Here is a 112,031-nt window from a genome sequence, read left to right on the forward strand (position 1 = left end):
ATACGTGCCCCCTGTAGGAGCCGGCTTGCCGGCGAAAACCGTCGGGACAACGCGTTCATTCAGACGGCCCGCGTTATCGTTGACGTCCATCGCCAGCAAGCCGGCTCCTACAGGGGAGCGGTGTACATGTCCGGAAAGAGTGAATACAGCAAAGAAGGAGAACGCGGACAGCTGAGAGCCAGGTCGGCTTTCAGGCCGCCTCGGCGGCTGTGGCGGTAGTCGCCCCCTCGAGAGGCCGAGTGGAGGTTCTGCGCAGTGGGCACCGCGGCAGGGATGCTGCGGTAGCCGCCCCCGGCCATGGATGGCCGATGGCGGCGGGCCCACGGAGCAGGACCGGAGCGAGGGCATGCCGAGCATTAGCGAGCCACCGAACGAAAGGGGCAAGAGCCCTTTGGTTACTTTGGGGCTTTTCCAAAGTGACTCGCCGTAAGGGCGAAACCAATAGCCGCCATCACCGAAGAAACGGATATACACACCAACAAACCCACCCCACCATTTCCCATCAGACTCAAGGCGCCAAACGGCTCCGTTTCCAGACACCCTCATGCAAGCGATAGTCAATACGGTCATGCAACCGGTCCGCACGCCCCTGCCAAAACTCCAGGCGCTCAGGATGCAGACAATAGCCGCCCCATTGCTCAGGTCGCGACACAGTCTGCCCGACGAAGCGTTTGATCGTGTCAGCCAACAGCAATTCAAGCGCTGCCCTACTCGCCAGCGGACGGCTTTGCGGCGAAGCCCAGGCACCGAGACGACTGGCCATGGACCGGGAATCAAAGTACTCATCCGACAGCGCCGGATCCAGCCTCGAGACGCGACCTTCGATACGCACCTGCCGCTCCAGCCCCGGCCAGAAAAACGTCATGGCGGCATAAGGATTGGCGGCCAGTTGCTGACCCTTGTCACTCTGGTAATGACCGAAGAACGTAAACCCTTCCTCGCTCAAACCCTTGAGCAACAGGACACGACAGTGCGGCCGCCCATCGCTGTCGACCGTCGCCAGCATCATGCTATTGGCTTCGACAGGCGCGCTCTCGGTGTCGCGGGCCAGTTGCAGCCATTGGCGAAACATCACCAAAGGGTCATCCAGCGCATGCTCGTCCTGCAAACCATACAGGGTGTAGTTGCGGCGCATTTGGGCCAGGGAAAGCGGCATGACAGTGATCTCCGGAAGGTTTTGCTCAGTGTGCGAGGCACTGCACCAACCGACCTTGACCGCCATCAACAGTGTCGATTACTTGAGCCGCAGACGCCGCGCCAGTTTGTGCAAATTGCTCGGATCGACTTCCAGAATCCGCGCCGCGCTGGCCCAGTTTTCCCCGGACAGGCTCAGGGCCTGGAGAATTTTCTTGCGTTGATAATCGTCGACGGCTTCACCCAGCGGCTGGAATGGCAGATCAGCCGGAGCGGCGTCGGACGGCTCAGAAACAACCTGCGGTGCGTTCGGAGCACTGTCGAGATCAAGAATCTCGGGCTCCAGCGTCATGATCAACGCACGACTGCTGCCGCGACTGAGCTGCTTCAAGGCGGCACGACTGATCACATGCTCCAGCTCGCGCACGTTGCCCGGCCAGGTATACGCCAGCAACGCGCGTTCCGCCGCCGGAGACAGACGCAAGCCACGCAGGCCGAGCCGCGCCCGATTGAGTTCAAGGAAATGCCCGGCCAGCATCAACACGTCATTGCCGCGTTCGCGCAACGACGGGATCGGCACCGGGTACACCGAGAGCCGGTGATACAGATCAGCCCGAAACAGGCCATCGCGAATGCTGTCCGGCAAGTGCCGATTGGTGGCGGCGATGATGCGCACATCGACATGCAGCGGCTTGTCCGCGCCCAGGCGCTGGATCTCGCCGTTCTGCAAGGTGCGCAGCAATTTCGCCTGCACACTCAATGGCAACTCACCGACTTCATCGAGGAACAGCGTGCCACCGTTGGCCGCATCGAAGCGCCCGGCACGGTCACCCGTGGCACCGGAGAAGGCGCCTTTGACGTGTCCGAACAATTCACTTTCCGCCAACGACTCGGGCAAGGCCGCGCAGTTGACCTGAATCAGCGGCTTGTGGCTACGCCGCGACAGACGATGCAAGCGCCGGGCGAACAGTTCTTTGCCAACGCCGGTTTCGCCCAGCAGCAACACCGGCAGATCGGAATCGGCCAACACGTCCAGCTCATTGAGTAGCTGATGCAACACCTCACTCTGCCCGAGGATCTCGCCCTCCTCGACCGGCATTCGCAAATCCTGAGGATCGCTGCGAGACAGGCGCAAGCTGCGGTTTTCCTGTTCCAGGCGAGTGACCCGCACGGCTGCTTCGATCTGCAAGGTGCAGCGCTTGAGCTCCTCCCGTGCGCGGCTGTCGAAGGTTCCAGCGTGCAACGCATCAAGGGTGATCGCGCCCCAGATCCGACCCTCGACATACAGGCTCACGCCCATGCAGTCATGCACCGGCAGCGGTTCGCCGATGTGGTTGTCGAGCAATCCGTCGTAAGGATCCGGCAGGCGACTGTCGGGCTCGAACCAGACGGGTTCGCGCGAGGCCATGATCGCCGCCAGCCGGGGATGCTGGGCAATGACGAACCGGCGCCCCAACGCTTCATGCACCAGCCCCACCGTCGCCACGGGCCTGAGGCTGTCGTCATCCAGACGCAATAAACCCACCGCGCCACTGTTGAAGTATTGGCGCAGGGTCTGGACCAGTCGTTGCAACCGTACGGCATTGGGCAACTCGACAATCAGGTCGGCCGCCAGGCTTTCACGCAGCATGGTTTTAATTACCCTCTATGGTGGGATTCACCCTAATGCGTCAGGGTGCGCATCACCACAACTAAAAATAAATTCATATTTATCAATCAGTTAAATATGGCACGCCGGATGCAACAAGCCAGGGGAACCGTTGAAACCCAAGCAAGGAACCCCTGATGAGCCAGACCCTACTGGAACAAAGCCTCGGCCAACTGGCCTGCGACATTCCCGGCGCCACCCGAATCTTTCACAACTTCAAACTGGACTTCTGTTGCGGCGGGCATAAAAGCCTGCGGGAAGCGGCCCTTGGCAAAGACCTCGATCCGCTGCTGATTGCCGATGCCCTGGAAACCCTGCAAGACACCGGCGAAACCCAGCACGACTGGCGCACCGAAACGTCCGAGGTGTTGATTGCCCACCTCCTGACGCGCTACCACGCCCGCCACCGCGAGCAACTGCCGGAACTGATCCGCCTGGCCCGACGCGTCGAGCAAGTGCACGGGGCGCGCAGCACCTGCCCCAACGGCCTGGCCGATCTGCTGAGCGACATGCAGCAAGAACTCGAAGGCCACATGCTCAAGGAAGAACAAGTGCTCTTCCCGATGCTGCAACAGGGCATCGGCCCGCAGGCCGCACCGCCGATCCAGGTGTTGCGTTTCGAACATGATCAACATGGCGAAGCGCTGGAACAGATGCTCGCCCTGACCCACCACATCACCCCGCCGGCGGATGCCTGCAACACCTGGCGCGCACTCTATCGCGGGTTGCTGGAATTCAAGGACGACCTGATGCAACACATTCACCTGGAAAACAACGTGCTGTTCATCAACGCCCTGAACCCACACCACTGATCACACTTTTCGCGAGCAGGCTCGCTCCCACAGGGATCAACATTCCCCTGTGGGAGCGGGCTTGCTCGCGAATGGCGCCACCTCAGAACTACCGGTTTTACAGCGCCATCAGCCGTGCCAATAGAACATTGCCTTGGCCAGGATCACGATCAACACCATGTGCCCGAGGATGCTACGGCGAATCCAGGTCGCGCGGGTCGTGGACAGCCGCGCGCTTTTCAACCAATACGCCAGCAGCAGGTAATGGCCGATGATGCTCAGGGCCAGGATGATTTTCAGGCTCAGCAAGGTGCCAAAACTGCTGGCCAGCGGCTGGCTCAAAACACCGCGGTGTTGCCAGGCGAGCGCGATGCCGGCGCCATACAACAGCAACACCACACCGTGCAGCACCTTGCGCGAGCGCACGGCAATCGCCTGATCCGCCGTTGCTCGCGCCGCTTCTGCCAGCGGCTGGCGGGCGCGGTGCCAGATCACCACTTCGAAAAACAGCGTGCCGATGAAGGCGATGGCTGCCAGCAAATGCGTAATCAACAAAAAGGGATACATCATCGCCCGCCTCCATTCTTTGGCCTGCTCATCCCGGATGACCGTCGACCCGGGCCCGCAGCAGCATCGGCCCATAACGCCAGGCGTACAGCGCAAACGCCAGCGTCCAGCACAGACCGGCCAGCCACAACGCCGGCAAAGGGAAAAACACAATCAACACGACCCGACTCAGACACGCCAGGTTGAGCAAAATGAACGCCAAGGTCATGCCCGACGGTGGCTCCAGCGCACGGCCGGTATGCCCGAGCGTTACCCGCGCGATCATCGCCAGCACCAGACCGCCCATGGCGCCGATTGTCAGGCAATGCACTGCCAGGCTCGGGTTCAGCGGTACGCCGAAATGCCACAGCGCCATGCCGAGACAAGCCACCGCCAGCCAGCCGTAAGCCAGGTGCAGCGACCACAACAACGGCACGCGCCACAGGCCGCGATCTTGCCAGCGCACCAGGCGCACCAGATGCCCAGCCCCCAGCACCGCGAACAACAAACCCACCCAGACATTGGCGTTGAGCGCAGGGCCGACGGCATACAGCAACGCCACCAGTGGCGAGCCAATCAGCAGCAGCCAATCCAGCCATGGCCAAGGGGCGACAGCGTCAACTCGGCCGAGGCCGCGCTGGGTGAAGAACGGAATCACGCGCCCGCCGATCAACCCCATCATGGCCGCCACCAGCCAGATGCCGGTCAGCACGCCCTGACGCTGCCAGCCTTCATGACCTGCGACCAGCCCCGACACGGACAACCCGTCGGCACCGGCCAGCAACAGCAGGACCACCACAATCGGGTAGTTACGCTTTTGCCGCACCTTCCACAACGTGAAGCCCATCAACGCCGCCACAGCAAGCGGGAACGCCATTTCCAGCACCACCAGCAGCGACCACGGCGCATTGACCAGCCACGCCACGCGCGCCGCCAACCACAGCAGCGCCAGCGCGGCCAACGGTTTGCCGCTGAGGCCGGGGCGACCGGTCCAGGTCTGTACGGCCGTCAGCAGGAAGCCCGCAATAATCGTCAGCCCGAACCCGAACAGCAATTCATGCCGATGCCAGCCCAGCCAACCACCGGCCGGCTGCCATGCGGACAACGAACCGCTGAAGGCCGCCAGCCAAAGCGGGATGACCAGCACGGCCAACAGCCCACCCGCGAGGAAGAACGGCCGAAAGGCCAGACGTAACAGCGGCGCGATGGCCATCGCTTTACGGCGGTCAAGCACTTGCATAAAGCCACTCCTCTACCTTGTTGCTGACCTGGCGCCAACCAGCGCGCGAGGTAATTCCGGGTGCAATCATCGGGTATTGCCGAGCAATTGCCTTTGTCGCAGATCAAGTGTGCAAGGGCCGTGCCCCCGCTCCAGATCAACGGCTGGCGGCACTTCCTAGCTGTAACGGTAGCTGACGCAGGGTAAAAATGACCATTTGAAGGTTTTTTTTACCCTGAATGCATGGGTCTTTTTTACCCTGTCCGTCTACAACCCCAATAAACAAAGGCCTTCAGGCATGGCCCGCGTCTTGCTCAAGCCTCGGGAACTCAAAGCAAACTCGATCCCGGGAGTCCTCATGAAAAAAGTCGTCCAGCCACTGGCCTGGTTTGTGGTGTTGACCTCTGTCCTGGCGGTGGCCAGCGGCATCTCCCTGGGCCTTGTCTGATTCTTGATCGCAAGCCACCTCCTCAACCTTCAGGATGAATTCCCATGGTGCTTCATCGCGTCCATCACCAGATTCTGCGCAGTCATCACTTGTTCGAGCCGTTGAATGAAGAACAGCTGGATGAATTGATGAGTACCAGCCAACTGCTGAGCATCGACAAAGGCGAGCCGTTGTTCCGTCAGGGCGAGCCGGCCGATTCGTTCTATTTCGTGATTGCCGGGGCGGTGAAGATCTACCGCCTGACACCCGACGGGCAGGAGAAAGTATTCGAGGTGCTCAGCGATCGGCAAACCTTCGCCGAAGCGATGATGCTGATGGACACCCCCAACTATGTGGCCTCGGCCGAAGCGGTCTGCCCTACCCAGCTCTACCGGTTATCCAACAGCACCTACATGCGCTTGCTGCAGAACAACAGCCGGCTGACTTTCGCGCTGCTGGGCAAGCTCTGCGTTCGCCTGCACCAGCGGGTCAACGAAATCGAAACCCTGTCACTGAAAAACGCTACCCACCGGGTCGTGCGCTATCTGCTGACACAACTGGTGCGCCAGCAAACCATCGACAGTCAATTCGAACTGCCGATGGCCAAGCAACTGATTGCCGGGCACCTGTCGATCCAGCCGGAGACGTTCTCGCGCATCATCCGCCGCCTGATCGATGAAAAAATCATTACCCAGGACGGCCGCCAGATCGCCATTCTTGATCGTCCACGCCTGGAACAGTTCGAGTGAGCGCCATGCCCGTCTGCCTGTATTGCCAACACGTCAACCCATCAAAAGAAACCGAATGCCGCCACTGCGGCATGCCCCTGCCGGCGTTGGCCGAACGCTCTGGAGAGCGTCGGCAGCATCGGTTCATGTGGTTCTGCATCGGCCTGACGATCTTTTGCGTGGCGATGTTTTTCTGGCTGCCGCGCTGAAGCCAGGGTCAAGGCTGGGTCAACTGGCGATACAACTGCGGTAAGCGCAAAGGCAGTTGTTCGGGCTGGCGGATCAAGGTGTAGCCATTGGCGCCGAACATGTACGGCAAGTAATCCCCGGCCTCGCGATCAATCGTGATGCAGAACGGCGTCAACCCCTGGCGCCGCGCCTCCCGCACCGCCTCGCGGGTGTCTTCGACACCGTAGCGGCCCTCATACAAATCCAGATCATTCGGTTTGCCGTCGGTCAGCAGCAGCAACAATTTGCTGCGGCGTTTGCTGGTGCCCAGCAGTTTGGTGGCCTGGCGAATGGCGGCGCCCATGCGTGTGTAATAACCCGGCTTGAGCCCCTGGATGCGACCTCGGGTGTTGTCGTCATAACGCTGGGTGAACGACTTGAGTTCCTGCATGCGCACTTGCTGGCGACGCAATGAGGAAAACCCGTACAGGGCAAAATCATCACCCAGCACCGACAGGGTTTCGCCGAACAGCAGCAGGCTGTCGCGAATAACATCGATGACACGATGTTCATCGTTGAGATGGGCGTCGGTGGACATCGACACATCGGCCAGCAACAGGCACGCGAGGTCGCGGCGGGTCTGGCGTTGTTCCATGAACAAACCCCGCTCGGCGCACTCGCCATGCTCGCGTTCAACGTGAAAATCCAGCCAGGCCTGCATGTCCAGTTCAGAACCCTGGGGTTGCTGACGTAACCACTGGCGGTCGTTGCGCAGGTGTTCGAACTGGCGGCGCAAACGTCGCGCCGAAGCCTTGAGTCGTGGCGGCAACGGCTGCGCTTCACAGTCGCGCGGCACCATCATTTGCAGATTGACGAAGCTGTCCTGCATCCGCTGCTTGCGATAGTCCCACTCCGGCAACTTGATGCCCTCGCCCAAGGGAATATCGTCGACATCGGCCGGCGGCAGGTCCAGGTGCAGCTTGAGGCCACCGCCCTTGCGCAGACGGGTGCGTGACAGCGTCAGTTCGTCCAGGTCATCGGCGACCCGGGCGGCGTCCGGGTCTTCGCTGTCGTCTGACCAGCGATCCAGATCCACGTGTTCGGTCCAACTGAACAGGTTCTCCAGGCGCACCACCAACAGCCCGCCATCACGGGTGCTTTCATCGATCCGCGTGGCGCGTTTGCGTCCGCTTTTCTGTTCACCGGGTGGCGTGGTCAACGATTCTTCGGATTCATCGCCCAGATCGGCTGCCTGCGCACTGCCGAAATTTTGCGGCGGGTACAACCACAATGGCAGCGGCCAGGCTGCACGTTCGCTACGAGGAAAATGCTCGACACTGCCCGGCTCACGCAACGCCTGGCATAACGCCCGCTCCAGCGCCGCTTCGCTGCGGTTCAACGAGGCCGGATCCGGGCGCAATTGCAGATGAGCATCGACCAGGCGTTGATAGCGGACGCGCAACGCGGGGAAGCGCTGCAACAGCTGTTGCGTCCAGCGCTGATTGTCCCGCCCCCAGTGACGCATCGGCCCGGCCTGCGCCGCCAGCAGCGCGAGCCAACGATAGAGTTCTTCGTTCAGAGCGACGTCAGGAAACACCGCCAGGCTCGACGGCAGCCGTAGATTTGCGTCGTCGCACCACGCCAACGGCACTTGTTTGCAGGTGCCGGCGATCTGCTGCAACACGTTGCGCCGCAGCAGCAGATCGCGGTCGCTGGCGGCTTCGACGCCGACACCGTTGGCACCGCCCATGGCGCGAAACAACAGCGCCAGCGGGCGTTGCTGGCTGATCAGCTCAACGCGTGCCTCAGGGAAATCCGCACTGGCGCGTCGGGTGATGAAACGGTGCCAGACACTGCCGACCCACTCTTCCAGTTCAACGGTAAAGGCCATGGTAGTTGCCCTTTTTTCAAAGCAAAAAAACGGCCCGCTGTCTCAGCCGGGCCGACCTTTTCTAGCCGTTATGCAGGCTCATGACGGAACCACGGCAGCCGGGGCGCGCAAAGCGGCGCGGCCACGTTGCTTGAAGCTGAACAAGTAGCAGAGCAACCCGGCGAAGAACCCCACACCGGAACCCAGGCGGGCCCAGAACAGCACTTGCAAATGTTCGACCGTGGACATGAAGGGCAACGCGATTCCGTCGGCCTGCCAGCGTTGCAGGTAGACCTGCACGACACCGGCAGCGGTGAGGAACAACGTGATCATCACCATCGACAGGGTCATCAACCAGAAGCCCCAGATCTCCAGCGTCTGCGAACGCTCGTCGCCGGCTTCACCCAAGCCGCGCAAGCGTGGCATGGCGTAGCTGATCAAGGTCATCACGATCATCGCGTAAGCGCCGTAGAAGGCCAGGTGACCGTGAGCCGCCGTCAGTTGCGAACCGTGGGTGTAGAAGTTGACCGGGGCCAACGTGTGCAGAAAACCCCAGACGCCCGCACCGAAGAACGCCGTGACCGTGGTGCCCTTGGCCCACAGCGTGGCCGCACGATTCGGGTGTTGCCGACGACGGTTTTTCACCATGCTGAACGCGAAGATCACCATGGCCAGGAACGGCAGCGGTTCCATGGCGGAAAAGATCGAGCCGACCCACAACCAGACCTCGGGCGCACCGATCCAGAAGAAGTGGTGACCGGTGCCGATGATCCCGGTAATCAGCGCCATGGCGATGATCACGTACAGCCATTTTTCCACGACTTCCCGGTCTACCCCGGTGATCTTGATCAGCACGAAGGCGAGCATCGAACCCATTATCAATTCCCACACGCCTTCCACCCAAAGATGCACCACCCACCACCAGTAAAACTTGTCACGGGCGAGGTTGCCGGGGTTGTAGAAGGAGAACAGGAAGAACACTGCGAGCCCGATCAACCCGGTCATCATCACCATGCTGACGGTGGTCTTGCGACCTTTGAGCAGGGTCATGCCGATGTTGTAGAGGAAGCCCAGGCACACCACCACGATGCCCATCTTGGTGATGGTCGGCTGCTCGAGGAACTCCCGGCCCATGGTCGGCAGCAACTCGTTGTGGGTCAGCCTGGCCAAGCCCGCATAAGGCACCAGCAGGTAGCCCAGGATTGTCAGCACACCGGCGGCGGCGAACACCCAGAACAGGAGGATCGCCAGTTTCGGGCTGTGCAGCTCTCGGTCGGCTTCTTCCGGGATCAGGTAGTAGGCCGCGCCCATGAAGCCGAACAGCAGCCAGACAATCAGCAGGTTGGTGTGCACCATCCGCGCCACGTTGAACGGAATGATCGGGAACAGAAAGTCTCCGATCACGTATTGCAGGCCCATGATCAAACCGAACAGCACCTGACCGAGGAACAGGATCAGGGCAAACACGAAGTACGGTTTGGCCACGGCTTGCGAGGCGAATTTCAGATGTGGATTGGCAATGCTCATTGCTCAGCCCTCCTTGTTTGGCGGCCAGCCATTGGTGTTGATGTTCGAGCTCCATTTGAGGAACTCGGCGATGTCATCCACCTCCTGGTCACTCAATTTGAACTGAGGCATCGCGCGCCGGCCCGGTACGCCCAGCGGCTGCATTTTCATCCAGGCATGCAGGAAAGGTTTGAAGCCCTGCTCCCCGCCGCGCCGCTGAAAGACGTTGCCCAGCTCAGGCGCAAAGTAGGCGCCCTCGCCCAGCAGCGTGTGGCAGCCGATGCAGTTGTTTTGCTCCCAGACTGTCTTGCCGCGAATCACTGATTCGGTTAATTGCGCTTCGTTACTGCGCACCGGGAAGGTCTGTTCCGTGTGGTAGGTCAAGGCCAGGAATACCAGGAAGAAGAAGATGCTTCCCCCGAAGTAGATGTTCCTGGCCATGCCTTTGGTGAAGGTCTCTGACATGGTCGCTTCCTCTTTGCTTGGCCCGTCCATGATAGGAAGCGAAGGGTTGAAACCTGCTTGATGGCGATCAAGAAACTCCGATGGTTTTGCTCGGGTATTGCCGACACCGCAGATCGAATGTCGGAGCGTTTTTGTGTCAGGCCGTTTGTTTTTTTTGAGGGGGGGTACATATCCGTTTTTGTGGTGTTGGCTGCTATGGGTTTCGCCCTTACGGCGAGTCACTTTGGAAAAGCCCCAAAGTAACCAAAGGGCTCTTGCCCCTTTCGTTCGGTGCCTCGCTAAGGCTCGGCATACCCTCGCTCCGGTCCTGCTCCGTGGGCCCGCCGCCATCGGCCATCCATGGCCGGGGGCGGCTAACCCGGCATCCATGCCGGGTTGCCCACTGCGCAGAACCTCCACTCGGCCTCTCGAGGGGGCGACCACCGCCACAGCCGCCGAGGCGGCCTGAAAGCCGACCTGGCTCTCAGTCGTGCGCGCTCTCCTTCTCTGCTGCGCTCACTCGTTCCGGACTTGAACACCGACCCCCTGTAGGAGCCGGCTTGCTGGCGATGGCGTCCTTTCAGGCGATACATGTATCGCCGACCCACCGCTATCGTCGGAACGCCGCCCGCAGCAAGCCGGCTCCTACAATGGATTGGGTTCACACGATTCAAAACTGTAGGAGCTGGCTTGCCAGCGATGGAGGTCAACGATAACGCGGGCTATCTGAATGAACGCGTTGCCCCGACGATTGTCGCCGGCAAGCCGGCTCCTACAGGGGATTGGGTTCACACGATTCAAAACTGTAGGAGCTGGCTTGCCAGCGATGGAGGTCAACGATAACGCGGGCTGTCTGAATGAACGCGGTGTCTAGACGACTTTCGCCGGCAAGCCGGCTCCTACAGGGAACCCCATACGCTTTTGATTTCCACCACTCATCAGGCCGAGCGTTAGCTCGCCTTCAGCTTTTGATCTGAGCGCCCCCTCGAGAGGCCGAGTGGAGGTTCTGCGTAGTGGGCAACCCGGCATGGATGCCGGGTTAGCCGCCCCCGGCCATGGATGGCCGATGGCGGCGGGCCCACGGAGCAGGACCGGAGCGAGGGCATGGCGAGCATTAGCGAGCCACCGAACGAAAGGGGCAAGAGCCCTTGGTTACTTGGGGCTTTTCCAAGTGACTCGCCGTAAGGGCGAAACCGCCAGCCGCCATAACCCCAGAAACGGATATACACACCAACACAGCAGACAAAAAAAACGGGAGCCCCCAAGGACTCCCGTCGTTCAAGCCACCGCCAACCCATCACTTAGCCTGGTAAATGATCCCCGGGCTGCACTGAACCATCTGGTAATGATCCGGCAACCCGTTCAGCGCTTCAGACGCGCCAAGGAACAGATAACCGCCAGGCTTCAACGTGCTGTGGATGCGCAACAGGATGTCTTTCTTCACCTCGGCGGAGAAATAGATCAGCACATTGCGGCAGAACACGATGTCGAACTTGCCGAGGCTCGCGTAGCTGTCCAGCAGGTTGAACGAGCGAAACTCCACCCGACTCTTGATCGGCGCCTTGATGGCCCAGCGCCCCGGCCCTTTCGGGTCGAAATAACGTTGAAGACGCTCGGGCGACAACCCGCGGCCGATGGCCAGGCTGTCGTACTCGCCAGTCTTGCAGTTGGTCAGCATGGTGCCGGACAGGTCAGTGGCAACGATCTGCACACCCATCTTCAACTGGCCCATATTGACCCGCTCGAACTCGTCGATGGACATCGACAGCGAATACGGTTCCTGACCCGACGAGCAGGCCGCCGACCAGATTCGCAATCGTTGCCCCGGAGCCGCCTTGATCGCTTCGGGCAGTACCTTGTTCTTCAAGACTTCAAACGGATAGGTGTCACGAAACCACAGGGTTTCGTTGGTCGTCATGGCATCGACCACCAACTCACGCAAACCGCTGCGCGGCTGGGTCTGGATGCGCTGAACCAGCTCACCCAGGGACTTGATGCCTTGCTGTTCCATCAGTTTGTTGAGACGGCTCGAGACCAGGTACTGCTTGTTTTCACCGAGCAAAATGCCACAGGCTTTTTCCAGGAAGACCCGGAACTGTTCGAAATCCAAATTACCCGTAGACAAAGATGCCGCCTCTTAAATCGTGTTAATCACCAGGGGCAAAAGGCCCCTAGCTGATGTCTGCTGCTTTGATCCGGTCAACTACCCGGGATGCCAGGTCATCAGGACGGAATTTGGCCAGGAAGTCATCGGCACCGACTTTCTTGACCATCGCCTGATTGAACACACCCGACAACGAAGTATGCAGGATGATATGAAGCTTTTGCATGCGAGGGTCGTTGCGGATCTCGGCCGTCAGGGTGTACCCGTCCATCTCCGGCATCTCGATGTCGGAGATCATCATCAGGAACTCTTCTTCCGGCTTCTTACCCTCGTCGGCCAGTTTGCGCAGGTATTCCAGCGCTTGCCGTCCGTCGTTCAACGCCACCACTTCGACACCGACCGATTGCAGGCAGCGCGTGACCTGCTTGCGCGCCACCGACGAGTCATCGACCGTCAGCACCCGCAGCGACAGCGCCTTGTGCTGGGTCTCGACATCGACCACGCCGACGGAAATCGCTTCCGGTGTCGGCGCCACTTCCGCCAGGATCTTCTCGACGTCGATGATTTCGACTAACTGATTGTCGACCCGAGTCACAGCCGTCAGGTAATGATCGCGTCCGGTGCCCTTGGGAGGCGGATGAATCTCCTCCCAGTTCATGTTGACGATGCGTTCCACCGAGCGCACCAGGAAACCCTGGGTCTTGGTGTTGTACTCCGTGATGATTACGAACGGATTGCTTTGATCTTTTAGCGCCCCGGAACCGGTCGCCATTGCCAGATCAAGGATCGGAATGGTCGCCCCCCGGATATTTGCCACACCGCACACGACAGGACTGGACTTGGGCATCAGGGTCAGCTTGGGGCATTGCAGCACCTCGCGAACCTTGAACACGTTGATCCCGTACAGCTGCTGGCCGTCGAGACGGAACAACAACAGCTCCAGGCGATTCTGCCCTACCAGTTGCGTGCGCTGGTTTACCGAATCCATTACACCAGCCATGCCCAGACTCCTACACCAACGCTAAGTGTGTTGCGACGCACATTCATCACTAAACGGCACGGCGCTTGCTTTTTAACTTTTATGAACACAGAACCGACATTTTTCCGACGCCTGACATCACCTATCCGCAGATTGCTCTGTGCAGTGTCGGCCGTTTGCCTGTTCAACGCTGGCAGCCCTGCCTTTGCTGACGCAGTTACCTTGCCTGACATGCTTATCGGCGTCACCCAGGGCTTTCTTGAATTCACCGTAGAAGACTATCTGGCTACCAGTCAAACGGAAGGTCGCTACGAAATCCAGGTCAACCAGCTCGACCAGCGACTGCGCATGCCCATGTGCGACAAGGAATTGACAGCCAGCCTCGAGAGTCCGGCCAAGCCGCTGGGCCGGGTCACGGTCAAGGTTCGCTGCGAGGGGGCATCACCCTGGACAGTCTTCGTACCCGCTCAAGTCCGCCTGTTTCGCGACGTTGTGACCGTCACCCGACCCCTGCGTCGCGCAGGGATTGTCGAGCCCGATGACGTGACGCTGCGCGAGCGTGACATCAGCCTGATCGGCCAGGGCTACTTCACATCCGTAGACCAGGCGATCGGCCAGCGACTTACCCGACCAATGGTCACCGACCAGGTGATTACCCTGGTTCATCTCGAACAGGCGGAAGTCATTAGCAAAGGCGATCAGGTGGTGATTACCGCCCGCAGTGGTACGCTCAGCGTGCGAATGCCCGGCGAGGCCCTGTCCAACGGCGGCATGGCCGAGCAGATACGGGTGAAAAACCTCAATTCCAAACGGGTCATCAAGGCGCAGGTTACCGCGCCAGGTCAGGTGGAAGTGTCCATGTAGGATTCTCTGTTCGTGAAGATGTGGCGTTGCCCGAGGCTGTTCCCTAAACTGTGCCGCATGCAGGAGAAGTGCTGGCGCATGCGGGCCCATTTGATAAATGGGTCTAAAGTTTTCACAGGGAGAGCCGAAAACATGGCAAGCGTCCAAATACTCAGAGGTTTTTTACCATGGTCATCGATTTCAGCCGTTTGAACAGCTCCTCGCCACTTACGGGCAGTACACGTACCAGCGTTGCCAAGGAAACTGCCGATGCCGGCAAATCCGCGCCGCTGAATACCCCGGCCGAACAGGCCACTGCCATCAAAAGCGGGGAATCGGTACACCTCAGCAATGAGGCTCAACAGTTGCAACAGGTCACTGACAAGCTGCGCGATCAGCCTGCCGTCGACAACGCCCGTGTGGCCGAGTTGAAAGCAGCGATTGCCGATGGCAGCTATAAAGTCGACAGCAGCCGTGTAGCCAGCAAACTGCTCAACTTCGAAGCCCAGCGCTAGGCTACGGCCCGCGCCAGGCTTTTGGACGCTTAAAACCCAAGGCCAGCCATGCAAGACACTAATTTACTGCAACTGATCACCGACGACTTTGCTCCAGCGCAACACTTGCTTGAGTTACTGCAAACCGAGTCCCTCGCCTTGCACGGTCGGGACATGCCACTGCTCGAAGAGATTCTGGCGCAGAAACAGGCATTGATCATTCTGCTTGAACAGCATGGCCGCAAGCGCAGCGAAATCCTCGCCAGCCTCAACCTGCCGACCAATCGCAACGGCCTGGAGCAACTCGCCAGCCATTCGAGCATTGGCGAGCAGTTGCTGGCCCAGAGCGATGTGCTGACCGATCTACTGGCTCAATGCCAGGCGGCGAACGCCAATAATGGCCAGTCCATCCTGGTCCAGCAGGCCGCCACGGCCAATCAGCTGAAAATCCTGACCGGCGGTGAACCGCCAGCGCTTTATGACGCCCGCGGATCAACCGCCAAGCTTGCGAAGCCGCGCCCGCTCAGTCAGGCTTGAGCCCGCAAATGACCGCGCCCTATCAAGACTCGCAACATGCTGGCAATATACTGGCCAGCCGTAGTCATATTTTGTCTGGAGATTGATGAACCGTGTCCAATGCCTTAACCGCGGAAGATGCCCCGCAGCCACCCAAGGTGCTTACCACACCGTTGGAAATCTCCGGCAACCTGCGCCAACTGCAAGAAAGCCATGACCCGCTGATCATCACGTTCCATGAGCGCACCCAGCGCTTCCAGAGCTATCTGGTGGACGTGGACCGCGAGCGCGGGACCATCGCGCTCGACGAAATGATCCCGCGTGACGGCGAGCGCTTCATGCTGGCCGGCGAACCGTTCAAGGTCGAAGGCTTTCACGAAGGCGTGCGCATTGCCTGGGAAAGCAACGGTCAACTGACCATCGACGAGTCCGGTGACAGCCGCTGCTATCGTGGCCCGCTGCCGAATGAAGTGGTTTATCACCAGCGCCGCAATGCCTTCCGCGCAGCCTTGAAGCTGGCCCAACTGGTCAACGTCGATCTGGACGGTGAAAAGCTCAAGGCGCCGATCAGCGGCAAGCTGTTGGACATCTCCGCCACCGGCTGCAAGCTGCGCTTTGAAGGCGACATCACCGGCAGCCTGCAATTGGGTCAGGTCTATGACCGCTTCGCCGCCGCCCTGCCCTTTGGCAAAATGACGGCACCGGTCGAACTGCGTTACCTGCATTTCGAAGAAAGAATCTCCACCACCTTCGCCGGCATCCGCTTTCACAACATGAGCGGCCTGGTGCAGCGTCAGGTCGAGCGCTTCGTCTATCAGCTTCAGCGCGAAGCACGACGTTTCGACAAAGACGACCTGTAATTCAAGCACCCATAAAAAACGGGCAGTCCCTTGCGGTGACTGCCCGTTTTTTTATGCCCAGGTTTAAGGCCTGGCCTCGGTGAAGCTTTGCTCGCGGCCCGTGTCAGGGTCCTCCGGAGGTGGAGTGGTGGGTGTCTCGGCCTCCGACTCAGGAGCCGGATCAGGATTGGCCGGGCCCTGCATCTGGTCCTGCACCACTTGCTCATCGACACGCGGATCAAGGCAAGCCACCAGCGGCGAACTCGACATGCTGTCCGGCATGGCGACGTGATGCAGCGGCGCGTCGTCCACCTGATGCAGGTTGGTCACCGCTTTCGGGCGGATCCGCCACACCAGCACCAACGCAAAGAAACTGAAGAAGGCGTAGAGCATCTGACTGCCGAACATCTTCATCAGTACCCCGGCGACCAACGGCCCGATACTCGCGCCGACACCGTAGGTCACCAGCAACATCGCCGTCAGTGATACCCGCCGATCAGCCTCGACGTGGTCATTGGAAAACGCGACCGCCAGCGGGTACAGGCAGAATTTCACCAGCGAGCAGATAAAACCGGTGATGAACAACACCTCCAGCGGCACCTGCTTCATGATCGCCAGCGGCAACGCAGCGAGGGCCAGCACCAGCGCAAAACAGCGGATCAACAGCGCCCGGTCATAACGGTCGGACAACCAGCCCAACGGCCACTGCACCAGCAGGCCGGCAAAAATGCAGCTACCCATGAACAGACCGACCTGCTCCGTGGACAACCCTTGCTGCGAGGCATACAGCGGCGCCAGACCGTAGAACGAACCGATGATCAGCCCCGCCCCCAGCACCGTACTCAACGACTGCGGCACACGCTTGATAAAGAAGCGCGGCTCCATCGGTGCCGGATGCAGTGGCGCCGGGTGAATCCGCCGCGTCAGGGCCACCGGCACCAGGCACAGAGCAAAGCACAGGGCGACCAGCATCAGCAGCTCCAGACCGAGGCCCGGGTGCATGACCAAAATGAGCTGCCCCAGCACCAGGCCAAGATAAGAAGCGATCATGTAACCGCTGAACACCGTGCCGCGCTGCGAGGCTTCGGCCTGCTCATTGAGCCAGCTTTCGATGACCATGTACTGGCACATCATGCCGAGACCGACGATGACCCGCAGGAATATCCACGCCGGCAGCCAGTCCACCAGACCATGGCCCAGCACCGCCGCGCCGACAATCCCGGCACAGGCCGAATAAGCCCGGATATGCCCGACCCGGGCAATCAACCGGTGACCGATCTTGCCCCCCAGCACCAGGCCGAAATAGTTGGCCGCCATCAACGCACCGACCCACAGGCTGTCGACATGGTCGGCCGCCAGGCGCAAGCCCAGGTAAGTACTCAGCAAGCCGGAGCCGATCAACATCATCAGCGAGGCGAAATACAGCGCTCGAAAGGGTTTCCAGATTTGGCGCATCGGCGTTCCGAGCGGCTCCTTGCGGTAAGAAACGGGCTATCCGAAAGATAGCCCGAAGACGAAGGTTCGTCAGGCCTGGGCGGCTAAAACACGGCGCTCCCAGGGCGTAATTTCATCAAAGAAGCTGGTCAACTCCATGGTCTTCGAAGCGACGTAGCCTTCGATGAACTCCTTGCCGAACAGTTCCTTCGCCAATTGGCTACGTTTCAGACGCTCGAGCGCGGCATGCAAGGTACACGGCAACGAAAGATTATCCGGCACCTCGAATTCGCCCTGGATCGCTTCACTCGGCTCCAACCTGTTTTCAATGCCATACAACCCTGCCGCCAGGCTCGCTGCAATCGCCAGATACGGGTTGGCATCAGCCCCCGGCAGGCGATTTTCCACCCGACGCGCCACCGGCGAGCTGGCCGGGATGCGCAAACCGGCTGCCCGATTGTCGTGGGACCAGCAGGCATTATTCGGTGATGCGAACGGATGGCACAAGCGCTGATAGGAGTTCACGTTCGGTGCAAATAATGCCGTGAAATCCGCCATGCCGGCCTGCTGGCCACCGATGAAGTGACGGAAGGTCGTCGTCGGCTCGCCAGCCTCGTCGCTGAAGACGTTACGCCCGGTGGCGATCTCGACGATGCTCTGGTGAATATGCATCGAGCTGCCCGGCGTGTGCGCCAGTGGCTTGGCCATGCAGACCACCGTCAGCCCATGCTTGAGCGCCACTTCTTTAAGCAGATGCTTGAACAGCAATGTCTGGTCGGCCAGCAACAAGGGATCGCCGTGCAACAGGTTGATCTCGAACTGACTGACGCCCATCTCGTGCATGAACGTATCGCGCGGCAAACCGAGGGCCGCCATGCACTCATAGACTTCACTGAAAAACGGCCGCAAGCCGTTATTGGAACTGACACTGAACGCCGAATGACCGTCCTCGCGCCGCCCGTCCAGGCCTACCGGCGGCTGGAACGGTTGCGTCGGGTCGGTGTTGGGCGCGAAGACGAAAAACTCAAGCTCGGTGGCCACCACTGGCGCCAGCCCAAGGGCGGCGTAACGCGCGATAACTGCTTTGAGTTGACCGCGAGTCGACAGAGGGGAGCTTTCGCCGGTCAGTTCGTCCGCATCGCAAATGGCCAAGGCACGCGGCTGTTTGCTCCAGGGCAAGCGATGGATCTGCGCAGGGTCGGGCACCAGCGCCAGGTCGCCGTCATCGCTGCCGTAAAAACGCGCTGGCGGATATCCGCCCATGATGCATTGCAGCAGCACACCCCGCGCCATCTGCAAACGCCGCCCCTCCAGAAAGCCTTCGGCCGTCATGACCTTGCCACGGGGCACGCCGTTCAAATCCGGCGTAACACATTCAATCTCATCAATGCCCGTCAATCGCTGCGCGAGTGAGCGCTGGCCACCGGTTGTCATGACGCAATCCTTTGTAGTTGTGCAAGCCGCGAACGGCGACCGTACAAAATAGGCTCCGCGTGTTCGGAATATCAAGCAGCGACAAACAAAAACGTCATGGCGGACGACAACGCCGGAATAACCGTCACCGCAACCCTTGTAGGAGCCGGCTTGCCGGCGATGGCGTTCGTAAGAACGCCGCAGAGTTCAAAGCCCTCATCGCTGGCAAGCCAGCTCCTACAGGGGATGCGGTGTTTTCAGGGGAGATAGAGGCTGAACACTCCACCGCCCAACGGGCCGCCGTTGCTGATTTCTGTGCGCCCACCGATCCCGTTGCGCTGATGCAACGCGGCAATCCGTCCGGCGAAATACAGGCCCAGGCCGGTGCTGCCGCTGCTGTGGTTGATGCCCTGCACGTAATCGGCCTGACGCTCGATCATCTCGGCCGGATAACCCTCGCCATCGTCGTTGATGGTCAACACCAATTGCCCGGCCTCGTCGCTCACCGTGATCAACAATGCGTGACGGGCGTAACGGATGGCGTTGTTGATGCTGTTGGCCAGCACCGACGCAATCAGCTCACGGTCGAAAAAACCCAACGGGCTCAGCGGGTCCACTTCATAGGTCGCCATGATGCCGCGACTGGCGAACACGTCCTGATGGCAGGCCAGTTGCGCTTCGATGAAGTCATCCAGTTCGTGGTAAGCCGGCTGCAATGGCATCTGGTTGACGCCAAGTTTGTACAGCCCCAGCAACTGCACCAGCATGCCGTTGAGGTGGGCGAACTCAAACTCGATCACACCCTGCTCCGGGGTGTGCCGCTCCGGGTCGGGCAAGCGCGCCAGCCATTGGCTGTGTGCCTGCATTAGCATCGCCAGAGAGTTCTTCATGTCGTGCACGGTGGAAGCAATCACCGTGGAGAAATCCAGTGCCGGGTTGTCTTGGTTCATCCGCTGAACGCCTTGATTTTCAGTTTCTGATAACGCGCATATCGCGCATCGGTGTCGGGCATCAGGCCGACCGTTTTCAGGCAGGCGCGACATTCTTCAAGCTCCGCCGATGGCGCGCTGGTGTCGGTGCCATGCAGCAGCGATTGCGCCATGTTCAACGCAATACTGATGTTCTTCGGTTGCAACGCCAGGGCTTTGCGGAACACCGCCCGCGCCTCCACCAGGTTGCCGGTCTTGTACACCCGCACGCCTTGACGGTTGAGTTCCGCCGCATCGTTGCCGGAGTTGAGGATGCTCGGGTCGTCGGTCAGCTTGGCGATACCCTGCATCACTGTCGGATCGTCGCCGTAGATTTCTGCGCAGTTTTTCAGCATCGACTTGCCGGCGTCAGCCTGCCCAAGCATTTGCAGCTGCTTGGCCACCAGCAGCGCGGCTTCGGCACTCATGAATTGCTCCATGCCATCGAGGCGCAACATCGCTTGCTCGGTGAGCTTTTCTGCGGTTTCGGCGTCGTTGAGCAACAGGCTGGTGGCCTTCATCAGCCGCGCACGAATCTGCAGGCCCGGGTCGGAAGGGTTTTCCTTGGCCACGGCACTCAGCGTGGTGTTGATTTCCAGCCGGGTCCGGGTGTCCAGGCCCTTTTCGCTGCCCTTGCTGATCAACGCATGGGCGAGGCCGAGGTTGCTTTCGGCGTCCTTGAAACGTGACTGGGCACCTTGGCTGACGGCCTGACGGTAAGCTTTGGACGCGGTATCGAAATCTTCGTTGGTCATCGCCAGCTTACCCAGCAGCGCTTGCCGGCGTACGGCCAGCGGCGACAAACGAATCGCCTCCTCCAACACCTGTTGCGCAGCCTTGGTGTCGCCCTCGGCGACCAGCACATCGGCCATGCCGTCATACAGCGCCGGCATCATCGGAAACACTTTCAACGCTTTTTCGTAGACGCCCTTGGCCTGGCTGACCTGACCCCGCTTGAACAGCAACTGGCCCAGCCCGGCAAACGCCCACGGCAAAGGCCGGTCGGCAATGATGCTGTCGTAGAGTCGCTCCAGCGCTTCGTTCTGGTTCAAGTCGCGCAAGGCATCGGCGCGGTAGCGCAAACACAGCGGCGAGTAGCGGATGTCCTGCTTGCACAAGGCGATGCAGGCATTGAGCACTTCAACCGGTTTACCGCGATCGAGCGCCTGCAGGATCGGCTTGAGCAAGGTCTTGCGCTGCTCCAGACGCTCCAGGCGCTGGGCCAGGCCGGAACGGTTGAAGGGTTTGGTCAGGTAAGCATCGGGCTCGTGCTCCAGGGCGCTGAGCACCATCGCCTGGCTGGTCTCGGCGGTGACCATGACAAACACGGATTCGTGGCTGATCAGCTTCTCGACCATCAGGTCTTCGAGAACTTGCTGACCGTTCTTCTTGCCATCGCCGAGGTGGAAATCCTGGAGGATGAAATCGTAGGACTTCTGCGAACACATGCGCAGCGCCTGCTCGCCGGTGTCGGCGGTGTCCACGTCCTTGACGCCCAGCTCACGCAGCATGGACCTGACGGAACTGCGGAAATCCGAGAAATCATCGACGATCAAAAAACGCTTTTGGTGATACGACAGCATCGAAGATTTCCAGGCAATTTTAAGAAGAAGATCATGACTGTCCGGGTTATCGGCCAGCAGGGCCATTCACTTGAAGAATTGGAATGCATTTGCGCCGCTGGAGTCCAAATTTAAAAGGGCCGCGAATGCGGGCTAAATATTTGAAGGCGTTATTGAAAAACGGGATTATCCTGATTTATTGCAACGCGTCTGCTACCCCTCTTTCAGACCCAGACGCTCCCGTCGTCGGCACAGGCATAAGTTATGACCACCACCCCCAATCGCTCAGTGAACTCCAATGAGCGAAAGACCCTGATCCCCAGTACCCTGGATTTTCCGGTGGTGGGAATTGGCGCGTCGGCAGGTGGGCTGCAAGCCATCAAGCTGTTCTTCGAAAACATGCCGCAGGACAACGGCATGGCGTTCGTGATCATTCTTCACCTCTCCCCCGATCACCAGAGCATTGCCGACAGGATCGTCCAGGAATCGACCGCGATGCCGGTTCTGCAAGTCACTGAAAGGGTGTCCATCGAGAAAAACCATGTGTACGTCATTTCACCGGCGCAACGCCTGTCGATGAACGATGGTTTTCTTGAGGTCAGTACCAGCGATACCCGGGAATCCCGGCACGCCTCGATCGATCTGTTCTTCCGCGACCTGGCCGATGTCCATCGGGAACGAGCGTTCTGCCTGGTGCTGTCGGGCACTGGCTCCGACGGTGCCGTCGGTCTTTCGCGCATCAAGGAACAGGGCGGCGTCACGCTGGCGCAGGCACCGGAAGACGCCGAGTTCGACGGCATGCCCCGCGCCGCCATCGATACCCGCATGGTTGACCTGGTTCTGCCGGTCGTTGAAATGCCGCAAAAACTGCTGGAGCTGTGGCGTAACTCTCAGGAAATCAGCTTGCCCATTGCCAACGACCCCGAACCGCAGACCATTGTTGCCATCTCCGAACGCGAAGCGCTGGTGGCGGAGCAAATGCTGCACGACATCTTGATCCAGCTGCGTACCGGCACCGGCCATGATTTCAAACACTACAAACGCGCCACCGTGTTGCGCCGGATCGAACGGCGGATGCAGGTCACGTCTCAACCGGATCTGGCGTCCTATTTTCATTACCTGCAAAACAATCCCGAAGAAACCAAGGCCCTGCTCGGCGACATGCTGATCGGCGTGACCAACTTCTTCCGCGATCGCGAGGCCTTCGAAGCGCTGGAGCGCGATGTCCTGCCGCAACTGGTCAGTGCCGCCGTGTCAGCGCAGCCCGAGAAAGAAGAAATTCGCGTCTGGTCCGCGGGTTGTTCCACCGGCGAAGAAGCCTACAGCCTGGCGATGTTGCTCAGCGATCAACTGCAACTGGACGCCAGTGCGGCTTCGCTGCAATTGTTTGCCACTGACATTGACGAGCGCGCCATCAGCGTCGGCCGGGCCGGGCTGTACCCGCAAGCCATCGTGACCGACGTGCCGCCCACACGACTGCGGCATTACTTCCTCAAGGAAGATGACCATTACCGGATTCGCAAGGAAATCCGCGAAAAAGTCCTGTTCGCCAAACACAGCCTGCTGTCCGATCCGCCGTTCTCGCAGATCGACCTGATCGTGTGCCGCAACCTGCTGATCTATCTCGATCGCGAAGTGCAGCGTGAAATCCTGCAAATGTTCCACTTTGCCCTGCGCCCCGGCGGGTTCCTGTTTCTCGGCTCCTCCGAGAGCGCGGACGCGTGCCACGAACTGTTCGCCCCGGTGGACAAACGCAACCGGATCTTCCGCGCCAAAACCGGTACGGCCAACAGCCGTCGCACGCCGACCATGCCGCGTGGAGGCTACGTGCGGACCAACATTTCCCAGCAGCCGACGCACAGCGGTGTACAGCGCAAAACCTCTTTCGCCGATATCCATCAACGCGCCCTCGAACAGTCGGCGCCACCGAGCGTGATCGTCGACGCCAACGCCGACATTCTGCACATGAGTGAAAGTGCCGGGCGTTTCCTGCGGCACGTCGGTGGTGAGATGTCGCGCAATTTACTGACATTGATCCTTCCAGAGCTGCGCCTGGAACTGCGCACCACGTTATTCCAGGTTCAGCAGAGCAGTCTGTCGGTCAAATCCCGCGAGGTGTCGATCAAGCGTGATGAGCGGCGTTATCTGATCGATCTGGTCGCTCATCCCTACAAGGATGAAGGCTCGGACAGCGAGTACGTGCTGGTAATTTTCGAGGAGGTCGAAGTCGATCCTTCAGAACTGGCGGCGACCACCGTGCTGCAGAACGAAAACCAGGTGCTGTCCAACCTCGAACGCGAACTGCAACGCACCAAGCTGCATTTGCAGGACACCATCGAACAATCGGAGGTCTCCAGCGAAGAGCTCAAGGCCTCCAACGAAGAAATGCAGGCGATCAACGAAGAACTGCGCTCGGCCACCGAAGAGCTGGAGACCAGTAAAGAAGAGCTGCAATCCATCAACGAAGAGTTGCTGACGGTCAATTTCGAGCTGAAAACCAAGGTCGAAGAAACCGACAAGATCAACGACTACCTGACCAACCTGATTGCCTCCACCGACATCGCCACGGTGTTTGTCGACCGCAGCATGCGCATCAAGTGGTTCACCCCGCGCGCCACCGACATTTTCAGCATGCTGCCGGTGGACACCGGGCGCTCCCTGCTCGACATCACCCACCGCCTGCATTACGACAACCTGGCCGGTGATGCAGCGCTGGTGTTCGAATCGCTGAACATGATCGAGCGTGAAGTCAGCAGCACCGACAATCGCTGGTACATCGCCCGCCTGCTGCCCTACCGCTCCAGCGAAGACCACATCGACGGCACCGTACTGACCTTCATCGACATCACCAAGCGTCGGGCGGCCGAAGAAGAGCTGCGCCTGGGCGAGGAGCGCATGCGCTTGGTCGCTGAAAGCACCCGCGACTACGCGATCATCACGCTCGATGAACAAGGGGTGATCACCACCTGGAACAAAGGCGCGGAGTTGATCTTCGGCTACAGCAAGGCCGAGGCCGAGGGCGCCTACTATGACTTCATCTTCTCTGCGGAGGACCGCGCGGCGGGCGTGCCGGAAAACGAGCTGCTGACGGTGCGCAACCACGGCCGCAGCGACGATGAACGCTGGCATTTGCGCAAGGATGGCAGCCGCTTCTTTTGCAGCGGCGAAGTGACTCTGCTCAGCGGCGATAACCTGCAGGGCTACGTGAAAATTGCCCGCGACCTGACCGGCCATAAACGCCAGCACGAAGAACAGAGTCAGGAGCTGGCCGAGACTCGTAACACCAATAACCTCAAGGACGAGTTCTTTGCGGTCATGTCCCACGAACTCAAGCATCCTCTGAACCTGATCCAGCTCAACGCAGAATTGCTGCGGCGCTTGCCGGTGACCAAGTCGCTGGCGCCGGCGGCCAGGGCGGTGAACACCATCTGCGACGCGGTCACCAGCCAGGCACGGATCATCGACGATCTGCTGGATGTGGCCCGGGTCCGCACCGGCAAGCTCAAGCTGCAAACGGTCGCCGTCGACCTCGCCAGCGTGCTGCGCGATGTCCACACTGTCGTGCTCAATGACCAGCATGACGTCACCGTCGAACTGCTCGTGCCGTCCGATGCGTTGATGGTCCAGGCCGACCCGACACGGCTGGAACAAATCATCTGGAACCTGGTGAACAATGCACTGAAATTCACCCCGACCAAGGGGCGTGTGCAATTGATTGCCAGCCAGGCCGGGGACATGGCGCGGCTCGACATCAAGGACAATGGCGTCGGCATTGCCCCGGAAAACCTTGATCACGTGTTCGACCTGTTCGGCCAGGCTGAAAAACAACATGCCACCCATAACCGTGAAGGGCTCGGGATTGGTTTGTCACTGGTCCGTCAGTTGACCGAGGCGCAACGCGGTGCAGTCGAGGTGAGTTCGGCCGGTGTAGGCACAGGCTGCACGTTCACCGTCTACCTGCCATTGGCCAAAACCGCCGGCGAAGCGCAAGCCGCTGCCCAGACCGAAGAGAGCTGCGGCAGACTGAGCGGACTGACGATTCTGTTGGTGGACGATTCCGCGGACGTGCTGGAAACCCTGAAAATGCTGCTGGAGATGGAAGATGCGCAAGTGATTGCCTTTGACCGCCCGGTGGCGGCGCTGGACGCGGCAAAAAGTACCCGATTCGACCTGATCATTTCCGACCTCGGCATGCCGGTCATGAATGGCCACGAGTTGATGAGCGCACTGCGTGAGTTGCCGCTCGCGAAGGATGTACCGGCCATCGCCCTGACCGGCTACGGGGCGCACAGCGACATTCAGAAGTCACGACAGTCGGGCTTTGACCAGCATGTTGGCAAACCGGTGTCCTACGATGACCTGATCCAGACCATCGAGACGCTGCGCAACCAGCGCTGAAGCGCGCTCAGTTCAGATAGTCGCGCTGCACGCAGGCGCGCCGATCGATCGCCTGCCTGAGCCGCTCCTTGTGATCGGCCCAGACCATAGGGTCAACCTTGGTGGAACGCATCAAGACGAGCATGGCCTCCTTGGCGTCCAGGTACTCTGACCAGGCATCGGCAGACCTGAGCTTCAAGCGTTCACGCTCGGTCATCTCCATCCGGCGCAACGCGACGACCGACTCATCGGTAATCACCGGACTCAACGTCAATTGCACCCGGTGCGGTGCGACAAACTCCTGAGTGTCCGCCACAATCTCCCTCGCCCGCTGGGTACCCCACTTCAATGCGGCGCAGTAATGCTCACCCGCCTTGAGGTCATGATGCTCCTCGCAAATCGGCCAGCCATCAGCGCCGTAGACACCTACAAAAATCTGGGTAACCCCTTCAACACTGATCCGCGCATGCACCTCGATTTGCACGCCACTGCCCAGCACTTCTTCGTGGGTGTGCAGAGGCAATCGCGTGTTGGTCCACAACCAGAATTGGGCGCCCCTGCGTCGCATCGATTTCGCTCCCTGTGTGGTCTTTGGAGTAAGGCACAGCAATGAGCGTCTTTCAAATGTTGGTCGTCAGGTGATCGCACACGAAAAAGCCCCACCGGATACGAGATCCTGGCGGGGCTTTTTTGACAGCCACAGGGCTGGAAATTGATGGTGTCCCAGGGCAGGTTCGAACTGCCAACCTTCCCCTTAGGAGGGGGATGCTCTATCCAATTGAGCTACTGAGACACAAGTCGCACGCGAGAAATGCGATGCGATGGACGGCGTGCATGTTAACGGGCGGGTCTGATTTTGTCATGTCGTCCGTAGGCTTTTTAAGTGTAGGCAGACGCCCCTCTACAGCACGGGATTTGTTAACCGTGCAAATTGCATCACCGCAAAAAGCCATCATTGCAAATTGCAATGAGATCACCTTGCACGATTATCTTAATCCTTTGTTTTTAAAGGATTTAATAGCCGTTAGACTCTTGGCACGTCGGCTGCTTCAGCTGTTCTCAAAGAACAACGGAGGTCAGCCCTCATGAACCGCGCCCTTTTACTCTCGAACGCGATCGCTTTGGCGGTTTTTTTGGGTTTTCATTTTGCCCCGCAGAGTGGTGCCGAACCGGTTGCCCAACGAATGCCTCATTACCTCCAGGTACAGAAGGCACCTCAATTGGCAGTGCTGGGTAATCAGCAGGGTTTTGTCGGTCAAGAAGTGAGTCAGGAAAATGTCCTGCTGCCAGCGCAGTCTTCAGAACGCCTGGTATTTTGAACAACCCATCAGGAGCACAGCATGTCCAAATCAGCCGCAGGATTTTTCGTCCTCGCCCTGCTCAGCGGCATTCTTCATTTATCACTGGTAGAGGACGCAGTCGTCACCCTGCCGTTGATTGCCTGCGGCGTTTTCAGTGCTTTGTTTGTGCTGGCGCTGGTCGCTGGCCGCAAGATCAAGTTTGATCCGGTGTTGCGCTGACTTGTATCAGCTTCAACAGGCCGGCCACTGTGTCCGAAAGTTCGCCTGAATTGTCGAGTTGGTGGATAAGCGTCTCACCGACTGAGGCGTCCGCCGTGAACAGTTCATTTCTGCGCAATCTCGCCTCAATCTCCGCCAGACTTTCACGCCCCCGTCGCAGCAAGCGCTCTCGCAGCACGTCCTCCTTGACCGTTAACAGAATCGGCACCAGCGCCGGATAACGGCGTAGCGCCTGGGCCAAGTGCCCGCGGGAGCCGTTGATCAGGACATCCCTGCCCTCCTTGAGCCATTGATCGATCACGATGGGAATACCGTAATCCAGGCCATTGGCATGCCAACACAGCGCGAAGTCGCCCTCTTCTTTGCGGCGTGCGAACTCTTCACGGGAAACACCGATGGCATCCTCGCCCACGGATTCGGCTGAACGCGTAATGACCCGACGCACCACTTCGCAGTTGATCGCCTGCAAAGGCTCACGAGCAGCCTCGATGAGACTGTCCTTGCCGGACCCGGAAGGCCCCATCAGGTAAATCAGTCTGCCATCCATCCTGAATTAGCCCCCCATGTCGTGGTTGCCACTAGTAAATCGGCCAATTGCCACTATCCTGTACGAAGTAAGGAATCGTGATCGAAATCCGCACAGCATGCACCTTCAGGCGTCCCAGGACATCTGCTGTCGTGCAATAGGACGCGGCCAGCGATACGGATGTGGGTAGTCTTTTCAAACCAGTCCGCATTTCTGATAATTGGTGCTGGCATAACGCCTTTATCCAGTTCAATATTTGTCACAGAATTGACGCCAATGATCTGGCTTCTTTGAGGCATGATGCGAGCCTCTATCAATTCAGGTTGAACATTTGGCCAGAGTCCTTGTCCTATCAGACATCGCGCGGCCAATCCCGAGAACCGCTCCCCTGAACTAACCGGTTAAATATATGCGCCCATTGAAACAGGCAATTTATTCCAGCCGTACGGCTGACAAGTTCGTCGTACGTCTGCCAGACGGAATGCGTGAACGCATTGCCGAGGTGGCTCGCAATCATCATCGCAGCATGAACTCCGAAATCATTGCGCGCCTTGAGCAGAGTCTCATTCAGGAAGGCGCACTGGGTGAAGAGTTGAGCATGCGACTGGACAGCCCGGAGCTGTCACTGCACGAACGCGAACTGCTGCAGCGCTTCCGCCAACTCTCCCACCGTCAGCAGAACGCACTCGTTTCGCTGATTGCCCACGACGCCGAAATGGCCGCAGACGCCTCCTGATTCATCCGAACGCTCAAGCCAGCTTAATCGCTGGCTTTTTTTTGCCTGAAATTCAGGCGCAAAAAACCCGCCGATTGGCGGGTTAATTGCTCTTGTAGGAGCCAGGCTTGCCGGCGAAGGCGGCCCTGAGATCGCCTTCGCCGGCAAGCCTGGCTCCTACGAGCTGATTCGCGGGTTGCAGGCAGATGGCAATCAGAGCAGGAAGATGGTCGCCAGCCCGAGGAAGATGAAGAAACCACCGCTGTCGGTCATGGCGGTAATCATCACGCTGGCGCCCATCGCCGGATCGCGACCCATCTTCGCCAGTGTCATGGGGATCAACACACCCATCAACGCCGCGAGCAACAGGTTGAGCGTCATGGCAGCGGTCATCACCACCCCGAGGGACCAACTGCCGTAAAGCAGGTAGGCGACCGCACCAATCACCCCACCCCACACCAAACCGTTGATCAAACCGACAGCCAGCTCCTTGCGCATCAGACGCGAAGTATTGCCGGTACTCACCTGGTCCAGCGCCATGGCGCGAACGATCATGGTGATGGTCTGGTTACCCGAGTTGCCACCGATGCCCGCCACGATCGGCATCAATGCCGCGAGCGCCACCAGCTTCTCGATCGAACCTTCGAACAATCCGATCACGCGAGAGGCAATAAAGGCAGTGATCAGGTTGATTGCCAGCCAGGCCCAGCGGTTGCGCAGGGATTTCCAGACTGACGCGAAAATATCTTCCTCTTCACGCAGACCCGCCATGTTGAGAACTTCGTTTTCGCTCTCTTCACGAATCAGGTCGACCATTTCATCGATGGTCAGACGGCCGATCAGCTTGCCGTTCTTGTCGACCACCGGGGCCGAGATCAAGTCGTAACGTTCGAATGCTTGTGCAGCATCGTAGGCGTCTTCGTCCGGGTGAAAACTCACCGGGTCGCTGGCCATGACTTCCGATACTTGTTTTTCCGGGTCGTTGACCAGCAAACGCTTGATCGGCAGCACGCCCTTGAGCACGCCGTCGTAATCGACCACAAACAGTTTGTCGGTGTGACCCGGCAGCTCCTTGAGCCGACGCAGGTAGCGCAACACCACTTCAAGACTGACGTCCTCACGGATCGTCACCATCTCGAAGTCCATCAGCGCACCGACCTGCTCCTCGTCATAGGACAACGCGGAGCGAACGCGCTCACGCTGTTGACCGTCGAGGGTTTCCATCAGCTCGTGGACGACGTCTCGCGGCAGCTCGGAGGCCAGGTCAGCCAGTTCGTCGGCATCCATGTCCTTGGCCGCTGCCAGGAGCTCGTGATCGTCCATGTCGGCGATCAGGGTTTCACGTACCGAGTCGGACACTTCGAGCAGGATGTCGCCGTCGCGGTCTGCCTTGACCAATTGCCAGAGCGTCAGACGATCGTCCAGCGGCAAGGCTTCAAGGATGTAGGCAACGTCGGCGGAGTGCAGGTCGTCGAGCTTGCGCTGCAACTCGACGAGGTTTTGCCGGTGAACCAGGTTTTCAACCCGGTCGTGATGCGGACCTTCCTGGCGATGAGTCAGGTCTTCGACCACCCGCTGACGCTGCAACAGCTCAATCACTTGAGCGAGGCGGTCCTGCAGGCTTTCTTGCGTTTTCTTTACTTCAACTTCGGACATAGGCGAACTCCACTCCCAGCAGCGGGGCACGCCGGAAGGATCAATCAGTCAATTCATGATTGGAAAAGCGGTTTACTGAATTACTACTGGGTAAGTCCATGGAGGTATTCCACAAGCCCCGGCGGGGCTGACGGGCGCAATGATACACCGCCCTACGGTTTTAAATGTTAAAAAATCGCGGCTGAAACAAGCGCTTGCGAGACAAACCTGAGCGCCGTCCTGATCCGTGAAAATGCGACGACTCATTCTGAAAAGAAAACACACCAGCGTTGAAAAATGTAGCAGCTACCCTTGAGTCAGACCGTCATGGAGGACGTTTGATGCCATTGAATGCCTGTTATTTTCTGCTGATCGCCCTGCTCTGCCTGCCGCCCGTGGCACTTGCCTCAACCGTTCACCGCTGCGAGGCAGCAAACGGCCGCATCACCTTCACCACGCTGAGTTGTACGGCCGGAGAAAGCCTTTCGCTCCAGGAAGTACGCACGTTTACCCCCGGCAGCACAGTGTCGCTTATGCCGGAAGCGGACTTTCGTGAAACATCACGTATGAATATCAAAAGGAGGGAGCCGACAGTCGTCGGCCAGACAGAGGACAACTGTGGAAACCTGATCGATGCCCGGGAGCGCAGGGAAGCAATCATCAATCAACGGATTGTCGCCGGCATGACCCGGCAAGACGTCGAAAGCGCCCTCGGCAAGCCAGACAAGATCAGTATTCGGAATTCGGCCACGAGTTACCGATACGACACCAAGCGAGGTCGTAGCGCACACGTCGAATTCGACGAGAGAGGTTGTACCAGAGGAAAAGCCAAATCCCAGACGGCAAAAAGCCCGCGTTAAACGCGGGCTTTTTGTTGTTTGGTGCACTCGACAGGATTCGAACCTGTGACCGCTCGGTTCGTAGCCGAGTACTCTATCCAGCTGAGCTACGAGTGCAATTTGTGTTTTTAGACCAGATCACAACTGGTTGAAACAGAGTAGCTCACATCACTGCAAACAACTCTTAAATGGTGCACTCGACAGGATTCGAACCTGTGACCGCTCGGTTCGTAGCCGAGTACTCTATCCAGCTGAGCTACGAGTGCATTTGTTGCCGCGCATTATAGGCCGTCGAATCTTTTTGTAAAGCGCTTTTTTCTAGTAATTTCAACAACTTACCAAAGAAGCCAGATTACAACGTACTACGCAAATAATGGCGGAGAACGGGGGATTCGAACCCCCGACACCCTTTTGAGGTGTACTCCCTTAGCAGGGGAGCGCCTTCGGCCACTCGGCCAGCTCTCCGCAACACGGGGCGTATATTAACCAGCTTCTTCCCCGTTTGCAAACATAAAAAACGATAAAAATTAATGGCTTGGTTCTTCGTCCTTCTCTTTCTTTATACGCAGGTAAATTTCCTCACGGTGGACCGCAACCTCTTTCGGGGCGTTGACACCGATACGCACTTGATTTCCTTTAACGCCGAGCACGGTCACGGTGATTTCTCCATCACCAATAATCAGGCTTTCTGCGCACCGACGAGTCAGAATCAGCATACCTTTCTCCTCACGCATTTCATTTCAGGGACAACAGTCTGCAAAAAAAAGGCACTCGACCTACAACCTGAAAGATCGCAGCCCTACATGCCTGAGTATTGACCAGCGCGGGCAAAAGAACAGCTTCGGGCCGCACCATTCAAAAAAACAAAAGGGCGCGGTCAGACCGCGCCCTTCGGCAAACGCATCACTCGCCCGTTCGGGCCGGCGCGTCCAGTTCGAAAGCCGTGTGCAGGGCGCGCACAGCCAGTTCCAGGTACTTCTCTTCGATCACCACGGAAACCTTGATTTCCGAAGTCGAGATCATCTGGATGTTGATGCTTTCTTTCGCCAGGGATTCGAACATGCGGCTGGCCACACCTGCGTGGGAGCGCATGCCGACACCGACGATCGAGACCTTGGCGATCTTGATGTCGCCAACGACTTCACGGGCACCGATCTCGCGAGCGGTGTTTTCCAGCACGGTTTGCGCGGCCTGGAAGTCGTTGCGGTGTACGGTGAAGGTGAAGTCGGTGGTGTTATCGTGCGCAACGTTCTGCACGATCATGTCGACTTCGATGTTCGCGGCGCTGATCGGGCCGAGAATCTTGAATGCAACGCCCGGGGTGTCTGGCACGCCACGGATGGTCAGCTTGGCTTCATCGCGGTTGAAAGCGATGCCGGAAATGATCGGCTGTTCCATGGTTTCCTCTTCATCAATAGTAATGAGGGTGCCCGGACCCTCCTTGAAGCTGTGCAGTACGCGCAGCGGAACGTTGTACTTGCCGGCGAATTCCACCGCACGGATCTGCAACACCTTGGAACCGAGGCTGGCCATTTCCAGCATCTCTTCGAAGGTAATCTTGTCCAGGCGCTGGGCCACGGACACCACACGCGGGTCAGTGGTGTAGACGCCGTCGACGTCGGTATAGATCTGGCATTCGTCAGCCTTCAAGGCTGCCGCCAGCGCCACGCCGGTGGTGTCGGAACCGCCACGACCGAGGGTGGTGATGTTGCCGTGCTCGTCGACGCCCTGGAAACCGGCGACAACCACCACACGACCTGCTTTCAGATCACCGCGAATCTTCTGGTCATCAATCTGCAAGATACGCGCTTTATTGTGCGCGCTATCCGTCAGAATCCGTACCTGATTGCCGGTGTAGGACACCGCTGGCACGCCGCGCTTGATCAGCGCCATGGCCAACAGGGCAATCGTCACCTGCTCACCGGTGGAGACGATCACATCCAGCTCACGCGGAACCGGCTGGCCGTCGCCACTGATTTGCTTGGCCAGATCGATCAGACGGTTGGTTTCGCCGCTCATTGCAGACAGCACAACCACCAGGTCATCGCCGGCATCGCGGAATTTCTTAACCTTGTCGGCGACCTGCTCGATTCTCTCGACAGTGCCGACCGAGGTGCCTCCAAATTTCTGTACGATCAAAGCCATTTCAAAGCCGCCTCTGCCCATGAAGGGCGCCCAAATAATCACTCAAACAGCGTTCCGGCCCACCACTAGACTGTGGGCCGGACACACTGCCTTATAAACCCTGCTCTACAAATGGAACAGTCAGGGCCAATGCCGCATCCAGTGCGCCAGCGTCAGTACCACCGCCCTGCGCCATGTCTGGACGACCACCGCCCTTCCCGCCCACTGCCGCAGCGGCTTGCTTCATCAAATCACCGGCTTTGAGTTGGCCAGTCAAGTCTTTGGTTACGCCTGCAACCAGAACGACCTTTTCCTCATGGACACTGCCGAGCAGGATCACTGCGCGGCCGAGTTTGTTTTTCAGTTGATCGACCAGCGCCAGCAGCGCCTTGCCGTCCTGACCGTCCAGACGCACGGCCAGTACTTTCACGCCTTTGACGTCCAGGGCGGAAGCCGACAGATCGTCGCCCGCCGCGCTGGCAGCCTTGGCCTGCAACTGCTCGAGTTGCTTCTCCAGCAGACGGTTGCGCTCCAGCACAGCCGACAGCTTGTCGATCAGGTTGTCGCGGCTGCCCTTGACCAGGTTGGCCGCTTCCTTGAGTTGTTCTTCGGCAGCGTTCAAGTATGCCAGCGCCGCAGCGCCGGTGACCGCTTCGATACGACGCACACCGGAAGCCACACCGCCTTCGCTGATGATTTTCAGCAGGCCGATGTCGCCGGTACGGTTGGCGTGGATCCCGCCGCACAGCTCGACGGAGAAATCGCCGCCCATGCTCAGTACGCGCACGTTGTCGCCATACTTCTCGCCAAACAGCGCCATGGCGCCTTTTTGCTTGGCGGTTTCGATATCGGTTTCTTCGGTTTCAACAGCCGTGTTCTTGCGAATCTCGGCGTTGACGATATCTTCCAGCGCCTTCAGTTGCTCAGGCTTGATGGCTTCGAAGTGGCTGAAGTCAAAGCGCAGGCGCTGACTGTCGACCAACGAACCTTTCTGCTGAACGTGATCGCCCAGCACCTGACGCAATGCCGCGTGCAGCAAGTGAGTGGCCGAGTGGTTCAGCGAAGTCGCGTGGCGCACGTCGGCTTCGACGTGGGTCTCGACCGGCGAACCGATAGTCAGGCTGCCCAATGCCTGCACACCGTGGTGCAGGAACGCGCCACCGGTCTTGGTGGTGTCGCGCACGTCGAAACGGCCGATGTTCGATTGCAGGTAACCGCAGTCGCCAATCTGACCGCCGGATTCAGCGTAGAACGGGGTCTGATCGAGAACGATCACGCCCTCTTCGCCTTCACTCAAGACGTCGACGGACTTGCCTTCTTTATAGATGGCGACAATTTTCGCCGAACCACTGGTGGCCTTGTAGCCGGTGAATTCGGTGGCCACGTCAACCTTGACCAGCGTGTTGTAGTCCAGACCGAACGAACTGGCGGAACGGGCACGGACGCGCTGGGCTTCCATTTCGCGTTCGAAGCCGGCTTCGTCGACGGTCAGGTTGCGCTCGCGAGCGATGTCCGCGGTCAGGTCCATCGGGAAACCGTAGGTGTCGTAGAGTTTGAACACCACGTCGCCCGGCACCACGGTGCCTTTGAGTTCCAGCAGATCCTGCTCGAGAATCTTCAGGCCGTGCTCCAGGGTCTTGGAGAACTGCTCTTCTTCGGCCTTGAGCACGCGCTCGATGTTGGCTTGTTGCTTCTGCAGTTCCGGGAACGCTTCGCCCATCTCGGCAACCAGCGCCGCGACGATCTTGTAGAAGAAGCTGCCGGTCGCGCCCAGCTTGTTACCGTGACGGCACGCACGACGAATGATCCGGCGCAGCACGTAGCCACGACCTTCGTTGGACGGCAGCACGCCGTCGGCAATCAGGAAACCGCACGAACGGATATGGTCGGACACAACCTTCAGCGAAGACTGATCGTCATTGGTGCAGCCAATGGCCTTGGCCGATGCGCTCAGCAGGTTCTTGAACAGGTCGATTTCATAGTTGGAATGAACGTGCTGCATCACCGCACTGATCCGCTCCAGGCCCATGCCGGTGTCGACCGACGGTGCTGGCAGCGGATGCAACACGCCATCGGCGGTGCGGTTGAACTGCATGAACACGTTGTTCCAGATCTCGATGTAACGGTCGCCGTCTTCTTCCGGCGAACCCGGTGGGCCGCCCCAGATGTCGGCGCCGTGATCGTAGAAAATCTCGGTGCAAGGACCGCACGGGCCGGTATCGCCCATGGTCCAGAAGTTGTCGGAGGCGTACGGCGCGCCTTTGTTGTCGCCGATGCGGATCATGCGCTCGACCGGCACACCGATCTGCTGCGTCCAGATGTCATAGGCTTCGTCATCCGAGGCATAGACCGTTACCCAGAGTTTTTCCTTGGGCAGCTTCAGGACGCCGGTCAGGAAGGTCCAGGCGTAGGTGATTGCGTCGTGCTTGAAATAGTCACCGAAGCTGAAGTTACCCAGCATTTCGAAGAAGGTGTGGTGACGAGCGGTATAACCGACGTTTTCCAGGTCACTGTTCTTGCCACCGGCACGCACGCATTTCTGGCTGCTGGTCGCACGGGTGTACGCACGTTTTTCCTGGCCCAGGAAACAGTCCTTGAACTGGTTCATCCCCGCGTTAGTGAACAGCAGGGTTGGGTCGTTGCCCGGAATCAAAGAGCTGGAGGCTACACGAGTGTGGCCTTGCTCTTCGAAGAAGCGAAGGAAGGCTTCACGGATTTCTGCGCTTTTCATTAGGTTCTTCCACGGAGGCTGCGGCCAAAGGCCTGTGCGAAACGTCAACAGACGAAGCGACGGCAAAGGGCCGCATTATATCGGCCCAGCGCGCGGGGTACAGCGTGTTTATACGATAGAAACGGTCAATTGGACGGCTAACGCTGTCAGTTGCGCGAAAACTCGACGAATGTCGCGATGACTTGCTCGATTTGCGCGCGGCTCACGTCCATGTGCGTGACCATTCTAAGACGACCGGCGGCGCTGAGTTTGATCCCGCGCTCAGCGGCAAACGCCTTGATCGCCTCGGCCTTGTCGCCCATCTGCACATAAACCATGTTGGTCTGCACCGGTTCGACTTCGTAACCGGCTTTCCGCAGTCCGTCCGCGAGGAATTGCGCATTGGCATGGTCGTCCGCCAGACGCAGGACGTTGTTATCCAGTGCGTACAGCCCCGCCGCCGCCAGAATCCCGGCCTGACGCATGCCGCCGCCGACCATCTTGCGCAGACGGCGCGCCTTGCCGATCAACTCGACCGAGCCGCACAACACCGAACCGATCGGCGCGCCCAGCCCCTTGGACAAGCAGACCGACACAGAATCGAAATGCTGGGTGATTTCCCGGGCATCGACACCCAGTTTGACTGCCGCGTTGTACAGGCGAGCGCCGTCGAGGTGCAGTTGCAACCCGTGTTCGCGAGTGAAACTGCGCGCCCGGGCCAGATACTCCAGCGGCAGAACCTTGCCCTGCATGGTGTTTTCCAGCGCCAGCAAGCGGGTGCGGGCGAAATGGAAATCGTCCGGTTTGATCGCGGCAGCCACCTGAGCCAGGTCCAGCGAGCCGTCGGCCTGCACTTCCAGCGGTTGCGGCTGGATCGAACCGAGCACCGCCGCGCCGCCACCTTCGTACTTATACGTGTGCGCCTGCTGGCCAACGATGTATTCGTCACCGCGCTCGCAGTGCGCCATCAGGCCCAGCAGGTTGCTCATGGTGCCGGTCGGCACGAACAGCGCCGCGGCAAAGCCCAAGCGTTTCGCCAACTCGGCTTCCAGACGATTGACCGTCGGATCTTCACCGTAGACGTCGTCACCGGTGGCCGCGTTGGCCATCGCGTCGAGCATCCCTGGAGTCGGCTGAGTGACGGTGTCGCTGCGAAGATCGATAACGCTCATGAATCTGGCCTCGGTAAGCAGGGGAAAATCCCTTTCGGAATGGAATTACTGCGGTCATGTCGACGAATAATCAACCCTTGGGCGAGGAAAAGACGCAGCAAGTGAGCGAAAAAGTCGATAGCAATCATCAGATAGCAGCAATGCACAGCTGAGAAATATGTGTTAAAAACGCTGCGCCGCCAGACAATCTGTCGGCAAAACGTTCTCAGGGCGGGGTGCAACTCCCCACCGGCGGTAATTGCGCGCAATGCGCATAGCCCGCGAGCGCTCGGCGACAGGCACGGCTTCGGCGGTGTTTGACGGCAAGGTCAGCAGACCCGGTGTGATCCCGGGGCCGACGGTCATAGTCCGGATGAAGAGAGAACGGGATTGGCGCCGCCTAGGCTCGATACCAAAGCGCCGTCCGCGGGCATTCGTGCCTGCGTACCCTTAAATCCCATTCGATTCATATGCCCTGTTTTATACATAAACAGGAGTCAGAACATGCAACCCACCGCAATCGACAGCAAAAGCAAACACCATCAGGGCGAGCGCGTTGCGTTCATCCAGGCCTGCTGGCACAAGGAAATCGTCGATCAGAGCCGTAAGGGCTTCGTCGCAGAAATGATTGCTCAGGGTTATCAGGAATCCGACATCGACTTCTTCGAAGTCGGCGGCGCCTTTGAAATGCCCCTGCACGCCAAGTTGCTGGCCAAGACCGGCCGTTATGCCGGTATTGTCGCGGCTGCCCTGGTGGTGGACGGCGGGATCTACCGTCACGAATTCGTCGCCCAGTCTGTGGTCAGCGGCTTGATGCAGGTTCAATTGGAAACCGAAGTGCCGGTGTTCTCGGTGTCCCTGACCCCGCACCACTTCCATGCCGGCGAAGAGCATCAGAAGTTCTTCTTCGAGCATTTCGTGCACAAAGGCCAGGAAGCGGCGAAGACGTGTGCGGATACGCTGAGCAAGATTCGGGCGTTGCGTCGCAGCGAGCCACGTGCGGTAGCCGTCTAAACACCGCTCCCCCTGTAGGAGCGAGGCTTGCCCGCGAAAGCGATTTAACATTCAACATCATCGCTGAATCTGGAATCGCTTTCGCGGGCAAGCCTCGCTCCTACAGAGTCAACGTCGTCAGTTAGGCAAGGTTTTCGTCGGTGGTCGGCACGATCAGGATGCCGGCGCGCAGGCCGTTCTTGACCTTGGGGTTCGGGAAGATAATCCGCGCGCCCTCTTCTTCGATGATCCAGCGCGTCTGGGCGATGTCTTCGGCCAGCAGATAACCCACTTCCAGTTCCGAAAAGTTCTCGATGTCCGCCGGCAGGTTCAAGCGGAAGCTATCGCTGTGCTTGATGATTTCCCGTGCCACGCTGAACAACTGCAACCCATTCAGCGCCTCTTCGGTCAGTTCCGGCTCGGTGCCTTCGATGATCTGTTTAAGGCGGGTTTCCAGCAGGGAGACGTTGACCCCGTCGTTCTGCCCGAACGGCCGCGCCTTGCCCAACTCCAGGGTGAAAGACTCGGCACCCAGCTTGTCGTAGGTGTAGGAACTGAAAACGATGGACGGCTTGTTTTGCAGCAACACCGCTTCCATGCCGGCGGCGCGCAGGCGAGCCAGTTCCTGACGTGAATGCTGGCGATCTTCCTTCCATGGATACAACGCAAACTGCTCGATCTTCGAGCCTCGAATCGCGGTGTGCAGGTCGTAATGCAGACGATCGCGATCCGGCAGGCTGAAGAAACTGGCCGCCAGCCGCTCCAGTTCACAGGCGCGCAGGGCTTCGGAGCCGCTGGTTTGTTCGTGACGGCCGTTGAACAGCCGATTGACGTCCTGCTCGATAAAGCGCTCGCCCTTGCGAATCGCTTCCGGGTTGCCGAACAGGAACAGAATACGTGCGCGCGGCTTCAAGTCGCCGCGAGCGATGTCATGCAACAGACGATCGAGCAACTCGATCGGCGCTGTTTCGTTGCCATGGATCCCGGCTGACAGCAGCAGGTCCAGGCCATTGTCGCGAGCCTCAGGTGGCCGGACTTCCAGCGCACCTTCGCTCAACCAGCGCATGCGCACGCCTTCGACAGTCAGTTGAGTCTTCTCCGCCGGTTCGCGGCCGGCGAGGGTCAGTTCAAGCAGTTTGCCGAGGGCGAGCATAGAGCGGTTTCCTTAGTGGTCGTGGGCGCAATCCGGGCCGTGCACGTGGTCTTCGTCGCCGACTTCAGCCGGTTCCATTTCCAGTTGCAGACTTACCAGATTAGTCGCCAATGGGCGCAGCAGCAGGTTGGCGTATTCAGCGTCACCTTCTTCGACGTCCACGCCGATCAGCAACTGGCCACGGCCATCGTGCTGAATCCACAGCTCTTTGCCTTGCCAAATGACAGCGACGCGGGTGCAGGAAGTTTCCAGTTGCGTGCCGTCGGTGTCTTCAAGGATCAGCTGCAGGGTATCGCTCATGTGTTTTACGCTCTCGACGTTCAATTGATCTGGAATGGATAAACCGCGCCCAGTTTAAGGATTTGCGTCAGTTCATCCAGTGCCGTCCGGCACTCAAGCAGCAATTGCGGGTCCGCAAGGTCGGTTTCGGCCATGCGGTCGCGGTAGTGCTTTTCGACCCATTCGGTCAGCGTGCCGTACAACGGTGCCGTCATGATAACCCCTGGGTTGACGGCCGCCAGTTCGGTTTCATTCAGTGCCACGCGTAAACGCAGGCACGCCGGGCCACCGCCGTTCTGCATGCTTTGCTTCAGATCGAAGACTTTGACTTCGCGGATAAGGCCGCCAGAACTGGTCAGGCTTTGCAGGTACTGCCAGACGCGCTCGTTGCCACGGCACTCTTCCGGCACGATCAACAGCATCGAGCCGTCAGGACGCGACAGCAACTGGCTGTTGAACAGGTAGGAACGCACCGCGTCTTCCACGGTAACCGCCGAACGGGGTACGCACACCGACTGGAATTTGCCGCCGACCTTGGCGAGTTTGCTTTGCAGCTCGGCCAGCATCTGTTCGGTGTCGAGGAACGCGTCCTCGTGATAGAACAGCACCTCGCCGTTACCCACCGCGATCACGTCGTTGTGGAACACGCCCTGATCGATCACCGCAGGATTCTGCTGGGCGTAGACCACGCCGTCATCGCTCAAGCCGTGCAGACGAGCAACGGCTTGCGAGGCTTCGAGGGTCTGGCGCGCCGGGTACTTCTGCGGTGCCGGGTAGCGGTTATCGAACGCACTGCGACCGAACACAAAGAACTCGACGCCGGCTTCACCGTATTCACGGCAGAAACGCGTGTGGTTGGCTGCGCCTTCGTCACCGAATTGCGCCACGGCCGGCAACGCCGCGTGGTGAGCGAAGTGCTTCTGATCAGCGAACATTGCACCCAGTACACGACTGGTGGTCGGGTGCTCGATGCTGCGGTGGTATTTGCAGTTGAGGTTGGCGGCGGTGAAATGCACGCGACCGTCGGCAGTGTCGGCGCTCGGGCTGACCGTGGCGGCGTTGGCCACCCACATGCTCGACGCCGAGCAACTGGCGACCAGCAACGGCATCGCGTCTTTCGCCGCTTGCTCGATCACTTGCGCGTCGGTGCCGCTGAAGCCCAGGCGACGCAGGGCGGCGACATCAGGACGCTCTTGCGGGGCCAGAACGCCTTGTTGAAAGCCCATTTCCATCAGCGCTTTCATTTTCGCCAGGCCTTGCAGCGCAGCTTCCTTCGGGTTCGAAGACTGCTGGCTGTTGCTCTGGGACGCGACGTTGCCGTAGGACAGGCCGCCGTAGTTATGGGTCGGCCCCACTAGACCGTCAAAATTGACTTCATAGGATTTCATCAGCGAGGCTCCACGAGAATCTGTTTTTATAGGCTTCAGTTACTGTTCAGTACGACCGCGTTGCGGTCATCGCCAGCAGGCTGGCTCCCACAGTGATTGGGTGGTACACAAAATGTGTGAACACCACCGAACCTGTGGGAGCCAGCCTGCTGGCGATGGGCATCACGCCATCTTCACGCCAGGCGTAAGGGCCGCTGGCAACGTCAGGCTCGGCGTTTCCAGCGAGGCCACCGGGTACGCGCAGTAATCTGCCGCGTAATAGGCGCTGGCGCGGTGGTTGCCCGAGGCGCCGACGCCGCCGAACGGTGCGCTGCTCGCAGCACCGGTCAGCTGTTTGTTCCAGTTGACGATACCGGCACGGCTTTCCAGCCAGAACTGCTGATAACGCGCTTCGGAATCCGACAGCAAACCGGCCGCCAGGCCATAGTCGGTGTCGTTGGCTTCAGCGATGGCCGCTTCAAAATCAGCGTAGCGGATCACTTGCAGCAACGGGCCGAACAGCTCTTCGTCAGGACGATCGGCAACGGCGGTCACGTCCAGAATACCTGGGGTCAGCAACGCGGCTTGTGCCTCAGGCTGAGTCATTTCCAGCAACGCCACGGCGCCATTGGCCAGCAGATGTTCCTGCGCATCCATCAGCGCTTTTGCCGCGCCAAGGGAAATCACCGAGCCCATGAACGGCGCTGGCTGCTGATCGAACGCACCGACTTCAATCGTCGAGCTGACCGCCACCAGACGCGCCAGCAACGTGTCGCCCCAGGCGCCCTGCGGCACCAGCAAGCGACGGGCACAGGTGCAACGTTGACCGGCAGAAATGAAAGCGGACTGAATGATGGTGTACACCGCTGCATCCAGATCAGCGACCTCATCGACCACCAGCGGGTTATTACCACCCATCTCCAGCGCGAGGATCTTGTCCGGACGACCGGCAAACTGCTGGTGCAGGTGATTGCCGGTACGGCTCGAACCGGTGAAGAACAGACCGTCGATGCCCGGGTTCGCCGCCAGGGCGATACCGGTTTCGCGAGCGCCTTGCAGCAGGTTCAACACGCCGGCTGGCAGGCCGGCTTCGATCCAGCACTTGACCGTCAGTTCGGCGACTTTCGGGGTCAGCTCGCTCGGTTTGAACAGCACGCTGTTACCGGCCAGCAGCGCCGGCACGATATGACCGTTGGGCAAGTGACCCGGGAAGTTGTAAGGACCGAACACCGCGACCACGCCGTGTGGCTTGTGGCGCAACACGGCGGTGGCGTCGCCCAGCGGGCCGCTCTTCTCGCCGGTGCGTTCGCGGTAGCTCTGCACCGAAATCGCAATCTTGTTGACCATGCTGGTCACTTCAGTCGCCGCTTCCCACAGCGGTTTACCGGTTTCTTCACCGATGCAACGCGCCAGTTCGTCAGCGTTGTTTTTCAGCGCGCCAGCAAAGGCTTCCAGCACCGAAATACGTTCTTCCAAAGTACGGCGAGCCCAACCCGGAAACGCCTGACGCGCGGCTTGCACGGCGGACTCAACCTGAGCGGCGGTAGCGCCCTCGCCGGCCCACAGCACTTGCTGGGTCACCGGGTTCAACGATTGGAAGGCTTCACCCTGACCGGCCAGCCATTCACCTGCGATGTATAGCGAATTCATTATTTCGACTCCCGAGCAGCAGACAACGGAACGGCGCGCACTTGATCGCCGGCGTTGAGTTGAAGACGTTTGGCGGTCAGCGGATCGACTACCAGCGTACCGGCGGCAAGACGTGCGGGAGCGGCAGTGATCCGGCAGTCTTCGCGCTTGCGGTTGTGAATGATGAATGGCGTGGCGTCGTCACCCGGCGTGCCAACGGCCAACACCAGCGCCTGACTGTCTCGCACGGCGCGGATCTTGCCGGTTTCGCATTCGATGGCCGGGCCGGCGTCGAAAATGTCGACGTAGCCCTGGTAGCTGAAACCTTCGCTCTTGAGCATGGCCAGCGCCGGCTCGGTGTCCGGGTGAACCTGACCGATCACGTTACGCGCATCCGGCGACAGGAAGCAGGTGTACAGCGGGAATTTCGGCATCAGTTCGGCGATGAACGCCTTGTTGCCCACGCCGGTCAGGTAATCGGCCTGGCTGAATTCCATCTTGAAGAAGTGTCGACCCAGGCTTTCCCAGAACGGCGAACGCCCTGCTTCGTCGGAGACACCGCGCATTTCGGCAATGATCTTGTTGCCGAACAATTGCGGGAACTCGGCGATGAACAGCATTCGCGCCTTGGACAACATGCGGCCGTTGAGGCCGGTGCGGAAATCGGCGTGCAGGAACAACGAGCACAATTCCGAGTTGCCGGTCAGGTCGTTGGCCAGAAACAGCGTCGGGATTTCGCGGTAGATGTTCAGCTCTTGCGAAGCGCTGACCGTCAGGCCGACCCGGAAGTTGTACCAGGGCTCACGCAGGCCGACGGCGCCGGCAATGGCGGAAATGCCTACCACACGACCGTTGTCGTCTTCGAGGACGAACAGATAGTCCGCATCGCCGCGCCCGGCCTCGCCACGAAAGGTCTTCTCGGCCCAGCCGACCCGATGGGCCAGACGCTCTTCGTTGGCCGGCAAGGTGGTCAGGCCGGTGCCGGTGCTGCGGGCCAGGTCGATCAGAGCGGGTAAATCGCTGCTGCGTACGGGACGAACGATCATGCTATCTCCTCAAACGGGCCGCTTGCGCCACCCGCGAAACACTTGCTGCTTTCTAGGTTGAAAAGCAGGCGTTAAACCGCCACCAGGCGCACACTTGCACCTTCACCGACGCCCAGGGCTTCGGCCGCTTCCAGATCCAGGGTCACGGGTTTGCCCGGCGCGTAATCGAGCTCGAGCAACACGGCGCGGTAATCCTGCAACTGCGCATTGGCCACCAGGTACTGACGACCGGCACCTTTGACCGGCTCGCCGATTTTCACCGGCACTACACGGCTCTGGGCGATCGAGCGGATCCCCGAAACACGCGCATGCAACGTCGGGCCGCCGTCGAAAATGTCGATGTAGTGATCGGTCTCGAAGCCTTCGCGCATCAGGATGTCGAAAGTGATCTGCGCCCGCGGGTGCACCTGGCCCATCGCTTCTTGCGCGGAGTCCGGCAGCAACGGCACGTAGATCGGGTAATGCGGCATCAGCTCGGCGAGGAACGTGCGGCTCTTCAGACCGCACAGACGCTCGGCTTCGGCGTAGTTGAGGTCGAAGAAGTTGCGACCGATGGCGTCCCAGAACGGCGAGTCGCCATTTTCATCGCTGTAACCGACGATCTCGGTCACCACGGAATCGGCAAAGCGCTCCGGATGGCTGGCCACGAACAGCAAACGGCCACGGGAGTTGAGCTCGGCCCACGGCGAACCCACCAACTCGCGCTGCACGTAGAAACTGGTCAGCAAGCTGTTGCCGGTCAGGTCGTGGCACTGGGAGAGCACGTGAATCTTGTTATGAATCTTCAGCTCGCGGGAGGCGTGCACGAAGGTTTCATTGCGGAAGCTGTAGAACGGCTCGGAATAACCGGCCGAGGCAACGATGGCCGAGCAGCCGGCCAGTTTGCCGGTGGCCGTATCTTCGAGGACGAAGAAATAGCTCTCTTCACCGTTGAAGCTGACTTCGGCAGCAAACGAGGCTTCGCTCGCGGCGATCTTGTCGCTCAGGCGTTCAACGTCATCCGGCAAGGAAGTGACACCAATCGGGCTGTCCGCAGCCAGACGCTGTACCTCGCCCAGATCAGCCATTTGCGCGGGGCGCATCACCAGCATGGTGTCACTCCTTTCTCATACTCTTTGAGGAAAATAAGCCGGCCCCTTGTAGGAGCGAAGCTTGCTCGCGAAGGTGTGTCAGTCACAGTGATGTCGACTGACACACCTTCGCGAGCAAGCTTCGCTCCTACAGAAAAGCGGGGCCGGCATCAAAATTGGGTTCGACGCCTGAAATCATCAGGCGTCGAAGGGTCTATCAGGCTTGCGTCAGTTTTGCTGCAGCGCGCTCGAAACGATCCAGGCCGGCATCGATATCGGCGTCTTCAACCACCAGGCTTGGCGCAAAACGCACCACGTCCGGGCCGGCTTGCAGGACCATCAGGCCTTCGCGCTCGGCGGCGTTGAAGATGTCCTTCGCCTTGCCTTTCCAGGCCTCGCTCAGCACGCAACCGATCAACAGGCCCATGCCACGAACCTTGGTGAACAGGCCGTATTTCTCGCCGATCTGCTCCAGGCGAGCCTTGAACTTGTCGTGTTTGGCGTTGACGCCGGCCAGCACTTCAGGGGTGTTGATCACGTCGATCACCGCTTCGGCGACGGCGCACGCCAGCGGGTTGCCACCGTAAGTGGTGCCGTGGGTGCCGACGACCAGGTGTTTGGCCAGGTCTTCGGTGGTCAGCATGGCTGCAATCGGGAAACCGCCGCCCAGGCTCTTCGCGCTGGTCAGGATGTCCGGGATCACGCCGTAATGCTGGTAGGCAAACAGATGGCCAGTACGGCCCATGCCGGTCTGCACTTCGTCGAAAATCAGCAGCGCGTTGTGCGCGGTGCACAGATCACGGGCGCCTTGCAGGTATTCGAGCTCGGCCGGGATCACACCGCTCTCGCCCTGGATCGGTTCCAGGACCACGGCGCAGGTCTTGTCGGAAATGGCGGCTTTCAGCGCGGCCAGATCGTTGTACGGCACGTGGGTGATGCCGGTGATTTTCGGACCGAAACCGTCGGAATACTTCGACTGGCCACCGACGTTCACGGTGAACAGGGTACGGCCGTGGAAGCTGTTGAGCGCGGCGATGATTTCGTACTTCTCGCTGCCAAACCGATCATGGCCGACACGACGGGCCAGCTTGAAAGCGGCCTCGTTGGCTTCGGCGCCGGAGTTGCAGAAGAACGCACGCTCGGCAAAGGTTGCGTCGATCAGCTTGTGCGCCAGGCGCAGGGCAGGCTCGTTGGTGAACACGTTGGACACGTGCCACAGCTTGTTCGCCTGCTCGGTCAAGGCACCGACCAGCGCCGGGTGCGCATGGCCCAATACGTTAACGGCAATCCCGCCGGCGAAGTCGATCAGCTCGCGGCCAGACTGGTCCCATACGCGGGAACCGGCGCCACGCACAGGAATGAAGGCGGCAGGCGCATAGTTGGGAACCATTACCTGGTCGAAATCGGCGCGTTCTACCGCAGCGTGCTCAACGGACATCGGAGTCTCCTGAAGAGGAACACTCGCCGGAAACTGGCGAGCGATGGGGGGATTGTAAGGACAGTTTTCAGCCCGGCCTTGCCGCCAAGCGACAACTTCTTATAGCGCAAACCCCGGTTTCAGCCGGGTTTACGGCAATGCGACATATAGCGTCGCAAAGGCGCAGTTTAAACCGGCGGCACAGGTTATAGGCAGGCTTGTCGAACGGTGCGGTAAATATGTACCGCACACCGTGCTTCATCGTTTGTTTTCCTTGGGTTCCATCCAAACGCTAACGGACTAGCGCCATGATTCAGCATGACCCCGAGCTTACGGCTCAGCCAGACGCGCATTTCCAGCATGCGTTCCACAATCTGCCCGACTGGCTATTAACAGCATCGCCCGCTACGCGCACTGCACTGAAAAGCGCGCGGCTGGACATCCCTGAATGGCACGCCCAGGCAACCCGCCAGCAGCACCAATCATTGAAAGCGGCCAGCACGCACTACCTGGCCCAGCGTAACCACCTGGAATCCATGCTGGATAAATTGCAGAACGCCCGGGACTTTGCCGAACCGCTTCTGCGTGACGCATTGAAAACCCGGTACGGCCTGGAACTGGACGTCAAGACGACCTTCCTGCGCCTGTACATTCCGCAGACCGTTCCGTGGTTCCCGATCAAGACCGGTGCCGCGCGCACCTGGACGGTTTCGCTGCTCGACGCCGCCCTGCACAACTTTCAGGATTCGGAAACCGAAGCGCAGGCTTATGAATCTGCCTCGACGTTCATCACCGAACCCTCGTCCACCGGGCAATTCGATACATTGCCGGCGATCAAGCGCCAACTCTCCATTCAGAACTTCACCCGGTTGTGCAGGGAGCTGGATATCGGCGGTCGATACGAGGCCCACCTCAAGGAAAACCTGGGGTTTACCAACCCGGTCGCCGCTGCCGTGTTGAAGTCGAGCGTGATCAAGACGCACAAGGCCGCCCTGCTATCAGCCCTGCATCTGGCCCAGGTCCGTGGCGACCTGCCGCTGGATGCAGGGCAATCGATTCTCGACATGATCGAGAGCCGCGAAAACGTGGGGCTGGACAACTGGCGACTGCACTGTCACGACCTGAGCCTGATGTCTTCATTGCTGACCGGCATCGTCATTTTCGCGCCGCGACTTGACCTCACCGCCCAGCGGTCGAGGATCATCGTCTACATCCCCGACGACCCGGAACACCCGTTCAAACAATACCCCGACACCCTGGCGTTCATGACCGAGCTGACCCGCAAACTGCGTTCGCCTGCTTATCAGACGTTCTTCAGCCGGTTCATCGATCATCAGGAACGAGGCCACTTTTTCGCCGACCTCAACAGTCACCTCCGCGCCGTGACCTGGCATGAACACCAGCGCGGCGATCCGCTGCCGAGCTGGCGCGACACCCCCATCGACAAGCCCAACCTGCAGTTCTCGGTGAACCCGATCAGAAACGATCTGTGGACTCACCTCTACCAGCAGCAATTGAACAAACTGCTCAATGATGCACGAACCCTTGCGGTCTCTACCGCCAGTGCCGACCGAGCAGCGCGATGGGCGGCGTGGGACGCCTTCAGCAATGTCGCCAAAAAGATCCTTGAAGTGGCGTCGTTCGTGGCCCTGCCCTTTGTTCCGTTTCTGGGCGAATTGATGCTCGCCTACATGGCCTATCAAGTGCTCGACGACACGTTCGAAGGCATCATCGACTGGGCCGAAGGCCTGAAAACCGAAGCGTTCGGACACTTGATGACGATCGCCGAAACGGTGGTTGAACTCGGGACGTTCGCGGTGGGCGGCGTCATGGCGGCCGGTGCGTTCAATGGCCTCATGTCTCGCGAGGCGGTGACGCTGATTTCCCCGCTCAAACCCATCAAGACAGCCACAGGCAAAACCCGATACTGGAAACCGGATCTCGCGCCTTACGAACAGTCCGTTGATCTGCCGGACGCTGCCAGCCCCGACCCTCTCGGTTTGTATCAGCATGAGGGCAAAACACTGGCGCGCGTAGAAGGCAAGCTCTACTCGGTAAAACCGGACAGCAAGACAGGCCGTTTTCAGATTCAGCACCCGCGCCGGGCCGACGCCTATCAGCCGGTTCTGCGACACAACAGCCATGGTGCCTGGCAAACCATGCTGGAGCGACCGCTGACGTGGGACAGGGAAACCGTGCTGCGCCGCCTCGGCCAGAGCGTCGAATCGTTCAATACTGCCGAGCGCGAGCAACTCCTGCAGATCAGCGGTTTTCACGACAACGTGTTGCGCGAGATCCATGTCGAGAATCAGCGCCCACCTTCGCTGCTGACCGACACGATCAAGCGCTTCAAGATCGACCGCGACATTCAGGCGCTGGTCGAGCAGACCGGCAGTGACCATCCCGACCGCTATCAGGCGCTGAACCAGCGCAGATCGCTGTTCCAGTCTCGCTACCGTGAACTTGAAAAAACCGCCGATCGCCACGTTCTGCTACTGCAAGGCGAAGTACAGGGACTGCCCACGGACATCGCACAAGAACTGGTGAGCAACGCAAGCGGCACCGAGCTGAAGCAAATGCACAACGGCCGCTTGCCCCAGCGCCTCAAGGATGTAGCGCTGAAAGCCATGGACGCGGTGCGTGTCGCCAGAGCCTATGAGGGGTTTTATCTGCAGGGCATGGAAACGGCGGACACCCATCGCCTGGCCCTGCATAGCCTTGAATCACTGCCCGGCTGGCCTGCTCGCCTGCGCATCGAAGTCAGGGAGTTCGCCCATGAGGGGACGTTGCGCGACAGCATCGGTCAGCCCGACGCCCCCATCCTCAAGACACTGGTATACGCCGAGGACCACACGTATCGGGTCCATGAAAACACGTCTCTGCCGAGCGACTTTTATCAGGCCCTCCTGCAGGCACTGCCCGACGCTGAGCGCACGGCATTGGGTCTTTCCGCCGAAGACGGTCAGCTACTCAAACAACGCATTGCCGAGCATGCGCAGAACAAACCCGCGTTGCGCACGCTACTGGTGAAGCATCCCAACCGAAAACCCTTCTATGACCCGGCGACCATGCGCCTGCCCGGCGGATCGGAGGGTTACAAGCGAACAGGTCGTCCCATCCCCACACTGGATGACAGGGTTCGCGAGGTGTATCCAGGCCTGCCCCAGGATGAACTACGCGCCGTCGTCGCCCGCCTGCAAAGCCACCCCGATGGCGCTCGCGTGGAGCTTTCGCGCCTGAGTAATGAACTCGAACGGCTGCATGAAAACCTGGATACCTGGATAAAGGAAGCCCCCACCGCCCACCCCGAAACCGGACAGCCATTGAGCGAGCTGGAACAACAGGCCCAGCAGCACAACCGCCGGTTGCTGGCACAGGAAATCCAGCAGAGCTGGCGTCGGCAAACGCAACGGGACCTCGAATCGACAGAGCACAGTGACCGCTATGTATTGCGGTTTGCCGAGCCGATTCTGGGTGAGCTGCCGGTGTTGACGGCCGACTTCAGTCACGTATCGCTGGTCGCCCTCGAAGGCAGTCACGCGGAGCAAGGTGTTCACGGTTTCCTGCAAAATTTCAGCGACCTTCGTCGCCTCGACTTGCGGCGCTTCTCCCTGACCACCCTACCCGACGCCATCCCTCGGATGACCAACCTCGACACATTGGTGCTGAACGAATGCTCGATCAGGATTGATGCTGACGCGTGGTCGAAACTGTCCTCATTGAACAAACTGGTGATGCTGGACCTGTTCCGTAATCCGGTTGATGTGGTACCCGATGTCGGCGCATTTACCGAACTCGTGCACCTGGACCTGAGCGCAACCGGTCTGACTGAAATCCCCGTCAGCGCTATCACGCACCCCAGACTCGATACGCTCATGCTGATCAATAACCGGATCACCGAGCTGCCCGAAGGGGTGTTCGACAGCGTGGTCTACGACAAGCGCGGCGTACACCTGTCGGACAACCCGCTCGTCGACAGCGCTCGGCAACTCGTCAAGCTGCACTACCTCGAAACCTCATACGATCTGGGCGTCTATGCCCCCGAGGCGGATATCGAACGAGCCAGGGCACTCTACCCGAACATGGAAGTCGAGCAGGCCAGCGACTTCGTCTACGAACTGCCTGGCACACTGGAAGAGGGCCGAGCAGCGTTGACCCAACTGGAGGAAGAACTGGCTCAATTGAGCAACGATCTGACGACATGGACAGCCGATCTGCCACCGCGCCATCCGCTAACGGGTGAACCCTTCAGTGACATGCAACAGTTTGTCGAACACGCCAATCGCGATGAATTCAAAGAGGCACTGCAACGTTGCTGGCAGCATGACGCAGACCTGGATGATTTCAATGAGTCGCTTGAGCCGTCGTATGAACTCTCCATCCGCCCGGTCATCACCGGGGAACTGCCGACCCTCAGCGCTGACTTCAGCCATGTCTCGGCGCTGGAGCTGCAAAGTGTCGATGGCGTGACGCGTATCGGGCGTTTTCTGGAATCCTTCCCGAACCTGAGAAGCCTGAGGCTGCGCGACTGCAACCTCGGTGACATTCCCAATGCAGTGTTCAAGATGGGGCAACTCAGGTCACTGTCGATTCCCAACTGCCGCGTCAGTCTGTCCGTGGATTCGGTCGGTGGATTGGCGGGAATGGAACAGCTCGAATACCTCGATCTGGGCCTCAACCCCTTGGGGCTGACACCGGACCTGAGTCAGATGCCGGACCTGGCAACCATTCTGCTCAACGACACCGGCATCACCGACATACCCAATGGCCTGTTGCAACTGGCCGAACTGGACTGGGCAGACCTGAGCAGCAATGCAATCACCGACGTGCCCAGCGACCTGTTGGAGTTGCCCGCGGAAGTGGCCGAGAACATTACGCTGAGGGGCAATCCGTTTACGGAGGAAAGCCTGTTGCGGCTGATCAGTTACTTCGAACGCACACGTGCCGACTTTGGCGTAGAAGAAGTGATCAATCGAGGTGAAATGAACGTATCCACCTCTGAGGGTTCCGAGATCGACGAATAAATCAGCCGCGCTCGGACGGCACCGACGACAACTCGAACGGACTGCTGCTGCGCCGCTGGTTGCGATCTTCCCGCGGCGTGGCACCGAAGAAGTTGCGGTAGGCGCTGGAGAAATGTGGTCCCGAGGAGAAGCCGCAGGACAGGCCGATCTGGATGATCGACTTGCTGGTTTGCATCAACATCTGCCGGGCCTTGTTCAGGCGCAGTTCCAGGTAGTACTGGCTCGGCACACGGTTGAGGTATTGCTTGAAGATCCGCTCCAACTGCCGACGGGATACGCACACGTGCTGGGCGATTTCGTCGGTGGTCAGCGGCTCTTCGATGTTGGCTTCCATCAGCAACACCGCCTGGGTGAGCTTCGGATGGCTGGAACCGAGGCGATTCTGCAGCGGAATGCGTTGGCGTTCGCCGCCTTCGCGGATGCGCTCGACCACCAGTTCTTCGGATACGGCGCCAGCGAGTTCGGCGCCGTGATCACGGGCCAGCACTGCCAGCAACAGGTCGAGCACCGACAGGCCGCCACACGCCGTCAGGCGATCGCGATCCCAGTCGAACAGATGGCTGGTGGCGATGACTTTCGGGAAACGCTCGGCGAAATCGTCCTGCCAGCGCCAGTGCACGGCAGCGCGATAACCGTCGAGCAAACCGAGTTGCGCCAACGGATAAACACCGGCGGACAAACCACCGATCACGCAACCGGCACGCACCAGTTGTTTCAGCGCACTGCTGAGCGCCGGCGCGAGGGTGGTCGGCGGCTCATCGGCGAGCAGGAACAGTTTCTGCAGGTTTTCGAGCTTGCCGGCCCAGGGCTCACCCGGCAATTGCCAGGCGCCTTCGGTCGACGGTTCGGCCTGCAGGAACGACAGTTCGTAGACCACGTCCGGATGCACACGCTGGGCAACACGCAAGGCCTCCTCAGCCAGCGCAAGCGTCAGTGCTTTAGTGCTGGGCCAAATCAGGAAACCAATTCGATGGGCAGTCATGGCGGGCAATCCGAAACGAAACAGTGATGAAGGCATGGGCCAATGCTAGCCCGTAAATGAACGCAAATCTCAAACCAACAGCGATCCCTTGTAGGAGCGAGGCTTGCCCGCGAAAGCGGTGTATCAGTCAACATCATTGCTGTCTGAGCCACCGCTTTCGCGGGCAAGCCTCGCTCCTACAGGGGATCGGGGCCGGCCTCTAAATTGCGAAGCATGCACTATCCCGGTGCACAACGGCAGTCTTGATTATTTCAGGCTGCCAGAGAGGAATTGTTGCAGACGTTCGGACTGTGGATTGACCAGCACCTCACGCGGGTTGCCGCTTTCTTCGACGACACCTTTGTGCAGGAACACCAGCTGGTTCGACACTTCACGGGCGAAGCCCATTTCGTGGGTCACCACCACCATAGTCCGGCCTTCCTGGGCCAGGGCCTGCATCACCTTCAGCACGTCGCCGACCAGTTCCGGGTCGAGGGCCGAGGTCGGTTCGTCGAACAGCATCACCTCAGGTTCCATCGCCAGCGCACGGGCAATCGCCACGCGCTGCTGCTCGCCACCGGACATGTGGCCAGGGTAAGCGTCTTTACGATGTGCCACACCGACCTTGTTCAGGTAGTGCTCGGCTTTCTCGCGGGCTTCGGCCTTGGACATGCCGAGCACGTGGACCGGCGCTTCCATGATGTTTTCCATCGCGGTCATGTGCGACCACAGGTTGAAGTGCTGGAACACCATCGACAGACGCGAACGCATGCGTTGCAGCTGTTTCGGGTCAGCGGCTTTCAGCGCGCCGTCCTTGTTGGCAACCAGTTTCAGCTCTTCGTTGTTGAGCAGGATCTTGCCCGCGTGCGGCTGCTCCAGCAGGTTGATGCAGCGCAGGAAGGTACTTTTGCCGGAGCCACTGGAGCCGATGATGCTGATCACATCGCCAGCCGCCGCTTTCAGGGACACGCCCTTGAGCACTTCGTGACTGCCATAGCGTTTATGCAGGTCTTGGACTTCAAGTTTGTACATGCGGTCGGTTCTCACAAAAACAGTCAGTCAGTCGTTGAGCAAGCGCCCGTGACGCAGCGCTTCGCGCCCCGCCACCTTGGCCAGCCAGAAACCGGGTTGGGCATAACGCAGCCGTTCAATGGCAAACAGCACCCCGGACGTACCAGCACACACCGTGCTGACCCGATCCGATAACGGATCGATCACTTCAAAAATCTCGTCGCCGGCCTCGATCCACTCACCGGGTTTACGCAGAAAACTGATCACACCCGGATGCGGCGCGAACAGCAATTCGGTGCCTTCGAACGGCATGCCTTCACACGCGTCCTGCGCAGGTTTCGGCCATTCGCCGCTGATCAAGCCTTGCTCGGCGAGGAACGCGAGAATGCCTTCGGCGTGAGCCTCGGCGTCAGCGCGAGCGGTATCGGCCTGCCCCCCTAATTCAATAGTAGTCGCCAGGCACGCCAGTGGAATCTGCGCCTCAGGAAACTGACGGGACAGACGCAACCATGGCAGCGAGCAGGCTTCGTCGAAGGAGCTGCCGCCGGAATCTTCCGCCAGCAGGCCCACTTTCACATTCAGGTGCGCGGCGAGCGAACGCCATTGCGGCCAGTGTTGCGGCAACGCGTACATGTGCAGCGCGGCTTCGGCATCGCAGTGTAAATCGAGCACCACATCGGCGGTGCAGGCATGGCTGAGCAACACGCGCTGCATGCCTTGCAACTGGCTGCTCGCCTGCGGCAATGCCGCCAGGTGATCGCTCATGGCCTGACGGATCAAGCGGATGTTGGCGTGCGGATCGTCACCCAGATGCCCTTCGAGTTGGGCGGCCACTGGCGCGCTCAGCTCGACGAAATCGCGGTTGAAGTTCTTGCCGCTGCCCGCTTCGAAACGTCCTTGATGATTGCCTTGCAACAGCTGACCGAGGCCCAGTGGGTTGGCCACCGGCACCAGTTCGACCACACCGTTGAGCAGGCCCTGGGCTTCGAGTTCGGTCAGGCGCTTTTTCAGCTCCCAGGCCGTGCGCATGCCCGGCAATTCATCGGCGTGGAGGCTGGCCTGGATGTAGGCCTTGCGCTCGCCGCTACCGAAGCGGAACACCGAAATCTGGCGTTCGCTACCGAGGTGGCTCCACGGCAATGGATGATCGATGCGTTCCATATCAGTGCTTCCGCGGGGCCAGGTAGCCCAGCCAGCGACGCTCGGCCAGTTTGAACAGTTTCACCAGAATGAAGGTCAGGCACAGGTAGAACACACCCGCGGTGATGTACGCTTCGAACGGCAAGTAGAACTGAGCGTTGACCGTGCGCGCGGCACCGGTGATGTCGATCAGGGTCACGATGGACGCCAGACTGGTGGTCTGCAGCATCATGATCACTTCGTTGCTGTATTGCGGCAGCGCCCGGCGCAGGGCCGATGGCAGCAGAATCCGCTTGTACATCTTGAAGCGCGACATGCCCATGGCCTTGGCCGCTTCGATCTCACCATTCGGCGTAGCGCGAAGGCTGCCAGCGATGATTTCTGCGGTGTAGGCGCTGGTGTTGATCGCGAAGGCCAGGCACGCACAGAACGTTGCGCTGGACAGCCACGGCCACAGGAAGCTTTCCCGCACCGCCTGGAATTGCGCCAGACCGTAGTAGATCAAGAACAGCTGCACCAGCATCGGCGTGCCGCGGATCACGTAGGTGAAGAGCCAGGCAGTCATGTTGACGGCCGCGTTCTTCGAGACGCGCATCAGCCCCAGCGGCAAGGCCGCCAGCAGACCGAAAAACAGCGACAGTGCGAGCAATTTGAGGGTGGTCACCAAGCCGCCGAGGTACAGCGGCAGGGCCTCCCAAATGACGTTGTAGTCGAAGATCATAGATCAGCCGCCCTTACGCCTACCGAGTAGCGCTTCTCAAGGTGACGCAATGCCAGCAACGAGACACTGGTGATCACCAGGTACATCGCGGCCACTGCGAGGAAGAAGGTGAAAGGCTCGCGGGTGGCATCTGCCGCCTGCTTGGCCTTGAACATCATGTCTTGCAGACCCACCACCGAAATCAGCGCGGTGGCCTTGGTCAGTACCAGCCAGTTGTTGGTGAAGCCCGGAATCGCCAGGCGAATCATCTGCGGCACCAACACCCGGAAGAACACCTGGAAGCTGCTCATGCCGTACGCCATACCGGCTTCGGCCTGCCCCTTCGGGATCGCCATGAAGGCGCCACGGAAGGTTTCCGACAGGTACGCACCGAAGATGAAACCCAGGGTGCCGATACCGGCGGCCAACGGGTTCAGGTCGATGTAATCGTCATAGCCGAGCATTGGTGCGACGCGGTTGAGCAAGTCCTGACCGCCGTAGAAAATCAGCAGGATCAGCACCAGATCGGGAATCCCGCGGATCACCGTGGAATACAGATCGCCCAGCCAGGCCAGCCAACGCACCGGCGACAGACGCAGCGCAACGCCGATCAGCCCCAGGACGATGGCCAGGGCCATGGACGACAAGGCGAGCTGAAGCGTCAGCCATGCGCCATCGAGGATGACAGCCCCGTAGCCTTTCAACATGATTCAGATCCTCGAAAGTTGGGATGAAAAAATGGCGCAAACCTCAGAGATCCTGCTGCTTGCGCCATTCGGACTTGTCGCCGGGACGTGTTACTTGCCGTAGATGTCGAAGTCGAAGTACTTGTCCTGGATCTGCTTGTACTTGCCGTTCTCGCGAATGGCAGTGATCGCGGTGTTGACCTTGTCTTTCAGCGCATCACCCTTGCGAACAGCAATACCTACGCCGTCGCCGAAGTATTTGACGTCGGTGAAGGCCGGGCCCACGAAAACAAAACCTTTGCCGGCGTCGGTTTTCAGGAAACCGTCATTCAGCAGCGTAGCGTCTGCCACGGTGCCGTCGAGGCGACCGGCAGCGACGTCGAGGTAAATTTCGTTCTGCGAACCGTACGGCTTGACCTCGGCACCCAGCGGAGCCAGGACTTCGCGGGCGAAACGCTCGTGGATCGAACCACGTTGCACGCCGATGTTCTTGCCCTTCAGCTCGGTCAAACCTTCGCTGACTTGAGTGCCGGCCTTCATGACCAGGCGAGCCGGGGTGTTGTAGTACTTGTTGGTGAAGTCCACGGACTTCTTGCGGTCTTCAGTGATCGACATGGACGACAGGATGGCGTCGATCTTGCGCACTTTGAGCGCCGGGATCAGACCGTCGAACTCTTGCTCGACCCAGACGCACTTGACCTTCATCTCTTCGCACAGTGCGTTGCCGATGTCGTAGTCGAAACCAACGATGCTGCCGTCCGGTGCTTTGGAAGCAAACGGAGGGTAAGCCGCTTCGATGCCAATTTTCAGAGGCTTTTCATCGGCGAAAGTTGGCAGGGACAGCACGGACAGTGCCAGGGCGCCAAGCAGCACGAGTTTCTTCATCTTGGGACTCCATCGGTAAAGGGCTAAAACGGCAGAGTGAGCAACAGCCCATTATGCGAATGAGTAAAACCGGAAAGCGGTTGCTGCGTCCTGGGAAACCGGCGTTGTTTTCAACGCGAGCAACGACGAGCGAGTGATCGGCATTCTAACGACAGGCCCGAAGCCGATATTTCTTCAATGCGACAACAAATTACAGAAGCACCGAGAAAGCCGTTTAGGCACGTTGACAGCCTTGCAATTTCATGCAAGAGCAAAAGACAGTGAACCGATCTATATTGCAAATTGCGGGCCTATTATTCGCAAAGCCTTCTAATCCGGCAAGCGCAGCGTGGGTTCTTATTTTTTTGCGGGGTTGAAATGCATTGATGCGGGGTTATGGCGTTTCGCAATGCCCCGTATCGGCGCAGGCGGTTACACATTCAGTTACTTGAAGGGTGGCGGGTAACAGTGGGAAATGGACTACAGGGGAAGCCGATAATTATTGGCTGGTGTTTATTCGGTGTTTGATAGATCGCCATCGCGAGCAGGCTCACTCCCACATTTGGAATGCGTTCCCCTGTAGGAGTGAGCCTGCTCGCGATGAGGCCAGCCCGACCAACACAAAATATTGAGGCAATAAAAAACCCTACCAGACTCAACACCTGGCAGGGCTTCGACAACGCCAAACGCTACTTACGCAACATTCATCGTCTTGTGCGTATCAATCAAATGCTGCACCACACCCGGATCCGCCAGGGTCGAAATATCCCCCAACCCATCATATTCAGCAGTCGCAATCTTGCGCAGAATCCGGCGCATGATCTTGCCCGAACGCGTCTTCGGCAGCCCCGGCGCCCACTGGATCACGTCCGGCGAAGCAATCGGGCCGATCTCTTTACGCACCCAGTTCTTCAGCTCCAGACGCAATTGCTCGCTCGTCTCTTCGCCAGCGATCAACGTGACGTAGACATAAATGCCCTGCCCCTTGATGTCGTGCGGCACACCGACCACGGCGGCTTCTGCGACTTTCGGGTGCGCAACCATCGCACTCTCGATCTCGGCGGTACCCATACGGTGGCCGGACACGTTGAGCACGTCGTCCACACGGCCGGTGATCCAGTAGTAACCGTCCTCGTCACGACGCGCACCGTCACCGGTGAAGTACATGCCGCGGAAGGTTTTGAAGTAGGTGTCGACGAAACGGTCATGGTCGCCATACAGCGTGCGCGCCTGGCCTGGCCACGAATCGAGAATCACCAGGTTACCCTCGGCGACGCCTTCGATGATGTTGCCCAGGTTGTCCACCAGCGCCGGCACCACGCCGAAGAACGGACGCGCCGCCGAACCAGGTTTTAGCGCGTGAGCGCCCGGCAACGGGCTCATCATGTTGCCGCCGGTTTCGGTCTGCCACCAGGTATCAACGATCGGGCAACGGGATTGACCGACGTTCTTGTAGTACCAGTCCCACGCTTCCGGGTTGATCGGCTCACCGACCGAACCCAGCAGACGCAAGCTGCTGCCATCAGCACCTTCAACAGCGGCCTTGCCCGACGCCATCATTGCGCGGATCGCGGTCGGCGCGGTGTAGAGGATGTTGACCTTGTGCTTGTCGACGATCTTCGCCACCCGGGTGATGTCCGGGTAGTTCGGCACGCCTTCGAACAGCAGCGTGGTCGCGCCGTTGGCCAGCGGGCCGTAGACGATGTAGCTGTGGCCGGTGACCCAGCCGACGTCGGCGGTGCACCAGTAGATTTCGCCCGGGCGGTAGTCGAACACGCGCTCATGGGTCATGGCCGCGTACAGCAAGTAGCCGCCGGTGGTGTGTTGCACGCCCTTCGGCTTGCCGGTGGAACCGGAGGTGTAAAGGATGAACAGCGCTTCTTCGGCACCCATCTCTTTCGGCGCGCAGACACTGCCCGCCACTTTCATCAGGTCTTCAAACCAGATGTCGCGATGCTGGTTCCACTTGATGTCGCCACCGGTGCGCTTGCACACGATGACTTTCTGAATGCTGCTGGTTTCCGGGTTGGTCAGCGCGTCGTCGACGTTGGACTTGAGCGGGATTTTCTTGCCGGCACGAATGCCTTCGTCCGCAGTGATCACAACTTTGGAGCGGCAGTCGATGATGCGACCGGCCAGGGCTTCCGGCGAGAAACCACCGAACACCACCGAGTGAATCGCGCCGATCCGGGTGCAGGCCAGCATGGCGACCACGGCTTCGGGAATCATCGGCATATAGATAGTCACCACGTCGCCGCGGTGCACATCCTGGCCGCGCAAGGCGTTGGCGAACTTGCAGACTTGTTCGTGCAGCTCGCGGTAGGTGATGTTGCGGCTTTCGGAAGGGTCATCCCCTTCCCAAATGATCGCGACTTGATCGCCGCGCTCGGCCAGATGACGGTCGAGGCAGTTGTAGGAAACGTTCAGGGTGCCATCGGCGAACCATTTGATGTCGACATGGTGATCGTCGAAGGACGTCTGCTTCACCGTGGTGAAAGGCTTGATCCAGTCGAGGCGCTTGGCTTGCTCGCGCCAGAAACCGTCAGGGTTGACGACCGACTGCTGGTACATGGCTTTGTAGGTTGCCTCGTCGGTCAGCGTGTTGGCCGCTACCTCGGGACGAACGGGATACAGAGAAGCCGCACTCATCTTTCTTACCTCGGTGGAATAGTTGTTTTTGTATGGCCCTGTTGTAGCCCGGGCCGGGCCTATAGAACCATTCGACGATGGTAGTAACAAGCCCCTACAAATTATCGTGATAACCCCGAAATGCCTCCGCCAAACCCTGTAGGAGCCGGCTTGCCGGCGATGGTCGCCAACGATAACGCGCCAATCCTGACACCCCGAAGCGCTCTCGGGTTTATCGCCAGCAAGCTGGCTCCTACAAGGAATGAACGATTCCCCAACAACGTTATCCGGTGATTGTTACGAAATCTGTCAAAGGTGTTTATCAAAACCCCACCTATATGAATGCCACCCCCACGCCTAAAATCCACCTCGCCAACAAGGCAAACCCTGATTAACCAAGTTGCAGCCCCCACGAAGGCAGTTAATCAAAACACCGGTAACCAAGTTCCACACGCAACCCCAAAAAGGTTGCGTGACCCCACTCGACCTCTAAAAGGTAAAACCGAAATGAAAGCTTTATTAGTTCTGGCCCTCTCCAGCCTGTGCGCAACCGCCATGGCAGACGAGGTCCCGACTGATGTCGCCCAGCAACAACCGGCCATCGAGGAATACACTTACTCCACTCACCTCGATATCGCCAAAGTTGTCTCCATGAGTGAAATCCCCAATGTGTGCGAAGTTGTTCCCATGAAAATGGAATACGACGACTCCAAAGGCCAACGCCACATCCTGCGCTACAGCATCATGGGTAACGGCTGCTCCAACGGCTAATCACCCGCACCCCCCAAAACGGTTCGACCCAATGCCCGATCATCACACCGACCTGTAGGAGCCAGCTTGCTGGCGATAGCAACAGATCGGTCAACACGATGCTCAAGGCAGTCAATGCGCCGAACCGTATAGATCTATTTTTACGATACCTTTAAGCATTTATTTGCGCTTTTTAATCGAATCCATCGGCGTAGTATGAATTCCACACCAAGGCACACAACGCCAACGAACCTGGAGCAACGACCATGAAAACCAAACTGATCCTCGCCCTGACCCTGTCTGTACTGGCCGCCAACACCTTCGCCGCCGACGGTTACGACCGCACGGGTTCGGCCACTTTCACCACCGAAGCCGCTGTCGCTTCTGACGGCTACGACCACACCGGCTCGGCCAAAGTCGCCGCCGATGGTGCCGATCACGTCGGTGCAGGCAAACTCGCTTCCGATGGCTTCGATCACACCGGCGCCGCCAAAGTCGCTGCCGATGGTGCCGACCATGTCGGTGCAGGCAAACTCGCCGCCGATGGCGCAGACCACGTCGGTGCCGCTCGCCTGAGCTGATCATCGAGCGTGACTGACAGCCCGACTTCGGTCGGGCTTAGTTGTGTCTGAGGCCAGCGAAAACCGACTCAAAACACAAGATGTAGTGAAAAACCCGATTTTTTGTCTATTTTTTGAACAAAAAAGTAGCACATCAAAATTTAAGAAAAAAAATCTGCGCCCGCGATCTCCAGCCAAAGCCCTGTAAACCCTCGCTCCGACCGAAAAACCCTCCTTCTCGACCGCTCCATGCGCGGATTCGCCCCACCACGGCCGCAAAAATTTCCCTATAATGCCGCCTTAAACGGGCCTGCAATATTCCCTTACAGGGATGACAGCCAGTCCGAAGCCCAGGCCGACGTCGTCAACGACTGCAGCGCCATCAGCGGCTCTCGGAACCCCGTACAAAATTATGTTTATTTGCCTGCGTGTACCGCTGCAAAAAACGCTATCAAACGCGGCCAGACCGGTCGTGTGAAAAACCAACCAATCAGTTTTCACACGGGCATCTGGCCCTCACGCAGGAGACGACACGTCATGCTGAGCTGGGACGAATTCGACAAAGAAGACAGCGGCGAGACCGTGGTAAAAGGCGCCAACGCCGGCCACGCGACTGAAGCAAACATGGACCGCCTCGACACCGCCGGTGGTGTTGCCGCTCAAGAAGCTCGCGCTGTAACCGCGTCCGACTCCGCCGCCATCGCTCGCGCCAAGGCTGCCCTCGACAACCTCGACATCGCCGAAGGCCTCGCCGAACTCGAAGGCGCCTCCGCCCGTGTCGCCGTTGACGAAAAGCGCATGATCAACTGCCGCGCCGACCTCAACCAACTCGTACCTTTCAAGTACGACTGGGCCTGGCAAAAGTATCTGGACGGTTGCGCAAACCACTGGATGCCGCAAGAAGTCAACATGACCGCCGACATCGCCCTCTGGAAAGACCCGGAAGGCCTGACCGACGACGAACGCCGCATCGTCATGCGCAACCTCGGCTTCTTCTCCACCGCCGACTCCCTGGTTGCCAACAACCTGGTCCTGGCCGTGTACCGCCTGATCACCAACCCGGAATGCCGCCAGTACATCCTGCGCCAGGCTTTCGAAGAGGCGATCCACACCCACGCCTACCAGTACTGCATCGAATCGCTGGCCATGGATGAAGGCGAAATCTTCAACATGTACCACGAGATCCCATCGGTCGCGAAAAAAGCCACCTGGGGCCTGAAATACACCCGTTCGATCTCCGATCCGAAGTTCGAAACCGGCACCGTCGAAACCGACAAAGAACTGCTGCGCAACCTGATCGCCTACTACTGCGTTCTGGAAGGCATCTTCTTCTACTGCGGCTTCACCCAGATCCTCTCCATGGGCCGCCGCAACAAAATGACCGGCGTCGCCGAGCAGTTCCAGTACATCCTGCGCGACGAATCCATGCACCTGAACTTCGGCATCGACGTGATCAACCAGATCAAAATCGAAAACCCGCACTTGTGGGATGCCGAGATGAAGGAAGAGGCTTCTCAGATGATTCTGCAAGGCACTCAGCTTGAGATCGAATATGCGCGTGACACCATGCCTCGTGGGGTGTTGGGCATGAATGCGGCGATGATGGAGGACTACCTCAAGTTTATTGCTAACCGTCGTTTGTCGCAGATTGGTTTGAAAGAAGAGTATCCAGGGACGACTAACCCGTTCCCTTGGATGAGCGAGATTATGGACTTGAAGAAAGAGAAGAATTTCTTTGAGACTCGGGTTATTGAATACCAAACCGGTGGTGCTTTGAGCTGGGATTGATACCACTCAAAAAAATATGAGCTGAACCTACATGATGTTAGGGGCGCTTTGAATATCAAAAACCCCGTGAAAACGGGGTTTTTTTTGTCTAACTTCAAAGCCAAGCAACTCTAAAAAGTCTACAAGGATAAGAGATGAGCATAAAAGACCAACTTATAGCTATTTTTAAATCTAGACCAGCAGGCCCCTTCCTGTTCGTCGGCTCAGGTTTTTCGAGAAGATACCTTGGACTGGAAGATTGGCGTGGTCTACTTGAGCGATTTTGCCAAAACGGTAAGCCATTTGAGTACTACCTCGCCAGCGCCAATGGACAGTACCCGAAAGTTGCAGAGCTTTTAGCCGAAGACTTTAACAAGTACTGGTGGGAAGCCGAAGAGTACAAGTCTAGCGTTGAGAGGCATAAAGGAAAAATAACAAACAAAACTTCGGCACTACGAATAGAGATATGCAACTATCTCTCTACGCTGGATCAAACGAAAGCCAAAAACTCGGAATTCGCAGCCGAAGTTGAAATACTTTCAAGACTCAACGTTGATGGAGTCATCACAACAAACTGGGACCTATTTCTTGAACAAATATTCCCTGACTACAAAACATATATCGGCCAAAAAGAACTACTATTTTCTAACCCTCAGGAAATCGGTGAGATATATAAAATTCATGGCTGTTCATCGGCGCCCAACTCGTTAGTACTCACAGACACTGACTATCAAGAATTTCACGATAAGAATGCATACCTAGCAGCAAAACTAATTACTCTTTTTGTTGAACACCCGATTGTTTTTCTCGGGTATTCGATTTCAGACGAAAATATTAGCAGCCTGTTACGCTCCATTTCCCTTTGCATCGGGAAAGACAACATAGAGCAACTTAGGAAAAACCTGATTTTTGTCCAGCGTCTCGCCGAAGGAGAAAGCCCCAATATTTCAGATACTTACCTAACCATCGATGGAGTTCAGATCCCTCTAGTGCTAGTGAAGACTAACGACTTCTCTCCAGTGTATGAGGCAATAGACGCCACAAAGAGAAAAATCCCTGCCCGAGTACTGCGCTACTGCAAAGAACAACTCTATGAATTAGTAAAGTCTGCCGAGCCTGAGAAGAAAATATGTGTTGTAGACATAGATGATATAGACAAAAAGGAAGATATAGAGTTTCTAGTTGGCGTGGGCGTAGCGAGCCAACCACATCAGGGAATTGGCGAGGTAGGCTATGCCGCATTAGAGTCTAAAGACCTAATACTTGACACACTGCATGAAGACCGCGAATTTGATCCAATTGCAATTCTTCAGCAAGTAATAAAAAATGCCGGACGAAACACAAAAAACATACCCGTATTTCGCTATCTTACTCGCTATGGAATAACGAGCAAAGAGCAGTATGAAAAATCCAATTTATGTTTAGACAAGTGGGTAAACCGAGACATACAGGAGTTTCGCTCCAAAAACTATACAGCTGCATTTTTCAGAAAATATCGGCACCTTACAATCGAGGAGATCATCCATGACTGCACGCCAGAAAATGCTGCGGCATACATACCATTTCTATCTAAAGACAAGATAGATCTCGATATCCTAAAAAATTTCTTGGTAGAAAACATAGAAAAAATAGACTATCAAAATTCCAGCTATGCAAGTAGCTTCCGAAAACTTGTTGTGCTTTATGATCGCCTGAAATGGGGATGGGCTAATTAATCAGCCAACCTTTTTGGCGCACACTCCACTGTGCGCCACACCCAAACCTAAAATCACGTTTAATTAACGACGTAAACGTGAGTTTTCTCCTACGAAAAACTAGGAAACTTTACTAATTGACCTTTCTTACCTTTTTTACATAGTGTATTCGCAGGTGCCTAAGAAACGCCCAACGTAGAAGCTAGTTCCCAAACACTGTACGCAAGCTAATCAGCGATCTATGCGTAATTTGTGTTTGAGAAAATCAGCTCGTTGGGATTTTTAGATCCTCTACGTCGGGTTCTGGCCTTCTTAAACTTCATACGTAGAGGTAATGGATATGCCTATAACGATTCCACTCCGTCCCTCCGCCTCGGAGACCGGTCATGCTTGATCAATTCATCCCAACGGTATTCACCCGCCACAACCTCCCCCTCCACGCCCTCCTCCTGGAAAACCAGCCATGGTTCTGCGCCCGCGATCTCGGTCGCTTAATGGGCTTCCATCTGAGTGATCGTGTGGTCAGCAAACTTGACGAGGATCAGCGACATACGTTGTTGATTGACTACAACGGCCAACCAGAAAAGCGGTTGATGCTCAGTGAGTCCGGTGCGTATGCGTTGTTGGTGTATCACTACGCGCCGGGGAATCGGTTATTGCGTGAGTGGTTAACCCATCAAGTGGTTCCGGCCTTACGCGATGCGGGGCAATCGAAAAACGCGGATCGACCGATGTTGAGTTTGTTGGACTGGCCTGAGATGTCGTTGAGTCTGTTGCATTGGCAGGATGAAGGCTGGATTCGGCTGCGGGATATGCCTTATCTGTTGCTAGGCCGCACACGCCGGCGCGTACCAGCGGTTAAGCCTTGGTGGCGGAAGGTTTTGGAGGTGTTTCAATTATCAAAGCATTCAGTCGGTTAGCCTTTGTAGGACCAACTGAAAGAAGCGTCGGCATTTTCTGTAGGAATTTTCGTAGACATTCATGATGGCCAATCAGTATCGTCCGAGGGTTTTCAGCCCTCGGCGATTGTATGGACACGGAAAAGAGCAACAGCGATTGGAGTGATGCGGAGATTCAGGCTGCGGTCGACGCCTATCTCAGCATGCTGTCACGCGAGCAAAGCGGTCAGAAGGTCAATAAAGCACACGAGAATCGGCTCCTGCGCGAAGGTGCTTTAGCGGGTCGCACCAAAAGTTCGGTTGAGTTTCGGATGCAGAACATCTCTACCGTGTTGGTCGAACTCGAACGAGATCGCATTCAGGGATACAAACCGGCCAAGAACGTCGGCGCGAATGTTGCGCGCAGCATTCGTGAAGCGCTGAACGCGCCGAGTACGTTAACGCCGGAAGATTTTGCCCCGACCGCCGATGAGGCAATGCTAGAACAACGTGCAGCCAAACTTGAGAAGCAACCGTTCAAAGGCGAGCCGAAGGGGATTTTGAAACCACAACAAGTGTCGAGCTCGGGCAACTCTTTTGTACGCGATCCAGAGGTAAGAGCCTGGGTGCGGAAAGAGGCCAATGGTATCTGCGAGGGTTGCGGAAAACCGGCGCCGTTTGAGAAGGACGGCAGGCCGTTTCTTGAGGTTCATCACGTTAAGCATTTGGCGCAGGAAGGTTCGGATCGCCCGAGTAATGCCGTGGCGCTGTGTCCGAACTGTCATCGCCGTTGTCACCATTCGAGTGATCGGGATGAGTTCACTGCTTCACTGTTTCAGAAGGTGAAGCGGTTGGAGTTTGAGTGATTGGGCCTGGAGAACTTACGCGCACAAAGGCGCCGAGTTCTAAGGATTGCGCTTCAACTCCGATAAAAAGAGAAAACGCTTAGAGTCATTCAGGATCCGTCCTACAGCCACGATTAGCCACGTTCGTTAACGTCGCGCAGCCCCTTTTACGGGGCTGCCGATGGACGAACGAAAGGATGATCAGTGGCTGGCAACAAAGACATTCCGCGGGTTAAGAATCCACCCTCCGGTGATGGGCATCACGTCACCTACCGCTATATGAATGCCACCGAATTGGCCGAACGGGACGCCAGACAAACAGCCTACGAGGCCATGCTGGCCAGGCAAGACGCCTTCGAACGCAGCCGTCAGGTCATAGCGGAAAAGCAAAGACCCATTCAAGCTGGATGTGTCTTCGCCAAGTCCTGCAAGCTGCCGGACGCCATCATCGATTACTCGAATCCCTCAGGGATGGTGCCGACCGATAGCCTGAAAGACTACGGTGACCTGATTCTGCTGGGTGCTCGCGAATCGGATGAATCAGGCGCAGTGCCACTGAAGAAGATCAGTGGCACTGCGATTCCCGCTGGTCTGGGCTCCCTCGCCTTGGCCGGCTCGGCATTCGCCGCTGCACCCGTGGTCGCGGCGAGCGCCGTAACAGCAACGCTGGTTGGCCTTGTTGCGCTGTTCACACCATCGAGTCTGGGCGACAGCTCGCTTTACACCGACGACCAACTCCATGCGCTCAAACAGGCCCGTACCCGCGTTCGCCTGCGGGTCGAGCAACAGACTGACGGCAGCCTCAAGGGATATGGTTTTTACACCGGCAAAAATCGCGATTGGGAAATGGTTGATGTCGTGCAGTTCACATTGCGTGGCAGCCAGCAGGTGGCTGACCTGGGTGACGGCATTGAACTGATCTGGACGCCGGCCGTGGATGGTTCGGACATTCTGGGCATTCCGGCGCTGGAGGCTGCCCCGCAAGCGCCGCATACCTGGGTTTACCCGCCAACGAAAGCGGCTGACAGCATTATCGTGAACCCGGTTTATCCGCCGGAGTACAAGGATTTCATTCTTGTGTTTCCGGCTGATTCGGGGGTAAGGCCGGTCTATGTCGTTGTCAGTATTTCTCATCATTACTACCCGAAGCCACATACCTTGCCGGCCTTTCCGGATGCAAAATGGGCCCCAGGCAAAACCCGCATGAAGGGCGGGGGCCTACGTCCTCGTTGGAAGGATAAAAAAGGCACGATTTACGAATGGGACTTCCAGCACGGCGCAGTGGAGAAATACAACAAACGCGGAAAACACTTGGGCGAGTTTGATCACGCATCAGGCAATCAGACAAAACCTGCAGATCCAACGAGGACGGTAGAGCCATGAAGCACACGGTGATGGGTATCAATGAGGGAGACGACTTTGCTTCTTATGAGAAAGTGCTTGCGATCAAAAGCGAGGAACTCGCGGTATTGATGGGCTGGAAGGATCAAGAGGACTACGTGTATGACTACCAATTGACGAAGGAGCAAATTACAGCCATTGAACAGGCCTGCTCGGTTTCGTTTCCATCCGATCTCATTCTTTTTTTAACCACCAGTCAAAATTGACGTGTGATGGGTTTACGGTGTTTTGAAAACAGGCAGTGCAATTCGCCCCACGTTCTGCTCGCACTCAGGGCCCGAACCCGCCATGAAACTCAGGCTCGCTCCCACGGGGGATCTGCGATGGGTTTGAAAACATCAGTATTCTGCCTCCCCCTCACAACCGTGCCGAAACCACCCGCACACCATACTGGGGAATTATCCCGTCCGCTGTGACCAACTCCAGCCCTTCCGCCTGAGCCTGTGCAATCAACATCCGATCAAACGGGTCGCGATGAATCTCCGGTAACTTGCCCGCCTGCTGTCCATGGAACAGCGAAATCGGCAGTTTGGTGAAACCCTCGTCCTCAACCAGCGCCTCAAGATCCTCTGGGGCCTCGAGCATTCCTTTGGCTTGTTTGATCGATATCTCCCAGATCGAAGCGGCACTCACCAGGACCTGATTACGCGGCTCCCCAATCATCTGTCGAGCATCTGCGCCCAGTGAGGGATCATCGGACAGCCACCACAGAAACGCATGGGTATCCAACAGCAAGCGCCTCATAGGCTGCCCTCAAATCCATCAATGATGTCTTCAGTCGTTTTGTCAAAATCCGCAGACATCCGAATCTTCCCCTTCAACCGTCCAGGCTTGCGCGCGCGGGGCGTCTCGACATGAGGAAGCAGGTCGAGATATGGCTTGCCGGCCTTGGCGATTACCACTTTGTCGCCATGCCATACACGCTCAGCAAGTTGGGAGAGTTGGGATTTTGCTTCGTGCATGTTTACTTGCACCAATTCATTCATATGGCACCTCCATAGAGTTAGCTAAGCTAGCCTAAGCCGGGGTTTTTCTATAAGCAAGGTGTCGAGCTGACCGTTTGTCAAAAAGCGAGCTTGCCCGTGAAGTTCGTGACCGACAACGCGTACGACCAGATGCCCAGTGGTGTTCTTGGGTTTTTCGCGAGCAAGCTTCGCTCCTACAGGGACGGTGTGTTGCTGTTGATTTTGTGGTGCTTTAAAAGAGTGGGTGCAACCCGCCTCGCCTCCCGCTATTAATACCCTCCCCACTCAAGGACCCGAGCCCGCCATGAAATTCGACCTCGCCTACTGCCTCAGTCTCGACGACAAGTTGTCGATCTATGACGTGCGCGATTTGAATTTCGACGAGACCATGGATTTCGATTCCGCCAAGGAACATTTCCAATGCCCCAACGACGCATGCAGGGCGGCGTTCGATGCGGCAAACGTGTTGACGACATTCAACGCCAAAAACGTGAATTACGTTCGCACCCCGCACTTCAAGAACACGCCCAGCACCCGGCATGTGGCGGATTGTCCTTATGTCAGTCTCAAGACGCCGGCGTCCGGAGTGGACGCGGACGGTGCGGAAACGGATGACAGTCGCGAGGAGCATTTCCCGTCGGAATTGTTGCTGACTCGGCGTCAGTATGTGCGTAAGCCATCGAACCCGGCGGTGACGGCGGATGTAACGCGGGACGATCCGAAACCTCTTACACCGCCCAGCGATACCGAGCACCAAAGCCACGAATCAGCGCCGGACAAGACCAGTATCTTCGCCCACCCAGTGGAGTGTTTTGTGTCGAACTTCGAGGACAAGGAGTTGCTCAAGCGCGTGCCGCTGAAGATTGGCGAGCACACGGCGCCTTATGGGTCGTTCTTCAAGAAGGTCGAATACCTGACGGACAACAAGGGGCTGATTTACTGGGGCAAGATCAAGGAGATCAAGGATTACACGCAGAGCTTTCGCATCGATTTCGAGCAGAAGGTCTGGTTCAAGCAAGCGGATGAGGCGAAGAAGAAGCCTTATTCGGTCAACGTTTACTTGAGCAAGAAGTTGATCGAGAACTACCGCAAGCGCAAAGCGTTTCTGGAAGAGATCAAGCACGCCATCGACAGTGAAGCGGAGCTGTATTGCTTCTTTTATGGCGTGACGCCGGAGTTGAAGCAGGTGCCGAGCAAGAAAAACCCCGAGCAGACGTTCGGGGTGTTCAGTGCGAATATCGAGAACCTGGATCACTTCATTATTCGCGAGGCGCCGGGGTTGGAGGCGAAGTGACGGTGTTCAATTCAGGCACATGCTGAGCATCACCACGATCAGCAAACCGATGTACACCCGCGCATGCGTCCGATCCGGAATCCGCCCGATCCACGGCGTGGCCAATCGAATCCCCACCAACGATCCCATCGTCAAAACTGCAAACGCCAACAGATCCACATAACCGACAAACCACGCTCCCAAATCAAAATCGCTAAACCCCGCCATCGCCATGTAAGTCACCGTCCCGGCCAACGCCACGGGCAGGCTTAGCGGATTGGCCATCGACGTTGCCTGACTCATGCTCAACCCGCATCGACGCAACAATGGCACGGTCATGACGCTGCCGCCTACGCCGAGAAACGTGGCGATGGCGCCGATTCCTACGCCGCCACCGGACACTTCCGCCCTCCCCAATCGCCGTGGGATTGCGTTATCTGCGTGTGTAAGAAAACCGCGTCTGAACAGGCAATCCACAATGGTCACGCCCAGGTAGGCAATGAACGCATACCGAATTACCTCGCCACTCACCCACATCGCCGCCACCGCTCCTCCCACCGCGCCCAGCCCGATAAACCCGCCCAACGGCCACAGGTAATGGCGAATCAGATTACCGGCGCGGTGATGTTTTCCGGTGGCGACCAAGGCGTTGACGATCATCACGCAGGTCGAGGTGGCGACGGCGATGTGCATCGCCGATTGACCGATGGGGTCGTCCGCACCGTGGCTGGCCATGAGCATGCGGTACAGCAATGGCACGACGACGAAGCCGCCGCCGAAGCCGAACAGCACGGCGGTGATGCCGGTCATGCAGCCGAAGAGTGTCAGCAGGAGGTAGAACATTGCGCGTCGTCCGTTGGTTGAGAGTGGTCGACGATAGAGCGATGTGGCTTGGCCTGCTTCAGCAAGTGAGCCAATAATGTTTGCGTTTACGCCAACTGCCGGAAGCCGCTTGATGCGCAATGTTTCGATTAATTTGCTGGATGACACGCCACGGTCGGTGGTGGCGATCGGTACGGATTATTCCTACGGGCATGTGTTGCCTAGTCATACACACCGACGGGCGCAGTTGTTGTACGGCGCGACCGGGGTGATGCAGGTCGGCACGCACGATGGCAACTGGGTGGTGCCGCCGCAGCGGGCGGTGTGGATTCCGGCGGGGGTGCCGCATGAGGTGTTGATGCTGGGGGTGAGCACTCGCAGTTTGTACATCGAGCCGGGTGCAGTGGATTTGGGCGAGCGTTGTCAGGTGATCAGTGTTTCGCCGTTGATGCGGCATTTGCTGATGGAAGCGGTGGAGGTTCCGCTGACGTACGACGAGGCCGGGCGCGATGGGGCGTTGATCGAGCTGCTGCTGCATGAGCTGGCGCGCAGTGCTCACTTGCCGTTGCACATTCCGCTGCCGGTGGATGCGCGGCTGCTTGGGTTGTGCCAGGGCTTCTTGCAGCGGCCCGATGTTCATCAATCGCCGCAGCAATGGGCGGATCAGATGCACGTCAGTCTGCGCACGTTCAATCGGCTGTTCCGCCAGCAGACCGGCCTGAGTTTCAGCCAGTGGCGCCAGCGCGCCTGCGTGGTGCTGGCGCTGGCGCGATTGGCGGTGGGTGAGCCGGTGACGCGGATTGCGCTGGATTTCGGTTATGACAGCCCGGCGGCGTTTTCGACGATGTTTCGTCGTGTGTTGGGTCAGGCGCCGTCCGTCTGGTTGGCAGGGGCGAAATAGCAGAATTCAAAAAATGAGTTTGATCCGGGCGCAAAACAACTGTACAAAAACACAGTACATTTTGAATCAGCACTCTCGAGCCCGGAGAACGCCATGGCCTCTTATGCGATGAAAATCACCCTGGAACGTATCGCCCTCTTCCAATTCACCCCCACCCATTGCGGCCAGGCCCGGGCGATGTTGGGTTGGAGCGTTGATGAGCTGTCTCGGGAGTCTGGCGTTTTGGTTGATGTGATTGAGCGATTTGAGGCCAAACGTGAGGTGCCGGATGCTGATCGACTGGCGCTGGCGTATCGGTTTGAGTCGCAGGGGTTGGTGTTTTTCCCGGGGTTTGCGCCGGGGCGGGGGATGAGTGTTAGAGGGACTGAGTCGAATTCGGTGGGGCGGGCGGATTTTGCGATGGTTGAGTGAGAGAAATCATCGATTGACGATTATTCCCATATAGGTATATCTCAAGATCCTCAGCAAACGCGTGACATTCGAAAGCCGTGGTTTTTTGTAGGAGCCAGGCTTGCCGGCGAAGGCGCTCTCAGGGACGCCTTCGCCGGCAAGCCTGGCTCCTACAGGATCCGGTTCATGCAAAAGGATCAGGTAATGATTGAAATCGAAGAAAGCAGCGGGAACGTCTACCAGGATCTCTCGATACCCAACGCCAATGAAATGCGCGTGAAATCCCAATTGGCCGCAAAGATTGGCGAGATCATCAAGGCGCGCCATTTGACCCAGGTTCAAGCGTCTGAAATTTTAGGTCTGTCCCAACCCAAGCTCTCTGAAATGCTGCGCGGAAAGTTTCGCGGTATCAGTGAAGCCAAGATGATGGAGTGCCTTTCCTTGCTTGGGCGAGATGTACAAATCGTGGTCAAGTCAGCCCCCCGATCAAGAAAAGAGGGGCGAATTGAGGTGGTGTTCAGCTAAGACGCGTAGCCGAATGCTACGCGCTCTGAACCGTCACCTGATCTACCTCCCCTTCCATCCCCAACCACCAAGCACTCCCCCGCTGCGGGTACATCACATTAAACGCCTCACCCATCTGCGGCGTGGTAATCGAAACACTGCGCTCCCAGGCCAATGCCAGTATCCGGTCAAACGGTTCGAACCAGGCGTGCATCGACAGATCGAAGGTGCCGTTGTGAATCGGCAGTAACCAGCGGCCTTTCAGGTCGATGTGCGCTTGCAGGGTTTGCTCGGGTTGCATGTGCACATGCGGCCACTCGACGTTGTAGGCGCCGGTTTCCATCAGTGTCAGGTCGAACGGGCCGTACTGTTCGCCGATTCGTTTGAAGCCGTCGAAGTAGCCGCTGTCGCCGCTGAAGAAGATTCGTGTGTCGGCGTCGATCATCACCCACGAGGCCCACAGCGTGCTGTTGCCATCGAACAGGCCTCGGCCGGAAAAGTGTTGTGACGGGGTCGCGACGAATTGGATGCCGTCGACCTCGGTGCCTTGCCACCAGTCGAGTTGGCGCACTTTGCTGGCGTCGATGCCCCACTTGATCAGGGTGTCGCCGACGCCCAGCGGCGTGAGGAAGTATTTGGTTTTGTCCGCCAGTTTGAGCACGGCCTGATAATCAAGGTGGTCGTAGTGATCGTGGGACAGGATTACCGCTTCAATCGGCGGTAGTTCTTCGAGGCTGATTGGTGGTTGGTGAAAGCGTTTCGGACCGGCCCATTGCACCGGTGAAGCGCGTTCGGCGAAGACCGGGTCGGTGATCCAGAATTTGTCCCGCAGTTTCAGCAATACCGTGGAATGACCGAGGCGATAGACGCTGTGGTTGGGCGCGGCGATCAACGCGTCGTGGGTCAGGCGTTGCACCGGAACGGCCGCCGTCGGTCGGGTGTTGCGCGGTTTGTGGAAGATCATGTTCCACATGATGCGCACCATTTTGCGCAAGCCTTCTCGTTGCACGGGTGCATGGTTGCGGAAGTGCCCTTCGGCCTGACGGGACGCTTCAGGTGCAGAAACGTTAATGGAATTGGCCATGACTGAATGACTCCAGGAAACCGCACATGTGCAGTTTCTACGGTGGGACGATAAATGGCCAAGGCACGCACGCATCAGCCGAACACTCTATTTTTGGCTGCGCAGGATTAACGAAACATTACACTGCACAGTGTAGTTTCTAGGTTGCATCAAAGCTGATCACAAGTAAACTGCCAAGTGTAATTCTTAATTTCTTCTGCCGAAGCGTACTTATGACAGCTCCACAGCGCCTGACCGACCGAAAACGCGAAGCGATCATTCAAGCGGCGATTGCCGAATTCCGGGCCAACGGTTTCGACATCACCAGCATGGACAAGATCGCCGCCACCGCTGGCGTGTCGAAGCGCACGGTGTACAACCACTTCCCCAGCAAGGAAGAGTTGTTCGCCGAAATCCTCAATCAATTATGGGCCAGGGTGACGGCCGAACAAGAAACGGCCTACCGCCCTGACTTGCCGCTGCGCGACCAGATGCGCCGCATGCTGATGGCGAAATTGCAGATGCTGGGCGATGACAATTTTCTCGACCTGGCGCGGGTCGCCATCGCGGCCACCATCCACTCCCCCGAGCGCGCGCAGAACATGGTCGAGAGAATGGGCAAGCGCGAAGAAGGCCTGACCGTGTGGATTCGCGCCGCTCAGGCCGATGGGCGATTGAAGCCGGTCGACCCGGAGTTTGCCGCTCAACAGATTCAAGGGATGCTCAAATCCTTTGCGTTCTGGCCGCAGATTTCCATGGGGCTACCCGGCCTGTCGCCTGAAATGCAGGCCACCGTCGTCGACTCAGCGCTGGACATGTTCCTCGCCTGCTACCAGCTCTGAATCAAGCGCCTACAAGCATTACAGCAATTTCAACGCTCGCCCCAACTCATCGAACAACGTCACCACCGAACGCAAGGCGCGACAGTCCGGGCGAGTCAGCAACCACAGCGCGGTGTCGTAACCGTGCAACGGCTCACTCAACGGTTGCAGCCCGTCATCGATCAGAAAGTCTGGCAATGCCGCGACACCGAGCCCGGCCCGCACCAGCTCAGTCACCGACAACATGCTGTTGCAACGATAACCCGGTGTGACGCCGGGCAATTGCTGACGACGCCACGCGACGGTGGGGTGATCGGGGAGGAAGTCGTCCGGGGCGATCCATGTCAGCGCGGCCAAGTCTTCGGCATCGACCGATTTCAGATACGCCGTGCTCGCACAGACGCGATACGACACCTGCGCCAGACATCGGCCCACCAAGTGTTCCGGCGGATTCCGGGTCAGGCGCAAGGCGATGTCCGCGTCCCGCCGGCTGAGATTGGCGAAGTCGTTGGACGTGCTCAACTCGATCGTCAGCGCCGGATAGCCGGGCATGAACTGCGCCAGCGCCGGCAGCAACAAACCTTGTAAAACCGAATCGGTGCAGGTCAGGCGCACGGTGCCGCTGATGACTTCACCGCCCTGCTCCACGCCGATGCGCGCAGCCTCCAGCGCTTGCTCGGCGCGCTCAGCCTGTTCGGCCAAGGTCTGCGCAAGACTGGTGGGCAAGTAGCCGGTGCGGCTTTTTTCGAACAGTTGCTGGCCCTGCGCGGCTTCCAGTCGGCGCACGGCGCGGAACACGGTCGAAACGTCGACCTTCAACAGCGCCGAGGCCCGGGCCAGCGAGCCGCCGCGCACGAGGGCGAGAATCAGGGACAGGTCGGGGTAGTCCAGTCGATAGTGCGTCGCTGCATTGATCACTTGGGATAACGCCAATATTGAGTGCGTGAACGCCAATCTATAGTGGGCCCCAGGAATCAACAAGCGTCGAGAGCCCTCATGGAAAACAGCGCCATCCGCATCGCCCTGATCGGCGATTACGACCCGCAAGTCACCGCCCACCAGGCGATTCCCGTTGCCCTCGGCATGGCTGCCGAACACGCCGGACTGGACGTGCAGTTCCAGTGGCAGGCCACCGACGACATCAACGACGACTCGTCGCTGCAAGACTTCGACGGCTTTTGGTGCATGCCCGCCAGCCCTTACCGCAATGAAGACGGTGCGCTGCGAGCGATTCGCTTTGCCCGCGAACAACAGCGACCTTTCCTCGGTACATGTGGCGGTTTTCAGCACGCGGTACTCGAATACGCCCGCAACGTTCTGGGATGGGGAGATGCCGAGCACGGCGAGACAGCACCCGATGCCACGCGAGCGTTGCTCACGCCGCTGACTTGCTCGCTAGTGGAAGCCGTCGACAGCATTCATCTGGTTGAAGGTTCGTTGATCGCCAAGGCGTACGAAAATTCGGAGATTCGTGAAGGCTATCGCTGCCGTTATGGTGTGAATCCGCAGTTTGAGCGGGATTTGCTAAGCCAGGAATTATCCGCGGTGGGACACGATTCGACGGGGGATTTGCGAGCGGTGGAATTACGCGGGCATCCGTTTTTTGTCGCTACGCTATTTCAACCTGAACGTGCCGCGCTCAAAGGAATTCTGCCGCCGCTGGTGAGTGCATTGATCGACGCGTGTGCGAGGCAAAAATCATGATTGCCCGGACACCGGAACCGCCCTACTACGCGGTGATTTTTACTTCGCTGCGCACCGACGGCGATCAGGGTTACGCCGAGGCTGCCGAGCGCATGGTTGAGCTGGCGCGTGAGCAGCCGGGGTTTCTCGGTGTGGAGTCGGCACGGGGTGAGGATGGGCTCGGGATTACGGTTTCCTATTGGGCCAGTGAAGCGGCGATTGTGGCGTGGAAACATCATCCCGAGCACAGCGCGATTCGTGAGCGTGGGCGCTCGACCTGGTATGCGGCGTGCAGTACGCGGGTGTGCAGGGTTGAGCGGGCCTATCAGTTCAAGCAGTAACAGTTGCAGTGATCTTTAGGCCTTCATCGCGAGCAGGCTCACTCCCACAGGGGATAGGTGTCGTACACAAAACCAGTGTGGGAGCGAGCCTGCTCGCGATGAGGCCATCACAAACACCGAAAAACTCAGCCCCGCACCAAACTCCGCACCGCCGAAATCTCCGGCACTTCCCGCCGATTCATGTACACCCGCAACGGCTCGGTAATGTTGATCCGGTCATCGATGTTCTGGTCCAGCAACAACTGAATCAACTCGCGCTTCAGCGTCATGACCTGCTCCGGCCCCGACGCCCAGACGAATTCACTCACAGGAATGATGCCGTCATCCGCCACGTCCATGCCGAAGGAGTCTTCGCTGAAACGCACTATGTATTGGCCGGTTTTGCGATTGAGACCGACGAAGCCTTTGAGTTGGTCGGCGGCCTGGCAGATGAGTTCGGAAGTGATGCGCATATAAACCTCACACAAGTGATCGATGGTTTACACACAGGGCAAGATGAAGGGCGTTCCCTCTGCCGGGGAAGCTGCCGGGGCCAAGAGTACTGCAAAGAACCGCACAAATGTGCTGAAAAAATCCGCTTTAAACACGTTTATGTCGGTCTCGCGATAGCGCAAGCGGCGCTCAGTTGTTAAAAGGGACGTCTTTGAAAACACTCTGCGAAAGGATCTCGACCATGCCTGTAACTTTCACCAAGAGCGCCCTGCTGCTGAGCATGCTGCTCGGTCTCGGCCAGGCGCAGGCCGCCAGCGAGCCAAGCCCTACTTCACTGGCCACCCATGCAGGCATTCCGCACCCGGCGGTGATTGCCCACCGTGGCGCGTCCTTCGATGCACCGGAATCCACCGCCGCCGCCTACAAACTGGCGCGCGACCTGGGTGCCGATTACCTGGAACTCGACCTGCAACGCAGCAAGGACGGCGTGCTGTTTGCCCTGCACGACAACAACCTGCAACGCACCACCGACGTCGCCAGCAAGTTCCCTGAGCGCAAGGGCAGCCCGGCCAATGCGTTCACCATCGCCGAGCTGAAAACCCTCGACGCCGGCAGCTGGTTCAACACGGCTTACCCGGATCGTGCGCGTCCTTCCTTTGCCGGCCTGAAAATCCTGACCCTCGATGAAATCATCGACATCGCCCAGGGCAATCCGCTGCACAAGCCTGGCCTGTACATCGAAACCAAGGAGCCGAAGCAATTCCCCGGCCTCGAGCGTGACCTCAAGGATAAATTGCAGGATCGCGGATGGCTGAGTCCGGCCGGTTCGAAACTGGCGAAAAGCGAACTCGCCGTCGGCCAGGGCAAAGGTAAGGTGGTGCTGCAAACCTTCGAGAAGAGCAGCCTCGAACTGCTGGAAAAGGAAATGCCGCAAGTGCCGAAGATCCTGCTGTTGTGGGTCGGCGAAGGCAGCATCGAGCCCAAGTCCAAGGTGACGTTCGCCGAGTCCGGTGACAAGGACAAAGCCACGTACTACGCCAAACAGGAACCGAAGGACAAAGCCGAATTCCAGCAATGGGTCGAGTACGCCAAGGCTCAAGGCGCGATCGGCACCGGCCCTTCTGCCGCACTGACCAAGGGTGGCGATCAGAGCTACTCGGACCTGGTCAAACCATGGATGAACCAGTACACCCACGATCAGGGTTTGCTGGTGCACGTCTACACCATCGATGATGCGGTGGATTACCAGAAGGTCATGGACGCCGGGGTTGATGGCATCTTCACCAACCGCGCCAGCGAGTTGTTGAAGTTCTACAAACGTCCGGCGGCGGGTACGGTTGCGCAGTTGTTGCAGAACAACGGGTATTGATCCAGAACCGAGGTGACGCCATCGCCGGCAAGCCGGCTCCTACAAGTTTGAGTCGTTCATAAAAGTTGTGAACGACACGGACCTGTAGGAGCCGGCTTGCCGGCGATGCTCCTGGAATTAAGGGTGAATTAAGTTGCCCCAGTTAATCTGGCCCCACTTAAACAGCTCACCAAGGAAAGAACCTCATGAAGACTTTGACTGCCCTGTTCACCGCTGCCGCCCTGACCCTCACCGCTGGCCTGGCGCAGGCGGCTGATGTTCCTGTCGATCAGATCCCTCAGCTGGTCAAAGACGGCAAGATCAAGCCACTGGAAGAGCTGAACCAGATCGTTCTGAAGTTGCACCCGGGCGCCACGATCACTGACAGCGACCTCGACAAACACTCCAACATCTACGAGTACGAAGTTGAACTGCGTGATGCCAAAAACATTGAGTGGGACGTGGACTTGAACGCCGCCACCGGCGAAGTCCTGAAGAACAAGCAAGACGACTGATGCCCGCACAACAAAGCCGCACGATTTTCGGATCGTGCGGCTTTTTTGTGTTTTCGAATCAGGCCGACGTACTGACCATCGATCCCGCAGTGCTGCTGCCTTCTTCCTGCAACGCCGCCAACAACGCCGCCGTTGCGGTCTGCAACGAACCTGAGGTCGTCGCAATCTGCGACTGAGCCGCCGCCACATCGGCAGCCTTGGCGTCTGCACTTTCCTGTTTGGCCTGGGCCGCTTGCAGTTGTTGCTGTTGTTCCTGCAATTGCTTTTGCAGCTCGGCGATCTGCTTGCGCAGTGCTTTCACCGAGTCCGATTCTTCGCTGCTGCTGGAGCTGCCGCCACTCGCTGCCGGTGCGCCGCCGGCGGACACTTTGGTGGTGTCGCTGGACGCCTCGGCGCTGGCGGTGACAGACGTGTCGTCAGTGCTTGCTGTGGCGTTGGCCGAAGCAGTGGCGACGGGCTGGATGATCGAAACAGACGAGATGCTAACCATGGCGTTTTCCATTGAGGTGATGGGAATACGCTCATCATCGACATCGGGTCAGCGGACTTGAGATCGACTGTGTACCGACTCGGTAAGCAATCCGGTACACAGTCATTTCCGTTACGCGCTCAAGCGCGCCGTCACCTCGTTCAGCCGCCCCGACAACCCGTGCAGGTTGTGGCTGGCGGCTTCGGTGCGTTGCACGTTGTCGAGGTTGGTACTGGCGATGCTGGTGATCTCGGTAAGGTTGCGCGAAATGTCTTCGGCGACCGAAGTCTGCTCTTCGGCGGCGGTGGCGATCTGGCGGTTCATGTCGCGAATCGCTTCCACGGCATGCGTGATGCGCTCCAGCATGGCGCCGGCCTCGGTCACTTGCTGAACGCTTTCCTCGCTGCGCGACTGGCCGCTTTCTATCGCCTGAGCCGCGTCCACCGCACCGGTTTGCACGGTCTGGATGATCTGGTTGATCTCGATGATCGACGCCGCCGTGCGCTGGGCCAGGCTGCGTACTTCATCGGCCACCACGGCAAAACCGCGCCCCGCCTCACCGGCACGCGCCGCTTCGATGGCGGCGTTGAGTGCCAGCAGGTTGGTTTGCTCGGCGATGCCGCGAATCACTTCCAGCACCTTGCCGATGCGGCCGCTGTCAGTTTCCAGTTGGCGGATGACCGTGGCGGTGTTGGCGATTTCGCCGCGCATGCGAGTGATGGTGTGGATGGTGCCCTGCATGACTTTTTCGCCCTGCTGGGCGGACTGGTCGGCATCGTCGGCGGCACGTGCGGCATCGGCGGCGTGGCGCGCGACTTCTTGCGCGGTGGCAGACATTTCGTTCATCGCCGTGGCCACTTGGTCAGTGCGGTTGAACTGTTCGTTGGTACCACTGGCCATGAGGATGGCGATCGAATTCAACTCACTGCTGGCGCCGTCCAGATCCTTGGCACTGACCTGCAAACGGCTAAAGGTTTCAGCGAGGAAATCACGCAGCGTATTGGCCGCGATCGCCAGTTTGCCCAGCTCGTCCTGACGGGTGCTGGCCACGCGTTCGGCAAACTTGCCTTGGGCAAGTTGCGCCACGTAGTCGATCAATTTGCGGATCGGTTCAACCAGATTGCGATTGACCAGCCACAGGCTCAACAGCCCGATCAACAGGCCCGAAGCGAGCATCACAATGATGCCCAGCAACACGGTGCGATCGGCGCTGGCGCTGATCAGCTTCGACTGCTCGACGCCCTGTTTGCGCAATTCGCTGACCAGTTCGCTCATCTGATCGCTGGTCGCCCGGTCCACGCCCTTGACCGCGGTGTCGCCCGCCGTTGGATCGGCACCGGCCGCCACGTAGGCATCGCGGCCCTTCTGGTATGCCGCGCCCAACTGACGATGCTCGTCACGCAGGCGTTCGATGCGGGTCTTGAGTTGCGGCTCGATGCCCTTCTGCCCGGCCAGTTCGCCGAGGATGCCCTGCACCTCGCGCTGACGGTCTTCGAATTGCTTCCAGTATTTGTCCAGGTCTGCCGGTTGCTTGCCACGCAGCAGAACGTTTTTCCATTCCTGCACCTGCACCTTGAATTGCAGGTTGGCTTCATCGATCAATTGCGAAGTGTGCAGCGGACCGTCAATGAGATTCGCGTAGCTTTGAACGCCATTCGACAGAAAGTGAAAACAGGCCAGAGCGATCAACAGCATCGCAAACAGGCTGCCGCTCAACAGGGCGAGAATTTGCGCTCTCAAGGACTTTTGCAAAGACATCGGAAGGTACTCGTGACAGGAATGAGGCACGCCCTTGGGAGGCGTGAAAATAATCCGGACATTCCCTGTCTACAACGTCGAACGCATGCTCTTTGTAGGAGCCAGCTTGCTGGCGATAGCGTCCGGTCAGTCGGGAAATCTATTGACTGGCAGCACGCTATCGCCAGCAAGCCGGCTCCTACGAGATCGGCGTTTCAGGGCCGTTCTTGAGCGGTTCCGACCGCCGGTAGAAGGCACTTGGCCAGCTCCGCGAAGCTGTCACAAAACTGTCAAGACGCCTTGCGATGATGCGGCTCAAGTGAACCTGTGAAACCCGCGACAGGCCGCCTCCTCACAGCGAGACCTCATGAACCACAGCATCGACCAAAGCCATCGCGACCCGGACCTGTTCGGTCTGCTGTACGGTTTCAGTTTTCGTCCCGGTGAACGCGGTCGGGAAATCGATTCGGCCATGGCGTTGCGGTCCCTGCAACAACCGGACGACAGCGACGAATTTCTCTGGCTGCACCTGAACCTCGCTCATGCCGCGTGCGAGCGCTGGATGAAAAGTCATCTGGAATTGCCTGACGAGTTTTTCGAAGCCTTGCATGAAGGCTCGCGTTCGACGCGCATCGAGCATGTCGATTCGGCGTTGCTGGCGGTGGTCAACGACGTGGTGTTCAACCTCAGCAGCATGGTCTCCTCGGATGTGTCGACGCTGTGGGTCTGCGCGCGCAGTCGGCTGATCATCAGCGCGCGCCTGCAACCGCTGCACTCGGTGGACAAGTTGCGATCCTCGGTGAAGGCCGGTGAGCGTTTTCGCTCGCCGCTGGAATTGCTCGTGCATTTGCTGCGCGACCAGGGCGAAGTGCTGACGCAGATCGTGCGCAAGACCAGCCTCAGTGTCGATCAGATCGAAGATGAATTGCTGTCCTCGCGGCTGTCGACCAACCGCGCAGAGCTGGGCGCCAATCGCCGGGTGCTGGTGCGCTTGCAACGGCTGCTGGCGCTGGAGCCGGGCTCGTTGCTGCGCCTGCTCAATCGCCCGCCGCAATGGTTGCAGAAGGAAGACGTGAAGGAGCTGCGCAAATCCACCGAGGAGTTTGCGCTGATCATCAACGACCTCACGGCGCTGGGTGAGCGGATCAAGCTGTTGCAGGAAGAGATTGCCGCCAACCTCAACGAGCAAAGCAACCGCACGCTGTTCACCTTGACCGTGGTCACGGTGCTGGCGTTGCCGATCAACATCATTGCCGGTTTTTTTGGCATGAACGTGGGGGGCGTGCCGCTATCGCAGGACCCGGAGGGGTTCTGGATCCTGGTGGCCTTGGTCGCGACGTTTACGGTGATTGCAGGGCGCTGGGCATTCAAAAAACGCGAGGATTATTAAGCAACCACCACCCCTGTAGGAGCGAGGCTTGCCCGCGAATGAGGCGCCGCGGTATGCCTGATACACCGCGTTATCGTTCTTCGCGGGCAAGCCTCGCTCCTACAGGGACGGTGTCAAGTTCGGATCGGTGGTATCGGCAAAAAACCCAAACACTGACCCAACGCAGCCTCCCTGTAATATTTAGCAACGATCATGACCGACACACTTCCCTCCTCAGGATTGTCCGGCATGGCTACTCCTTCCTTTTCCGCTGCCCAGGCGCCCGCCAGCAGTGCCAGACCGCAGCTCGACAAGAAACCCAACCTGTTCACCCTGGTGATTTTCTTCGGTGTGCTGGCCAGTGGACTGCTGTTCACCGCGTACAGCCTGATGCACGACATGAGCGAACTCGGCACGGTGGTCACCACCTGGACGCCGTTTCTGTTGCTGGGCGTGGCGCTGCTGATCGCGCTGGGCTTTGAGTTCGTCAACGGTTTCCACGACACCGCCAACGCGGTGGCCACGGTGATTTACACCAACTCGATGCCGCCGAATTTCGCGGTGGCCTGGTCCGGGTTCTTCAATTTCCTGGGGGTGTTGCTGTCCAGCGGCGCGGTGGCGTTCGGCATCATCGCCCTGCTGCCGGTAGAGCTGATTTTGCAAGTCGGTTCGTCCGCCGGGTTCGCGATGATTTTCGCCCTGCTGATCGCCGCGATTCTGTGGAACCTCGGCACTTGGTGGCTGGGCTTGCCGGCGTCGTCGTCGCACACGCTGATCGGTTCGATCATTGGCGTCGGCGTGGCCAATGCCCTGATGCATGGCCGCGATGGCACCAGCGGCGTGGACTGGGCGCAGGCCACCAAGATCGGTTATGCGCTGTTGCTCTCGCCGCTGGTCGGCTTTGGTTTTGCCGCGCTGTTGCTGCTGGCCTTGCGCGCCTTCGTCAAGAATCGTGCGTTGTACAAGGCGCCGAAAGGCAACACGCCGCCACCGTGGTGGATTCGCGGCATGCTGATCGTGACCTGCACCGGTGTGTCGTTTGCCCACGGTTCCAACGATGGCCAGAAAGGCATGGGCCTGATCATGCTGATTCTGGTCGGCACGCTGCCCATGGCCTATGCGCTGAACCGCACCATGCCGGCCGATCAGGCCTTGCAGTTCGCCGCCGTCGCCGAAGTCACCCAGCAAGCGCTGGTGAAAAATTCGCCGCTGCCGGCACCGGCCGACCCGCGTGCGGTGTTGTCCGACTACGTGCGCAGCAAGGAGGCCGCGCCGCAACTGATCCCGGCCCTCGCCGCGCTCACCGGCCGTATCGGTGCCGAGGTCAAGGGTTACGGCTCGTTGTCCAAAGTGCCCGCCGAAGCCGTGGGTAACGTGCGTAACGACATGTACCTGGCCAGCGAAACCATTCGCCTGATGGACAAGAACAAGGTCGGCAACTTCGACGCCGACACCAGCGGCAAGCTGCAACTGTTCAAGCAGCAGATCGACAATTCGACGCGGTTTATTCCGTTGTGGGTAAAGATCGCGGTGGCGATTGCCCTGGGCCTGGGCACCATGGTCGGCTGGAAACGCATCGTGGTGACGGTCGGCGAAAAGATCGGCAAGACCCACCTGACTTACGCGCAAGGCGCCTCGGCGGAAACCGTGGCCATGCTGACCATCGGTGCTGCGGACATGTTCGGATTGCCGGTGTCGACCACCCACGTGTTGTCTTCAGGGGTGGCCGGGACCATGGTCGCCAACGGCGGCGGCTTGCAGATGAAGACCATCCGCAATCTGCTGATGGCGTGGGTGTTGACCTTGCCGGCGGCGATTGTGCTGTCGGGTAGCTTGTACTGGTTGTTCACCCAAATCTTCTAGTTTCAACACTCCCCTCTGTAGGAGCGAGGCTTGCCCGCGAAGGCGGTGTGTCAGTCGACAACATTTGTTGAATGACACACCGCCTTCGCGGGCAAGCCTCGCTCCTACAGGGGATTTTTTTTCGTCTGGGGAATGCTTTTCGTCGCAAATTCAGGGGATTGCGCTTTTATTGGTCCTCCGCCCACCGGATTGCACTTCAGTTTGCTAACGTGTGGCCGACTCTTAAGAGACTCGATGTATTCAGGAGAGGAACCGTGAATCTGTACATCAATCAGCTTCAACACAAAGCTGACTTCAAAGAAGCCATCTATGGCGGCGACATCTTCCTGAACACACAACTGCGCGCCGCCAAAGAGCTGTGCGCGTTCGCCCAGGAAAGCATCACCGCTGCCTTCGACGGCGAGACCAACCACCAGGCGCTGCACACGCTGATGCCGGTGGAAGAATTCGTCGTACTGGTGACGCGCCTCAAGGGCCAGTTCACCAACAGCCTGCGTGCCAAAGAACTGATTCGCAGCTTCACCGAAGAGATCGGTGCCGCCCCCGAAGAATTCATCTTCGACGTACCGCGCATCCGCGTCGTGCCCAACTATGACTACCTGCATGCGGGCGTCAGCTATGCCTACAAGCCGCATCGCGATACCTGGTACGGCGGCGTAGATTGCCAGATCAATACCTGGATGCCGGTCTACACGATCCAGCCTGACCAGACCATGATGATCAACCCGGCCTACTTCGATGCCCCGGTGAAAAACACCTCGGCGCAATGGAGCCTGTCGGACTGGATTGGCGTACAACGTCAACGCGCCAAGGACAACGTCAAGGAAGAGGCACGCCAACACCCGGTGCCCACCGAAGCGATCAACACCGCGTCCGAAATTCGCATCGCCGGCAACACCGCCGAGATGCTGGTTTTCTCGGGCTCACACCTGCACGGCACGGTGCCCAACTACACGCAACAAACCCGCTTCAGCGTGGATTTCCGCCTGATGCACCTCGACGACCTCAAGCACAAGCGCGGCGCGATCAACGTCGACAGCGCCTGCCCTGACGTCGGCGCAGGTTTCAAAGACTATTTCCACGCCCACGACTTTTCTAATTTCCAAGGAATCGAAGCATGACCAAGCGTCGCATCACGCCTGCCGAGGCCCAGTACAACGAAACCCGTACCAACGTTCTGAAACGGGTCGATGCCGAGTACGTGGCCGACGCACCGTTCGTCTTCGCCAACCGCATCGGCGTGACCGCTGCACTGTCGCGTATGGAACTGTTCAAGAAAGTCGCTGAAGTACCGGGCGCGATCATCGAGTGCGGCGTGTACAAGGGCAACTCGCTGATGCTGTACATGCACTTGTCGATGATCCTGGAACCGTACGCGATCAACCGTTCGATCGTGGGCTTCGACACCTTCGAAGGCTTCCAGAGCATCGACAAGAAAGAAGACCCGGCCGACGTCAACGAGACCATGTTCGCCGACACTGACCAGTCGTTGATCCAGGACATGATCGACGCCAACGACCTGCTGCGCCCGGTCAACCGCATCCCGCGTTGCGAACTGGTCAAGGGCGACATCGTCAAGACCGTACCGGAGTGGGTCAAGACCCGTCCGGACCTGGTCGTGGCCATGCTGATCCTCGACACCGACCTGTACGAATCGACCAAAGTCGCGCTGGAAACCTTCCTGCCGTACATGCCAAAAGGCGCCATCGTGGTGCTGGACGAAGTCGCTTACCGCAACTTCCCGGGCGAAACCAAGGCCCTGCGTGAAGTGCTGGACCTGAACAAGATCGAGCTCAAGCGTCTGCCGTTTGACAGCTGCGTAGGCTACTTCCACGTCTAACGCTTACCCCCTGTAGGAGCCAGCTTGCTGGCGATGGTGTGTCAGTCGATACCACTCTGACTGACACACCATCGCCAGCAAGCTGGCTCCTACAGGGTTTGTTTTCAGGTTTCGCAAGACTCTCGCATCACAAGCCGTTCGCGCACTACGTCATACACCCAGTGGTAAACGTAGGTGTACGGCAGGAAAAACAGCAACACCCCGATATCCAGCAAGAACGCCTGCCACAGGCTGACGTTGAGCCACCAGGCAATCAGCGGCACGCCGACCGCCACCAACCCGCCTTCAAACAGCAGCGCATGAACGACTCGCGTCCAGGCGTTGTGCGCAATCTCGAATCGCGTCAGCACGCGGTCAAAAATCCCGTTGAAGATCACGTTCCAGGCCAGGGCCAGCGCCGCAATGACAACGGTGACGACGCCCATGTCGAGCATCGGCTTGTCCATGATCCACGCCAGCAACGGGGTGCAGATCACGATGGCCAGCAGTTCAAAGCCGATGGCCTGGAAAATACGTTCAGTGATGGATTTGTTGGCGTTCATGAGCAGAACTCCCTGAGTGACTGTGGTTGTCATGATCCATCCTCACGCCGATACTTCATAACCAATAACCATCGATCAAGACGATAGTTCATGGCCTCTCAAGAAGTGTTGCAGGCGTTTGTGCAAGCGGCGACCCAAGGCTCGTTTTCCGCGGCGGCGCGCAAACTGGGGCGCAGTCAGTCGACCATCAGTGCTGCGGTGGCAAGCCTGGAGATCGATCTGAATCTGGTGTTGTTCGACCGCAGCAGCCGCAAGCCCACGCTGACGCCGGCCGGGCACGTGATGCTGCAACGGGCCGAGGAAATCCTCGCGGCCACCAGCCGCCTGGAAATGACCGCCAGCCAACTCTCTCAGGGTGTCGAACCGAAGCTGACCGTGGCGATTTCCGACACCTATCAGTCCGACCGTTTCGAAGCGGCGCTCAGTGCATTCGAGCAGCGTTACCCGGACCTGGAACTCGAATGCCTGATCGCCGAATGCGATGACCTGGTGGCGCTGGTGCAAAGCGGTCGGGCGCACGTGGCGTTCGCCGAGCAACAGGACAGTTACCCGCCGGATCTGGTCAGTTCGACGGTGCAGGAACGCACGGAAATCGCCTTGTTCGTGTCCCGTGAGCATCCGCTGGCGACCCTGACCGGAATCGATCAGGAGCTGTTGCAGCAGCACCGGGAGCTGCGTCTGGCGACCATCGTCAATCCGTATGAAAGCCGGGCGAAGGGGCGTGTGTGGTCGGCACCGAGTTACTTGATGCTGCTGGAAATGGCTCAGGGTGGATTCGGCTGGGCGCCGTTGCCGCGATGGCTGGTGGGGCGGTTTGATGCCGGGACGTTGCAGGAGTTGAACGTGCGAGGGTGGCCGAAGCCGCTGTTCGTCGATGCGCTGTGGTCGCGGCTGCATCCGCCGGGGCCGGCGGGGAGCTGGTTGTTGGGAAAGATGCTGGAATGAAGGTCCTGCGGACCTTATCGCCGGCAAGCCGGCTCCTACAAAGGGCGGCGCTGAACCTGTAGGAGCCGGCTTGCCGGCGATGAGGCCGGCGAATTCAACCTACTTTAACGCCCTGATCCGCGCCTCGATAAACCGCCGCTCCGGCACCTGCTGCGTCAATTCCAACGCCCGCTCATACGCCACCCGCGCCTCCTCTACCCTGCCCAACTGCCGACAAAACTCCGCCCGCGCCGAATGCGCCAGGTGGTAATCCAGCAATTCGCCGCGATTCAGAATCCCTTCAACCAACGTCAACCCCGCCAACGGTCCATCCCGTTTGGCGATCGCCGCCGCGCGATTCAGCTCAATCACCGGTGAAGGCACCGCCGCCAACAGCACATCATACAAACCCGCAATCTGCGCCCAGTCCGTCTCCCCCGCCGTCGGCGCTTCGGCATGCACCGCCGCAATCGCCGCTTGCAGGCAGTAAGGCCCGAATCGCCGAGAGGTCAACGCCCGGGCGATCAGCGCGCACCCTTCGGCAATCAACCCGGCATCCCACAGCGAACGGTCCTGCTCATCCAGCACAATCAGCTCACCACTCGCCGACGTTCGCGCCGGGCGTCGTGACTCATGCAACAGCATCAGCGCCAGCAGGCCCATCACTTCGGGTTCGGGCAGCAATTCCATGACCAATCGGCCGAGCCGGATGGCCTCGCGGGTCAGATCCTCGCGAGTCAGTTCAGCACCGATGGACGCCGAGTAACCTTCGTTGAACACCAGGTAAATCACCCGCAGCACGCTGTCGAGACGCTCAGGCAATTCCGCCAGGGTCGGCACCTGATAAGGGATTTTCGCGTCGCGGATTTTCGCCTTGGCACGCACGATGCGCTGGGCAATAGTGGCCGGTGCCGAGAGAAACGCCCTGGCGATTTCTTCGGTGGTCAGGTCGCAGACTTCGCGCAACGTCAGCGGCACTTGAGCATCCGCCGCGAGTGCCGGGTGACAACAGGTGAAGATCAGGCGCAGGCGATCATCTTCCACGTCTTCGTCACTCCAGTCGGCCTGCTCCAGCGCTTCCAGTTGCGCGATCAGCATCGGCCGGGACGCGGCAAACCGCGCGCGCCGACGCAAGCCGTCGATGGCCTTGAAGCGCCCGGTGGACACCAGCCAGGCACGCGGATTGTCCGGCACACCGTCACGCTGCCAACGCTCGACCGCGATGAAAAAAGCCTCGTGCAGGGCCTCCTCGGCCAGATCGAAATCACCGAGCAAACGGATCAGGGTCGCGAGGATTCGCCGCGAATCTTCGCGGTAAACCTGCTCGACCCGAGCCTTGACTGACACGTCAGCCATCAGTGCCGATGGCCTTCAATCACCCACATCACCACGCAAACCTCCTTATCAGGGATTCAATTGACGAACCGGTCGCACCTCGACGCAGCCGACCCGGGCCGCCGGAATGTTGCCGGCGACCTGAAGGGCTTCATTGAGGTCCTTGGCGTCGATCAGGTAGAAGCCGGCCAACTGCTCCTTGGTTTCGGCGAACGGGCCGTCGGTGATCGACACTTTGCCGTTGCGCATGCGCACGGTGGTCGCGGTCTGCACCGACTCCAGCGCTTCGGCGGCGAGCATGCGGCCACTGCCCTGGATCGATTCGGCGTAGGCCATGCACTCGGCGTCGTTGGGACTTTCGGGCAGCGAGTGCAACTCCTGTTCGTTGCTGTAGACCAGGCATAAATACTTCATGGGGCTCTCCGGATCGAACTGATCAACTATGGCTGCAGTTTGGCGCGTGGGGGGCACTTCCCGACGATCAGGGCTGCAGACCGAACAGCGCGGTGCCGCTCGTCATGTCGAACGGCGCCGACCAGTGTTCATGGACGATGCGCCATTGCCCGGCCTCGCGCCGATAGCAGCCGGTCACGCGCATCCAGCAGGCCTGGGTTTCGCCCTTCTCGTTGGTGCCGCCGCAATGAGCCAGCCAATGGGCGAAGGCGATGTGCTCGTCGGCCACGATGTTCATCTGGTCAAAATCAAAGGTGTGCGGGCCCTGGCACATTTCCATGCATTCCAGCCAATGCGCGCGGTAGGCCGCCTTGCCGCGAAACTGCAGGGCCTTGACCGCGTCGTAGGAGACGATGTCCTCGGCATACAACGCCATGATTTTCTCGAGATCCTTGGTGATGACCGCCTGACGATAACTGTCGATCAGGGCCTGGATTTCGTGGGTAGCGTTCATGGTGGTTCTCCGTGTTTTTTGTTGTGAAGACACCCTTAGTCGTCCGGCAAGACGCCAGATCGACAGTCAAATTAAAAATAATCCATGGGCGCAAACTCGCTAGAATCCGAGGCTCATTTCTGTTGGAAAAAGGACACTCCAGTGACAACCCGACTCGTGCCTTACGAAAGCCTGAACGCGAAGCAGCGCCAGGAGGTGGAGGCCATCGAAGTTCACCAGGAACAGATCAAGTTCTCCGGTGACATCCACGGTGCATTGCACACCCTGCTGTCCAAACCCGGCCCCGGCGTCAAAGGATTCGCCCTGCTGGTCGAGGATGTCCCGGTGGCTTTCCTGCTGCTCAAACGCCCGCCAGTGCTGCCGGCCTGGGCCGACGAACACAGCGCCACCCTGCATGCGTTGCAAGTCGATCAGCGTCAACAGGGCAAAGGTTATGGCAAGGCCTGCCTGCAAGCCTTACCGGAGGTCGCGCGTCAGGCGTTTCCGGAAATACGGGGGCTGGAGTTGTCGGTGGATGCGGACAACGAAGCAGCCATCGCGCTGTATGCAAAATTCGGCTGGGTCGACAGCGGCGAGGCCTATAAGGGCCGGATCGGTTACGAACGGCGGATGGGGCTGATTCTCTGAGGTGGTTATGCTCGACAGCATCGAAGCACTGGAAGCAATTTACGGCCAACCCCACGAACGCGCGGTGCGCAAGCAAATCGCCTTTCTGAACGAGGATTATCAAGCGATGGTTCGCGCCTCGCCGCTGGTGATCATCAGCTCGGTCGGCCCCGACGGCCTGGACGGCTCGCCGCGCGGAGACACACCGGGTTTCGTGCGAATCATCGATGAGCGCACCCTGGCGATCCCGGATCGCCCGGGCAACAACCGCATCGACACGCTACGCAATGTGGTGTTCGATCCGCGGGTGTCGCTGTTGTTCATCATCCCGGGGATCGGCGAAACCTTGCGGGTCAACGGCGCAGCGCAGATCAGCAATGAGCCGGCCTTGCTGGAAAGCTTCGCGGTCAACGGTAAACCCGCGCGCACGGTGATGCTGGTGACGGTGGAGGCGGCGTTTTTTCACTGTTCGAAAGCAATTGTGCGTTCGGATTTGTGGAACCCCGAAAAGCACCTGGATCGCTCGGCGCTGCCGACGGCGGGGGCTTTTCACAAGCGCTTGAATGACGGGCAGTTTGATGCAGAGACATATGACCGGGAAGCGCCGGTGAGGGTGCGGGACAGCCTTTATTAGATCGATGTGGCGACTTTTGGATTGCCTTCGCGGGCAAGCCTCGCTCCTACAGGTTCATGGTGAATTCAGGAGCACACCAAACCTGTAGGAGCGAGGCTTGCCCGCGAAAGCATTTCACACCACACCGCATCAATCAGAGCGCCAACACCATCTCATGCCACGCCATTCCGCCATGGTCCGACGCGGAAGGTTTGATGTAGGCAAACCCGAACCCGGCGTACAGCGGAATGTGCCGCTCCTTGCACATCAGGTTGATGCTGGCCTTGCCCAGCGCACGCATGCGCTCGATGAACTCGCCCATCAGACGTTTCGCCAAACCCTGCCCCTGATAATCCGGATGCACCACCACCGACATGATCACCACGTGCGGGCCGGCCGGGTCGTGGCCGATCAGTTCCTTGAACGCTTCGTCCGACATTTCCACCTGAAACGCCGCACCGGAGTTGATGAAACCGGCTACAACACCGTCCACTTCGGCGACGATAAAACCTTCAGGCCAGGTGGCGATGCGCGTGGCGATTTTTTCTCGGGTGGCAGCTTCGTCACCTTCGTAGGCAACGGTTTCGATGGCGTAGCAGCGGTCCAGGTCAGCGGGGGTGACGTGGCGGATGACGGTGTTCATGGCGGCTCGGAATCAGCGGAGAAAGGCCGGGGATCATAAATCAGCCTGGGCATGACATCGAGAGGCGCATCGTTGATCCGCCTCCCGACGTACACCTCACGCTTTGATCGGCACCCAGATTTCCAGTTTTCCGGTGTTGAGCTTCGGGTTGAAGTCTTCGCTGTAGCGCTCATATTCCGGAGCATCCAGCACTTCATGTCCGGACTGCGGTTGCCAGGTGCCGAAGATGTGCTGAAACAGCTGCGGCAAGGTATCCAACGGCCCTTTGTGCTCGAACACCGCATACAGCTGAGGCTGGACTTCTACCCAACGGTACTGATCCGGCAAGTCGTCGAGCTTGCTGATCTCGACGCCGGCGATGTAGTCGAAGCCGCCCTTGCCATCGAAATTGCAACACACGCCGTAGGTCACTTCGCCCTTCTGGCCAGGAACGTTTCCGATGTGCGGAATGAATTTTTCCCAGAGCGCTGGAATGCCCTGGGTGGTTTGCTGAGTAAACCGTCCACTAAGCCCCGCAATGAGCAGGAAGTGCCCATGTTCGAAGCGTGGACCCGGGATTTCGACGCTATTTTTATCATCCATGACTCGACTCCTGGTACAAAAAGTGGGTTCGGCTAGGAGTATAGAAGCCAAACCCGATTCGCCCAATTACAGCGTATGCAACGCCTCGACCGCGCCAGCGCCAACAAACTCGTTGTACCCCGATAGGATCACGTACACCGCGAAATAGCAGAAGATCGCCGCCGATGCCATGTACGAATAACGCAGCAGCTTGTCGCCCAGCAACTTGCCGCCATGGCTCGCGGCGAAGCACAGGCCTGCCGACCACAACAGTCCGGCACAGAGAAATCCGCCGAGGAACAATGCCGAGCTGAGCGCCCCGCCACCGCCAGACCGCGCGATCAGCGTGCCGCCCACCGCCGCGAACCAGAGAATGGCGCTGGGTGACGACATCGCCAGGAAGATCCCGCGAAAGAACTCCTTGCGGTGCGAGTTGTGGCCCACTTCGGCGGTCTCGGCCAACAGCGCCTCATGGTGGATTGCCGAATAGATCATCTTCGCCGCGAAATAGATCAGCAACGCCGAACCACCAATCCACAGTACCCAGCGCACGGTTTCGTATTGCAGCAAAACGGTCATGCCGGCCAAGGCCAGCACGGCGTAAATCAGGTCGCCGACGCAGGTGCCCAACCCCAGCGCAAAGCCTTGAAAATAGCCGCGCTGCATGGCCAGCGTGATCATCGCGATGTTGGCTACGCCGATGTCCAGGCACAGAGAAAGGCTCAGCAGAAAGCCGCTGCTAAATTCCATCGACCGATTTCCTTCGGAAAAAAATTATTTACGTGGAGGCTGGACAGTCTGCCACAGCTGCCCTTACATTCCGCCACAGGTCACCGCAGTGACCAGCGTCGCTCGGACGGTTCCGGGCGCTTACGTTATCCGAGGCAACAATGGCCGAACAAGGTTCGCCGCGCCGCTTTGCGCGCATAGATCGACTCCCCCCTTACGTATTCAACATCACCGCCGAGCTGAAGATGGCCGCCCGTCGCCGTGGCGAAGACATCATCGACTTGAGCATGGGCAATCCCGACGGCCCGACGCCGCCGCACATTGTCGAAAAACTCGTCACCGTCGCCCAGCGCGAAGACACCCACGGTTATTCCACGTCCAAGGGCATTCCGCGTCTGCGCCGGGCGATTTCCAACTGGTACAAGGAACGCTACGAGGTCGACATCGACCCGGAAAGCGAAGCCATCGTGACCATCGGTTCCAAGGAAGGCCTGGCGCACTTGATGCTTGCCACCCTGGACCAGGGCGACACCGTGCTGGTGCCGAACCCGAGCTACCCGATTCACATCTACGGTGCCGTGATTGCCGGCGCCCAGGTGCGTTCGGTGCCGTTGATTCCGGGCGTGGACTTCTTCGCCGAACTGGAACGGGCGATTCGCGGCTCGATCCCGAAACCGAAAATGATGATTCTCGGCTTCCCGTCCAACCCGACCGCGCAGTGCGTGGAGCTGGATTTCTTCGAGCGCGTCATCGCCCTCGCCAAGCAGTACGACGTGCTGGTGGTGCACGACCTGGCCTACGCCGACATCGTCTACGACGGCTGGAAAGCCCCGTCGATCATGCAGGTGCCGGGCGCCAAGGACATCGCGGTGGAGTTTTTCACCCTGTCCAAGAGCTACAACATGGCGGGTTGGCGCATCGGTTTCATGGTCGGCAACCCGGAACTGGTCAACGCCCTGGCGCGGATCAAGAGCTACCACGACTACGGCACTTTCACACCGCTGCAAGTCGCGGCGATTGCCGCACTGGAAGGCGATCAGCAGTGCGTGAAAGACATCGCCGAGCAGTATCGGCAGCGACGCAACGTGCTGGTCAAAGGCCTGCATGAACTGGGCTGGATGGTGGAAAACCCGAAAGCGTCGATGTACGTCTGGGCGAAGATTCCCGAAGCGTATGCGCATCTTGGCTCGTTGGAATTCGCCAAGAAACTGCTCGCCGAAGCCAAGGTCTGCGTCTCGCCGGGTGTCGGGTTCGGGGAATACGGGGATGATCATGTGCGCTTCGCGCTGATCGAAAACCAGGACCGGATTCGTCAGGCCGTGCGCGGGATTCGCGGGATGTTCAGGGCGGATGGGCTGGTAAGCAAAACCACCGGCTAGAGAAACAATCTCGGGAGCGGCCACGTCCGTGTCCGCTCCCGATTCGATTCAATTGTCTTCAGGCGTTATTGGAAAAAACCTGTCCCTGAAAGCAAACGGCTAGCCGACAACCGTAAAGGTCCGCAATTCTGTCCACTCCGAATCGACGCCCTCTACGTTTTGTCTAGCCTTGACTTTGTATTTCCCTTTTTCCCACGAAGAAAGTGAAGGCACTTGCCATTGACCTGAAGACATCACGTCAACCGAACCCAGCACCGTTCCGTCATGTAGCGCAACAGTTACCTTCCCCCCGATGATCGCCGTCCCAATAAACGTTGGTCTTAGACTTTCCTCAGCACCTTCAGTGGGAAGGATAATTTCGGGTTTATCAACAATAGGCGTGCTCATAGAGTCTGCTCCTCATCCATGGTTCGACGATCAAACAGGAACCCGTGACTGGCGCTCCTTTCAAGGAGGGATGTTCGACGTGTCCATGCAAGTCGTCTACCTGTGAGAAATGACAGTTCCGACAAGTGGTTGTGTCGTCAGTACCCAAAAGATTTGGCTTGTCGCAGATTCCTGCCCATAAAAAAAACCGCAAAAATGCGGTTTTTTGTTATCGGTAATGATCGAAACCAGCGTCTACGGAGGTTCGACAATCCATGTAGGAGCCGGCTTGCTGGCGATGCAGGCGACTCGGTTTAACGTCTAACCGAGTCGACGCCATCGCCAGCAAGCCGGCTCCTACACATGCGTTGCGGTGTTGCTTAAACGAACAACGACAACAGCAGGATAAAGCCAAGGCCAACCACGGACAGGATGGTTTCCATCGCCGTCCAGGTCTTGAAGGTTTCCGCCACGGTCATGTTGAAGTACTGCTTCACCAGCCAGAAACCCGCGTCGTTGACGTGAGACAGGATCAACGAACCGGCGCCGGTCGCCAGCACCAGCAGCTCACGGTTCACACCCGGAATCATCCCCACCACCGGCACCACGATGCCTGCGCCAGTAATGGTCGCCACGGTCGCCGAACCGGTCGCGATACGGATCACCGCCGCCACCAGCCAGGCCAGCAGGATCGGCGAGATTTGTGCGGCCACGGCCATGTTGCCGATGACATTACCCACGCCGCTGGTCACCAGCATCTGCTTGAAGCCACCACCGGCACCGATGATCAGGATGATCGCGGCGGTTGGCGCGAGGCTCGCATCCAGCCATTTGAGCATCTGGTTGGAGCCAATGCCCTGCTTGTAACCGAAGGTGTACAGCGACAGCAGCAACGCCAGCAGCAGGGCCGAGATCGGGTGACCGATCAGGTCCATGAAGGTGCGGAAGAAGTTGCCGTCCGGCAGCACCACGTCGGCGAAGGTCTTGAGCAACATCAGGAACACCGGCGACAGCACGGTGATCAAGGTGATGGAGAAGCTCGGGAGATCGGCAGAATCGTTCTCACGCGCCAGTTGATCCACCAGTTCCTGGTTGGGATGACCGGGAATGTACTTGGCAATGAAAGTGCCGTAGATCGGGCCGGCAATGATGGCCGTCGGCAGGGCAACGATCAGGCCGTAGAGAATGGTCTTGCCGATGTCGGCACCGAACACGCCGATGGCCAGCAATGGACCCGGGTGCGGCGGAACGAGCCCGTGCACGGCAGACAGACCGGCCAGCAGCGGGATACCGATCTTGATGATCGACACGCCGGTACGCCGGGCGACGATGAACACCAGCGGGATCAGCAGTACAAAACCGATTTCGAAGAACAGCGGAATGCCGACCAGGAACGCGGCGAACATCATTGCCCACTGCACTTTGTCCTTGCCGAACGCGCGAATCAGCGTCTGGGCAATCTGATCCGCCCCGCCCGACTCGGCCATCATTTTGCCGAGCATCGTGCCCAGCGCGAGGATAATGCCGACGAAACCGAGCACGCCACCGAAGCCGTCCTGGAACGCCTTGATGATGGTGCCGATCGGCATGCCGGAAGTCAGCCCGAGAAAGGCTGCGGCAATAATCAGGGCAATGAACGGGTGAAATTTGAACTTGGTGATCAGGACGATAAGCCCGATCACCGTGACCACTGCATCGAGCAGCAGGAACGTCTCGTGGGACATGCCAAACATTAGGGGTGTCTCCTGGTTGTTGTTGTTATTAAAACGGGTAATTCGAAAGCCATAAGGACAGCGCTATCTCTTCAAGCAAAATTTAACCGGCGCGTTTCAAGCCGTGTTCCAGCCACCAGGCGTGGGCTTGCTTCGCCAACTGGTCGACGCTGTGGTTCGAAGCATCGAGGGCCAACGTCAGCGGTTCGCCAACCGGGGATTCAAGGGTGGCGAACTGGCTGTCGATCAGGGTCGACGGCATGAAATGGCCCGGCCGATGGGAGACGCGATCGGCCGCCACTTCAGGCGTGAGTTCAAGGAACACAAAGCCCAGGCCCGGCAAGGCGCTGCGCAAAACTTCGCGGTAACTGTGTTTGAGGGCCGAGCAGGTCAACACCGGGCGTTGGCCCGTGGCGTCGACGCGGCGCAGTTCATCGCACAGGCTGTCGAGCCAGCCGGCACGGTCGTCGTCGTTCAGGGGGATACCCGCGCTCATCTTTTCGATATTGGCGGCAGGGTGGAAAGTATCGCCTTCAATGGCAGTCGCGCCGCTGAGCTGGCACAAGGCTTCGCTAACGCAGGTCTTGCCGCAACCGGCAACGCCCATGATGACCAGGGCGGTGATGGGATGATTCATGTAACACCTCAGCGCGCAGACAGCGCTACCTTTGCCAGTTATGACACTAGACGAAAAGTAGAAGTTGCCGACGCCTTCTTGTCATTTTTGTGGGTTGCAGCATGTTCGTTCCGGACGCCGAAAAGCGAGGTTCAGGCAAAACTCGCTTACGCATTTGCAGCTGCATCGGGACAGCGCTACCTTAGTGCCTTGAATTTTGTTTGGCAAGCCGCCCGATGACCTCTCCTAAAAACGATAAAAATACGCGAACCACTGGCCGTCCTACCCTCAATGAAGTAGCCCGACTGGCCGGCGTCAGCCCGATTACCGCCTCCCGCGCCTTGCGCGGCGTGAGTACGGTGGCCACCGAACTGGTGGAAAAAGTCCAGAAAGCCGCGCTTGAACTCAACTACGTGGTCAACCCCGCCGCCCGTGCGTTAGCCTCGGCCCAGAGCCATTCCGTGGTGGTTTTGGTGCCGTCGCTGTCCAACTTGCTGTTCATCGACACCCTGGAAGCCATTCATCAGGTTTTACGACCGAAGGGCTTCGAAGTGCTGATCGGCAACTTCCATTACTCGCGTGATGAAGAAGAAAACCTGCTGCGCAATTACATGGCCTATCAGCCGCGCGGTTTGCTGCTGACCGGGTTTGATCGCACCGAAAGTTCGCGGCGGATGATCGAGGCGAGCAATATTCCCTGCGTGTACATGATGGAACTCGACAGCGCTGCGGGCCTCAATTGCGTGGGTTTCTCGCAACTGGCGGCCGGCGAAACGGCGGCGGAGCATTTGCTGTCCCGCGGTCGCAAGCGTCTGGCGTACATCGGTGCGCAACTGGATCAACGCACGTTGCTGCGCGGCGAAGGGTTTCGCAAAGCCCTGCAAAAGGCTGGTCGGTATGACCCGGACCTGGAAGTGCTGACGCCCCGCGCCTCCTCCGTCGGCCTGGGTGGCGAGCTGTTCCTGCAACTGATCGCCAGTCATCCCGATGTCGACGCGATCTTCTTCGGCAACGACGACCTGGCCCAGGGCGCGCTGCTGGAAGCGATGCGCTGCGGAATCAAAATCCCCGAACAAGTGGCGGTCCTCGGTTTCAACGACCTGCCGGCCTCGGCGCACATGGTCCCGCGCCTGAGCAGCATCAACACCCCGCGCGAGGCAATTGGCCGGCGAGCGGCAGAGCAGATGCTGACGTTGATGGCGGGCAACACCGTGGCGAAACCGGTTCAGGACATGGGGTTCGAATTGAAGGTGCGCGAAAGCACGTAACACCTGTAGGAGCCGGCTTGCCGGCGATCGAATCACCTCGGTCCGTCAGATTCAACGCGGTGATGCGATCGCCAGCAAGCCGGCTCCTACAGAGGTATTCTGATCTTCCGGAAGCATCGAATCGCTAAAGGAGCCGTTCCATGGAACATGCACTGAAGATTCTCGGCAAAGCCTCATCCATCAACGTCAGAAAAGTCCTGTGGACCTGCGACGAACTGGGCCTTTCCTACGAACGCGAGGACTGGGGCAGCGGGTATGCGTCGACCCACAGTCCCGAATTTGTCCGGCTCAACCCCAACGCACAGGTGCCGGTGATCATTGATGAGGCCGGCGTGCTGTGGGAGTCCAATACCATCTGCCGTTACCTGGCCGGCAAACACCCACACGCTGAATTGCTGCCGCACGAACCGGCGGCGCGCGCCCGGGTGGAGCAGTGGATGGATTGGCAAGCCACCGATCTCAATTCGTCCTGGAGCTACGCGTTCACGGCGCTGGTACGCAAAGACCCGGAATTCCAGGACGCGCACCGGATTGCCACGGGCTTGCGCGGCTGGAATCAGAAGATGGGCATCCTCGAGCATCAGCTCGCGACCACCAAAGCCTATGTTGCCGGACCACGGTTCACGCTGGCCGATATCGTCATAGGGCTGTCAGTCAACCGTTGGCTGATGACGCCGATGGATCGACCGGACTTCCCGGCCATCGACGAATATTTCCAACGCCTGGCGCAACGCCCCGGGTTCCTCAAACACGGCTGCAACGGCCTGCCTTGATCGGTCGACCTCTGCCGTCGGGCGGCAAAGGTTGACCGCAACTCTTTCGTTTCCTGCTCAAGCAAAAATACAACTCATTGAAAATATTGGGCTTTATTGCTTGGGCACGCTAATTGCACAAGTCGCTGCACCGCAAACACCTACAAGGTCTACTCATCATGTTGGTCAGTGCAAAGCAAAACCTAATGACGCCGCTTCCCAAAAAGCCGGGCGACGAACCAACTGCGGACGCCGCCGCGGGTCTTCAAGGTGGCCTGCAAGCCGCGTTGATGCAGAGCGTGCAAAACAATATCCAGCTGCAGAACGTGAAGAATGCCGGGATGGTCCAGGCGTCTGCTTCCAGGCTCGCCACGGAACAGGTCAACGCCGCCAATAAAATCAGCGACAACGTCGATGAAGCGTTCGCCAAGACCCGTGTCGCGCTGCAAGCCACCGATGCTTCGACAGTGCCAAAGGCCGGTGAAAGCACCGCCATGACCGACTTCAAGGACTACATGAGCAAAACCCCGGAACAGCGGTTGCGCGACAGTATTCTGAAGGAGATGGGGATTACCGAAGAAGACCTGAAAGCCATGCCGCCGGAGAAACAACTGGCGGTCGGTAAAGAGATTGCCGAGCGTCTGCAAGACAAGATAAAACTGGCTCAGGCCGAGAAAGAAAACGGCAGCAGCAGTGAAAAAAGCGGCGCCCAGGTGGTCGACAAGTTCCTCGCGTCGCTCTGACCACGCGGATGCTTCTGTAGGAGCCAGCTTGCTGGCGATGGCGATCTCGCGGACGCCATCGCCGGCAAGCCGGCTCCTACAGGGATCGTGACGGATTCTGGATGTGGGCTCACCCAAGAACTGTAGGAGCCAGCTTGCTGGCGATGGCGATCTCGCGGACGCCATCGCCGGCAAGCCGGCTCCTACAGGGATCGTGACGGATTCTGGATTGTGGGTTCACCCAAGAACTGTAGGAGCCAGCTTGCTGGCGATGGCGCCCTGAAGATCGCCATCGCCGGCAAGCCGGGCTCCTACAGGTCAGCGTTTCAATTCAATTGCAGCGTTGAATTGAACTGGCTGATCGCGTCCACCACATGCCGCGAGCCTTGCTGGATTTCCAGGATCACCTCCCCCGCCTCGTTCGCCAGTTCCACCCCAAGGCCGGTGCGGCTCAAGCTCGACTGCATGCTCGACACCGCGCTCAACGACAAATCGTGGTTTTTGCGCACCACCTCGACAATCTCCAACGTCGCCTGGCTCGTACGTGCCGCGAGGCTGCGAACCTCATCCGCCACCACGGCAAACCCTCGGCCGTGCTCCCCGGCCCGCGCCGCCTCGATGGCCGCGTTGAGCGCCAGCAGGTTGGTCTGGTCGGCAATGCCGCGAATGGTCTGAACGATGGTGCCGATGATGTCGGACTGTTTGCTCACCGCATCAATGCTCAGCGCCGCTTCGTTCAAGTCCCTGGAAATGTCCTGGATGATCTGCACCGTCTGCTGCACCACCTGAGATCCCTTCTGCGCGCAGGCATCGTTCTGCACCGAAGTGCTGTGGGCCGACTCCGCAGCCGTTTGCAGCGTGGTCACTTGCTGCGTGATGTCGCTGGCGAACTTCACCACTTTGTACAAACGACCCTTGGCGTCGAACAACGGGTTGTAGGACGCTTCGAGAAAAATCGTATGACCGTGCTTGTCTCTGCGTTCGAAACGGTGCGAGTGATATTCCCCGCGATTCAGTGAAGCCCAGAACCCTTTGTAAGACGGCGATTCGGCTTCGGCGCGGTGGCAAAACAGGCTGTGATGCTGACCGACGATTTCGTTGAGCGCGTAATGCGTGGTCTTCAGGAAGTTTTCATTGGCGGTGATTACATTGCCAGCGGGGGTGAATTCGATCACCGCCATCGAACGACCGATTGCCGCGAGCATGCTTTCGTTTTCGTGTTCCTTGTTCACCCTGTCCGTAATGTCGGTGGCGACTTTGATCACACTGCTGACTTGCCGGTCGGGACCGATAACCGGCATGTAACTGGCTTCGAGCCAGATCTCCTTGCCGCCCTTGTTCAAGCGCAGGAAAGTCCCGCTGAGCGACTCGCCACGGGCCAGGTCACGCCACAATTTGGCGTAGGCTTCGCTGCGATAAAACGCTTCCTCGCAAAAAATCCGGTGATGTTTGCCGCGCACTTCTTCGGCGCTGTAACCCATGGCTTTGCAAAAGTTGTCGTTGGCATCGAGCACGATGCCGTCAGGGGTGAACTCAATCATCGCCATCGAACGACTGACGGCCGCCAACTTGGCGTTGGCCTCGGTCAGCGCACAGCTGTAGCGCTCGATTTCCTGCAGGTCAGCCTTGTGATGTAGGTTAAACATGGTCGTATCACCCTAAGCGCGGTCGTTTGATTGATGAAAGTTCTTCGGTCTTTCAACGTATCCACCACAACGTTCCATGGAACAGGCACACGCATTCCTCCACGGGAGGAACTGTCAGGTGATCAATGATGTTGAATCGGAGAGTCCATGTGGCAACGCTCTTATCAAGACATCCGTCTCTTGATAGCCCGGGACCGGGCCAGCCCTAACGTTTTCATAAGTAACTCCCTTTATCGTAAAACTCCTTGCCGCTCGCATCGGTGCCTTGGGGTGCGCACTCTGAAGCGTGCATGCCGGCCTTCACATGGCGACCGACATGGTTCGTCAGGACTGAGCATAGCCAGCCGCAATAGGCTTGCAAGGCCACTAGTCGGCCAGTATTGAGGACAAAAACGGTTCAGCTTGATTCAGTGTTCAGCCAGCATGCTCAACAACGCCTGCACCGCTGCCGAGGGTTGTTTGTTTGCGGCGACCACCAAGGCAAACTCACGATCGATACGCGGTTTGACCGGCACCACACGCAGCCCCTGGAGATGGGTGGGCAAGGTCATTTCCGGCACCAGGGTGACTCCGATGTTTTCGCGCACCAGCGTGAACGCACTGCTCCACTCGCGGACCTCGACCCGAACGTCGCGCAATTGCAGACCGGCATCGGCGGCCAGGCTGCGGGCGTTGGTCGAACAGCCGCCCGTGGCCAGCACAAACGGCTGGTCTGCCAACTCCGCGAGGGTGACGCCTTGTTCAATCGAGCGGCGTGCCAAGGGATGGCCACCGGGCAACACCGCGACCCAGGCATCGCACCCCAAACGCCCGGCATTGCGCTCCGGCGCCGGGTTCAGCACCACACCCACATCCACCAGGCCGGCGCCGAGCAGTGCTTCCACTTCATCGTCGCTGACTTCCAGCGCGACCACCTGAATGCCGGGGTAAAGCCGGCTGAATGTGCGCAGCAGCGGCGGCAGAAAGGTTGCCAGCACCATGGGAAAACTCGCCAGGCGAATCGTCCCGCGCTGGATGTCTTTCGCGGCATCGACGGTGCTGCGGATGTTTTCCAGGGCGCCGAGCATGGTCCGGGCCTGCTCGATGACCGGCAGGCCGATAGCGGTCGGCAGCGTTTGGCGATTCTCCCGAGTGAACAGCTGAACGCCGAGGGTATCTTCGATCAGCGCCAACGCTTGGCTCGCGCCTGACTGGGTCATGCCGACCCGTTCGGCCGCGCGGGTAATGTTGCCCGTATCGGCCACTGCCACCACCATTCGCCAGTGCATCAGATTCATCATGGCAGTAGCTTTCCTTATGGCAGTTTTCTTAAAGATTAATTTTACCGAGGGCGCCGCGCACTATGACACTGGCGCAAATCCCCAACCAGAGCCCTGCCGATGAAGTTGTATTACGCCCCTCAAGCCTGCTCGCTGGCACCGCACATTGTGCTGCGTGAACTGGACCTGCCGTTCGAGTTGATCCGCGTCGATAACCGCACCAAACGGACCGCGAACGGTGCCGATTTCCTCGCCATCAACCCGAAGGGTTACGTCGCGGCGCTGCAACTCGACAACGGTGACGTGGTGACTGAAGGCCCGGCGATCCTGCAATACCTGGCGGACCTGCGACCCGAGGCGAACCTGGCGCCCGTGAACGGGACGTTCGAGCGAGTGCGGTTGCAGGAGTCGCTGAATTTCGTTTCGACGGAGATTCATGGCGGGCTGGGTTGGCTGTTCAACGCGCAGCTCCCCGAGGAGGTGAAAGCGCTGATCAGGGAGAAGTTGTTCAAGCGCTTTGCGGTGTTGTGTCAGACGCTGGAGCGCCAGGATTATCTGCTGGCGGGTGGGTTCAGCGTGGCGGATGCTTACTTGTTTACGGTGTTGCGGTGGGCGCCGTTGTTTGCGATAGATTTGAATGAATGGCCGGCGCTGGTGCGGTTTCAGGCGCGGGTTGATTTGCGCCCGGCGGTGCAAGCGGCGTTGGCCGTGGAGTTGGTGTAAGGTTTTAGATTGATTCGCGGGCAAGCCTCGCTCCTACAGGATTAACGATACCTTTGTAGGAGCGAGGCTTGCCCGCGAAATCGATGTAACAGACGCCGAAAAATTACAAACTTGCACTCACCTTGGTCGCCACCTCACCCGGCACCCAACCCTTCCAGATCTGCGGCTGATCGCGCAAAAACGCTTCCGCCACCTGACGCGGTTGCTGGCGTTTTTCGCTCATCTGCGCCAGCGTCTGGTTCAGCAGATCGATCGGGAAATCGACTTTCTCGAAGAACGACACCAAGTCCGGATACTGCGTCTTGAACGGTGCAGACACGCCGATCGCCAGGCTCGCAGGCATCGAGCGCGTGCCTTTGGGGTTTGGGTTGTTGGCATCGGCCAGGGTCTTCCAGGCTTCGGCATCAAACGGCGGTTCTTCGAGTTTCACCAGTTTGAAGCGCCCCAATAGCGGCGTCGGCGACCAGTAGTAGAACAACACCGGTTTGCCGCGACGGATCGACGAGGCCACTTCGGCATCCAGCGCCGCGCCGGAGCCGGTGCGGAAGTTGACGAAGCTGGTGGTCAGGTCGTAGGCCTTGAGTTTCTGACTGTTGACGATCTCCGAAGTCCAGCCGGTCGGGCTGTTGAGGAAGCGTCCGCGACTCGGGTCTTCGGGGTCGCGGAACACGTCTTTGTAGCGCGCCAGATCGGCGACGGATTTCAGCTCCGGCGCCAGCGGTTTGATCCCGCGTTCCGGGTCGCCCTTGATCACGTATTCCGGCACCCACCAGCCTTCGGTGGCGCCTTTGACGGTGTCGCCCAGCCCGAACACTTTGCCTTCCGACGCCGCCTTGACCCACGCCGGACTGCGCCCGGCCCACTCTTCGCCGATCACTTGAATGTCGTTCTTGGCCAATGCCGCTTCGAGGCTGACGGTGCTGCCCGGCAAAGTGTCGGTCGGATAGCCGTAACCTTTTTCGACGATCAGCCGCAGGATCTCGGTGATCAGACTGCCGCTTTCCCAGGTGATGTCACCAAAGTGGATCGGCTTGGTTTGTTCCGCGGCGGGAACGTGGGTCGCCACAAGGCTCAGGGCCAGCAGCGAACTGCCGAGCAGGGTTTTGATCGATTTCATGCGGACCTCTGGTGCAAGGGTTCATTGGCGCTGTGCTGGGCGCACAACGCTTGGGAGCGGGTCATGTAGACGCTGACCGAGCGCTGGGAAATGCCCAGTTCGGCAGCGATTTGCGGGTACGTCAGGCCATCGATGCGCGACAACAGGAACGTCGCCCGGACTTTGCCCGGCAAACGCTCAAGCGTTCGGTCGAGGCGGTGCAACGCCTGGGTCAGTTGCAGCAATTCCTCGGGCGAGGACGCTTGGGGCTGATCGAGGTGTTGCAGTTGATCGAGGTGCTGACGCTCCAGATCGCGGCGGCGCCAGAGTTGATAAATCAACCGGCGGGCGATGGTGGTGAGCAAGGCGCGGGGCTCGCGGATCGGCGTCAGCCCCGGCGATTCGAGCAGTTGCGCGAAGGTCTCGGCGGCGATGTCTTCGACGCTGGAACTGGCCCCGAGAAACTGGCGCAACCGAGCGCAGAGCCAGGGGTAATGGGCGCGGAACAATCCGCCCACATCGTTTCGATGGGATACGTCGGTGCCGGACATAGAGGCTCCAAGGGTTAGGGTCGCTGAATGTCCGGTGGTCCGGTGAGGCGAATCCTAGCAAGGAGCCTTATTCTTTAATAATACTTAAAATGCATTTTTATATTCCATCAAGGAATTAACGTTGTGTTTGATAGATTGCCTTCGCGGGCAAGCCTCGCTCCTACAGGTTCCATATCGTTCGCCAATTCCTTGATCGACACAAAACCTGTAGGAGCGTGGCTTGCCCGCGAAGGCGATCTCTACTCAACGCAACCGCCCAAACCCCAACGCCTCGGCTTCCTGCTGATAATCGAGAACGATTTGATAGTCGCTCTCGCCGGCCGGCAACACCTCGTGTAACCCAAGGACTTCGGCGACATCGGGCCATTCCCGCAGCGTCTCGTTCATCACCTGCCGCAGCGCCTCTACCTGTTCATCGGTCGCCGTCGCAACGGTGATATACGGCAAGGTCGGGCTGAACGCGCTACGCACCACCACGCGCAATCCCGCCACTTCCTCTTCGGCGTGCCGCGCCAGGTAGGCGAAGGTCACGCTATCGATGGCGGCGAGGTCGGCTTGATCTTCACGCAGCCAGCGCAGGCTCTCGCGGTGGCTGCCGCTGATGCCGACGCTGGCGAAGAACTGCCCGTCGCGGTGCAACGGCGCCAGTCGTTGACGCAGCAGGTTCATGCCGCTGTTGGAGTCTTCGCCGTTGATCACACCACGGCTGCCGAAAAACGCGGGCAAGGTCCGGCGTGAATCATCGGCACGACTGAGCAGCAGGCTGCAATGGTTGCCGCCGCTGCTGTCCGGCAGTTCGTAACGAGGCCGGCCGATGACCCGAACCTGGCCGCGCAATGCGGTCATCAGCGGATAGCCGCAGGTTTGGGTCAGCAGCAACTGCGGGGACAGCCACAGGTCCATCAGCGACAGCCCTTCGGCGTTGCGGCGGGTGGCACCCAGACGTTCGAGGATTCGCGTCAGCCAACGCTCGTTGGCCTGGCGGATGGAGTCGGGGGCGACGTACATCAGTAATTCGGCGAGGTGTTGAGTCATCAAAATCTCTCAAACAACAAACATCTACTGTAGGAGCCGGCTTGCCGGCGATGGCGGCGTATCAGTCCCATCAATGCAACATGACACACCGCCATCGCCAGCAAGCTGGCTCCTACAGGGGAATGTATTGGCAATCAGTGGAAGGGGTGTTTCGGGCTGTCGATCGCCTTTATCCCGTTCTCACGCCACAACTGAGCATAACCCTGCACCAGAAACCCGCCGCTGCGCGCCACCCATTGCTCGCGGCGTGCGTGGTAGGCGCGGGGCAAGTCGTACCAGGGCAGACCCGGCAAGTCGTGATGCACCAGATGAAAATTCAGGTTCAGGAACAGCCAGCGCCATGGCCAGCCGGCTTCATTGAGCACGGTGCGTTGCTCGGGTTGCGCATGGGGGCGGTGCTCATAGTAGGAGCGGATCATTGCAATCGATAGCGCCGGCACGCTGATCAGCAACAGGTAATGCCACACCGGCACCACGCTGTAATGGGCGATGTACAGCAACATCGACACGGTCAGTGCGCCGTGGGTCAGCCACATCAACCAGGCCTGTCGATCACCCGATCTCAAGCGCTGCAGTTCTTCGCGCGCCAGCGCCAGCAAGGCCAGCGGCGCACCGATGATGAAGCGTCCGAGTACGGTTTTGTTCAGCCAGTGCAGGCTCTGTTCGAACACGGAACTGCCCTGCCACCGCTCGGCACTCAGGTAACGGCTTTCCGGATCGATGCCCGGCAAGGTCAGGTCTTCGTCGCGGTGATGCAGCAGATGGCTGTCGCGATACAACGTGTAGGGGTACCAGACGGCGAACGGTGCGTAACCGAGGATTTTGTTCAGCGTGGTCCAGCGGGTGGGATGACCGTGGAGCAATTCGTGCTGCACCGACAACCACAGCACCACCAGCGGAATCAGCAGCAACGTGCTCCACCAGACACCCAATCGATTGCTGGCCAGCATGATGCCGAACCAGCCGCCGTACACGCCGATCAGCAGCAACCAGGTCGGCCACTCGGTGCGAGCAGTCAGGCGCTGGCGCAGGGTTTCGATTTCTTCTCGGTGGGCACTATCGAAGTAATGGGGCATGGCGTTGCTCAGATCGGGGACCAGTCCCCTTCTGTGCAATGGCATCGGGAAATCTTGCAGATTATTTTGCCCCCCTCTGTAGGAGCCGGCTTGCTGGCGATTCAGGCAACGCGGTCTGCCTGACACACCGAGTGGTCTGAATCGCCAGCAAGCCGGCTCCTACAGGGGGGCGTGCGTTTCATGCTTACCGCTTAATGGCCGAACACACCCACCTTCTTGGCCTTCTTGTCCGCGCGTTTTTCATCGGCGGTTTTCGCCGGTTTCTTCTTCGCTGCTTTTTTTGAATCCATGCCTTTGGCCATGATACGTACTCCACTCATACGGGATGTGAGATCAGGTATACACCTATCCCCGGCCGCCCGTTCTTTTATAATCGCCCGCTTTGCGCACACACAGACCCGCCCCATGCCCGACACTCAATACACCTTGCTCGACGAGCCGTTATGGCCCCTGATGAACAAGTTTTATCGCGCCCACCAATCGTCGATGAAAGCGGTCCGCGACGCTCAATTGTGGGTGGCCCGGCGCAACGAGATCATTGCGGCGCTGTGCTTGCGACCGGTCTCGGGCGGGCATTGGTTGACCGGTTTGTTTGTCGACCCGGCCTGTCGTGAACAAGGGATCGCAGCGGCGCTGATTGCCGAAGCGGTGAACGGTCTCGACCAACCGGTGTGGCTGTTCTGCCACCCGGACTTGCGGGGTTTTTATGAGCGTCGCGGGTTTACCTTCGATCCGTCCATGCCATACGCGATGGTCGAACGCTTGAGCCGTTATGCGCGCAGCAAACCGATGATAGCGATGGGGCTGGAGCCGGTTGGATAGACATGAAGATCAACTGTAGGAGTGAGACCGGCTTGCCGGCGATGAGGCCGTGACAGTCAATACTTTTGGTGACTGACACGCCGCAATCGCGAGCAGGCTCGCTCCTACAGGGTTTGACGGTGAGGTCAATCGTCGGCGTTGGGATCTAGATCCGGAAACATCACTTCGGTAAACCCGAATTTGCTGAAGTCGGTAATCCGTGACGGGTACAACCGGCCGATCAGGTGATCACACTCGTGCTGCACCACTCGGGCGTGAAACCCCGAAGCGATGCGCACGATCGGCTCGCCTTTCGGGTCAAAACCTTCATAGCGAATTTGCTGATACCGACTCACCGCGCCGCGTAATCCCGGCACCGACAGGCAGCCTTCAAACCCCTCTTCCATCACCGGGCTCAACGGCGTGATCAGCGGATTGATCAGGATCGTCTGCGGCACCGCTTCAGCGTCCGGATAACGCTCGCTGTGCTCGAAGCCGAAGATCACCAGTTGCAGGTCAACGCCGATCTGCGGCGCGGCCAGGCCCACCCCGCCGACGCTTTCCATGGTCTGGAACATGTCGTCGATCAGTTGCCACAGCTCGGGGCTGTCGAACATCTCGGCGGGGACCGGCGGCGCAATGCGCAGCAGGCGCTCGTCGCCCATTTTCAGGATTTCACGGATCATTTGATGACTTCGTCAGTGGGTGGTTTCACCGAGTGATCCCGGCCCAGTCCGGAAACGTGATGTTTCTCTTCGTGGACAGGACCGTGCTCGCCGGGGACCTTTTCGCCAGGGTCCTTGCCTTCGGTCGACATGTGTTCGATCACCGCATTCATTTCCGCGCCAAGCAGCAGCACTGCCGCGGAAATGTAGAAGTACAGCAACAGCACGATGATCGCGCCGATACTGCCATACATGGCGTTGTAGTTGGCGAAGGTCTTGACGTAAAACGCAAAGCCCAACGACGCGATGATCCACACCACCACCGCCAGCACCGAGCCTGGGGTGATGAAACGAAACTCCTGTTTGACGTCGGGCATGACGTAATAGATCAGCGCCACGGCAATCATCATCAGGATCACGATGACCGGCCAGCGAGCGATGGTCCAGACCGTGACAATAAAGTCTTCAAGGCCGACCTGCGCGGCGATCCAGCCCATCACTTGCGGCCCGAGCACCATCAGCGCGGCGGCAATCAGCAACATCCCGGCAATGCCGATCGTGTAGAAAACCGACAGCGGAAAACGCTTCCAGAACGGCCGGCCTTCGACCACGTCATACGCGGCGTTCATCGCGCTCATCATCAGTCGCACGCCGGCCGAGGCCGTATACAGCGCGATGACGATACCGACCGAGAGCAAGCCGCCCTTGGATTGCTGGAGCTGGTCGATCACCGGGTTCACCTGCTCCAGCGCCTGGGGCGGCAGGACCAGTTCCGATTGCAGGCGCAGCCAGGAAAAAAAGTCCGGCAGGTGCAGGAAACCGATCAGGGCAATCAGGAAAAGAATGAAGGGAAACAACGAAAACAGCATTTGATAGGCCAACGCCGAGGCATAGGTCGACATCTCGTCGGCGACGAACTCGGTGACCGTGCGCACCATCACGCGATGGAGGGGCACACCTTTCATGTCCGGGAAAATCATTAGCGTCTCCTTTCGCCGCAATGGGGTTGAAGTCGTGGCGACTCAGGGGCCGTTTTCTACATCAAAGTAGCCTACTTGGCGACTTTGAAACAATTTCCGTGTGCAAGTTCAGACTGACACAAAAACGACATTTCATCGTTCCGTGCAGGTTGGGCTTTATGTTTGCCGACCAACCCCCGAGAATGCGCAACGTATTCAGGCCACGGCCCTGAAGATCCAATCCCGTAGGAATGTTATGAAACTCGATAAAAAGCAGGCCATTGCCCGCAGAAACCAGGAACTCGGCGGTGCTGTGCTTGGCGTCAACAACTGCCATTTCGCCGAATTGAACCGTAACCGCAACATCTGGTGGTTCGATCTCCCGGTGGCGCGCCTGGCCATTGGTCAGTACGAATGGATTCACCTGCTGATGCACACGCCGGACACCGACGAACTGCTGCACCTGAAAGTGCCGACGGTGTTCCTGCGCGAGAAGCTCGAAGGGCTGGTGGTGCGTAACCAGGGCAAGCGCAAGGCTGCGCTGAGCCTGGAACTGAGTGCGGACAAGGATTCGTACCTGCAGGACATGCGCCCGGCGGGCACCAACGTCAATTTCGCGCCGTTCCGCCAGTAACCCAAAAGAAAGGCAAAAGCTTCGCGAGCAGGCTCGCTCCCACAGTTGATCGCATTCATCCTGATAGAACGCGGACAAAAATGTGGGAGCGAGCCTGCTCGCGATGGCAATCGATCAGACAACGAACCTTTCAAGTCAGCCAACAAAAAGCCCCGCATCTGCGGGGCTTTTGTTTGTTACGCGCCTACTTTCTTCGCGTTGATCTTCTTCAGCTCTTCATCACGCAATTCCCGACGCAGGATCTTGCCAACGTTGGTCGTCGGCAGCGCATCGCGGAACTCGACGGCTTTCGGCACTTTGTAGCCGGTGACGTTCGCACGCATGTGCTCCATCACTTGCTCTTTGGTGAGGGTCACGCCCGGTTTGGCGACGATGAAAATCTTGATCGCCTCGCCCGACTTCTCGTCCGGCACGCCGATGGCCGCGCATTGCAGCACGCCCGGCAGGGTCGCGAGCACGTCTTCGAGCTCATTCGGGTACACGTTGAAACCGGACACCAGGATCATGTCTTTCTTGCGATCGACAATGCGCATGTAGCCGTCAGGCTGGATCAGCGCGATGTCACCGGTCTTCAACCAGCCTTCGCTGTCGAGCATTTCGTCGGTGGCTTCCTGACGCTGCCAGTAGCCCTTCATCACCTGCGGACCTTTCACACACAGTTCGCCGATTTCACCCAACGGTTGTTCAACGCCGGCATCGTCGATGACTTTGCACAGGGTCGACGGCACCGGAATGCCGATGGTGCCGATCTGGATGTTCTGGATCGGGTTCACGGTGGCCACCGGGCTGGTTTCGGTCATGCCGTAACCTTCGCAGATGGCGCAACCGGTGACCGCTTTCCAGCGTTCGGCCGCGGCCAGTTGCAGGGCCATGCCGCCCGACAGGGTGACTTTCAGCGCCGAGAAATCCAGCTTGCGGAAGCCTTCGTTGTTGCACAGGGCCACGAACAGCGTGTTCAGGCCGACGAAGCCGCTGAACTTCCACTTCGACAGTTCCTTGACCATCGCCGTCAGGTCGCGCGGGTTGCTGATCAGGATGTTGTGGTTGCCGATCAGCATCATCGCCATGCAATGAAAGGTGAAGGCATAGATGTGGTACAGCGGCAGCGGCGTGATCAGGATCTCGCAACCTTCATTCAGGTTGGAACCCATCAGCGCCTTGCACTGCAACATGTTGGCGACGAGGTTGCGATGGGTCAGCATTGCGCCCTTGGCCACGCCGGTGGTGCCGCCGGTGTATTGCAGCACTGCCACGTCGCTGCTGGCCGGGTTGGCTTCAGCCACTGGCTGGCCATGGCCCTTGCTCAACACGTCGTTGAACTTGATGGCTTTGGGCAAGTGATACGCCGGGACCATCTTCTTCACGTACTTGATGACGCTGTTGATCAGCAGGCGCTTGAGCGGCGGCAGCAGGTCGGCGACTTCGGTGACGATGACGTGCTTGACGCCGGTTTTCGGCACGACGGCCTCGGCCAGATGCGCCATGTTGGCCAGGCAGACCAGGGCTTTGGCACCGGAGTCGTTGAACTGGTGTTCCATTTCCCGCGCGGTGTACAGCGGGTTGGTGTTGACCACGATCAGCCCGGCGCGGATGGCACCGAACACAGCGACCGGGTACTGCAAGACGTTGGGCAGTTGCACGGCGATTCGATCGCCCGGCTGCAAGTCGGTATGCTGTTGCAGGTAAGCGGCAAAGGCACCGGACAATTCGTACAGTTCACCGTAGGTGATTGTCTTGCCCAGGTTACTGAATGCCGGCTTGTCGGCGAAGCGTTGGCAGGACTGTTTCAACACTGCCTGAATATTCGGATACTCGTCCGGATTGATGTCGGCAGCAATCCCGGCAGGGTACTTATCCTTCCAGAAGTCTTCGATCATGGAAGCCCACTCCTCAGCAACGCGAATTCAAATACCGCATTTGATGCGATTATTATTGGTGTTTGATTATTGGTGAGTCTGGGCTTTTTACAGAGGCCGAGAGGTCACAAAGCGCGCCGAGAGTAGCAGCTTTGCCAAGGGCCGACTAGAGCCAAAAGCGGCCTCTACAGTCACATTAGTGACTCAAGAATGACAAGCGGTCATTTTAGAGCAAAAAACCTATATGTCGCTGAAAGCCCCGAAAATCGGGGCCTCCGCCTTAAAAGCATCGCGGGCAAGCCTCGCTCCTACAGGTTTTGTGTCGTTCATGACCTTATGAACAACACTGACCTTGTAGGAGCGAGGCTTGCCCGCGAACCGCGCGAAGCGCGGCCATTTATCGGTTACGCGATATCCCGCAACTCCCGCCGCAGAATCTTGCCCACCGGCGTCATCGGCAACGACTCACGCAACACGATGTGCTTGGGCACTTTGTACGCGGTGAAGTTTTCCTTGCAGTAAGCCTTCAACTCTTCAAGGCTGACCCCCGATTCACGCGCCACCACAAACAACTTCACCGCCTCGCCCGAACGTTCGTCCGGCACACCGATGACGGCGCAGTTGGC

At 58.8% G+C, this 112,031-nt stretch carries 107 protein-coding genes, 4 tRNA genes, 1 pseudogene and 1 riboswitch (1 of these 113 running past the window's edge); of the genes and pseudogenes, 45 read left to right on the top strand and 67 right to left on the bottom strand.

Annotation, left to right across the window (positions count from 1 at the left end; all coding sequences use genetic code 11):
• Positions 1-508: 508 nt before the first annotated feature.
• Together pdxH and norR are read right to left on the bottom strand one after the other, a co-directional pair.
• Positions 509-1,156, bottom strand: a complete 648-nt coding sequence (gene pdxH / locus J4E42_RS13125; protein WP_008043454.1) for a pyridoxamine 5'-phosphate oxidase — start codon at positions 1,154-1,156, stop codon at positions 509-511.
• A 78-nt stretch (positions 1,157-1,234) separates the two neighbouring features.
• On the bottom strand, positions 1,235-2,764 hold the full coding sequence (norR, locus tag J4E42_RS13130; protein ID WP_008029644.1) for a nitric oxide reductase transcriptional regulator NorR: 1,530 nt from the start codon (positions 2,762-2,764) through the stop codon (positions 1,235-1,237).
• A gap of 155 nt (positions 2,765-2,919) precedes the next feature.
• Here norR and ytfE point away from each other — a divergent pair, with 155 nt between their 5' ends.
• On the top strand, positions 2,920-3,594 hold the full coding sequence (gene ytfE, locus J4E42_RS13135; RefSeq protein ID WP_207285396.1) for an iron-sulfur cluster repair protein YtfE: 675 nt from the start codon (positions 2,920-2,922) through the stop codon (positions 3,592-3,594).
• Between the two features lie 108 nt (positions 3,595-3,702).
• Here the strand turns inward: ytfE and J4E42_RS13140 are convergent, their stop codons facing one another.
• Together J4E42_RS13140 and J4E42_RS13145 are read right to left on the bottom strand one after the other, a co-directional pair.
• Positions 3,703-4,140 carry a CopD family copper resistance protein gene (locus tag J4E42_RS13140; protein ID WP_008029649.1) on the bottom strand — a complete coding sequence of 146 codons (438 nt, stop codon included), beginning with the start codon at positions 4,138-4,140 and terminating at the stop codon, positions 3,703-3,705.
• 28 nt (positions 4,141-4,168) lie between these two features.
• On the bottom strand, positions 4,169-5,359 hold the full coding sequence (locus tag J4E42_RS13145) for an NnrS family protein (protein ID WP_207285397.1): 1,191 nt from the start codon (positions 5,357-5,359) through the stop codon (positions 4,169-4,171).
• Between the two features lie 471 nt (positions 5,360-5,830).
• Here J4E42_RS13145 and J4E42_RS13150 point away from each other — a divergent pair, with 471 nt between their 5' ends.
• Together J4E42_RS13150 and J4E42_RS13155 are read left to right on the top strand one after the other, a co-directional pair.
• Positions 5,831-6,514, top strand: coding sequence for a Crp/Fnr family transcriptional regulator (locus J4E42_RS13150; RefSeq protein ID WP_008029654.1), 684 nt, complete (start codon positions 5,831-5,833; stop codon positions 6,512-6,514).
• 5 nt (positions 6,515-6,519) lie between these two features.
• Positions 6,520-6,702, top strand: a complete 183-nt coding sequence (locus J4E42_RS13155; RefSeq protein ID WP_207285468.1) for a protein DnrP — start codon at positions 6,520-6,522, stop codon at positions 6,700-6,702.
• Positions 6,703-6,710: 8 nt separating this feature from the next.
• On the opposite strand, the gene J4E42_RS13160 is transcribed toward J4E42_RS13155, so the two are convergent.
• The 5 genes from J4E42_RS13160 to J4E42_RS13180 form a co-directional block, all read right to left on the bottom strand.
• Positions 6,711-8,552: a nitric oxide reductase activation protein NorD gene (locus J4E42_RS13160; protein WP_008043465.1), complete on the bottom strand. Its 1,842-nt coding sequence runs from the start codon at positions 8,550-8,552 to the stop codon at positions 6,711-6,713.
• Between the two features lie 78 nt (positions 8,553-8,630).
• Positions 8,631-10,058 (bottom strand): cbb3-type cytochrome c oxidase subunit I, encoded by a 1,428-nt coding sequence (locus tag J4E42_RS13165; protein WP_008029660.1) that lies wholly within the window; start codon positions 10,056-10,058, stop codon positions 8,631-8,633.
• A gap of 3 nt (positions 10,059-10,061) precedes the next feature.
• Complete coding sequence (locus J4E42_RS13170; protein WP_008029662.1) at positions 10,062-10,502, bottom strand: cytochrome c; 441 nt, start codon at positions 10,500-10,502, stop codon at positions 10,062-10,064.
• A 1,276-nt stretch (positions 10,503-11,778) separates the two neighbouring features.
• Complete coding sequence (gene cheR / locus J4E42_RS13175; protein WP_192227950.1) at positions 11,779-12,606, bottom strand: protein-glutamate O-methyltransferase CheR; 828 nt, start codon at positions 12,604-12,606, stop codon at positions 11,779-11,781.
• Between the two features lie 46 nt (positions 12,607-12,652).
• Complete coding sequence (locus tag J4E42_RS13180; protein ID WP_207285398.1) at positions 12,653-13,585, bottom strand: chemotaxis protein CheV; 933 nt, start codon at positions 13,583-13,585, stop codon at positions 12,653-12,655.
• 81 nt (positions 13,586-13,666) lie between these two features.
• Here J4E42_RS13180 and flgA point away from each other — a divergent pair, with 81 nt between their 5' ends.
• The 4 genes from flgA to J4E42_RS13200 all read left to right on the top strand — a co-directional run bounded on the left by flgA (position 13,667) and on the right by J4E42_RS13200 (position 16,277).
• On the top strand, positions 13,667-14,428 hold the full coding sequence (flgA, locus tag J4E42_RS13185) for a flagellar basal body P-ring formation chaperone FlgA (RefSeq protein ID WP_207285399.1): 762 nt from the start codon (positions 13,667-13,669) through the stop codon (positions 14,426-14,428).
• A gap of 167 nt (positions 14,429-14,595) precedes the next feature.
• Positions 14,596-14,922, top strand: coding sequence for a flagellar biosynthesis anti-sigma factor FlgM (flgM, locus tag J4E42_RS13190; RefSeq protein ID WP_008033053.1), 327 nt, complete (start codon positions 14,596-14,598; stop codon positions 14,920-14,922).
• Positions 14,923-14,970: 48 nt separating this feature from the next.
• Positions 14,971-15,438, top strand: a complete 468-nt coding sequence (locus J4E42_RS13195; protein WP_008038443.1) for a flagella synthesis protein FlgN — start codon at positions 14,971-14,973, stop codon at positions 15,436-15,438.
• Between the two features lie 92 nt (positions 15,439-15,530).
• Complete coding sequence (locus J4E42_RS13200) at positions 15,531-16,277, top strand: flagellar brake protein (RefSeq protein WP_207285400.1); 747 nt, start codon at positions 15,531-15,533, stop codon at positions 16,275-16,277.
• Between the two features lie 63 nt (positions 16,278-16,340).
• Here the strand turns inward: J4E42_RS13200 and J4E42_RS13205 are convergent, their stop codons facing one another.
• The 4 genes from J4E42_RS13205 to J4E42_RS13220 form a co-directional block, all read right to left on the bottom strand.
• Positions 16,341-17,711, bottom strand: a complete 1,371-nt coding sequence (locus J4E42_RS13205; RefSeq protein WP_207285401.1) for an MFS transporter — start codon at positions 17,709-17,711, stop codon at positions 16,341-16,343.
• A 69-nt stretch (positions 17,712-17,780) separates the two neighbouring features.
• Entirely contained in the window at positions 17,781-19,022 is a 1,242-nt protein-coding gene (locus J4E42_RS13210) for a glutamine synthetase family protein (RefSeq protein WP_207285469.1), read from the bottom strand.
• A 338-nt stretch (positions 19,023-19,360) separates the two neighbouring features.
• A complete protein-coding gene (locus tag J4E42_RS13215; protein ID WP_008038447.1) occupies positions 19,361-20,053 on the bottom strand; it encodes a sensor histidine kinase KdpD in 693 nt (230 codons plus the stop codon).
• Complete coding sequence (locus tag J4E42_RS13220; RefSeq protein ID WP_207285402.1) at positions 20,050-21,654, bottom strand: tetratricopeptide repeat-containing response regulator; 1,605 nt, start codon at positions 21,652-21,654, stop codon at positions 20,050-20,052. The genes J4E42_RS13215 and J4E42_RS13220 overlap by 4 nt, the downstream gene beginning before the upstream one ends.
• Positions 21,655-21,897: 243 nt before the next feature.
• Here J4E42_RS13220 and J4E42_RS13225 point away from each other — a divergent pair, with 243 nt between their 5' ends.
• Complete coding sequence (locus tag J4E42_RS13225; RefSeq protein ID WP_207285403.1) at positions 21,898-26,031, top strand: CheR family methyltransferase; 4,134 nt, start codon at positions 21,898-21,900, stop codon at positions 26,029-26,031.
• A 7-nt stretch (positions 26,032-26,038) separates the two neighbouring features.
• On the opposite strand, the gene J4E42_RS13230 is transcribed toward J4E42_RS13225, so the two are convergent.
• Complete coding sequence (locus J4E42_RS13230; protein ID WP_008038449.1) at positions 26,039-26,578, bottom strand: hypothetical protein; 540 nt, start codon at positions 26,576-26,578, stop codon at positions 26,039-26,041.
• A gap of 148 nt (positions 26,579-26,726) precedes the next feature.
• Positions 26,727-26,803, bottom strand: a tRNA-Arg gene (locus tag J4E42_RS13235).
• A 292-nt stretch (positions 26,804-27,095) separates the two neighbouring features.
• Here J4E42_RS13235 and J4E42_RS13240 point away from each other — a divergent pair.
• The gene (locus J4E42_RS13240; protein ID WP_192227956.1) at positions 27,096-27,329 is read left to right on the top strand and encodes a hypothetical protein; all 234 of its coding nucleotides are present in this window, start codon (positions 27,096-27,098) and stop codon (positions 27,327-27,329) included.
• 21 nt (positions 27,330-27,350) lie between these two features.
• Positions 27,351-27,530 carry a PA3371 family protein gene (locus J4E42_RS13245; protein ID WP_008038451.1) on the top strand — a complete coding sequence of 60 codons (180 nt, stop codon included), beginning with the start codon at positions 27,351-27,353 and terminating at the stop codon, positions 27,528-27,530.
• Here the strand turns inward: J4E42_RS13245 and phnN are convergent.
• Positions 27,505-28,077, bottom strand: a complete 573-nt coding sequence (gene phnN, locus J4E42_RS13250) for a phosphonate metabolism protein/1,5-bisphosphokinase (PRPP-forming) PhnN (RefSeq protein ID WP_207285404.1) — start codon at positions 28,075-28,077, stop codon at positions 27,505-27,507. The two genes, J4E42_RS13245 and phnN, sit on opposite strands and share 26 nt — an antisense overlap.
• Positions 28,078-28,465: 388 nt before the next feature.
• On the opposite strand from phnN, the gene J4E42_RS13255 reads away from it, so the two are divergent.
• Positions 28,466-28,792, top strand: a complete 327-nt coding sequence (locus J4E42_RS13255) for an Arc family DNA-binding protein (RefSeq protein ID WP_003178899.1) — start codon at positions 28,466-28,468, stop codon at positions 28,790-28,792.
• Positions 28,793-28,984: 192 nt separating this feature from the next.
• Here J4E42_RS13255 and mgtE read toward each other — a convergent pair whose 3' ends face one another.
• Positions 28,985-30,427, bottom strand: a complete 1,443-nt coding sequence (mgtE, locus tag J4E42_RS13260) for a magnesium transporter (RefSeq protein WP_008033095.1) — start codon at positions 30,425-30,427, stop codon at positions 28,985-28,987.
• A gap of 320 nt (positions 30,428-30,747) precedes the next feature.
• On the opposite strand from mgtE, the gene J4E42_RS13265 reads away from it, so the two are divergent.
• On the top strand, positions 30,748-31,266 hold the full coding sequence (locus tag J4E42_RS13265; RefSeq protein ID WP_207285405.1) for a cell envelope protein SmpA: 519 nt from the start codon (positions 30,748-30,750) through the stop codon (positions 31,264-31,266).
• Between the two features lie 19 nt (positions 31,267-31,285).
• Here J4E42_RS13265 and J4E42_RS13270 read toward each other — a convergent pair.
• The 7 genes from J4E42_RS13270 to ltaE all read right to left on the bottom strand — a co-directional run bounded on the left by J4E42_RS13270 (position 31,286) and on the right by ltaE (position 37,251).
• Positions 31,286-31,362: transfer RNA gene (locus J4E42_RS13270), tRNA-Arg, on the bottom strand.
• Between the two features lie 72 nt (positions 31,363-31,434).
• Positions 31,435-31,511 (bottom strand) — tRNA-Arg (locus tag J4E42_RS13275).
• 108 nt (positions 31,512-31,619) lie between these two features.
• Positions 31,620-31,710 (bottom strand) — tRNA-Ser (locus J4E42_RS13280).
• Between the two features lie 62 nt (positions 31,711-31,772).
• Positions 31,773-31,961: a carbon storage regulator CsrA gene (gene csrA, locus J4E42_RS13285; protein WP_002554426.1), complete on the bottom strand. Its 189-nt coding sequence runs from the start codon at positions 31,959-31,961 to the stop codon at positions 31,773-31,775.
• Positions 31,962-32,148: 187 nt separating this feature from the next.
• Entirely contained in the window at positions 32,149-33,390 is a 1,242-nt protein-coding gene (locus tag J4E42_RS13290; protein ID WP_008033100.1) for an aspartate kinase, read from the bottom strand.
• Positions 33,391-33,481: 91 nt separating this feature from the next.
• Positions 33,482-36,100, bottom strand: a complete 2,619-nt coding sequence (gene alaS, locus J4E42_RS13295) for an alanine--tRNA ligase (RefSeq protein WP_207285406.1) — start codon at positions 36,098-36,100, stop codon at positions 33,482-33,484.
• Positions 36,101-36,246: 146 nt separating this feature from the next.
• Complete coding sequence (ltaE, locus tag J4E42_RS13300) at positions 36,247-37,251, bottom strand: low-specificity L-threonine aldolase (protein WP_207285407.1); 1,005 nt, start codon at positions 37,249-37,251, stop codon at positions 36,247-36,249.
• 197 nt (positions 37,252-37,448) lie between these two features.
• Positions 37,449-37,620, top strand: a riboswitch (FMN riboswitch).
• Positions 37,621-37,734: 114 nt separating this feature from the next.
• On the opposite strand from ltaE, the gene J4E42_RS13305 reads away from it, so the two are divergent.
• Positions 37,735-38,244: a 6,7-dimethyl-8-ribityllumazine synthase gene (locus J4E42_RS13305; RefSeq protein WP_192417022.1), complete on the top strand. Its 510-nt coding sequence runs from the start codon at positions 37,735-37,737 to the stop codon at positions 38,242-38,244.
• A 121-nt stretch (positions 38,245-38,365) separates the two neighbouring features.
• Here J4E42_RS13305 and astE read toward each other — a convergent pair whose 3' ends face one another.
• The 7 genes from astE to J4E42_RS13340 all read right to left on the bottom strand — a co-directional run bounded on the left by astE (position 38,366) and on the right by J4E42_RS13340 (position 46,205).
• The gene (astE, locus tag J4E42_RS13310; RefSeq protein ID WP_008033106.1) at positions 38,366-39,376 is read right to left on the bottom strand and encodes a succinylglutamate desuccinylase; all 1,011 of its coding nucleotides are present in this window, start codon (positions 39,374-39,376) and stop codon (positions 38,366-38,368) included.
• Positions 39,377-39,388: 12 nt separating this feature from the next.
• A complete protein-coding gene (locus J4E42_RS13315) occupies positions 39,389-39,676 on the bottom strand; it encodes a hypothetical protein (protein ID WP_008033108.1) in 288 nt (95 codons plus the stop codon).
• 20 nt (positions 39,677-39,696) lie between these two features.
• Positions 39,697-41,043: an N-succinylarginine dihydrolase gene (astB, locus tag J4E42_RS13320; protein WP_008033110.1), complete on the bottom strand. Its 1,347-nt coding sequence runs from the start codon at positions 41,041-41,043 to the stop codon at positions 39,697-39,699.
• 162 nt (positions 41,044-41,205) lie between these two features.
• A complete protein-coding gene (gene astD / locus J4E42_RS13325; protein WP_192227969.1) occupies positions 41,206-42,675 on the bottom strand; it encodes a succinylglutamate-semialdehyde dehydrogenase in 1,470 nt (489 codons plus the stop codon).
• A complete protein-coding gene (gene astA / locus J4E42_RS13330) occupies positions 42,672-43,697 on the bottom strand; it encodes an arginine N-succinyltransferase (protein ID WP_207285408.1) in 1,026 nt (341 codons plus the stop codon). The genes astD and astA overlap by 4 nt, the downstream gene beginning before the upstream one ends.
• A 71-nt stretch (positions 43,698-43,768) precedes the next feature.
• Positions 43,769-44,788: an arginine/ornithine succinyltransferase subunit alpha gene (gene aruF / locus J4E42_RS13335; RefSeq protein ID WP_008033116.1), complete on the bottom strand. Its 1,020-nt coding sequence runs from the start codon at positions 44,786-44,788 to the stop codon at positions 43,769-43,771.
• Positions 44,789-44,984: 196 nt separating this feature from the next.
• Positions 44,985-46,205 (bottom strand): aspartate aminotransferase family protein, encoded by a 1,221-nt coding sequence (locus J4E42_RS13340; RefSeq protein ID WP_008033117.1) that lies wholly within the window; start codon positions 46,203-46,205, stop codon positions 44,985-44,987.
• Positions 46,206-46,492: 287 nt separating this feature from the next.
• Between J4E42_RS13340 and J4E42_RS13345 the strand changes: the two genes are divergently transcribed.
• A complete protein-coding gene (locus J4E42_RS13345; protein WP_207285409.1) occupies positions 46,493-51,208 on the top strand; it encodes a dermonecrotic toxin domain-containing protein in 4,716 nt (1,571 codons plus the stop codon).
• Position 51,209: 1 nt separating this feature from the next.
• Here J4E42_RS13345 and argR read toward each other — a convergent pair whose 3' ends face one another.
• The 7 genes from argR to acs form a co-directional block, all read right to left on the bottom strand.
• Complete coding sequence (gene argR / locus J4E42_RS13350) at positions 51,210-52,190, bottom strand: transcriptional regulator ArgR (RefSeq protein WP_008033121.1); 981 nt, start codon at positions 52,188-52,190, stop codon at positions 51,210-51,212.
• A 246-nt stretch (positions 52,191-52,436) separates the two neighbouring features.
• Entirely contained in the window at positions 52,437-53,201 is a 765-nt protein-coding gene (locus J4E42_RS13355; protein ID WP_008034888.1) for an ABC transporter ATP-binding protein, read from the bottom strand.
• Positions 53,202-53,228: 27 nt separating this feature from the next.
• Positions 53,229-54,341, bottom strand: a complete 1,113-nt coding sequence (locus J4E42_RS13360; RefSeq protein ID WP_207285410.1) for a M14 family metallopeptidase — start codon at positions 54,339-54,341, stop codon at positions 53,229-53,231.
• Position 54,342: 1 nt separating this feature from the next.
• On the bottom strand, positions 54,343-55,041 hold the full coding sequence (locus tag J4E42_RS13365) for an ABC transporter permease (RefSeq protein WP_008034884.1): 699 nt from the start codon (positions 55,039-55,041) through the stop codon (positions 54,343-54,345).
• Positions 55,038-55,727 carry an ABC transporter permease gene (locus tag J4E42_RS13370; RefSeq protein ID WP_007951063.1) on the bottom strand — a complete coding sequence of 230 codons (690 nt, stop codon included), beginning with the start codon at positions 55,725-55,727 and terminating at the stop codon, positions 55,038-55,040. Before J4E42_RS13370 ends, J4E42_RS13365 begins: the two co-directional genes overlap by 4 nt.
• A 90-nt stretch (positions 55,728-55,817) precedes the next feature.
• Positions 55,818-56,591, bottom strand: a complete 774-nt coding sequence (locus J4E42_RS13375) for an ABC transporter substrate-binding protein (RefSeq protein ID WP_207285411.1) — start codon at positions 56,589-56,591, stop codon at positions 55,818-55,820.
• Between the two features lie 672 nt (positions 56,592-57,263).
• Positions 57,264-59,219 carry an acetate--CoA ligase gene (gene acs, locus J4E42_RS13380; RefSeq protein WP_008034880.1) on the bottom strand — a complete coding sequence of 652 codons (1,956 nt, stop codon included), beginning with the start codon at positions 59,217-59,219 and terminating at the stop codon, positions 57,264-57,266.
• A gap of 486 nt (positions 59,220-59,705) precedes the next feature.
• On the opposite strand from acs, the gene J4E42_RS13385 reads away from it, so the two are divergent.
• From J4E42_RS13385 to J4E42_RS13420, 8 genes are all read left to right on the top strand, one after another.
• A complete protein-coding gene (locus tag J4E42_RS13385; protein WP_008038474.1) occupies positions 59,706-59,969 on the top strand; it encodes a DUF2790 domain-containing protein in 264 nt (87 codons plus the stop codon).
• Positions 59,970-60,214: 245 nt separating this feature from the next.
• Entirely contained in the window at positions 60,215-60,529 is a 315-nt protein-coding gene (locus J4E42_RS13390; protein WP_192227963.1) for a hypothetical protein, read from the top strand.
• A gap of 516 nt (positions 60,530-61,045) precedes the next feature.
• Positions 61,046-62,296, top strand: a complete 1,251-nt coding sequence (locus tag J4E42_RS13395) for a ribonucleotide-diphosphate reductase subunit beta (RefSeq protein ID WP_008034875.1) — start codon at positions 61,046-61,048, stop codon at positions 62,294-62,296.
• Positions 62,297-62,430: 134 nt separating this feature from the next.
• A complete protein-coding gene (locus J4E42_RS13400; RefSeq protein ID WP_207285412.1) occupies positions 62,431-63,990 on the top strand; it encodes an SIR2 family protein in 1,560 nt (519 codons plus the stop codon).
• A gap of 365 nt (positions 63,991-64,355) precedes the next feature.
• A complete protein-coding gene (locus J4E42_RS13405; protein WP_207285413.1) occupies positions 64,356-64,889 on the top strand; it encodes a Bro-N domain-containing protein in 534 nt (177 codons plus the stop codon).
• A gap of 110 nt (positions 64,890-64,999) precedes the next feature.
• Positions 65,000-65,713: an HNH endonuclease signature motif containing protein gene (locus tag J4E42_RS13410; protein WP_207285414.1), complete on the top strand. Its 714-nt coding sequence runs from the start codon at positions 65,000-65,002 to the stop codon at positions 65,711-65,713.
• Between the two features lie 183 nt (positions 65,714-65,896).
• Positions 65,897-67,075 carry a colicin E3/pyocin S6 family cytotoxin gene (locus tag J4E42_RS13415; RefSeq protein ID WP_207285415.1) on the top strand — a complete coding sequence of 393 codons (1,179 nt, stop codon included), beginning with the start codon at positions 65,897-65,899 and terminating at the stop codon, positions 67,073-67,075.
• Positions 67,072-67,299: a hypothetical protein gene (locus J4E42_RS13420; RefSeq protein ID WP_207285416.1), complete on the top strand. Its 228-nt coding sequence runs from the start codon at positions 67,072-67,074 to the stop codon at positions 67,297-67,299. Before J4E42_RS13415 ends, J4E42_RS13420 begins: the two co-directional genes overlap by 4 nt.
• 151 nt (positions 67,300-67,450) lie before the next feature.
• Here the strand turns inward: J4E42_RS13420 and J4E42_RS13425 are convergent, their stop codons facing one another.
• Positions 67,451-67,822 carry a type II toxin-antitoxin system VapC family toxin gene (locus J4E42_RS13425; protein WP_259331681.1) on the bottom strand — a complete coding sequence of 124 codons (372 nt, stop codon included), beginning with the start codon at positions 67,820-67,822 and terminating at the stop codon, positions 67,451-67,453.
• Between the two features lie 11 nt (positions 67,823-67,833).
• Entirely contained in the window at positions 67,834-68,079 is a 246-nt protein-coding gene (locus J4E42_RS13430) for a type II toxin-antitoxin system Phd/YefM family antitoxin (RefSeq protein WP_207285418.1), read from the bottom strand.
• A gap of 283 nt (positions 68,080-68,362) precedes the next feature.
• Between J4E42_RS13430 and J4E42_RS13435 the strand changes: the two genes are divergently transcribed.
• Complete coding sequence (locus J4E42_RS13435; protein ID WP_207285419.1) at positions 68,363-69,352, top strand: hypothetical protein; 990 nt, start codon at positions 68,363-68,365, stop codon at positions 69,350-69,352.
• Positions 69,353-69,358: 6 nt separating this feature from the next.
• Here the strand turns inward: J4E42_RS13435 and J4E42_RS13440 are convergent, their stop codons facing one another.
• Complete coding sequence (locus tag J4E42_RS13440; protein WP_207285420.1) at positions 69,359-70,174, bottom strand: sulfite exporter TauE/SafE family protein; 816 nt, start codon at positions 70,172-70,174, stop codon at positions 69,359-69,361.
• 112 nt (positions 70,175-70,286) lie between these two features.
• On the opposite strand from J4E42_RS13440, the gene J4E42_RS13445 reads away from it, so the two are divergent.
• From J4E42_RS13445 to J4E42_RS13455, 3 genes are all read left to right on the top strand, one after another.
• Positions 70,287-71,054, top strand: coding sequence for a helix-turn-helix domain-containing protein (locus J4E42_RS13445; RefSeq protein WP_207285421.1), 768 nt, complete (start codon positions 70,287-70,289; stop codon positions 71,052-71,054).
• 93 nt (positions 71,055-71,147) lie between these two features.
• Positions 71,148-71,465 carry an XRE family transcriptional regulator gene (locus J4E42_RS13450; protein ID WP_207285422.1) on the top strand — a complete coding sequence of 106 codons (318 nt, stop codon included), beginning with the start codon at positions 71,148-71,150 and terminating at the stop codon, positions 71,463-71,465.
• A 183-nt stretch (positions 71,466-71,648) separates the two neighbouring features.
• A complete protein-coding gene (locus J4E42_RS13455; RefSeq protein ID WP_207285470.1) occupies positions 71,649-71,969 on the top strand; it encodes a helix-turn-helix domain-containing protein in 321 nt (106 codons plus the stop codon).
• A 16-nt stretch (positions 71,970-71,985) separates the two neighbouring features.
• Here J4E42_RS13455 and J4E42_RS13460 read toward each other — a convergent pair whose 3' ends face one another.
• Positions 71,986-73,032: an MBL fold metallo-hydrolase gene (locus J4E42_RS13460; protein ID WP_207285423.1), complete on the bottom strand. Its 1,047-nt coding sequence runs from the start codon at positions 73,030-73,032 to the stop codon at positions 71,986-71,988.
• Between the two features lie 212 nt (positions 73,033-73,244).
• Here J4E42_RS13460 and J4E42_RS13465 point away from each other — a divergent pair, with 212 nt between their 5' ends.
• Complete coding sequence (locus J4E42_RS13465; protein WP_207285424.1) at positions 73,245-73,853, top strand: TetR/AcrR family transcriptional regulator; 609 nt, start codon at positions 73,245-73,247, stop codon at positions 73,851-73,853.
• 18 nt (positions 73,854-73,871) lie between these two features.
• On the opposite strand, the gene J4E42_RS13470 is transcribed toward J4E42_RS13465, so the two are convergent.
• Complete coding sequence (locus J4E42_RS13470) at positions 73,872-74,813, bottom strand: LysR family transcriptional regulator (protein ID WP_207285425.1); 942 nt, start codon at positions 74,811-74,813, stop codon at positions 73,872-73,874.
• Positions 74,814-74,828: 15 nt separating this feature from the next.
• Between J4E42_RS13470 and J4E42_RS13475 the strand changes: the two genes are divergently transcribed.
• Both J4E42_RS13475 and J4E42_RS13480 read left to right on the top strand, forming a co-directional pair.
• Positions 74,829-75,536: a CTP synthase gene (locus J4E42_RS13475; protein WP_207285426.1), complete on the top strand. Its 708-nt coding sequence runs from the start codon at positions 74,829-74,831 to the stop codon at positions 75,534-75,536.
• The gene (locus tag J4E42_RS13480) at positions 75,533-75,856 is read left to right on the top strand and encodes an antibiotic biosynthesis monooxygenase (protein ID WP_207285427.1); all 324 of its coding nucleotides are present in this window, start codon (positions 75,533-75,535) and stop codon (positions 75,854-75,856) included. Before J4E42_RS13475 ends, J4E42_RS13480 begins: the two co-directional genes overlap by 4 nt.
• Positions 75,857-75,981: 125 nt before the next feature.
• Here the strand turns inward: J4E42_RS13480 and J4E42_RS13485 are convergent, their stop codons facing one another.
• Entirely contained in the window at positions 75,982-76,308 is a 327-nt protein-coding gene (locus J4E42_RS13485) for a DUF2025 family protein (protein ID WP_008032544.1), read from the bottom strand.
• Between the two features lie 221 nt (positions 76,309-76,529).
• Here J4E42_RS13485 and J4E42_RS13490 point away from each other — a divergent pair, with 221 nt between their 5' ends.
• On the top strand, positions 76,530-77,657 hold the full coding sequence (locus tag J4E42_RS13490) for a glycerophosphodiester phosphodiesterase (protein ID WP_207285428.1): 1,128 nt from the start codon (positions 76,530-76,532) through the stop codon (positions 77,655-77,657).
• Positions 77,658-77,842: 185 nt separating this feature from the next.
• Positions 77,843-78,151 (top strand): PepSY domain-containing protein, encoded by a 309-nt coding sequence (locus J4E42_RS13495; RefSeq protein ID WP_207285429.1) that lies wholly within the window; start codon positions 77,843-77,845, stop codon positions 78,149-78,151.
• A gap of 58 nt (positions 78,152-78,209) precedes the next feature.
• On the opposite strand, the gene J4E42_RS13500 is transcribed toward J4E42_RS13495, so the two are convergent.
• Both J4E42_RS13500 and J4E42_RS13505 read right to left on the bottom strand, forming a co-directional pair.
• Positions 78,210-78,641, bottom strand: coding sequence for a hypothetical protein (locus J4E42_RS13500; protein ID WP_207285430.1), 432 nt, complete (start codon positions 78,639-78,641; stop codon positions 78,210-78,212).
• Positions 78,642-78,752: 111 nt separating this feature from the next.
• Positions 78,753-80,378 (bottom strand): methyl-accepting chemotaxis protein, encoded by a 1,626-nt coding sequence (locus J4E42_RS13505; RefSeq protein ID WP_207285431.1) that lies wholly within the window; start codon positions 80,376-80,378, stop codon positions 78,753-78,755.
• A gap of 346 nt (positions 80,379-80,724) precedes the next feature.
• Between J4E42_RS13505 and J4E42_RS13510 the strand changes: the two genes are divergently transcribed.
• The 4 genes from J4E42_RS13510 to J4E42_RS13525 all read left to right on the top strand — a co-directional run bounded on the left by J4E42_RS13510 (position 80,725) and on the right by J4E42_RS13525 (position 85,429).
• Positions 80,725-81,747: a transporter gene (locus tag J4E42_RS13510; RefSeq protein ID WP_008032555.1), complete on the top strand. Its 1,023-nt coding sequence runs from the start codon at positions 80,725-80,727 to the stop codon at positions 81,745-81,747.
• Positions 81,748-81,975: 228 nt separating this feature from the next.
• The gene (locus J4E42_RS13515; protein ID WP_207285432.1) at positions 81,976-83,589 is read left to right on the top strand and encodes an inorganic phosphate transporter; all 1,614 of its coding nucleotides are present in this window, start codon (positions 81,976-81,978) and stop codon (positions 83,587-83,589) included.
• A gap of 254 nt (positions 83,590-83,843) precedes the next feature.
• Positions 83,844-84,710: a hypothetical protein gene (locus tag J4E42_RS13520; RefSeq protein ID WP_008038531.1), complete on the top strand. Its 867-nt coding sequence runs from the start codon at positions 83,844-83,846 to the stop codon at positions 84,708-84,710.
• Positions 84,707-85,429 (top strand): TylF/MycF/NovP-related O-methyltransferase, encoded by a 723-nt coding sequence (locus J4E42_RS13525; protein ID WP_056725897.1) that lies wholly within the window; start codon positions 84,707-84,709, stop codon positions 85,427-85,429. The genes J4E42_RS13520 and J4E42_RS13525 overlap by 4 nt, the downstream gene beginning before the upstream one ends.
• Positions 85,430-85,533: 104 nt before the next feature.
• On the opposite strand, the gene J4E42_RS13530 is transcribed toward J4E42_RS13525, so the two are convergent.
• Complete coding sequence (locus tag J4E42_RS13530) at positions 85,534-85,971, bottom strand: multidrug/biocide efflux PACE transporter (RefSeq protein ID WP_008038536.1); 438 nt, start codon at positions 85,969-85,971, stop codon at positions 85,534-85,536.
• A gap of 90 nt (positions 85,972-86,061) precedes the next feature.
• Between J4E42_RS13530 and J4E42_RS13535 the strand changes: the two genes are divergently transcribed.
• Positions 86,062-86,916: a LysR family transcriptional regulator gene (locus J4E42_RS13535; protein WP_008032563.1), complete on the top strand. Its 855-nt coding sequence runs from the start codon at positions 86,062-86,064 to the stop codon at positions 86,914-86,916.
• A gap of 99 nt (positions 86,917-87,015) precedes the next feature.
• Here the strand turns inward: J4E42_RS13535 and J4E42_RS13540 are convergent, their stop codons facing one another.
• The 3 genes from J4E42_RS13540 to J4E42_RS13550 all read right to left on the bottom strand — a co-directional run bounded on the left by J4E42_RS13540 (position 87,016) and on the right by J4E42_RS13550 (position 89,137).
• Positions 87,016-88,251, bottom strand: coding sequence for an RNA polymerase sigma factor (locus J4E42_RS13540; protein WP_207285433.1), 1,236 nt, complete (start codon positions 88,249-88,251; stop codon positions 87,016-87,018).
• A gap of 48 nt (positions 88,252-88,299) precedes the next feature.
• Positions 88,300-88,644 carry a YciI family protein gene (locus tag J4E42_RS13545; protein ID WP_008032567.1) on the bottom strand — a complete coding sequence of 115 codons (345 nt, stop codon included), beginning with the start codon at positions 88,642-88,644 and terminating at the stop codon, positions 88,300-88,302.
• Between the two features lie 67 nt (positions 88,645-88,711).
• On the bottom strand, positions 88,712-89,137 hold the full coding sequence (locus tag J4E42_RS13550; protein ID WP_008038540.1) for a nuclear transport factor 2 family protein: 426 nt from the start codon (positions 89,135-89,137) through the stop codon (positions 88,712-88,714).
• Positions 89,138-89,278: 141 nt separating this feature from the next.
• Between J4E42_RS13550 and J4E42_RS13555 the strand changes: the two genes are divergently transcribed.
• The gene (locus J4E42_RS13555; protein ID WP_207285434.1) at positions 89,279-89,764 is read left to right on the top strand and encodes a GNAT family N-acetyltransferase; all 486 of its coding nucleotides are present in this window, start codon (positions 89,279-89,281) and stop codon (positions 89,762-89,764) included.
• A gap of 7 nt (positions 89,765-89,771) precedes the next feature.
• Positions 89,772-90,377: a pyridoxamine 5'-phosphate oxidase family protein gene (locus J4E42_RS13560; RefSeq protein WP_008038543.1), complete on the top strand. Its 606-nt coding sequence runs from the start codon at positions 89,772-89,774 to the stop codon at positions 90,375-90,377.
• A 133-nt stretch (positions 90,378-90,510) separates the two neighbouring features.
• Here J4E42_RS13560 and J4E42_RS13565 read toward each other — a convergent pair whose 3' ends face one another.
• The 3 genes from J4E42_RS13565 to J4E42_RS13575 form a co-directional block, all read right to left on the bottom strand.
• Positions 90,511-90,999 (bottom strand): GNAT family N-acetyltransferase, encoded by a 489-nt coding sequence (locus J4E42_RS13565; RefSeq protein WP_207285435.1) that lies wholly within the window; start codon positions 90,997-90,999, stop codon positions 90,511-90,513.
• Between the two features lie 96 nt (positions 91,000-91,095).
• A complete protein-coding gene (locus J4E42_RS13570; RefSeq protein WP_207285436.1) occupies positions 91,096-91,581 on the bottom strand; it encodes a GyrI-like domain-containing protein in 486 nt (161 codons plus the stop codon).
• Positions 91,582-91,647: 66 nt separating this feature from the next.
• The gene (locus J4E42_RS13575; protein WP_207285437.1) at positions 91,648-92,310 is read right to left on the bottom strand and encodes a LysE family translocator; all 663 of its coding nucleotides are present in this window, start codon (positions 92,308-92,310) and stop codon (positions 91,648-91,650) included.
• A 140-nt stretch (positions 92,311-92,450) separates the two neighbouring features.
• On the opposite strand from J4E42_RS13575, the gene alaC reads away from it, so the two are divergent.
• Positions 92,451-93,668: an alanine transaminase gene (gene alaC, locus J4E42_RS13580; protein ID WP_008038550.1), complete on the top strand. Its 1,218-nt coding sequence runs from the start codon at positions 92,451-92,453 to the stop codon at positions 93,666-93,668.
• Positions 93,669-93,767: 99 nt separating this feature from the next.
• On the opposite strand, the gene J4E42_RS13585 is transcribed toward alaC, so the two are convergent.
• The 3 genes from J4E42_RS13585 to J4E42_RS13595 form a co-directional block, all read right to left on the bottom strand.
• The gene (locus tag J4E42_RS13585; protein WP_207285438.1) at positions 93,768-94,055 is read right to left on the bottom strand and encodes an Ig-like domain-containing protein; all 288 of its coding nucleotides are present in this window, start codon (positions 94,053-94,055) and stop codon (positions 93,768-93,770) included.
• 359 nt (positions 94,056-94,414) lie between these two features.
• Positions 94,415-95,767 carry a GntP family permease gene (locus tag J4E42_RS13590; RefSeq protein WP_008038555.1) on the bottom strand — a complete coding sequence of 451 codons (1,353 nt, stop codon included), beginning with the start codon at positions 95,765-95,767 and terminating at the stop codon, positions 94,415-94,417.
• Positions 95,768-95,849: 82 nt separating this feature from the next.
• Positions 95,850-96,383 (bottom strand): gluconokinase, encoded by a 534-nt coding sequence (locus tag J4E42_RS13595; protein WP_192229135.1) that lies wholly within the window; start codon positions 96,381-96,383, stop codon positions 95,850-95,852.
• A gap of 215 nt (positions 96,384-96,598) precedes the next feature.
• Between J4E42_RS13595 and J4E42_RS13600 the strand changes: the two genes are divergently transcribed.
• The 3 genes from J4E42_RS13600 to J4E42_RS13610 all read left to right on the top strand — a co-directional run bounded on the left by J4E42_RS13600 (position 96,599) and on the right by J4E42_RS13610 (position 99,125).
• On the top strand, positions 96,599-97,630 hold the full coding sequence (locus tag J4E42_RS13600) for a LacI family DNA-binding transcriptional regulator (protein ID WP_008032586.1): 1,032 nt from the start codon (positions 96,599-96,601) through the stop codon (positions 97,628-97,630).
• A gap of 140 nt (positions 97,631-97,770) precedes the next feature.
• On the top strand, positions 97,771-98,403 hold the full coding sequence (locus J4E42_RS13605) for a glutathione S-transferase family protein (protein WP_008038561.1): 633 nt from the start codon (positions 97,771-97,773) through the stop codon (positions 98,401-98,403).
• 158 nt (positions 98,404-98,561) lie between these two features.
• Positions 98,562-99,125: a hypothetical protein gene (locus tag J4E42_RS13610; RefSeq protein ID WP_207285439.1), complete on the top strand. Its 564-nt coding sequence runs from the start codon at positions 98,562-98,564 to the stop codon at positions 99,123-99,125.
• Between the two features lie 305 nt (positions 99,126-99,430).
• Here the strand turns inward: J4E42_RS13610 and J4E42_RS29715 are convergent, their stop codons facing one another.
• The 3 genes and pseudogenes from J4E42_RS29715 to J4E42_RS13620 form a co-directional block, all read right to left on the bottom strand.
• Positions 99,431-100,000, bottom strand: coding sequence for a methyl-accepting chemotaxis protein (locus J4E42_RS29715; RefSeq protein WP_404943249.1), 570 nt, complete (start codon positions 99,998-100,000; stop codon positions 99,431-99,433).
• Positions 99,974-100,750, bottom strand: a pseudogene (locus tag J4E42_RS29720) (PAS domain-containing protein); the annotation flags it as partial. The gene J4E42_RS29715 and the pseudogene J4E42_RS29720, both read right to left, overlap by 27 nt.
• A gap of 407 nt (positions 100,751-101,157) precedes the next feature.
• The gene (locus J4E42_RS13620; RefSeq protein WP_207285441.1) at positions 101,158-102,030 is read right to left on the bottom strand and encodes a LysR family transcriptional regulator; all 873 of its coding nucleotides are present in this window, start codon (positions 102,028-102,030) and stop codon (positions 101,158-101,160) included.
• Between the two features lie 99 nt (positions 102,031-102,129).
• Between J4E42_RS13620 and gstA the strand changes: the two genes are divergently transcribed.
• Positions 102,130-102,732: a glutathione transferase GstA gene (gene gstA / locus J4E42_RS13625; RefSeq protein WP_207285442.1), complete on the top strand. Its 603-nt coding sequence runs from the start codon at positions 102,130-102,132 to the stop codon at positions 102,730-102,732.
• Positions 102,733-102,835: 103 nt separating this feature from the next.
• On the opposite strand, the gene J4E42_RS13630 is transcribed toward gstA, so the two are convergent.
• The 4 genes from J4E42_RS13630 to J4E42_RS13645 all read right to left on the bottom strand — a co-directional run bounded on the left by J4E42_RS13630 (position 102,836) and on the right by J4E42_RS13645 (position 106,490).
• Positions 102,836-103,849, bottom strand: a complete 1,014-nt coding sequence (locus tag J4E42_RS13630; protein WP_008033013.1) for an ABC transporter substrate-binding protein — start codon at positions 103,847-103,849, stop codon at positions 102,836-102,838.
• Positions 103,846-104,379: a sigma-70 family RNA polymerase sigma factor gene (locus tag J4E42_RS13635; RefSeq protein WP_008038576.1), complete on the bottom strand. Its 534-nt coding sequence runs from the start codon at positions 104,377-104,379 to the stop codon at positions 103,846-103,848. The genes J4E42_RS13630 and J4E42_RS13635 overlap by 4 nt, the downstream gene beginning before the upstream one ends.
• Before the next feature lie 243 nt (positions 104,380-104,622).
• Positions 104,623-105,414: a phosphate/phosphite/phosphonate ABC transporter substrate-binding protein gene (locus tag J4E42_RS13640; protein WP_207285443.1), complete on the bottom strand. Its 792-nt coding sequence runs from the start codon at positions 105,412-105,414 to the stop codon at positions 104,623-104,625.
• Between the two features lie 134 nt (positions 105,415-105,548).
• Entirely contained in the window at positions 105,549-106,490 is a 942-nt protein-coding gene (locus J4E42_RS13645) for a fatty acid desaturase (protein WP_207285444.1), read from the bottom strand.
• A gap of 405 nt (positions 106,491-106,895) precedes the next feature.
• Here J4E42_RS13645 and J4E42_RS13650 point away from each other — a divergent pair, with 405 nt between their 5' ends.
• On the top strand, positions 106,896-107,312 hold the full coding sequence (locus tag J4E42_RS13650; RefSeq protein WP_207285445.1) for a GNAT family N-acetyltransferase: 417 nt from the start codon (positions 106,896-106,898) through the stop codon (positions 107,310-107,312).
• A 125-nt stretch (positions 107,313-107,437) separates the two neighbouring features.
• On the opposite strand, the gene def is transcribed toward J4E42_RS13650, so the two are convergent.
• Both def and J4E42_RS13660 read right to left on the bottom strand, forming a co-directional pair.
• Positions 107,438-107,977 carry a peptide deformylase gene (gene def / locus J4E42_RS13655; RefSeq protein ID WP_008032999.1) on the bottom strand — a complete coding sequence of 180 codons (540 nt, stop codon included), beginning with the start codon at positions 107,975-107,977 and terminating at the stop codon, positions 107,438-107,440.
• Positions 107,974-108,936 (bottom strand): YihY/virulence factor BrkB family protein, encoded by a 963-nt coding sequence (locus tag J4E42_RS13660; protein WP_008032998.1) that lies wholly within the window; start codon positions 108,934-108,936, stop codon positions 107,974-107,976. Before J4E42_RS13660 ends, def begins: the two co-directional genes overlap by 4 nt.
• 235 nt (positions 108,937-109,171) lie before the next feature.
• Here J4E42_RS13660 and J4E42_RS13665 point away from each other — a divergent pair, with 235 nt between their 5' ends.
• A complete protein-coding gene (locus J4E42_RS13665) occupies positions 109,172-109,549 on the top strand; it encodes a hypothetical protein (protein ID WP_008032995.1) in 378 nt (125 codons plus the stop codon).
• Between the two features lie 176 nt (positions 109,550-109,725).
• Here the strand turns inward: J4E42_RS13665 and fadD1 are convergent, their stop codons facing one another.
• Together fadD1 and fadD2 are read right to left on the bottom strand one after the other, a co-directional pair.
• Positions 109,726-111,426: a long-chain-fatty-acid--CoA ligase FadD1 gene (fadD1, locus tag J4E42_RS13670; RefSeq protein WP_008038583.1), complete on the bottom strand. Its 1,701-nt coding sequence runs from the start codon at positions 111,424-111,426 to the stop codon at positions 109,726-109,728.
• A 383-nt stretch (positions 111,427-111,809) separates the two neighbouring features.
• Positions 111,810-112,031, bottom strand: partial view of a long-chain-fatty-acid--CoA ligase FadD2 gene (gene fadD2, locus J4E42_RS13675; protein WP_008032992.1) — the end only. Its footprint extends 1,467 nt past the window's final position; only the last 222 of its 1,689 coding nucleotides appear in the window; its start codon lies off the right edge, out of view; its stop codon occupies positions 111,810-111,812.

Source organism: Pseudomonas sp. FW300-N2A2 (assembly GCF_017351735.1).
Lineage (GTDB): Bacteria > Pseudomonadota > Gammaproteobacteria > Pseudomonadales > Pseudomonadaceae > Aquipseudomonas > Aquipseudomonas migulae.

Excerpts from the sequence above, each read along its gene's own strand:
- fadD1 (WP_008038583.1), bottom strand. The coding sequence starts at position 111,426 with ATGATCGAAGACTTCTGGAAGGATAAGTACCCTGCCGGGATTGCTGCC.
- J4E42_RS13430 (WP_207285418.1), bottom strand. The coding sequence starts at position 68,079 with ATGAATGAATTGGTGCAAGTAAACATGCACGAAGCAAAATCCCAACTC.
- J4E42_RS13590 (WP_008038555.1), bottom strand. The coding sequence starts at position 95,767 with ATGTTTGGCATGTCCCACGAGACGTTCCTGCTGCTCGATGCAGTGGTC.
- J4E42_RS13600 (WP_008032586.1), top strand. The coding sequence starts at position 96,599 with ATGACCTCTCCTAAAAACGATAAAAATACGCGAACCACTGGCCGTCCT.
- J4E42_RS13460 (WP_207285423.1), bottom strand. The coding sequence starts at position 73,032 with ATGGCCAATTCCATTAACGTTTCTGCACCTGAAGCGTCCCGTCAGGCC.
- J4E42_RS13180 (WP_207285398.1), bottom strand. The coding sequence starts at position 13,585 with ATGGCTGGTGTAATGGATTCGGTAAACCAGCGCACGCAACTGGTAGGG.
- J4E42_RS13305 (WP_192417022.1), top strand. The coding sequence starts at position 37,735 with ATGCAACCCACCGCAATCGACAGCAAAAGCAAACACCATCAGGGCGAG.
- J4E42_RS13540 (WP_207285433.1), bottom strand. The coding sequence starts at position 88,251 with ATGGCTGACGTGTCAGTCAAGGCTCGGGTCGAGCAGGTTTACCGCGAA.
- J4E42_RS13605 (WP_008038561.1), top strand. The coding sequence starts at position 97,771 with ATGGAACATGCACTGAAGATTCTCGGCAAAGCCTCATCCATCAACGTC.
- J4E42_RS13205 (WP_207285401.1), bottom strand. The coding sequence starts at position 17,711 with ATGCGCCAAATCTGGAAACCCTTTCGAGCGCTGTATTTCGCCTCGCTG.
- J4E42_RS13420 (WP_207285416.1), top strand. The coding sequence starts at position 67,072 with ATGAAGCACACGGTGATGGGTATCAATGAGGGAGACGACTTTGCTTCT.
- J4E42_RS13170 (WP_008029662.1), bottom strand. The coding sequence starts at position 10,502 with ATGTCAGAGACCTTCACCAAAGGCATGGCCAGGAACATCTACTTCGGG.
- J4E42_RS13630 (WP_008033013.1), bottom strand. The coding sequence starts at position 103,849 with ATGAAATCGATCAAAACCCTGCTCGGCAGTTCGCTGCTGGCCCTGAGC.
- J4E42_RS13585 (WP_207285438.1), bottom strand. The coding sequence starts at position 94,055 with ATGAGCACGCCTATTGTTGATAAACCCGAAATTATCCTTCCCACTGAA.
- J4E42_RS13645 (WP_207285444.1), bottom strand. The coding sequence starts at position 106,490 with ATGCCCCATTACTTCGATAGTGCCCACCGAGAAGAAATCGAAACCCTG.
- J4E42_RS13445 (WP_207285421.1), top strand. The coding sequence starts at position 70,287 with ATGCGCAATGTTTCGATTAATTTGCTGGATGACACGCCACGGTCGGTG.
- J4E42_RS13225 (WP_207285403.1), top strand. The coding sequence starts at position 21,898 with ATGACCACCACCCCCAATCGCTCAGTGAACTCCAATGAGCGAAAGACC.
- J4E42_RS13160 (WP_008043465.1), bottom strand. The coding sequence starts at position 8,552 with ATGGCCTTTACCGTTGAACTGGAAGAGTGGGTCGGCAGTGTCTGGCAC.
- J4E42_RS13370 (WP_007951063.1), bottom strand. The coding sequence starts at position 55,727 with ATGTTGAAAGGCTACGGGGCTGTCATCCTCGATGGCGCATGGCTGACG.
- norR (WP_008029644.1), bottom strand. The coding sequence starts at position 2,764 with ATGCTGCGTGAAAGCCTGGCGGCCGACCTGATTGTCGAGTTGCCCAAT.
- J4E42_RS13245 (WP_008038451.1), top strand. The coding sequence starts at position 27,351 with ATGTCCAAATCAGCCGCAGGATTTTTCGTCCTCGCCCTGCTCAGCGGC.
- J4E42_RS13575 (WP_207285437.1), bottom strand. The coding sequence starts at position 92,310 with ATGGAATTTAGCAGCGGCTTTCTGCTGAGCCTTTCTCTGTGCCTGGAC.
- J4E42_RS13165 (WP_008029660.1), bottom strand. The coding sequence starts at position 10,058 with ATGAGCATTGCCAATCCACATCTGAAATTCGCCTCGCAAGCCGTGGCC.
- J4E42_RS13355 (WP_008034888.1), bottom strand. The coding sequence starts at position 53,201 with ATGTACAAACTTGAAGTCCAAGACCTGCATAAACGCTATGGCAGTCAC.
- J4E42_RS13240 (WP_192227956.1), top strand. The coding sequence starts at position 27,096 with ATGAACCGCGCCCTTTTACTCTCGAACGCGATCGCTTTGGCGGTTTTT.
- J4E42_RS13210 (WP_207285469.1), bottom strand. The coding sequence starts at position 19,022 with ATGACGGCCGAAGGCTTTCTGGAGGGGCGGCGTTTGCAGATGGCGCGG.
- J4E42_RS13215 (WP_008038447.1), bottom strand. The coding sequence starts at position 20,053 with ATGAACCAAGACAACCCGGCACTGGATTTCTCCACGGTGATTGCTTCC.
- J4E42_RS13145 (WP_207285397.1), bottom strand. The coding sequence starts at position 5,359 with ATGCAAGTGCTTGACCGCCGTAAAGCGATGGCCATCGCGCCGCTGTTA.
- J4E42_RS13535 (WP_008032563.1), top strand. The coding sequence starts at position 86,062 with ATGGCCTCTCAAGAAGTGTTGCAGGCGTTTGTGCAAGCGGCGACCCAA.
- J4E42_RS13220 (WP_207285402.1), bottom strand. The coding sequence starts at position 21,654 with ATGCTGTCGTATCACCAAAAGCGTTTTTTGATCGTCGATGATTTCTCG.
- J4E42_RS13385 (WP_008038474.1), top strand. The coding sequence starts at position 59,706 with ATGAAAGCTTTATTAGTTCTGGCCCTCTCCAGCCTGTGCGCAACCGCC.
- J4E42_RS13395 (WP_008034875.1), top strand. The coding sequence starts at position 61,046 with ATGCTGAGCTGGGACGAATTCGACAAAGAAGACAGCGGCGAGACCGTG.
- J4E42_RS13410 (WP_207285414.1), top strand. The coding sequence starts at position 65,000 with ATGGACACGGAAAAGAGCAACAGCGATTGGAGTGATGCGGAGATTCAG.
- astE (WP_008033106.1), bottom strand. The coding sequence starts at position 39,376 with ATGCTCGCCCTCGGCAAACTGCTTGAACTGACCCTCGCCGGCCGCGAA.
- def (WP_008032999.1), bottom strand. The coding sequence starts at position 107,977 with ATGATCCGTGAAATCCTGAAAATGGGCGACGAGCGCCTGCTGCGCATT.
- J4E42_RS13530 (WP_008038536.1), bottom strand. The coding sequence starts at position 85,971 with ATGAACGCCAACAAATCCATCACTGAACGTATTTTCCAGGCCATCGGC.
- phnN (WP_207285404.1), bottom strand. The coding sequence starts at position 28,077 with ATGGATGGCAGACTGATTTACCTGATGGGGCCTTCCGGGTCCGGCAAG.
- J4E42_RS13635 (WP_008038576.1), bottom strand. The coding sequence starts at position 104,379 with ATGTCCGGCACCGACGTATCCCATCGAAACGATGTGGGCGGATTGTTC.
- pdxH (WP_008043454.1), bottom strand. The coding sequence starts at position 1,156 with ATGCCGCTTTCCCTGGCCCAAATGCGCCGCAACTACACCCTGTATGGT.
- J4E42_RS13565 (WP_207285435.1), bottom strand. The coding sequence starts at position 90,999 with ATGAACACCGTCATCCGCCACGTCACCCCCGCTGACCTGGACCGCTGC.
- astB (WP_008033110.1), bottom strand. The coding sequence starts at position 41,043 with ATGAAATCCTATGAAGTCAATTTTGACGGTCTAGTGGGGCCGACCCAT.
- J4E42_RS13525 (WP_056725897.1), top strand. The coding sequence starts at position 84,707 with ATGACCAAGCGTCGCATCACGCCTGCCGAGGCCCAGTACAACGAAACC.
- J4E42_RS13640 (WP_207285443.1), bottom strand. The coding sequence starts at position 105,414 with ATGACTCAACACCTCGCCGAATTACTGATGTACGTCGCCCCCGACTCC.
- J4E42_RS13475 (WP_207285426.1), top strand. The coding sequence starts at position 74,829 with ATGGAAAACAGCGCCATCCGCATCGCCCTGATCGGCGATTACGACCCG.
- J4E42_RS13290 (WP_008033100.1), bottom strand. The coding sequence starts at position 33,390 with ATGGCTTTGATCGTACAGAAATTTGGAGGCACCTCGGTCGGCACTGTC.
- J4E42_RS13665 (WP_008032995.1), top strand. The coding sequence starts at position 109,172 with ATGAAACTCGATAAAAAGCAGGCCATTGCCCGCAGAAACCAGGAACTC.
- J4E42_RS13360 (WP_207285410.1), bottom strand. The coding sequence starts at position 54,341 with ATGGAACGCATCGATCATCCATTGCCGTGGAGCCACCTCGGTAGCGAA.
- astA (WP_207285408.1), bottom strand. The coding sequence starts at position 43,697 with ATGATCGTTCGTCCCGTACGCAGCAGCGATTTACCCGCTCTGATCGAC.
- J4E42_RS13515 (WP_207285432.1), top strand. The coding sequence starts at position 81,976 with ATGGCTACTCCTTCCTTTTCCGCTGCCCAGGCGCCCGCCAGCAGTGCC.
- J4E42_RS13390 (WP_192227963.1), top strand. The coding sequence starts at position 60,215 with ATGAAAACCAAACTGATCCTCGCCCTGACCCTGTCTGTACTGGCCGCC.
- J4E42_RS13400 (WP_207285412.1), top strand. The coding sequence starts at position 62,431 with ATGAGCATAAAAGACCAACTTATAGCTATTTTTAAATCTAGACCAGCA.
- J4E42_RS13435 (WP_207285419.1), top strand. The coding sequence starts at position 68,363 with ATGAAATTCGACCTCGCCTACTGCCTCAGTCTCGACGACAAGTTGTCG.
- J4E42_RS13375 (WP_207285411.1), bottom strand. The coding sequence starts at position 56,591 with ATGAAGAAACTCGTGCTGCTTGGCGCCCTGGCACTGTCCGTGCTGTCC.
- alaS (WP_207285406.1), bottom strand. The coding sequence starts at position 36,100 with ATGAAAAGCGCAGAAATCCGTGAAGCCTTCCTTCGCTTCTTCGAAGAG.
- J4E42_RS13495 (WP_207285429.1), top strand. The coding sequence starts at position 77,843 with ATGAAGACTTTGACTGCCCTGTTCACCGCTGCCGCCCTGACCCTCACC.
- mgtE (WP_008033095.1), bottom strand. The coding sequence starts at position 30,427 with ATGTCCGAAGTTGAAGTAAAGAAAACGCAAGAAAGCCTGCAGGACCGC.
- J4E42_RS13620 (WP_207285441.1), bottom strand. The coding sequence starts at position 102,030 with ATGATGAATCTGATGCACTGGCGAATGGTGGTGGCAGTGGCCGATACG.
- J4E42_RS13490 (WP_207285428.1), top strand. The coding sequence starts at position 76,530 with ATGCCTGTAACTTTCACCAAGAGCGCCCTGCTGCTGAGCATGCTGCTC.
- J4E42_RS13570 (WP_207285436.1), bottom strand. The coding sequence starts at position 91,581 with ATGGATGATAAAAATAGCGTCGAAATCCCGGGTCCACGCTTCGAACAT.
- flgM (WP_008033053.1), top strand. The coding sequence starts at position 14,596 with ATGGTCATCGATTTCAGCCGTTTGAACAGCTCCTCGCCACTTACGGGC.
- J4E42_RS13155 (WP_207285468.1), top strand. The coding sequence starts at position 6,520 with ATGCCCGTCTGCCTGTATTGCCAACACGTCAACCCATCAAAAGAAACC.
- J4E42_RS13485 (WP_008032544.1), bottom strand. The coding sequence starts at position 76,308 with ATGCGCATCACTTCCGAACTCATCTGCCAGGCCGCCGACCAACTCAAA.
- aruF (WP_008033116.1), bottom strand. The coding sequence starts at position 44,788 with ATGCTGGTGATGCGCCCCGCGCAAATGGCTGATCTGGGCGAGGTACAG.
- J4E42_RS13505 (WP_207285431.1), bottom strand. The coding sequence starts at position 80,378 with ATGTCTTTGCAAAAGTCCTTGAGAGCGCAAATTCTCGCCCTGTTGAGC.
- J4E42_RS13560 (WP_008038543.1), top strand. The coding sequence starts at position 89,772 with ATGCTCGACAGCATCGAAGCACTGGAAGCAATTTACGGCCAACCCCAC.
- J4E42_RS13140 (WP_008029649.1), bottom strand. The coding sequence starts at position 4,140 with ATGTATCCCTTTTTGTTGATTACGCATTTGCTGGCAGCCATCGCCTTC.
- gstA (WP_207285442.1), top strand. The coding sequence starts at position 102,130 with ATGAAGTTGTATTACGCCCCTCAAGCCTGCTCGCTGGCACCGCACATT.
- J4E42_RS13365 (WP_008034884.1), bottom strand. The coding sequence starts at position 55,041 with ATGATCTTCGACTACAACGTCATTTGGGAGGCCCTGCCGCTGTACCTC.
- csrA (WP_002554426.1), bottom strand. The coding sequence starts at position 31,961 with ATGCTGATTCTGACTCGTCGGTGCGCAGAAAGCCTGATTATTGGTGAT.
- J4E42_RS13660 (WP_008032998.1), bottom strand. The coding sequence starts at position 108,936 with ATGATTTTCCCGGACATGAAAGGTGTGCCCCTCCATCGCGTGATGGTG.
- J4E42_RS13315 (WP_008033108.1), bottom strand. The coding sequence starts at position 39,676 with ATGAGCGATACCCTGCAGCTGATCCTTGAAGACACCGACGGCACGCAA.
- J4E42_RS13455 (WP_207285470.1), top strand. The coding sequence starts at position 71,649 with ATGATTGAAATCGAAGAAAGCAGCGGGAACGTCTACCAGGATCTCTCG.
- J4E42_RS13440 (WP_207285420.1), bottom strand. The coding sequence starts at position 70,174 with ATGTTCTACCTCCTGCTGACACTCTTCGGCTGCATGACCGGCATCACC.
- J4E42_RS13545 (WP_008032567.1), bottom strand. The coding sequence starts at position 88,644 with ATGAAGTATTTATGCCTGGTCTACAGCAACGAACAGGAGTTGCACTCG.
- flgA (WP_207285399.1), top strand. The coding sequence starts at position 13,667 with ATGAACACAGAACCGACATTTTTCCGACGCCTGACATCACCTATCCGC.
- J4E42_RS13255 (WP_003178899.1), top strand. The coding sequence starts at position 28,466 with ATGCGCCCATTGAAACAGGCAATTTATTCCAGCCGTACGGCTGACAAG.
- acs (WP_008034880.1), bottom strand. The coding sequence starts at position 59,219 with ATGAGTGCGGCTTCTCTGTATCCCGTTCGTCCCGAGGTAGCGGCCAAC.
- J4E42_RS13650 (WP_207285445.1), top strand. The coding sequence starts at position 106,896 with ATGCCCGACACTCAATACACCTTGCTCGACGAGCCGTTATGGCCCCTG.
- J4E42_RS13550 (WP_008038540.1), bottom strand. The coding sequence starts at position 89,137 with ATGAACGCTACCCACGAAATCCAGGCCCTGATCGACAGTTATCGTCAG.
- J4E42_RS13500 (WP_207285430.1), bottom strand. The coding sequence starts at position 78,641 with ATGGTTAGCATCTCGTCTGTTTCGATCATCCAGCCCGTCGCCACTGCT.
- argR (WP_008033121.1), bottom strand. The coding sequence starts at position 52,190 with ATGACTGCCCATCGAATTGGTTTCCTGATTTGGCCCAGCACTAAAGCA.
- J4E42_RS13610 (WP_207285439.1), top strand. The coding sequence starts at position 98,562 with ATGTTGGTCAGTGCAAAGCAAAACCTAATGACGCCGCTTCCCAAAAAG.
- J4E42_RS13230 (WP_008038449.1), bottom strand. The coding sequence starts at position 26,578 with ATGCGACGCAGGGGCGCCCAATTCTGGTTGTGGACCAACACGCGATTG.
- ltaE (WP_207285407.1), bottom strand. The coding sequence starts at position 37,251 with ATGAGCGTTATCGATCTTCGCAGCGACACCGTCACTCAGCCGACTCCA.
- J4E42_RS13345 (WP_207285409.1), top strand. The coding sequence starts at position 46,493 with ATGATTCAGCATGACCCCGAGCTTACGGCTCAGCCAGACGCGCATTTC.
- J4E42_RS13480 (WP_207285427.1), top strand. The coding sequence starts at position 75,533 with ATGATTGCCCGGACACCGGAACCGCCCTACTACGCGGTGATTTTTACT.
- J4E42_RS13195 (WP_008038443.1), top strand. The coding sequence starts at position 14,971 with ATGCAAGACACTAATTTACTGCAACTGATCACCGACGACTTTGCTCCA.
- J4E42_RS13150 (WP_008029654.1), top strand. The coding sequence starts at position 5,831 with ATGGTGCTTCATCGCGTCCATCACCAGATTCTGCGCAGTCATCACTTG.
- alaC (WP_008038550.1), top strand. The coding sequence starts at position 92,451 with ATGGCCGAACAAGGTTCGCCGCGCCGCTTTGCGCGCATAGATCGACTC.
- J4E42_RS13465 (WP_207285424.1), top strand. The coding sequence starts at position 73,245 with ATGACAGCTCCACAGCGCCTGACCGACCGAAAACGCGAAGCGATCATT.
- J4E42_RS13340 (WP_008033117.1), bottom strand. The coding sequence starts at position 46,205 with ATGTCCGTTGAGCACGCTGCGGTAGAACGCGCCGATTTCGACCAGGTA.
- ytfE (WP_207285396.1), top strand. The coding sequence starts at position 2,920 with ATGAGCCAGACCCTACTGGAACAAAGCCTCGGCCAACTGGCCTGCGAC.
- J4E42_RS13450 (WP_207285422.1), top strand. The coding sequence starts at position 71,148 with ATGGCCTCTTATGCGATGAAAATCACCCTGGAACGTATCGCCCTCTTC.
- J4E42_RS13405 (WP_207285413.1), top strand. The coding sequence starts at position 64,356 with ATGCTTGATCAATTCATCCCAACGGTATTCACCCGCCACAACCTCCCC.
- J4E42_RS13510 (WP_008032555.1), top strand. The coding sequence starts at position 80,725 with ATGAACCACAGCATCGACCAAAGCCATCGCGACCCGGACCTGTTCGGT.
- J4E42_RS13595 (WP_192229135.1), bottom strand. The coding sequence starts at position 96,383 with ATGAATCATCCCATCACCGCCCTGGTCATCATGGGCGTTGCCGGTTGC.
- J4E42_RS13265 (WP_207285405.1), top strand. The coding sequence starts at position 30,748 with ATGCCATTGAATGCCTGTTATTTTCTGCTGATCGCCCTGCTCTGCCTG.